This is a genomic window from Streptomyces sp. NPDC001796 (assembly GCF_042892355.1).
In the GTDB taxonomy this organism is placed as follows: domain Bacteria; phylum Actinomycetota; class Actinomycetes; order Streptomycetales; family Streptomycetaceae; genus Streptomyces.
Map to the genome: position 1 here is coordinate 360030 of NZ_JBIAUC010000002.1, position 114890 is coordinate 474919.

The following is a 114890-nucleotide window of genomic DNA, read 5'->3' on the forward strand; positions in this document are numbered from 1 at the left end:
CCGTGGCCAAGGAAGAGCCCACCGCCGAGGTGACGCCAGAGCCGGAGCCGGCGGCCGAGGCACCCGAGCCGGCCGCCGCCGAGCAGCCCGCGACCGTCCCCGCCGACGCCCCGGCAGCCGCCGACGGCGAGGAGGCCCCACAGGAGTCACCCGCACCTGACACCACCACCCGCACGGGTGGTGCGGGTGGGAACACCCCCGCCGAAGGCGAAGCCGAGGCGGAAGCGCACGCCGAGACGGAGTCCACCGCCGAGACGGAAGCGCACGCCGAGACGGAGTCCACCGCCGAGGCGGAAGCGCAGCCCGAGACCGCCCCCACCCCCGCCATCCCCCCCACCCGCCTGAAGACCCGCGCCCCCGGCCTCCTCACCGCCTACAAGGCCGCCGCCGCCGTCCTCGACGACCGCCACCTCACCGGCACCCGGGCCAAGGTCTACCTCGTGCTCGACCGCTCCGCGTCGATGCGCCCGTACTACAAGGACGGCTCCGCCCAGGCCCTCGGCGAGCAGGCCCTCGCCCTCGCCGCCCACCTCGACCCGGAGGCCACGGTCCCCGTCGTCTTCTTCTCCACCGAACTGGACGGCACCGGCGAGCTCACCCTCGACGACCACGAGAACAAGATCGACACCCTCCACGCGTCCCTCGGCCGTATGGGCCGCACCAGCTACCACGCGGCCGTGGAAGCGGTGATCGCCCACCACGACAAGTCCGAGAACCCGGCCCTCCCCGCCCTGGTGATCTTCCAGACGGACGGCGCCCCGGACGCGAAGACCCCCGCCACCCAGTCCCTCACCGAGGCCGCGAAGAGCCACCCCCAGCTCTTCTTCTCCTTCATCGCCTTCGGCGACCCGGAGAACAAGGCCTTCGACTACCTCCGCAAGCTCAAGACGGACAACACGTCCCACTTCCTGGCGGGCGAGACCCCCCGCGAGCTCACGGACGCCGAGGTCTACGAAGGCGTACTGGCGAACTGGCGCCCGTAGACCTCCGCGGACACCCCCTCGGACGCCGCCCGCTTCTCACCCGCCAAAACGGGAAGTGGGCGGCGTACCCGTGTCGGCTACGATTTCAAGGTTCGTAGACGATGCACAGCCGGGCCGAGAACCGGCCGTCGTCACCCCACGTATCGACCTGGGAGCAGCCCGCGATGGCTCGACACCTCATCACCAGCGCCCTTCCGTACATCAACGGGATCAAGCACCTGGGCAACATGGTGGGGTCCATGCTCCCGGCGGACGTGTACTCCCGGTACCTGCGCCAGCGCGGCCACGAGGTCCTCTACATCTGCGCGACGGACGAGCACGGCACCCCGGCCGAGCTGGCCGCCAAGGAGCAGGGTCTCCCCGTGGACGAGTTCTGCGCCCAGGCGCACGACGCCCAGAAGGCGGTCTACGACGGCTTCAACCTGGCGTTCGACTACTTCGGCCGCAGCTCCTCCCCGCAGAACCGAGAGATCACCCAGGAGATCGCCCGCGAGCTGAAGGCGAACGGCTTCATCGAGGAGCGGGCCATCCGCCAGGTGTACTCGAACGCCGACGGCCGCTTCCTGCCGGACCGGTACATCATCGGCACCTGTCCGCACTGCGGCTACGACAAGGCCCGCGGCGACCAGTGCGAGAACTGCACCCGTGTGCTGGACCCGACCGACCTGATCGACCCGCGCTCGGCGATCAGCGGCAGCAGCGACCTGGAGGTCCGCGAGACCAAGCACCTCTTCCTCCTGCAGTCGGCCCTGGCCGGCGAGGTCGAGGCCTGGGTCGACGAGCGCGCCGACAACTGGCCGGTCCTCGCCTCCTCCATCGCCCGCAAGTGGCTCACCGAGGGCCTGCACGACCGTGCGATCACCCGTGACCTCGACTGGGGCGTCCCGGTCCCGGCGGACACCTGGCCGGACCTGGCCGCCGAGGGCAAGGTCTTCTACGTCTGGTTCGACGCCCCGATCGAGTACATCGGCGCCACCAAGGAGTGGGCCGACCAGGACCCGGAGAACCGCGACTGGCGCTCCTGGTGGTGGGAGTCGGACGCGGACGTCCACTACACCCAGTTCATGGGCAAGGACAACGTGCCCTTCCACAGCGTGATGTTCCCGGCGACCCTGCTGGGCACCCGCGCGCCGTGGAAGAAGGTCGACGTGATCAAGGCCTTCAACTGGCTCAACTACTACGGCGGCAAGTTCTCCACCTCCCAGAAGCGCGGCGTCTTCACGCACGACGCGCTGGAGATCCTGCCCGCCGACTACTGGCGCTACTTCATGATGGCGAACGCGCCCGAGTCGGACGACTCCTCCTTCACCTGGGAGCACTTCACGGCCACGGTGAACAAGGACCTCGCCGACACGCTGGGCAACTTCGTCAACCGCGTGCTCTCCTTCTCCCGCAAGCGCTTCGGGGACTCCGTCCCCGAGGGCGGCGCGCCGGGTGAGGCCGAGGCGCGGCTCGGCGAGGAGATCGCCCGCCTGCTCGCGGAGTACGAGGAGCAGATGGAGGCCATCCAGTTCCGCAAGGCGGCGGCGGCGCTGCGCGCCCTGTGGTCGGCCGGCAACTCGTACCTCGAGGAGAAGGCCCCCTGGCTGGAGATCAAGACCAACAAGGAGGGCGCGGCCCTCACCCTGCGCACGGCGATGAACCTGATCCACCTGTACGCGGTGGTCTCGGAGCCGTTCATCCCGACGTCCTCGGCGGCCATGCGCGCGGCCTTCGACCTGAAGGACGACACGGCGGCCTGGGTCACGCAGGAGGAGGCCAGGTCCCTCACCGCCGTCACCCCGGGCACGCCCTTCACGGTCCCGCCGGTGTTGTTCGCGAAGCTGACGGACGAGGACCTGGCCGCGTACAAGGAGCGCTTCGGCGGCGAGTCGGAGTAGTACCTGACTGCCCGCGGCCCGGATCGGAACGAGACCGACTCCGGGCCGCGCTGGTAAGCCGACAGCCCACTGGTCTCTCCCGTGGGCGTCGGGAACACTGGATCCAGGAGCGGACCTTGGTTACGTTCGCTCCCAACGGGTCGATCGGGTGGGGGAGATGTCAGAGTCGGGGGAGGCCGGGCCGGAAGCGGTAGCCGTCCGCAACGAGTTCGCGCTGGAGCGCTATCGGTACGTCCTGCAGCAGATCCATGCCGTGAACGAGAACGCCCACCGCTTTCTCGCCATTTACCAGACGCTCGCTACCGCACTGGTCAGTGCGGCCCTCGCTCTGTTCGTCGGGTACCGCAAGTGGGGGCTGGCTCCGGCCACCGCCCGGGGCGGATTGGTCGGGCTGTTGACCCTCACCTCGGTGGTCGCCGCCTTCACCGGCACGCTGATCGTGGTGGGGGCTCTGGCTTGGCTCGACTACCGCAACGAGGAGTGCGACATCACCGATACGGTCGTCGGACCGGGGTTCCGCAAGCGCCCGCGCCCAGGCAACTTCTTGCGCTGGTACGAGACTTACGTGCTGCTCTTCATCGTCGTATCGGTGATCACCATGTGGGTGCTCGCCGCGCTCTTCCTCCTGCCCGCGATGAGGTGATCTTCCCCGGTGCCCGAGCACGACTACACGAGCACGTCTCTCTGGCAGAGCACCCTTGCCGCACGCTCGGGCCCCGACGCCCATGCCGAAAAGCGGGAACGGCTGCGCACGTCGTACCTGGAACTGCGGAAGAAAGCGGCCGTGCTCCTGGAGGAGAACGCCCGCAGCATGCCCGACTTCACCGTGCACGACATCAGTCACGTGGACGCGCTGTGGGAGATGGCCGATCTTGTCTGCGGCACCGAGGTCACCCTGAATCCTGCTGAGGCATACGTACTGGGATGCGCCTTCGTGCTGCACGATGCCGCGATGGGGGGAGCCGCGTACGGGACGAGCGTGTCCGAGACGCTGGGTGAGGACCGGTGGCGCGATCTGGTGTCGGTGGCCTACTACCACCGCGAGGGATGCTGGCCGGATCAGGAGGAGTTGGACGCGCCGCCCACCGAGATCACGGATCTCTGCCGCGCGACCGCGATCAGGGAAACCCACGCGGAGCAGGCCAAGCGCCTGGTGGATCAGCCGTGGCGGTCCAGTACCGGCAATGAGATCTTCCTCATCGAGGGGTTCCAGTTGCGGGAGGTGTACGGTCCGCTGATCGGCGACCTGGCGGCCAGCCACTGGTGGCCCGTGGACCGGCTCGCCGAGGAGTTCCGCCATCCGAGTGGCTCACTGCCCTGGCAGCCCAGCGAGTGGATCATCGAACCGCTCAAACTGGCCTGTATCCTTCGGCTCGCCGACGCGACCCAGATCGACAGCCGCCGTGCTCCCAGCTTTCTGTTCTCCCTGCGCAGACCGCAGGGCGTCTCCCGCGAGCACTGGCGGTTCCAGGAACACATCAGCCGTCCCTACCTCAAAGGCGACCGGGTCACATACAACTCGCTGCGGCCCTTCCGCCCGCAGGACGCCACCGCGTGGTGGCTGGCCCTGGAGTACCTGCGCGGTATCGATCAGGAGTTGAAAGCGGTCGATGCCCTCCTGCACGACCTCGGCCGGAGCCGACTGGCGGCACGAGCGATCGCCGGCGTCGACTCCCCGGAGCGGTTCGCGGAACTCTTCCGCGTACAGGACTGGCGCCCCATCGACGCGACCATCAAGATCTCCGACATCCCCGCCCTGGTCAGGAGCCTCGGCGGGGAGCAACTGTACGGAAAGGAGCCCGAGGTCGCGGTACGGGAGCTGATCCAGAACGCCCAGGACGCCGTCATCGCCCGCCAGGCACTGCAGCCCGACTTCACGGCCGGGCGCGTGGAGATCCGTCTGACAGAGACGGACGGTTCGTGGTGCCTGGAGGTCCGCGACAACGGCATCGGTATGGATGAGGAGACCCTGATCCATGGCCTGCTCGACTTCGGCAGCAGCGGGTGGAGCTCCCCTGGCGTGCGCAACCGGCTTCCGGGACTCGCCAGCGCGGGATTCCAGCCCAGCGGCCGGTTCGGCATCGGCTTCTTCTCCGTCTTCCTGCTCGGCGACCGGGTGGAGCTGATCACCCGCCGTTACGACGCCTCCCGCACGGACGCCCGCCGCCTCGCCTTCGACGGGCCCTCCAGCCGCCCTCTGCTCACGCCCCTGGCCGTGCAGGGCTGGGTACCGGAGGGCACGACCGTACGCGTCAATCTCCGCAAGAGCCCCAACGACGTCGAGGGCTTGTTCTACGAGTCCGGTGACGAAAGGCTCGCCCATCTGGTCCGGCGGCTGGTCCTGGAAAACGCCGTGCCTGTCCTCACATGGGAGCCGGGCATGGCCGAACCCGAGGTCCTCACCCCGTTCACGCTGGCCACCGGGTCACCGGACGAGGTCTTCGACCGCCTCTACCCGCCCAAGACCGACAGTTGGCGGATCGGAGAGGAGAAACAGCGCCTCCAGATGCGCGACGACTTCGTCGGACGGGCCACCGAACTTCTCGACGACAAAGGACGGCGCATCGGACTGGCGACGCTCTGGAACGACATGAACTTCCAGGGTCCACGCAGCTTCTTCGGAATCGTCACGGTCAACGGCTTTCTCGCCGACGCGTCGGTGTCCTTCGCGGGCTACCTCGCCGGACAGCCCAGCCGCGCCTCACGCGACAGGGCCGCACTGATCGCCACGCAGGACCAGGTACGGAACTGGATGCGCACCCAGGAACGACAGCTCCGCGACACTGGGGACTTCGAGGACACCGTCCAGCTGGAGCTGGCCCACACCTTGCACATGGCCTTCAACGACCTGCCGGACGACATGGCCTTCGCCCTGACGGCGCAGGGCGTGCTGCGCCCGGCCGACGTGGCCGGCTGGGCCGCGGCGCGAAGCGAGGTCTTCGTGGCCTCCGGGCTGCCCATCACCTGGCGGAGCCGCCCTCCGGAGGTTTACCACTATCTGTCCGGTCAGCGAGTGCAGCTGCCCGACAACTGGGTCCACATCTGCCAGCGGATTGTCACCGCGCCCCTGTCGGACGTCTTTTCGGATGTGGCGAACCGTGATGCCGCATACGAGTTCGCCCGCGACCACACCACGCCGACGTGGCAGAAGGACTGGTGGCGCATGTCGGGTGGCCTGTACGGGCTTTTCATGCGGGCCCTGTGCCAAGCCTGGTCGTGCACCATCGAGTCCCTGCTCGCACCGGTCGCGCAACGCAACTGGTCGGACACCCTGCACCTGAACGACGAGAGCCTCGGTCCCGTTGCCGGCTACCTTCTCCACCGGCCGTCGAGCGCAGCAGGAGACGGCTGACCGAGGCTCGGCGTCACATCGCCCTGGGAAAGAACCCCGGCACCGGTGGTGCCGGCCAGTTCCGCCGGCAGGTTCTTCGCGGACGTCTGAAAACCCGCGGTGAGCGTCGGCGTCCAGTTCACGGTCGTCTTGATCTTCTTCGTCGAGGCGGCGTTGTACGCGGCGACGAGGTCGGTCGCCGTCCCGTCGACCAGGTTGCCGCCGCCCACGACCGGACCCGTGCCGTCGCGGCTGAGCAGTTTGGCGATCTTCTGGCCGACGGGGACCTTCCAGTAGTTGTCCTCCGCGACTACCTGGGCCTTGGCGCGGGAGTTGATGCTGTACAGGGACGCGCGCGGCGTGGTGTCGGAGGCGGACCCGAGCGCCTTCACGAGCTGCGCCCGGGTACTGACGGTGAAGACGTGCGCGGAGTCGGCCTGCGCCCCACCGGTGGTACCGGAACCGGAGGCCGCCCAGCCGTCCTTGGCGGGCAGCGCCTGGTGCGCGAGGTCGACCCCACCGGCGTTCGCGCTCATCACCAGAGCGCCACCACCGAGCCCACCGGCCACGACGACGGCTACGGAGCCCATGACGATACGGCGGTTGCGCGGGGAACGACGGTGCGAGGGGAATGCCCGCCTGGGAGCCCTTCGGGAAGGCCATGGAGACGTGGCAGGAAACGGGCGGAGCCACCGTCGCCTGCCGGCACTGCCGTCGAGACGGGGACCTGACGCTGTGGGCTTGGGCGGACGACTACTACGCCTTCGGCTACTTGGGGTTCGAGTTCTGGGACTGGCCAGAGTTCAGTCCCGGCTTCCTCGACCGATTCGCACACGCCCTGGGAGACCACCGCGTGGTCGTGGTGGGCGGCAAGCTGTGAGGGACCTCAGTGAGGTCGTCGTTCGTCACTGAACAGCTCCACCGCGTCCGCCGCGTGAACCGCCCGCTGGGCCCAGACTTCCAGCTGCTGCAGATCCGTACAGCCCTGCACCCGCTCCCGCACGAAGTCCGGCACAGGGATGCCACGCCACTCCAGAATGCGCAGAGTCATCTCGGCGCGATCCTCCAACCGGCCCTGCTCACGGCCTTCCTCACGGCCTTCCTCGCGGCCTTCCTCGCGGCCTTCCTCACGGCCTTCCTCCCGCACCTGCTCCGCCAGCGGATGCCTCCAGAAGTACTGGACCGCAGCCATCAAGTCCCTCCAGATCTCCTTCGCCCGGGGGTCGTCCAGGCATGAGTCGACGAACTGCACGAAGGCCGCCGCGCTCTCGGCGTCGATGGTGCGCAGAGCGGCTACCAGGGATTCCAGTATGGCCGCGACCCTCGGGCCCTTGCCATGTGTCATCGCCGAGAGCACCGCGAGGGGCACATCCCGCTCGGCCTCCCGCGCGTCCGCGATCAACGGAACGTTGTCCGGGCCGAGTACCAACGGCCGTACTGTCATCGAAGGACGGCCAGGGAGACCGCGATGGATCGGCTCGGCCGCCCAGGCTGCCGTGACACTGTTCTGTGTGATGACGATCAGCACCGGCTCGCAGCCGTATTTTTCATATAAGTACGAGAGGTAGTACGGCCAGCTACCCCGCTTGGCCTCGTCCTTCCGCCCCTGCGACTCGACGACCAGGAGATACTCCCCCTGGTCCGTCTCCACACGCACCAGCGTGTCCACCCGGCGTTCGACCGGCTCGACTTCCGTCAGGTCCACGTTCATGGCCGCGAACTCGCGCGGCTCGGGGAACGGGACGTTCAGCACCTGCTGCAGGGCACGCGTCAGCAGCGCCGGGTCCTTCTGGAAGATCCGGTGCAGCGCCTCGTGCGACGAGCTGACCATCCGCTCTCCTTTCCGTACGACGTGATCAACGCCGTACGCCGCACCGAGGTCACGCGACACGCCCCTCACTGCAGACGCCCGGAGCCGGATGACGAACCGGCAGGGCCCCTGCCACACGAAAGTGGCCCGGAACCGTCCGCCGGTTCCGGGCCACCCCCTCGCCTCGCTACTTCGCCTGCGGCTTGCGCACCGAGATGTGCAGTTCCCTCAGCCGCGCCTCGTCCAGCTCCGTCGGCGCGCCCATCATCAGGTCCTGGGCGTTGCCGTTGAGCGGGAACGCGATCGTCTCGCGGATGTTCGGCTCGTCGGCCAGGAGCATCACGATGCGGTCGATGCCCGGGGCGATACCGCCGTGCGGCGGGGCGCCGAAACGGAACGCGCGGAGCATGCCGGCGAACTCGCGCTCGACCGTCTCCTCGTCGTAGCCCGCGATGCCGAAGGCCTTGAGCATGATGTCCGGCTCGTGGTTCCGGATCGCGCCCGAGGACAGCTCAACGCCGTTGCAGACGATGTCGTACTGCCAGGCCAGGATGTCCAGCGGGTCCTGGTTCTCGAGCGCCTCCATGCCGCCCTGCGGCATCGAGAACGGGTTGTGCGAGAAGTCGATCTTTCCGGTGTCCTCGTCCTTCTCGAACATCGGGAAGTCGACGATCCAGCAGAAGCGGAAGACGCCCTCCTCGAAGTGGCCGGCCCGCTTGGCCGCCTCCACCCGGACCGCGCCCATGATCTTCGAGACGTCGTCGAACTCGCCGGCGCCGAAGAACACCGCGTGGCCGGGGGCCAGGGACAGGCGCTTGGTCAGCTCCGCGACGTTCTCCTCGGTCAGGAACTTCGCGATCGGGCCGGACAGCGAGCCGTCCTCGCCGACCCGCACCCACGCCAGGCCCTTCGCGCCCTGCTCCACCGCGTACTCGCCGAGCTGGTCGAAGAACTTGCGGGGCTGCGCGGCCGTGTCCGGCACCGGCAGCGCGCGCACGTGCTTGCCCGCGAACGCCTTGAACTCCGAGCCCTCGAAGATGTCGGTGATGTCCACCAGCTCCAGCTGGGCACGCAGGTCCGGCTTGTCGGAGCCGTACTTCAGCATCGCCTCACGGAACGGGATCCGCGGGAACGGGGAGGTGACGTGCCGGCCGCCTCCGAACTCCTCGAAGATCTCCGTCATCAGCTTCTCGATCGGCTGGAAGACGTCCTCCTGCTCGACGAAGGACATCTCCACGTCGAGCTGGTAGAACTCGCCCGGCGAACGGTCCGCGCGCGCGTCCTCGTCACGGAAGCAGGGCGCGATCTGGAAGTAGCGGTCGAAGCCGGAGATCATCAGCAGCTGCTTGAACTGCTGCGGCGCCTGCGGCAGCGCGTAGAACTTGCCCGGGTTCAGGCGGGAGGGGACCACGAAGTCGCGGGCGCCCTCGGGGGACGTCGCCGTCAGGATCGGGGTCGCCATCTCGTTGAAGCCCATCGCCGCCATCTTGTGGCGGATCGCCGAGATCACGGCCGTGCGCAGCATGATGTTGCGGTGCATGCGCTCGCGGCGCAGGTCCAGGAAGCGGTACTCCAGGCGCCGCTCCTCGTTGACCCCGTCCTCGGTGTTGATCGTGAACGGGAGCGGGGCGGCCGCGCCCAGCACCTCGACCTCGCCGACCTCGATCTCGATCTCACCGGTGGGCAGATCCGGGTTCACGTTCTCCGCACCGCGGGAGACGACCTTGCCGTCGGCGCGGACGACCGTCTCCTTGGAGAGCTTGTCCAGGGCCTCGTACGACGCCGTGCCCGGGCGGGCGACGAGCTGCGTGATGCCGTAGTGGTCGCGCAGATCGATGAACAGGATGCCGCCCAGGTCGCGCCGATTGTGCAGCCAGCCGCTCAGCCGGACGTCCTTGCCGACGTCAGAGGCGCGGAGCTCGCCGCAGGTGTGGGACCTGTACCGGTGCATCGTCGTTCATCCAGTCTTCGCAGGATCGGGGTCTCACCGGGGCCGCTCGCCCCGGCGCCTCCGGGCGGGCACGGCCCGGACCCATCAAGCGTACCGGCCGCCCCAACATCGCCTCGCCCCGATTCTTCCGGTGCGCCGGAATCACCGCGTACCCGCTCAAGATCGGCTGTTGCTCACTTTCAGTGGCACCTGAGGATCCCCTCTTCTTACAGTGGGGCAATGCGCACTGGTGAGCCCCTGCCCGCCGTGGGGGACGTCCTGGCTGCCGTGGCGACCGGCATGTGGCGCTACGACGCCGCCGCGGGGCTCGTCACCCTGGATGCCGAGGCCGCGCGGCTCCTCGGGCTGCCCGCGGAGCCGACCACGCTCACCGAGGCCCAGATCCGCTCCCGGTTCCATCCGGTCGACTGGAACGAGGTCGACGGGGTGGTCCAGCTCGCCCTCGCCGAGGGCACCATCGCCGAGGTCCGGATGCGGATCATGGACGAGAACAACCGTGTCGTCCGTATCGTCCGCAGCCGCTCCAAGCCGTCGCTCGATGCGCGCACCGGCGAGTACAAGCTGGTCGGCACCCTCCAGGAGGTCACCGAGCCCGTCCCCGGCGCCACCACCCGGGCCCCCGTCATCGGCGACTGGCGCCGCTCCCGCGAGGCCTTCCTGCTGGACGCTGGGCGCGCGCTGGCCGAGGCACGGTCCACGGAGGAGGTGCTGCGGGTCGCGGCCGGGCTCTCGATGCCCGGGTTCTCACCGGACGGGCTGGCCGTCTTCGGGGTCGAGGCCGACCGGCTGACCGTCATCGGCCACCACGGGCACAAGCCGGGCGACGAGGCGCCCTTCACCCAGATGTCGCTGGACACGGACTACCCGGCCGCCGAGGTCGTCCGCACCGGCCGCGCCGTGTACATGTCCTCGCCCGAGGAGTACAAGGCCCGCTACCCGGCCTCCTGGCCGCTCGCCGCGCAGTTCAGCCGCCAGTCCTGGGCGTTCCTGCCGCTCACCGTCGCGGGACGCACGATGGGCGCCTGGATGGCGGCGTTCAAGCACCCGGTCGCCTTCACGCCCGACGAGCGTTCGGTGCTCACCACGGTCGCCCGCATGCTCGCCCAGGCCCTCACCCGGGCCGGCGCCGCCGAGACGGAGCGGGAGCTGACGGACGGGCTGCAGCGCTCGATGATGCCCACTCTGGGCCCGCAGATACCCGGCATGACGGTGGCCGCGCGCTACATACCGACCGGCGGCGGGCTCCAGGTCGGCGGCGACTGGTACGACATGATCCAGCTCCCGGGCGGCCGCTTCGCGCTGACCATCGGCGACGTCCAGGGCCACGACGTGCGCGCCGCGGGCCTGATGGGCCAGCTGCGGATAGCCCTGCGCGCATACGCCGCCGAGGGCCACCGCCCGGACGCGGTCCTCTCCCGCGCCTCCCGCTTCCTGCACGGGATGACCTACGGCGAGGACGGCGCCGACCTGCGCTTCGCGACCTGCCTCTATGTGGAGGTGGACCCGGCGAACGGGACGCTGGAGATCGCCCGCGCCGGCCACCCGGACCCCGCGATCCGCACGACCGACCGCACCGTGCTCATGCGGCCGACCTCCGGCGGCCTGCCGCTCGGCATCGACCCGGACGCGGACTACCCGACCACGCGGCTCGTCCTGGAACCCGGCGAGACCATGCTGCTCTGCACGGACGGCCTGATCGAGACCGGCGGGCACGACCTGGAGACCGGCTGGCGGCGGATCCGGCGCATCCTCGAGGAGCACGACGGTGACATGGAGGAACTGGCCGACGCGCTGGTCCAGGCCGTGCACGGACCCTCCTCGCACTACGCCACCGGGCCGCTGACCGACCGGCGCGAGGACGACATCGCCGTGGTGCTGCTGTGCCGTGCGGGCGGGGCGGGCACCTGTGGCGGCACGGTCACTCCGGTCCTGCCGGTCATCCGGCGCACCGCGCTGACGATCGCGCAGGCCGAGCCCGAGCGGATCGCGGGCGCCCGGCAGCAGCTGCGCGAACTGCTGCACGACTGGTCCTGTGCCGAGCAGGTCGACTCGGTGGTGCTCCTGGCCTCCGAGATGCTCACCAACGTCCTGGTGCACACGGACGCGGACGCGCTGCTGGTCGCCGAGGTCTCCGGCGACGTCGACGGCCTGGTCGGCCGGGCCGGACGCCGGGTCCGGGTGGAGGTCACGGACGCCAGCGACGACCTCCCGCACAGACGTCACCCCGGCGAGCTGGCCTCCTCGGGCCGCGGCCTGGTCCTCATGGAGCTCCTCGCGGACGCCTGGGGCGTCGATCCGCGGGGCGAGGGCAAGAGCATCTGGTTCGAGCTGGAGGAGGAGCCGGTGAAGGAGGGCGGGGAGGCGTAGGCCGCTACTGGTCCTGTGAGGGCTCGGCTTGCTGCCGGCCGTACCGCAGGCGCAGCTCGTGCGCCACGCCGGTCGCCGCCGCCGTCAGCGGTACGGCCAGCAGCATCCCCAGGATTCCGGCCACGGACGCCCCCGCCGTGATCGCCAGCAGCACCGCTGCCGGGTGCATCTGCACGGTCCGGCTCTGGATCAGCGGCTGCAGCACATGTCCCTCCAGCAGCTGCACCGCGAGGACCACCCCGAGCGTCCACAGCGCGATCACGAACCCGCGGTCCGCGAGGGCGACCAGGACGGCGACCGCGCCGGAGAGGAAGGCGCCGAGATAGGGCACGTACGCCCCGACGAAGACGAGCGCGCCGAGCCCGATCGCGCCGGGGACGCGCAGCACCAGCAGCCCCACGGTGATGCAGACCGCGTCGATGAGCGCGATGATCGTCGTCCCCCGCATGAACCCCTCGACGGCCTCGTAGGCGCGCCGCGCCACGGCTTCGACGGTGTCGGCGGTGCCGTGCGTGGCCATCGAGCGCAGCGTGTCGGCGGCCCGGTGGGAGTCGCGCAGGAAGAAGAAGACGAGCAGCAGGGCCAGGAGGCCCATGGCGAGGGTCTCGCTGACGACACTGACCCCGCTGATCACGTTGCGGGCGGCGGTCCCGCCGAACTTGGCGAGCAGTTCCCTGGAGTGGGAGGCAAGATCCTCGAGCGAGGTGCCGGCCGCGCCGAAGTGCCGCGCGAGTGACTTCCCGGCGCGTTCGAGGGCGGCGATGATCTGGTCGCCGGTGTCGACGAGCACGGAGGCGACGACGTACACCGCCCCGCCGACCACGGCCAGGACGGCGACGCACGTGATCCCGGCCGCGAGCGACCGGTGCACGCCCACCCGCACCAGCCATCGGTGCAGCGGCCCGAGCAGCGCGCTTCCGAGCAGCGCGAGGAGCACCGGCACGACGGCCGTACGGAACTGGCCGCACAACCGGATCACGATCCAGACGACCCCGGCGACCAGCAGGAACACCGCACACCAGGCGGCGAGCCGGCGGACGGGGTCGGGGAGCAGCTGCACCCTTCCAGGTGATCACGCCGAGGGCGGGCTGTCCTGTACGGACAGCCCGCCCGGGTGACGCGGCGTCAGGCGTCGATCGTTCAGGAACCCTGCGGTCCGCTCTCCGTCATCCCGTGCACCGTCGGGATGGTTCCGAGGCGCCCCTTCTGGAAGTCCTCGAACGCCTGCTGGAGCTCCTCGCGGGTGTTCATCACGAACGGGCCGTAGTGCGCCATCGGCTCACGGATCGGCTGCCCGCCGAGCAGGACGACCTCCAGGTCCGGGGTGTGGGAGTCCTGCTTCTCGTCCGCGCGGACGGTGATCGAGGAGCCCGCGCCGAACACGGCGGTCTGACCGAGGCGGATCGGCCGCCGCTCCGCTCCCACGCTGCCGCGGCCGGCCAGCACGTAGGCGAGGCCGTTGAAGTCCTCGCGCCACGGGAGGGTGACCTCCGCGCCGGGCGCCACGGTGGCGTGGATCAGGGTGATCGGGGTGTGCGTGACACCGGGACCCTGGTGGCCGTCGAGCTCACCGGCGATGACACGGATCAGCGCGCCGCCGTCGGGGGTGGTCAGCAGCTGGACCTGGCCGCCGCGGATGTCCTGGTAGCGGGGGGCCATCATCTTGTCCCTGGCGGGCAGGTTGACCCACAGCTGGATGCCGTGGAACAGGCCGCCGGAGACGACGAGGGACTCCGGCGGGGCCTCGATGTGCAGCAGGCCGGAGCCGGCGGTCATCCACTGGGTGTCGCCGTTGGTGATGGTGCCGCCACCGCCGTGCGAGTCCTGGTGGTCGAAGACGCCGTCGATGATGTAGGTCACGGTCTCGAAGCCGCGGTGCGGGTGCCAGGGGGTGCCCTTGGGCTCACCGGGCGCGTACTCCACCTCGCCCATCTGGTCCATCATGATGAACGGGTCGAGGTGGCGGTAGTGGATCCCGGCGAAGGCGCGACGGACCGGGAAGCCCTCGCCCTCGAAGCCGCTGGGCGCGGTCGTGACACCGAGCACGGGACGGGCCACCGCGTCGGCGGGTGCGACCACACGGGGAAGGGTCAGCGGGTTCTCGACGGTCACTGCGGGCATGTCGGTACCTCCTTGTGGTCCGAGTTTAGTTGACCGTTGAACTTTCTGCCACCCCAAACACAGAAAGCCCGGAGGGCATTCCCTCCGGGCTCCGGATGCGCCCCGCCAGGGGCGCGAGAGTGGTCAGGACGGCACCTGGCCGTCCGCGCAGCAGGGGCGTCTAGCCATACATCCGACGCATGGCGAATTCGACCATCTGCTCGACAGCCTTCGCATCGAACACCATCCGATGCTCGCCCTCCATGTCCAGGACGAAGCCGTAGCCGGTCGGCAGCAGGTCGATCACCTCCGCCCCGGTGATCACGAAGTACTTCGACTCCTTGCCCGCGTACCGCCGCAGCTCCTTGAGCGAGGTGAACATCGGGATCACCGGCTGCTGGGTGTTGTGCAGCGCCAGGAAGCCGGGGTTGTCGCCGCGCGGGCAGTACACCTTGGACGTGGCGAAGATCTGCTGGAAGTCCTCCGCGGACATCGACCCGGTGGTGAACGCACGGACCGCGTCCGCGAGCGACGGCGGTGACGGCTCGGGGTACAGCGGCGGCTGCTGGCCGTACCCGCCGGGCATCTGCCCACCCGGCATCTGCTGCCCGGGCATCTGCTCCGAGGCGTAACTCTGCTGAGCGCCCGCGTTCTGGTAGCCGTACATGCCCCAAAGAGTAGTGGGCCACATCTGGGCCATGAGGGGTTGCTTCTTATTACCGACGGGTAGCATCATCGGAGCTACTTGTTGGTAGATGAACCAGTTGCGAGGAGACAGTGCCTCGCCGATCCCTCTACGGAGCCGTCGCCATGGGGCACTACAAGTCGAATCTCCGCGACATCGAGTTCAACCTCTTCGAGGTGCTCGGGCGCGACAAGCTGTACGGCACCGGCCCGTTCGCGGAGATGGACACCGAGACCGCCAAGAGCATCCTCGAGGAGCTCACCCGCCTTTCGGAGAACGAGCTGGCGGAGTCCTTCGCGGACGCCGACCGCAACCCGCCCGTCTTCGACCCGGAGACCAACACCGCCCCGGTACCGGCGTCCTTCAAGAAGAGCTACGAAGCCTTCATGGACTCCGAGTACTGGCGCCTCGGCCTGCCGGAGGAGATCGGCGGCACCACCGCCCCGCCGTCCCTGATCTGGGCCTACGCGGAGCTGATCCTCGGCTCGAACCCGGCGATCTGGATGTACTCGTCCGGCCCGGCGTTCGCGCGCATCCTCTTCGAGGAGGGCACCGAGGCCCAGAAGGAGATCGCGAAGATAGCCGTCGAGAAGCGCTGGGGCTCCACCATGGTGCTCACCGAGCCGGACGCCGGCTCGGACGTGGGCGCCGGGCGCACCAAGGCCGTCCAGCAGGAGGACGGCTCCTGGCACATCGAGGGCGTGAAGCGCTTCATCACCTCCGGTGAGCACGACATGGAGGAGAACATCCTCCACTACGTCCTCGCCCGTCCCGAGGGCGCCGGCCCCGGCACCAAGGGCCTGTCCCTGTTCCTCGTCCCGAAGTACCTGTTCGACTTCGAGACCGGCGAGCTGGGCGAGCGCAACGGCGTGTACGCCACGAACGTCGAGCACAAGATGGGCCTGAAGGCCTCCAACACCTGCGAGATGACCTTCGGCGACAAGCACCCCGCCAAGGGCTGGCTGATCGGCGACAAGCACGACGGCATCCGCCAGATGTTCCGCATCATCGAGTTCGCCCGCATGATGGTCGGCACGAAGGCGATCTCCACGCTGTCCACCGGCTACCTGAACGCGCTGGAGTACGCCAAGGAGCGCGTCCAGGGTCCGGACCTCGCGAACTTCATGGACAAGACGGCGCCCAAGGTCACCATCACCCACCACCCGGACGTGCGCCGTTCGCTGATGACGCAGAAGGCGTACGCGGAGGGCATGCGGGCGCTGGTGATGTACACCGCCTCCGTCCAGGACGCGATCGCGGTCAAGGAGGCGAACGGCGAGGACGCGTCGGCGGAGCACGCGCTGAACGACCTGCTCCTGCCGATCGTCAAGGGCTACGGCTCCGAGAAGGGCTACGAGCAGCTCGCCCAGTCGCTGCAGACCTTCGGCGGCTCCGGCTTCCTGCAGGAGTACCCGATCGAGCAGTACATCCGCGACGCCAAGATCGACACCCTGTACGAGGGCACCACCGCGATCCAGGGCCAGGACTTCTTCTTCCGGAAGATCGTCCGCAACCAGGGCGCCGCGCTGAACTCCCTCGCCGAGGAGATCAAGAAGTTCCTGGCGGTGGGCGAGGGCGGCGAGGAGCTGGCCGGGGCCCGCGACCACCTCGCGAAGGCGGCCGTGGAGCTCGAGGCCATCGTCGGCCTGATGCTGACCGACCTCGCGGCCACCGAGCAGGACGTCAAGAACATCTACAAGGTGGGCCTGAACACCACCCGCCTGCTGATGGCCTCCGGTGACGTCGTCGTCGGCTACCTGCTGCTGAAGGGCGCCGCGGTCGCCGCCGAGAAGCTGCCGAGCGCGTCGAACAAGGACAAGGCGTTCTACCAGGGCAAGATCGCGGCGGCGAAGTTCTTCGCGGCCAACGTCCTGCCGGGCGTGACCCTGGCCCGCAAGGTCGCCGAGGCCGTGGACCTGGACATCATGGAGCTGGACGAGGCCGCGTTCTAGGACCGCCTCCACATACCCCTTACGAGGGCCCGTTCCCCATCGCCGGGAGCGGGCCCTCCTCCGTCGTTAAGGTGAACCCATGAGCACAAGTGCGCGCTTCGACCGCGGCCACACCGACGACCTCATGTCCTTCCTGGCGGCGAGCCCGTCGCCGTACCACGCCGTGGCAGGCGCCGCCGAACGGCTGGAGAAGGCCGGCTTCCGGCAGGTCTCGGAGACGGACGCCTGGGACGGCACGTCCGGCGGCCGGTACGTCCTGCGCGGCGGCGCGATCATCGCCTGGTACGTCCCGGAGGGCGCCGATCCGCACACACCGTTCCGGATCGTGGGCGCACACACCGACTCCCCCAACCTGCGGGTGAAGCCCCGGCCGGACAGCGGCGCGCACGGCTGGCGGCAGATCGCGGTGGAGATCTACGGCGGCCCCCTGCTCAACTCCTGGCTCGACCGCGACCTGGGGCTGGCCGGCCGGCTCTCCCTGCGCGACGGCTCGACGCGCCTGGTGAACATCGACAGACCGCTGCTGCGCGTACCGCAGCTGGCCATCCACCTGGACCGTTCGGTCTCCAGCGAGGGCCTGAAGCTGGACAAGCAGCGCCACCTCCAGCCCGTCTGGGGCCTGGGCGACGACGTGCGCGACGGCGACCTGATCGCATTCCTGGAGCAGGAGCTGGGGCTCGCCGCCGGTGAGGTGACCGGCTGGGACCTGATGACCCACTCGGTGGAGCCGCCGGCCTACCTGGGCCGCGACAAGGAACTGATGGCGGGGCCGCGCATGGACAACCTCCTGTCCGTGCACGCGGGCACCGCGGCGCTCACGGCCGTCGCCGGCTCCGACGCCGCCCTGTCGTACATCCCGGTGCTCGCGGCCTTCGACCACGAGGAGAACGGCTCGCAGTCGGACACCGGCGCCGACGGCCCGCTGCTCGGGTCGGTACTGGAACGCTCGGTGTTCGCCCGGGGCGGCTCCTACGAGGACCGGGCACGGGCCTTCGCCGGCACGGTCTGCCTGTCCTCCGACACCGGACACGCCGTCCACCCCAACTACGCGGAGCGGCACGACCCGACGCACCACCCGCGCGCGAACGGCGGGCCGATCCTCAAGGTGAACGTCAACAACCGCTACGCCACCGACGGTTCGGGGCGGGCGCTGTTCGCCGCGGCCTGCGAGAAGGCGGACGTTCCCTTCCAGACCTTCGTCTCGAACAACGCGATGCCCTGCGGCACCACCATCGGCCCCATCACCGCGGCCCGCCACGGCATCAGGACGGTGGACATCGGCGCGGCGATCCTGTCGATGCACAGCGTCCGCGAACTGTGCGGCGCGAAGGACCCGTACATCCTGGCCAACGCCCTGACGGCGTTTCTGGAGGGCTGACTCTCGCGTCCGCCCGCCGACCGTCCCGGCATGTCCGCGGATGTCCCGGGTACCCGGGTTCGGGGCCGGAAGGACCGGACCCACAGGGAGGGCAGGACTCATGGGCCTGGGTGGATGCATCATCCTGATCGCCGTGGGGGCCATCCTCGCGTTTGCGACCGACTGGCACATGCAAGGCGTCAACATCCACTTGGTCGGCGTCATACTCATGATCGTCGGGCTGATAGGAGTGACCACCTTCAGCGGCATCTACCGTCGCAGGCGGGTCGTCGTACCGCCCCCGACGACCGTCGTCGAGGAGAACCGGCACCACCGCGGCGACGGCTACACCGACGGATACGGCGTGTGAGGGCTGCGACCGCGGCAAGGGCCAAGGGATGTAAGGGCCGTACGGGCTCGGCTGTAAGCGCTGTGAGTCAAGTGAGGCTTGCACAACGCGTAGCCCGCGTACCGCACGCAGCGGACGATGCGGCGACTGGATACTCCCCCATCTCGACGACCGCGACCTCCTGCTCGTGCAGGACACGGACACGGTCCTCAACCCATGGTCCAACGAGACCGCCATGGGCACCTTCAACCGCAAGGTGGGCGCGGTCGGCGGCGTCTTCTACGGCGAACCGGGCGGCGGATTCCTCGGTCTGCTGCAGCGCATGGAGTTCCACCGCTACGCCTGGGAAGTCGAGCGCACCGGCGGCAGGGCCCAGGTGCTCACCGGAACCGGCCACCCGTCCCCCGGTCGCGCCCACCGCGCCCGGGGGACGCTCGAGCGGCCGGGGACGCCCCGGCCGGAACTCCCGCGCCGGGGGACGCTCGGGCCGCCCCGCCTACCGGCTGTCGTCCATCCCCGCCAGGACCAGCGGCAGCCGGTCCGTCCCGCCCTCGGTGAGGCGGACCGGGACGCCCCAGTCCTGCTGGTGGACATGGCACGCCGGATATTCGTTGGCCGGGTCGTCGTCGCAGGACGCCGCCATCGCCGAGATGTGCAGGACACCCTCGGACATCGCCGGGTTCAGCTCCAGCTCGCGCTCGAGGTCCGTGTCGGCGCCCTCGCCCTTCAGCAGCAGCCCCGGCGGGGTCGAGGAGACCAGCAGGCGGGTCGACGGTCCGTAGCGTGTGTCCAGCTTCTGGCCGGCCGGGGCCTGGAAGATCACGTCGAGTCGGAGCTTCCCGGGCGTCACCTCGGTCGCAGCGCGCTGCGTGCGGTGGGCGACCGCTGCGACCTGTACCGCCTCCTCCGGCAGCCGCAGCCGGGTCAGCCGGTGCCGGGCCGACTCCACCACCACGATGTCCTCGCCGACGAGCACCGCGTCCGACGGCTCCCGCAGATCCGTCGCCAGCGTGCTCACCTCGCCCGTCGCCGGGTCGTAGCGCCGCAGCGCGTGGTTGTAGGTGTCGCTGACCGCCACCGAGCCGTCCGGCAGCGCCGTCACCCCCAGGGGGTGCTGGAAGAGCGCCTGTTCCGCCGCGCCGTCCCGGTGCCCGAAGTCGAACAGCCCCGTCCCGACCGCCGTGTGCACCGCGCCGTCCCGGTCCACCCAGCGCAGCGCGCTCGTCTCGGAGTCCGCCAGCCACAGCCGCTCCCCGTCGGGCGACACCGCGAGTCCCGACGGCTGCGCGAACCAGGCCTCGGCGCCCGGACCGTCCACCAGCCCCTCGTTCGTGGTGCCGGCCGCCACCGCGACCGTCGCTGTGGCGGGGTCGTACGTCCACAGCTGGTGCACGCCCGCCATGGCGATCCACACCCGGCCGCCGAAGACCGCCACGTCCCACGGCGAGGAGAGGTCCACCTCCCGGGCCGGCCCCGACGTCGGCGAGCCCTGCCACCACTGCTTGCCGGTGCCCGCCAGCGTGCCGACCTCACCGGTCGCCAGGTCCAGGCGGCGCAGGGCGTGGTTCACGGTGTCCGCGACGACCACCGTTGCCTCATCGAGCAGCGCCAGGCCCTGCGGCTCGCTGAAGCTCGCCGCCCCGGCCGGGCCGTCCGCGAAGCCCCGCACGCCGGAACCGATGCGCCGCACCACCGTCTCGCCGTCCGCCGCCAGCTCCACCAGCTGGTGCCGGGTGGTGTCGCTGACCAGGAACGAGCCGGACGGCAGCAGGAGGGCCTTGCCCGGGAAGCGGAGGGTCGTGGGCTCGGGCTCCGGTGCCACGTACGGGCCGTCGCCCCGGCGCAGCGTGCCTTTGGCCGCGTGCTCCTCCTCCAGCTCCTCGACGAGCCGGGAGATCGCATGGGCGTGGCCCTCACCCGCGTGCTGGGCGACCACATACCCCTCCGGGTCGATGACGACCAGCGTGGGCCACGCCCGGACGGCGTACTGCTTCCACGTGGCGAGCTCCGGGTCGTCGAGGACCGGGTGCTCCACCCCGTACCGCTCCACGGCGTCCACCACCGCCTGGTGCTCCGCCTCATGGACGAACTTCGGAGAGTGCACGCCGATGATCACCACGGTGTCGCGGTGCTTCTCCTCCAGCTCGCGCAGCTCGTCCAGGACGTGCAGGCAGTTGATGCAGCAGAACGTCCAGAAGTCGAGGATGACGATGCGTCCTGGCAGGTCGGCGAGGCTGTACTGCTCTCCGCCCGTGTTCAGCCAGCCACCCTTGCCGATCAGCTCGGGGGCGCGGACACGGACGCGACGCGAAGTGGAGTCGTTCATGGGTCAAGGGTGCCATCTGTGTTCGGCGTGCCGGGGGGCCTGTGGACAACTCGGTGACTGTGCGTACAAGCTCTCCTACGGGATGCGCACATGGCGTGACGGAGAGATGCTCGTCTCACACAGGGGGGTCAGTGCAAGGGAGCAGTTTCCATGCCTCGTGACATCGACGACCAGATGCGCCGCCCGAACCGCGACCGCGAGCGCGGTGAGACGAGCGGCGAGGAGATCCGCGACCGGAAGCGCCGCGACCCCGACATGAGCGGCTCCGACCTCTCCGACCAGGACCTGGGCAGGTCCGGCACGCGGGGTGACCGCGAGGACCGGCGCTCGTCCTGGGACGAGGACGAGCTCGACGAGCAGGACAGGCGGGAGGGCTACCGGTAGACCGGTCCGCCCCTGCGCGGTCCCTTGAGGTCCATCCACGAGTCCCCCGCCGCGCGTGCGGGGGACTCGTGCATGTCCGGGCCGGCGGATTCCGGGCAGGGGTGGGCTCAGGCCAGTGCGTGCCCCGTCGTCGCGTCCACGTGGGCGGGGACCTCTTCGTGCCGGTCGCCGACCGTCGTCGTGCCGGTGGGTTCGAACATGAGGATCGATGCCCCGGCGGGCGCGGACGGCTTGTGCTCCGTGCCGCGCGGAACCGTGAAGACCGAGCCCTTGGCAAGGGCGACCGTGCGCTCACCGGCCGGCTCGCGCAGCGCGATGTGCAGTTCACCGTCGAGGACGAGGAAGAACTCGTCGGTGTGGTCGTGCGTGTGCCACAGGTGCTCGCCCTCGACCTTCGCGACGCGGACGTCGTAGTCGTTGACGGTGGTGACGATGCGCGGGCTCCACAGTTCGGCGAAGGAGGCGAGGGCCGCGGTGAGGGAGATGGGTGCGTCGGGTTCCATGCCGTCATCGTGCGGGGGTGACCTGCCGCCGTACGAGTGCTAGAAATCGCACATGCCGCAAGGATCCTCTCAGGCGTCGCGCCGGCACCGCGTCGTGCTGGTCGTGGACGAGAACTCGAACCCCTTCGAGATGAGCTGCGCCATCGAGGTGTTCGGCCTGCGGCGGCCGGAACTCGGCCGCGAGCTGTACGACTTCCGGTTGTGCGCCGCCCGGCCGAGGATCCGGATGCGGGACGGCTTCTTCACGCTCTCCGACGTCGCCGGGCTCGAGGCGGCCGACGACGCGGACACGCTGATCGTGCCGAACAGGCCCGACACCGACACCCCGCGCTCCCCGAAGGTCCTGGACGCGGTACGCCGGGCGCACGCACGGGGCGCACGGCTGGTCGGCTTCTGCTCCGGCGCGTTCACCATCGCGGAGGCCGGGCTGCTGGACGGCCGGCGAGCGGCCTGCCACTGGATGTGGGCGGATTCCTTCCGGGCACGGTTTCCCCGGGTCAGGCTCGAACCGGATGTACTGTTCGTGGACGACGGCGACATCCTGACCGCCTCCGGCAGCGCCTCCGCACTCGATCTCGGCCTGCATGTCGTACGCCGCGACCACGGCGCCGAGGTCGCGAACGCCGTCTCGCGCCGGCTGGTCTTCGCCGCGCACCGCGACGGCGGACAGCGGCAGTTCGTGGAGCGCCCCGTGCCGGACGTGCCGGACGAGTCGCTCGCCCCGGTGCTGGCCTGGGCACAGGAGCGCCTGGGCGAACCGCTCACCGTCGGCGACCTCGCGGCCCGCGCCGCGGTCAGCCCCGCCACCCTGCACCGCCGCTTCCGCGCCCAGCTCGGCACCACACCGCTGGCTTGGCTGACGGGGGAGCGAGTAGCCCTCGCCTGCCGGCTCATCGAGCGCGGCGAGGAGCGGCTGGACGTGGTCGCCGCGCGCAGCGGTCTCGGCACGGCCGCGAACCTGCGGGCCCGGCTCCGGGCTGAGACCGGGCTCAGTCCGTCGGCCTACCGGCGGCGTTTCGGGCCCGCCCCGGGGGAAGCTCTGACCGTATGAGACTTTTTGTACGCGACCGGCTCCTCGGCATCGGCGAGGACTACTGGATCGAGGACCAGGACGGCGCCAAGGTCTTCCTGGTCGACGGCAAGGCGATGCGGCTGAGGGACACCTTCGAGCTGAAGGACCCGCAGGGGCGCGTCCTGATCGACATCCACCAGAAGATGTTCGCCCTGCGCGACACGATGATCATCGAGCGCGACGGCGAGCGGCTGGCCACGATCAAGCGCAAACGGCTCTCCCTGCTGCGCAACCACTACCGCGTCTCGCTGGCGGACGGCACGGAGCTCGATGTCAGCGGCAAGATCCTCGACCGCGAGTTCGCCATCGAGTACGACGGCGAGCTGCTCGCCCAGATCTCCCGGCGCTGGCTGCACGTCCGTGAGACGTACGGCGTCGACATCCTGCGCGAGGACGCGGACCCGGCACTGCTGATCGCGGTGGCCGTGTGCGTGATCCATCTGGCGGACAAGGAGCGGGAGGAGGACTGAGCGGGCCCCGAGTGCGCCAGGACGCTCGAGGATCCGTCCGCGTCGTCTACTTCGTCACCGCGAACGAGCGCAGGATCGCCGCCGTCAGCTCCGGGTCGCCCTCCGCCTTGATGCGGTCGGCCACGGCGTCCGCGCTCACCCGACCGCAGGCCAGGCGGACGTACGTCTCCCAGTCGAGCGTCAGTGTCACCGCCGGGCCCAGCGAGGGCGTGCCGTCGATCGAGCCACGCCCCTCCGCGTCCACCCGGACCGTGCGCAGGAACTCCACGGGCCCGTGCACGTCGATGACGACCGCCGAGCCGGGCGGCGCGCCCGCGCCCTTGGCGACCACCTCCGGCAGGGCGGCCAGCAGCTCGTCCCGGGCGATGTACGCGCCCGGCGAGTCAAGGTTCCCCGGCCGGCCGAGCGCCGTGCGCAGGTCCTGTTCGTGCACCCAGACGTCGAACGCGCGGTACCGCATGGCCTCTTCGAGAGTCTGTTCGGTGCCGAGCGGGCCACGCACCTTGGTGCCCGGGTCCCGCGAGTCGTTCCGCAGCTGACGGTTGCGGCGGATGATCGTGTACTCGAGTTCGGACGTCATCTCCGGCGCCGTGTGGTGGCGGCGGACGTCGACCTGCATCTCCATGTAGCGCTGGTGATCGTTGGTGACGTGGAACAGGTCGCGCGGGAGCGTGTGGATGGGGCGCGGATCGCCGAGCATCTCGCAGTCCATCCCGATGACGTGCGAGACCACGTCGCGCACCGACCAGGCGGGGCACGGTGTCCGGCGGTTCCACTCGCCCTCCGCGAGCGGCTGCACCAGCTCGGATATCGCTTCGATGGAGTGGGTCCAGGCATCGGCGTAGGGCTGAAGAGTGGGATGCAGACTCACGGAACGGGACCCCTCGGCGGTCGGTGCACGGGCGTTGGTCGACGGCGTTGTCGGTTGCTGTACTGCGGGAGGTGGCTGTCAGCGGGTGTCTTGGGACGTTAAGTTACGCTGCTGCGAGGCACCCCGGCAGTGCTTTGGTGTGACGATCGTAGGCCCGTTGAGAAGGCTCGATTACCAGGACGGTGGTAGTGTGCGCGCCTCCCTGATCCAGATGCGGGTGGACGAGGACGAATCGGTCGACTCCCGTCGGCGACGTGCCGCCTCGCTGGTACGAGATCAGGCCGGAGCCGATCTCGTGGTGCTGCCCGAGCTGTGGACGACCGGGGCGTTCGCCTACGAGCGGTTCGGCGCCGAGGCCGAGCCGCTTCGAGGGCCGACCCACGAGGCGATGGCGAAGGCGGCGGCCGACGCGGGCGTGTGGCTGCACGCCGGCTCGATCCCCGAGCGCGCGCCCGAGGGCGCCCTCTACAACACGTCTCTCGTCTTCTCCCCCTCCGGTGAACTGACCGCGTCCTACCGCAAGATCCACCGCTTCGGCTTCGACAAGGGCGAGGCCGTGCTGATGGGTGCGGGGACGGAGCCGGTGACGGTGCGGCTGCCGGGTACGACCATCGGCGTGGCCACCTGTTACGACCTCCGCTTCCCCGAGCTCTTCCGCTCGCTCGTGGACGCGGGGGCCGAGACGCTCGTGATCCCGGCGGGCTGGCCGGAGCGCCGCCGCTCCCACTGGACGCTGCTGGCCCAGGCTCGGGCTGTCGAGAACCAGGCGTACGTCCTCGCGTGTGGAACGGCCGGAACCCATGCGGGAGTTCCGCAGGCGGGTCACTCGATCGTGGTCGATCCGTGGGGGGAGGTCCTCGCCGAGGCGGGCGCGGAGGAGGAGATCCTCACGGTGGAGTTCGACCCGGCGAGGGTGGCGGCGACGAGGGAGCAGTTCCCGGCGCTGAAGGACCGGGTCCTGGGCCTGGAACCCCCGCGTCGTCCGCTCTAGACGGCATCCGGCGCCCCCTCACGCAGGGACGTGAACCGTCTCCACCCGGCTGGCGACGAGCCGCTCCCGCTCCCTGCGCGCCGCCCGCTTCCGGAGCCGCAGTATCTGGCTGAGCCCCACCGCCTGGAGTACGAACACCGCGCAGAACGCCACGGGGTAGTCGTCGCCCGTCGCGTCCAGCAGCACCCCGATCGCCAGCAGCGTCGTCATGGAGGCGACGAAACCGCCCATGTTGGTGATCCCGGACGCCGTCCCCTGACGCTCCGGCGGATTCGCCGGCCGGGCGAAGTCGAAGCCGATCATCGAGGCCGGACCGCACGCCCCGAGCACCGTGCACAGCACGACCAGCAGCCACATCGGCGCATGCACGGCCGGGTAGGCGAGCGTGGCCGCCCACACCGCCGCCGTCGCCCCGATCGTGCCGAGGGCCAGCGGCAGCCGCGCCGCGTGGTGTCGGGCGACGATCTGGCCGTACACCAGTCCGACCAGCATGTTCGACAGCACGACGAGCGTGAGGAGTTCACCGGCCGTGGCCCGGGACAGGCCCTGCGCCTGTACCAGGAACGGCAGGCCCCACAGCAGCAGGAACACCATCGCCGGGAACTGCGTCGTGAAGTGCACCCACATGCCGAGCCGGGTCCCGGGCTCCTTCCACGACGCCACGATCTGCCGCCGCACGTACGCCGACCCGCGGTGCGGGAACGGCTCCGGCTCGTACCCCTCCGGGTGGTCCTTCAGGAAGAGCAGCAGCAGGACGAGGACGACCACCCCGGCGACCGCGCTGCCGCCGAACGCCGCCGTCCAGCCGACCCCGTGCAGCAGCCGGGCGAGCACGAGCGTGGAGACCAGGTTGCCCGCCATGCCGACCAGACCGGCGAGCTGCGCGACCAGCGGACTGCGGCGGGCCGGGAACCAGCGCGTGCCGAGCCGCAGCACGCTGATGAACGTCATCGCGTCGCCGCAGCCCAGCAGCGCGCGCGAGGCGAGCGCCGTCCCGTACGACGGGGAGAACGCGAACCCCAGCTGACCGGCCGTGAACAGGACGACCCCGATGGTCAGCACCTTCTTGGTGCCGAGCCGGTCCACGAGCAGGCCGACGGGTATCTGCATGCCCGCGTACACGAGCAGCTGGAGGATGGAGAAGGCGGACAGGGCGGACGCGCTCACATGGAAGCGGTCCGCAGCGTCCAGTCCTGCCACGCCCAGCGACGTACGGAAGATGACGGCGACGAAGTAGACCGAGACGCCGATGGCCCACACGGCGACGGCACGCCGGCCGCCCGGCGGATCACCTGGCAGGGACACGGAGCGGGAACTCGCCGAACCCGACCTCATCGCACCTCACCCCGCGCCAGGTGGGAGAACCAGCTGACGTGCCGGTGCACGATGTCCACGGCAGCCTCGGCGTCGCCGGACCGCAGCGCCTGAAGGATCTCCTCGTGCTCGGTGAGCGTCTTGGCGATGCGGTCGGGGTGCGAGTGCATGACGGCGACGCCCATCCGCAGCTGACGGTCGCGGAGTTGGTCGTACAGGCGGGAGAGGATCTCGTTGCCGCCGCTGCGCACGATCTCGGCGTGGAAGGTGCGGTCGGTGAGCGCCGCACCGGCCAGATCACCGGCGGCGGCCTGCTCCTTCTGGCGGGCGAGCAGTTCCTCGAGCCGCTCGATCAGCCCCGGCGGGGCGGGGACGGCCTTGCGGGCGGCGTGTTCCTCGACGAGCTGGCGTGTCTCGATCACGTCCGCGATCTCCTGTGCCGAGACGGCGAGGACGAGAGCACCCTTCTTCGGGTAGAGCTTGATCAGCCCTTCGACCTCCAGCCGCAGCAGTGCCTCGCGCACCGGCGTCCGTGAGACGCCGACCTCCTCGGCCAGCTCCCCTTCGGTCAGCAACGTCCCGCCCTGGTAACGGCGCTCCAGGACACCCTGTTTGACGTGCGTGTAGACGCGGTCGGCGGCGGGGGGTTGTTTGAGGGGCGTCTTCTCGTGGACGTGGGCGACGGACGATGCTGCAGGCATGAGCACATCATAGATACAACGCGTACGCATGCCGGTGAGCGTCCACCATGTGGACTCGGCACACGAGTCCCGAATTTCACCCGGGCAACCGCACATCCTTTTGTGCTACCTACGAGTCTCACGAGAAGGCGGCCGCGTCATCTGGCCGCACTCCAGGGGCATTTGGATGCATTCAGAGGCATCAGAGACGCAATCGGAGCGTTCAACTTTGATTACCGGCATTAAGGGCACGCGAGTTCGCAGGGCAGTCGCGGCAGTGGTCACCACCGGAGCCGTGCTCACCACCGGAGCCCTCACCGCGGTGCCCGCACAGGCCGTCACCACGCCCTCGATCGTGGCCGCGGGCGGCTACGTGATGAACAACGCGAACGGCGGGACGCTGTACACGAAGGCTGCGGACACCAGGCGTTCCACCGGCTCCACCACCAAGATCATGACCGCGAAGGTCGTGCTCGCACAGCCGAACCTCAACCTCGACGCCAAGGTGACGATCCAGAAGGCGTACAGCGACTACGTGGTCGCCAACAACGCCTCCCAGGCGCACCTGATCGTCGGCGACAAGGTCACCGTCCGTCAGCTGCTGTACGGGCTGATGCTCCCCTCCGGCTGTGACGCGGCGTACGCGCTCGCCGACAAGTTCGGTTCCGGTACGACGCGTGCCGCGCGCGTGAAGTCGTTCATCGGCAAGATGAACAGCGCCGCCACGAGCCTCGGCCTGAAGAACACGCACTTCGACTCGTTCGACGGCATCGGCAACGGCAACAACTACTCGACGCCGCGCGACCTGACGAAGATCGCGAGCAGCGCGATGAAGAACTCCACGTTCCGCACGATCGTGAAGACCAAGTCGTACACGGCGAAGACCATCACCAAGTCCGGCACCGTCCGCACCATGGCGCCGTGGACCAACACCAACACGCTGCTCAGCAGCTACAGCGGCGCGATCGGCGTGAAGACCGGCTCCGGCCCCGAGGCCAAGTACTGCCTCGTCTTCGCCGCCACCCGCAACGGCAAGACGGTCATCGGCACGGTCCTCGCCTCGTCGTCGATCAACCAGCGTGCCGCCGACGCCACGAAGCTGCTGAACTACGGCTTCGCCAAGCTCGGCTGACACCCGCCACACACCAAGGGGGTCTGCCGCTGCTGGTCAGCGGCAGACCCCCTTCGCCATTGGCATGTCGTCCCGCGCTACGCCCAGGTGATCAACCGCTTCGGCTGTTCCAGGATCGCCGCGACGTCCGCGAGGACCTTCGAGCCCAGTTCGCCGTCGACCAGGCGGTGGTCGAAGCTCAGGGCCAGGGTCATGACCTGGCGGGGCTTGACCTTGCCCTTGTGGACCCACGGCTGGAGCTTGATCGCACCGACCGCGAGGATCGCGGACTCGCCCGGGTTGAGGATCGGCGTGCCGGTGTCGACGCCGAAGACGCCCACGTTCGTGATCGTGATCGTGCCGCCCTGCATCGCCGCGGGACTCGTCCGGCCCTCCCGTGCCGTGGCCACCAGCTCACCCAGCGCCCCGGCCAGTTGCGGAAGCGTCTTGGCGTGCGCGTCCTTGACGTTCGGCACGATCAGACCGCGTGGAGTGGCCGCGGCGATGCCCAGGTTCACGTAGTGCTTGACCACGATCTCCTGGCTGGCCTCGTCCCAGGACGCGTTGATGTCCGGATTCCGCCTGACCGCGACCAGCAGGGCCTTGGCGATCAGCAGCAGCGGGTTGACCCGCAGGCCCTCGAACTCCTTGTCCTGCTTGAGCTCCTCGACCAGCTTCATCGTGCGGGTGACGTCGACGGTCACGAACTCCGTGACATGCGGCGCGGTGAACGCCGAGCCGACCATCGCCTGCGCGGTGGCCTTGCGGACGCCCTTGACCGGGATACGGGTCTCCCGCCCGCTGTCGTACGTCACCACCGGCGCCGGCGCCTCGACGGGAGCGGGCGCCACCGGGACCGCGGCGGCCTCGGGGGCCGGTGCGGAGGCCACGGCCGCCTGCACGTCCTCACGCGTGATGATCCCGTCCGGGCCCGACGGCCGTACCGTCGCCAGGTCGACGCCCAGGTCCTTCGCCAGCTTGCGCACCGGCGGCTTCGCCAGCGGACGGGCCTGCTTGCCGTGCCCGTTCAGGTCGCCCTGGAACACGGGGAGGGTCTCCTCGGCCGCCGCCGCGGGCGCCTTGCGGGGGCGGCGCCGGGTGGAGGACTCGGCGACGCCGTACCCGACGAGGACCGGCTTGCGTCCCTCCTGCCGGGTCTCCTTCGCCGCGGACTTCTCCTCCGCCGCCTTCTCGACGGGCGCCTGCGGCTCCTCGGCGGGAGCGCCGCCCGTCACGTCCACCGCGATGATCGGGGTGCCGACGTCCACCGTGGTGCCCTCGGGGAAGTGCAGTTCGCGGACCACCCCGTCGTACGGGATCGGCAGCTCCACGGCCGCCTTCGCCGTCTCCACCTCGCACACGACCTGGCCGTCGGTGACGGTGTCACCCGGCTGGACGTACCACTTGAGGATCTCGGCCTCGGTGAGCCCCTCGCCCACATCGGGCATCTTGAACTCGCGCACGGACGCGTCAGTCATCGTCGTCACGACCCTCTCCTCAGTACGCCAGGGCGCGGTCGACGGCGTCCAGCACCCGGTCCAGGCCCGGCAGGTACTCCTCCTCCAGCCGCGCCGGCGGATACGGCGCGTGGTAGCCGCCGACCCGCAGCACGGGCGCCTCCAGGTGGTAGAAGCACCGCTCGGTGATGCGGGCGGCGATCTCCGCGCCCGAACCGAAGAACACCGGCGCCTCGTGCACCACCACCAGACGGCGGGTCTTCTCCACCGACGCCTGGACGGAGTCGAAGTCGAGCGGGGAGACCGACCGCAGGTCCAGCACCTCCAGCGACCTGCCCTCCTCCTGCGCGGCCGCGGCGGCCTCCTGGCACACCTTCACCATCGGGCCGTACGCGGCCAGGGTCAGGTCCGTGCCCTCGCGCACCACCCGCGCCTTGTGCAGCGGGCCCGGAATCGCCTCCGTGTTGACCTCGGACTTGTCCCAGTAGCGCCGCTTCGGCTCGAAGAAGATCACCGGATCGTCGCTCTGGATCGCCTGCTGCATCATCCAGTACGCGTCCGAGGCGCTGGACGGAGAGACGATCTTCAGGCCCGCCACGTGCGCGAACAGCGCCTCGGGGGACTCGCTGTGGTGCTCGACCGCGCCGATGCCGCCGCCGTAGGGGATGCGGATGACGACCGGCAGCTTGACCTTGCCCAGCGAGCGGGCGTGCATCTTCGCCAGCTGGGTCACGATCTGGTCGTACGCGGGAAAGACGAACCCGTCGAACTGGATCTCCGCCACCGGCCGGTAGCCGCGCAGCGCGAGACCGATCGCCGTGCCGATGATGCCCGACTCCGCGAGCGGGGTGTCGATCACCCGCTCCTCGCCGAAGTCCTTCTGCAGGCCGTCCGTCACCCGGAAGACACCGCCGAGCTTGCCGACGTCCTCGCCCATGACCAGGACCTTGGGGTCCGACTCCAGGGCCTTGCGCAGCGACTCGTTGATCGCCTTGGCGATCGCCATCTTCTCGGCCATGTCACCGTCCCCCTTCTACGTCCGCGAACGACGCCTGGTAGGCGGCGAACTGGGCCCGCTCCTCGTCGACGAGCGCATGCCCGTCCGCATACGCGTGCTCGAAGATGGCGAAGTGGTCCGGGTCCGGCATGGCACGGACCGCTTCACGCACCCGCCTTCCCAACGCCTCGCTCTCCGCCTCGAGTTCCTCGAAGAATCCCTCGTCCGCGTGGTTTGAGGCCTCGAGGTAGGCGCGCAGGCGGGCGATCGGGTCCTTCGCCTCCCAGGCGGCCCGCTCGTCGTCGACGCGGTAGCGGGTCGGGTCGTCGGAGGTGGTGTGGGCGCCCATGCGGTAGGTGAACGCCTCCACCAGGGTCGGGCCCTCGCCGTTGCGCGCCCGCTCCAGCGCCCACTTGGTCACCGCGAGGCAGGCCAGCACGTCATTGCCGTCGACCCGCACGCCGGGGAAGCCGAAACCCTGCGCACGCTGGTACAGCGGCACCCGGGTCTGCTTCTCGGTGGGCTCGGAGATCGCCCACTGGTTGTTCTGGCAGAAGAACACCACCGGAGCGTTGTAGACCGCCGCGAACGTGAACGACTCCGCCACGTCACCCTGGCTGGAGGCACCGTCACCGAAGTACGCGATCACGGCCGAGTCGGCGCCGTCCTTGGCCACGCCCATGGCGTAGCCGGTGGCGTGCAGCGTCTGCGAGCCGATGACGATCGTGTAGAGGTGGAAGTTGTTGCCGTTCGGGTCCCAGCCGCCGTTGTTCACACCGCGGAACATGCCGAGCAGATTGGTCGGGTCCACGCCGCGGCACCAGGCGACGCCGTGCTCACGGTAGGTCGGGAAGACGTAGTCGTCGTCGCGCAGGGCCCGGCCGGAGCCGATCTGGGCGGCCTCCTGGCCGAGCAGCGAGGCCCACAGGCCCAGCTCGCCCTGGCGCTGCAGGGAGGTGGCCTCGGCGTCGAAGCGGCGGGTCAGCACCATGTCCCGGTACAGCCCGCGCAGCTGCTCGGGCGTGACGTCCTCGACGTACCGGTCGTACTCGGGGTTCGCGACCCGAGTGCCCTCGGGCGTCAGCAACTGGACGAGGTCGGGGTCGCTGCCCTTCTTGGGCGTGTTGCTGGTGGTGCGCTTGGTGCCGGTGGTGCCGGCCTTGCTTCCGGCGCTGCGTCGCGGCTTGCGCGCGGCAGTGCTCTCCACGGTCACGTGTGCTCCTCCGTCGGTCCGGCCCCCGGGTTCGCCGGGTGCCTGGGTTCCCCTCGGCCCGTTCGGGCCGGTGGGAGCGGCTCCGCCTGCAGCGCACGGACGCACGGGGTGGGTGCGGCTCGTCCGAACAGACGTGGAAGGTGCCCCGGCGAGCACCCTGCAAGGGGCACGTTACCCAGCGCGCCACATTTCTGTGAAACCCCTCCTGACCTGGGATTTTGCTTGGAAATCCAAGTAAATCGAGTCAGTCGGGAACAGCTGCTGGTCACAGCCTTGCAGGGGGCCGGAACAACGGCACGTTATCCCGCCCGCCCGGAGCACGGGAAGACGTCATCTGGAGTGACACGGGTGTCATCCGCGGGTCGGCCCCACGGATGACACCGTGTGGGACACGGACCGGGTACGACCGGGGGCACCACCCGGGACACGGCCCTGGAAAAGCCACGCGCGCGTGGCGCCCGTCTCCGGGCCACGCGCGCGTGGTGAGCGTTTCATCGCCGGGTCACCGCGGGACGTCAGGGCACCTGGGGTGCGCCCGAGGTGTTGTTGCCGCCCCCGCCCGACGAGCCCGCCGGAGGCGTCGAGCCGCCGGCTCCGCCCGAAGGGGGCGTGTCGGTGGGCTCCCCCTGCGAGGGGTCCGACGGGGTCGGCTGCTCGCTCGTCTGGGACGGCGTCGCCGAGGGCTCGGCCGGCGGCTGCTGGCTGTAGCTCTGGGACGGCCGGTACGAGGGCGTCCAGTTCGAGTCGCCGCTCGTGTTCGAGTTGTCGCCCGAGGAGGTCGCGGTGTTCTCGTCCGTCGGCGTCTGGCTGGACTGCTTCTCCTCCTGCGACTTCGTGACGGTGGGCGACGTCGTCGGTCCGGTCCCGCCGCCGTCCCCCTTGTTCTGCAGCGCCAGCGCGACGCCCGCCGCGATCGCGATGACCGCGAGCACCGCGAGGACCCACAGCTTGCCGCGCCCGCTGCCCTTGTTGCCGTGCCCCTCGAAACCGCCGTCGTCCCCGGAGCCGTATCCCGTGGGCAGGATCGGCTGCGGGATCTGCGTGGTGCCCGACTCACCCGGATGCGGCAGCACCGCCGTGCCGGCGAGGCCCGCGGCCGGGGTGTGCCGGCCGTCGTGCATGTCCACCGGGCCGGTGTTCCAGGTGCCCGTGTGGCCGCCCTGGTCGTAGAGCATCTGCAGCGCGTACTGGACCAGCCCGCGCATCTCCTCCGCGGTCTGGAACCGGTCGTCCGGCTCCTTGGCGAGGGAGCGCATCACGAGCCCGTCCAGCTCCGGCGGCGAGGCCCCCTCCGAGATCCGGGAGGGCGCCACCGGGATGTCCTGCACATGCTGGTAGACCACGGACAGCGGCGTCTCGCCCACGAAGGGGGGCCGCAGCGCCAGCAGTTCGTACAGCAGGCAGCCAGTTGCGTACAGGTCGGAGCGGTGGTCCACGGCCTTGCCGAGCGCCTGCTCCGGGGACAGGTACTGCGGGGTGCCCATCACCATGCCGGTCTGCGTCATCGTCGTGGACGCCCCGTGCAGGGCGCGCGCGATGCCGAAGTCCATCACCTTCACGGCGCCGTTGTTGGTGATGATGACGTTGGCCGGCTTGATGTCGCGGTGCACGATGCCGTGCTGGTGCGAGTAGGCGAGCGCCTCCAGGACGCCCGAGACGATGATCAGGGCCTGCTCGGGGCCGGGCGCCTCGGCGTTGAGCAGCAGGTCGCGGATCGTACGACCCTCGACCAGCTCCATCACGATGTACGGCACCGACTGGCCGCCCACGACGTCCTCGCCGGAGTCGTACACGGCGACGATCGCGTGGTGGTTGAGCCCGGCCACCGACTGGGCCTCGCGGGTGAAACGCGCCTTGGAGACCGGGTCCTCGGCGAGGTCGGAACGGAGCAGCTTGACCGCGACCGTCCGGCCGAGGCGCACGTCCTCGGCCGCGAACACCTCGGCCATGCCGCCCCGGCCGAGCCTGCGGGTCAGCCGGTAGCGTCCGTCCCCGACAAGTCCGCCGTTGCCCCAGTTCTCCGGCGCGTCCGACATCCCGCCGCCAGTCGCCTCGGGGTCGGACGGGCCCTGGGCGCGCTGCGTCTGTGCCATCGGTCCTCGCCGTCGTTTCTGCCCGCGGTCTGCGCGGTGGTTGTTACGGTCTCCGACGGGCCACGCTACAGGCTCCGCGCAAGGCGCCGGTCCGAGATGGATTCGAGATGGACCGGCCATCCAACCCTGAACCCTGTCCCACGTGCAAATTCCGTGTGCCGGCCCTACGGACCCCTGTAACGCTTCCGCGACGCTTCTTTCGCGTACGGTCACGGAACGGGCACCGAGCTTGACGTGTCCTTGCCCTGGGGCACACTTGGCCGGGAATGGACCAGTCGATCACGGAACAGCAGCTGTCGATCGTCGACAACACGGATACCGATCACGGCCGCGGGAGCACCAGCAGCCGCTGCCGCCGCGCCGATGGGGGACGCAGAACATGAGCCAGGACGGCGCACACGGCCGGTATGGGGGGCGCGCGCTCGCCGGCGGCCGCTACCAGCTGCGCGACTTGCTCGGCGAGGGCGGCATGGCCTCGGTGCACCTGGCGTACGACTCGGTTCTCGACCGCCTGGTCGCGATCAAGACACTCCACACCGAACTCGGACGCGAGCAGGCCTTCCGGGAGCGTTTCCGCCGCGAGGCGCAGGCCGTGGCGAAACTCACGCACACGAACATCGTCTCGGTCTTCGACACCGGCGAGGACGAGCTTGCGGGGACGACGACCCCGTACATCGTCATGGAGTACATCGAGGGCAAGCCACTCGGCTCGGTCCTCGACGCGGACATCCGGCAGTACGGCGCGATGCCGGCCGACAAGGCGCTGAAGATCACCGCTGACGTGCTGGCGGCCCTGGAGATCAGCCATGAGATGGGGCTGGTCCACCGGGACATCAAGCCGGGCAACGTGATGATGACGAAGCGCAACGTCGTCAAGGTCATGGACTTCGGCATCGCCCGTGCCATGCAGTCCGGCGTCACCTCGATGACCCAGACGGGCATGGTGGTCGGCACCCCGCAGTACCTGTCGCCGGAGCAGGCCCTGGGCCGGGGCGTGGACGCGCGGTCCGACCTGTACTCGGTCGGGATCATGCTGTTCCAACTGGTCACGGGACGGCTGCCGTTCGAGGCGGATTCACCGCTCGCGATCGCGTACGCGCATGTGCAGGAGGAGCCGGTGGCTCCGTCCTCGATCAACCGTTCACTGCCGCCCGGGGTGGACGCGCTGGTCGCCCGCGCGCTGAAGAAGAACCCGAACGAACGCTTCCCGAGCGCCGAGGCGATGCGGGACGAGTGCCTGCGGGTGGCCGCGGCGCTCACGGCCGCCGCGCCGAGCATCGTGCCGGGCACGCAGACCTCGAGCGGCGCCGGCGTCGGCTCCGCGGTCTTCCCGCCGGTCGGCCAGTCCGCGCCGGCCCCCGTGGGGCCCGTGCAGACGCCGTACCAGCCCGGCCCGTACGGCGGCCCGGTCCCGTCGCCCCCCTACGGCTATCCGCAGCAGGGCGGCTACCAGACGCCCCCGCAGAACGCCGGGTACGCGCCGCAGCAGTCCGCGGCGACCCCGCCGCCGTACCACCTCACCCCGCAGACGCCCGCCACGGGCGGTCAGAAGGGCAGCCAGGCCGTGGTCATCGGCTCGGTCGTGGTCGCCCTGGTCGTGATAGTCGGCCTGCTGACCTCACTGTTGCTGCACAACGGCGGCAGCAGCGGGGACGAGGCCAACGGCGGGGGCGACGGCAGCGCGAGCACGCCCCCGACCGTGGCCGCCGGCCACAGGGGCCCGGACACGACGAAGACGATCGAGACGACGAGGTGCACGGAGCCGGAGACGTCGTACGTCGACCCGAAGAAGATCCGGGTGCCCGACTTCTCCTTCAAGAACCTCACGTCGGTCAAGGCGTGCTTCCAGGCAGCGGGCTGGAAGTACAGGATCACGCACGAGGACGAGAACACCTACGGCCAGGACACGGTCATGAGCCAGTTTCCGACGGCCGGTACGGACGCCAACCCGAGGAAGATGCCCGTGATCGAACTCACGGTGTCGACGGGCAACCCGGCGTGAGCCGCCCCTGATGTGACGGCAGGGGCCCGGCACCCGCACGGTGCCGGGTCCCTCGCACGGTCCGCGTCACAAGTACGGGCCGCCCGCCCGGCCGCCCGTGCGGCGGTCCTCCTCGCCGTCGGGGGAGCCCACACCCGGGGGAAGGGCGCGGCGCATCTGTTCCAGCTGGGCGCGTGCCGCCATCTGCTGGGCGAACAGGGTGGTCTGGATCCCGTGGAAGAGCCCCTCCAGCCAGCCCACCAACTGGGCCTGAGCGATGCGCAGCTCCGCGTCGCTCGGGATCGCCTCGTCCGTGAAGGGCAGGGAGAGCCGCTCGAGTTCCTCGACGAGTTCGGGGGCGAGACCGTCCTCCAGCTCCTTCACCGAGCTGGAGTGGATCTCCTTCAGGCGCTGCCTGCTCGCCTCGTCCAGAGGAGCGGCGCGCACCTCCTCCAGCAGCTGCTTGATCATGCTGCCGATGCGCATGACCTTCGCGGGCTGCTCCACCTGTTCGGTCACCGGGACCTCGCGGGAGTCATCGTCTCCGGTGCCGCCGAGAGCCATCCCGTCCTGGCCCACGACCAAGATCTTCTGGGCGTTCTCCGACGACCGTTCGTTCCTCGGCATCTCCATGCCGCCATTCTCTCGCACCGACACACCTCATCAGCCAGGTGCCCGGTACGAGGAGTGATCCACCCCACAACCGACAGTTCGGTCTCAGTGCCTGCGTCAGTGCGGTGGGGGCGCGACGGACTGCGTACGGCGTACGGCCGAGATGCCGGACGCCGCAGTCCGTGTGACGCTGGTGCCGTTGATCTTGCCACCCGAGCACGGGAGGGGGTCACTCGCGTGACTCCATGGCTTCGTCCGCCCTCCAGGTTCCGCACGCTCCGCGTGGCCGTCCTGCCACCGGTGCTCACCACCACGGCCGTCTGCGGTCTGTACGGAATATCCGCCTGTGCCCTCGCCTCCGCGGAGGGGCTCCGGCCCGTGTACGGCATACGGGCCGCCTCGCACCCCACGGGGGCCGTGCGTCAGGCCGGGGCCAAGGGCCCCTTCCACGGCACGTACGTCACCCGCATCGCGTATCCGGCCCACGAATCCATAGCCCCGCTCACGGACACCGCGCACACCGTCTCCGCTCCGCCGACCCGCGCCTCCGCCGCCGGGCACTCCCTCTCGGCTCCACCGGCTCAGACCGGCCCCCCTGGCCGCACAGCCGCCGTCGTCACCGTCGCGTCCGACCCGCCGACCGACGCCCCCGCCGCCAAGGCCCCGGCGTCCGGGACGGCGTCCGACGACTCTTCCGTTCCCCGGCACACGGCATCCGCGATACCGACGCACGGGTCCAGGCCCGCACCCCCCGCGCCCGCCCCGGCCACCGGCACAGCCCCGCCCGGACCCGAGAAGCCCCAGGGCCACGACCGGTCCCGTGACCACGACCAGCCGCGGGGCCACGACCAGCCGGGCGGCCACGAAAATCCACAGGACCACGCCAGGCCGGAGAGACACGCCTCGCCACAGCGCCACGACAAGCCCCGCCGCCACCAGCGCGAGGACCCCGCGCAGTCACCCGCCCCCGGGCGCCCCGTCGACGATCCGCCCTCCGCCTATCCCTCGCCCGACTCCTCATGGGCCGGCAACTGGGCCGGCGAGGGGAGGGTGCGGCCCGGGCGGCCGGATCCGGAACCACTGGACGAGGACGACGAGCCGACCTACACCGACCAGGACCCGCCGTCGCCGCCGGAGCGGACACCGGACCCGGCAGACCGCGACACCGCAGACCCGACCACCGGCATCGAGCCGTCCCACGACGCGGCCGACCCCGTGGAGGCCTCACCCAGCCCCTCGCACGGCGCTGCCGGCTCCACCCGGGAGACCTCCGCCTCGCAGCCCGTGTCCCAGGTCCTTCCCCTCGGCAGCGGCCTGGTCCTCATGGGCCTCGGCCTGGCGCTCGCCCTCCTCGCCCTGCGCCTGCGTCGCGAATGACCCCCGAGACCACCGCCGCCCCGCACGACCGGTGCCCACCGCGCCACCCGCACCCCGGACGACCATGCCCACCGCGCCACCACCAGCAGCCCCGGACGACCATGCCTACGGCGCCACCAGCAGCACCTTCCCGATGTGTCCGCTCTCCTCGAGCACCCGGTGCGCCTCGGCGGCGTCGCTCATCGGGACCTCACGGTCGACGATCGGGCGTACCTCCCCGGAGGTGATCAGCGGCCACACGTGCTCCCGCACCGCCGCCACGATCGCCGCCTTCTCCCCGAGCGGCCGCGCCCGCAGAGAGGTCGCGGTGATCGCCGCCTGCTTGCGCAGCAGCGTGTTGATGTTCAGCTCACCCTTCACCCCGCCTTGGAGACCGATGATCGCCAGACGCCCGTTCACCGCGAGCGCCTGGACGTTGCGGTCCAGGTACTTGGCGCCCATGTTGTCGAGGATGACGTCAGCACCCGCCCCGGCCGTGGCCTGCCGGATCTCCTCGACGAAGTCCTGTTCGCGGTAGTTGATCAGCACGTCCGCGCCCAGCTCGGCGCAGTAGTCCAGCTTCGCCTTGGTGCCTGCCGTGACCGCGACCCTCGCGCCCGCCGCCTTGGCCAGCTGGATCGCCATCGTGCCGATGCCGCTGGAGCCGCCGTGCACCAGCAACGTCTCGCCCGGGCGCAGATGGGCGACCATGAACACGTTCGACCAGACCGTGCAGGTCACCTCGGGCAGCGCGGCGGCGTTCCGCAGATCGAGCCCCTCGGGCACGGGCAGCAACTGACCGGCAGGTACGGCCACCTTCTCGGCGTATCCGCCGCCCGCCAGCAGCGCGCACACCGCGTCGCCGACGGCCCACCCGGAGACCCCGGGGCCCACCGCGGCGATTCGCCCGGAGCACTCGAGCCCCGGGTACGGGGACGCGCCGGGCGGCGGGTTGTAGAAGCCCTGCCGCTGGAGGAGATCGGCACGGTTGACGGCGCCGGCCACCACGTCGACCAGCACTTCGCCCTCGGCGGGTACGGGATCGGGGACCTCGGCCCACACCAGCGCCTCGGGCCCACCGGGTTCAGGAATCGTGATCGCGTACATGAGGGCGACGCTACTCCTCACGGAAGAGCGTCGCCGACCCCTCGCACGGGCGCCCATCGACATCCCGACCCGGATGTTTCACGTGAAACACTCCCCGTGCCGGGTCAGCCCGAGCGAGCTGATCCAGAGAGACCTCACCCCGCCAACGCCCAGGGCAGGTCGAGCAGTTCGACTTCCTGGCCGGGATCCGCGCCCCCGGGCGGCACCACCGCCAAGGCGTCCGCAGCGGCGACACCGCGCAGCATGGCGGGGCCGTGGTAGTGCAGCGGTACGGCCTGGTCGGCGCGTACGACGACGGGGATGAGCCGGGTGTCGTAAGGGTGACCGTGGACGGAGTCCTTCAGGGGCAGCGTGTACGGCTCCTGCGCCATACGGCCGGCGAGGATGCGCAGCAGCGGCTCGGCGAGCGTGAGCAGGCCGGAGACGGCCGCGAGGGGGTTTCCGGGCAGACCGACGAGGTGCCGGCCGTCCCGGATACGCGCAAGGAGCATGGGGTGGCCCGGGCGGACCTGCACGCCGTCGACGAGGAGCTCGGCGCCGACGCGTCGCAGGGTGGGGTGGACATGGTCGACGGGGCCCGCGGCGGTACCGCCCGTGGTGACGATCAGGTCGGCCGTTGAGGACCTCACGGCCCCGTACAGGGCATCGGCGTCGTCGCCGAGCCTGCGGACGGCCGTCACATCGGCGCCGAGTGCGCGCAGCCACGGCGGCAGCATCGGCCCGAGCGCGTCCCGGATCAGCCCGTCCCTGGGCAGGCCCTCGGTGAGCAACTCATCGCCCAGCACGAGGACTTCGACGCGCGGCCGGGGCAACGCGAGCAGGGTGTCGTACCCGGCGGCGGCGGCCAGTCCGAGGACGACGGGGGTCACGTGGGTGCCCGAGGGGAGCAGATGCTCGTCGGTGTGGCACTCCTGGCCGCGCGGCCGGATGTCCTGCCCCTGCTGGAGTTCTCGGGTGGCGTGCAGCCGTCCCTTGTCGTCGGTGCGGCCGTGCTCGGTGCGCAGGACGGCGGTGGTGTCCGGCGGGATGCGGGCGCCCGTCGCGATCCGCACGGCCTCGCCGTCGCCGAGGGCTGTCGGCTGGCCGTGCCCGGCAAGGACCCCGTGCTCCCGCACGTCCCACGGGCCGGGGCCGGCGACCGCCCAGCCGTCCATGGCGGAGGTGTCGAAGGAGGGGAGGTCGGTGAGGGCGGTGAGGGGCGCGGCGAGCACCAGGCCGAGTGCCGCGTCGAGCGGCACGTCGAGGGCTGGGCGGCGCGGAGCGGAGCGGGCGGCGCGCTCGGCGACGGCGCGGGCCTCGGGCCACGGCGTGGCGCGGTGCCGGGAGGAGGGCGGGGTGGGGGCGTCGGTACCCGCCGGGCGGTCCTGCGTGCCGGGGTGCCGCCGTGCGCGGGGGCCGGGCTCGGGCGTACGCGTCTCGGACTCGGAAGCGGGCGACTCGGGAGCGGGCGGCCCGGGATCGGGGGCGCGCGGGTCCGGGTCCCGGACGAGGGCGAGGGCCTCTTCGAGGTCCCGGTCGTGCTGGTCCTGCGGTGAACGGGCGGGGCGGGCCTGCGGACGGCTCGGCTCCCCGCTCTCGTTGGCCACGGCCAGTGCCTCCTCCATGTCGCGTTCCTCGGTGTCCAGGCGTCCCTCGATGCCCCGCCCGGTCATCCGGCGCCCGGCCTGTCGTCGACGGTGTCCTCCTCGGCCCACCGCAGCGCCAGCGCGGCGGCCTTGCGGGCGGCTTCGGCGACCGCTTCGGGGCCGCCCTTCGCCTGCGCTGCGGCATAGCCGACGAGGAAAGTCGTCAGCGGGGCCGCGGGGCGGGCCACCCCGTGCGCGGCGTCGCGGGCCAGGTCGAGGAGGACGCCGGTGTCGACGTCGAGATCGATGCCCAGTTCGTCCTTGACTGCGGAAATCCATTCATCCAACACGTGCCCATGCTCCCTGATGCGTGATCGGGCGGTGGCGATGTCGTCCCAGGTGTCGCAGTCGAAGGACGCGACGGGGTCGGAGATACGGGTGAGGTCCAGCCCGGCGGCCAGGCGCCGCAGCGGAAGGCCGGTGAGACCGGCGTGCTCGGTGGTGAGGCGTACCAGCTCGCGGCGCAGTGCCGCTGTGCGGTAGGCGGCGACGAGGGGCTGGTCACGCCCCTCGGGGTCGATCAGCACCGCCCCTTCGGCGCCGCTCGCCCGGAGGGCGTCCAGCAGCCGTCGTACCGTCCGCTCGGTGAGGAACGGCAGGTCGGCGGAGAGTACGACGGCATCCTCGGCCGTGATCCGCCTGAGGCCCGCTTCGAGCGCGGCGACCGGTCCGGCGCCGGGCGGCTCCTCGCGGGCCCAGACCACGGGGCGCGCGGTGGGCCGGGCACCGGCGACGACCACGGTGGTGTCCGCGTCTGCGCACGCCGCCAGCACCCGGTCGAGCAGCGCCCGTCCGCCCACGCGCACACCGGGCTTGTCGGCGCCGCCGAGCCGCCGGGCGGCACCGCCCGCGAGCACCACGGCGTCGTAGCCCTCGCGGCGGCGGGTGCTCGGGGGCTGGTACACGGTCATGCCCCTGAGTATGGGCGCCACGTGGATCAATGCCACCCTCGGGGACCTCGGCCGTGCGCGAAGGATCGATGACAGCGCGCCGACCGACCCGTCTCCGGGGCGAGGCGGCCGGGCCCGTCCCCTCCTGGGCGGGCGCCCGGGTTCGGCCGTCGCTCAGAGGGTGCGCAGCAGGACCGTGGGCTGTTCCACGCAGTCCGCCACGTACCGCAGGAAGCCGCCTGCCGTGCCGCCGTCGCACACCCGGTGGTCGAAGGTGAGCGAGAGCTGCACGACCTGCCGCACCGCGAGCTCACCTTCGTGCACCCAGGGCTTGGGGACGATACGGCCGACGCCGAGCATGGCCGCCTCGGGATGGTTGATGATCGGTGTCGAGCCGTCGACGCCGAACACCCCGTAGTTGTTCAGCGTGAACGTCCCGCCGGTGAGGTCCGCGGGGGTGAGGGTCCCGGCGCGCGCGGCCTCGGTGAGCCGCGCGAACTCCGCGGTCAGCGACTCGGCGTCCCGCCCGTGCGCGTCGCGTACGACGGGGACGACGAGCCCCCGCTCGGTCTGCGCGGCGAACCCGAGGTGCACCTGGTCGAGCCGGACGATCTCCCGTGCCTCCGTGTCGACGGTGGCGTTGAGTTCCGGGAACCGGGCGAGCGCGGCGGTGCAGATGCGGGCCAGAAGCGCGAGCAGGGAGATCTTCGGGCCACCGGCCGCGTTCATCGCCGCCCGCGCGCGCATCAGCTCGGTCGCGTCGGCGTCCACCCAGCAGGTCGCGTCGGGGATCTCGCGGCGGCTCCGGGAGAGCTTGTCGGCCACGGCACCGCGCACGCCCTTGAGGGGGATACGGGTGCCGGCGAGGGCCTCGCGGCGCTCGGGGGCGGCCGTCTCGGCTGCCGGAGCGGTCACCGTGGTCTTCGGCGCCCCCTCGCGGGCCGCCGTCGCCCTCAGGGCGCCCTCCACGTCCGCCCGCAGGATCAGCCCGTCGGGTCCGGACCCCGCCAACCGCCGCAGATCCAGGCCGTTCTGGCGGGCCAGCCTGCGGACCAGCGGGGAGATGACCGGGACGGGGCCGTCGGGGCGCTCCGGGACGGTCGGACGCCGGGTGCGCAGTGAAGAGGCGGACACAGGGGACTGGGCGGCGGACACCGGGGGCTCGGCGGCGGGCTCAGCCGTCCGATGGCCTCCGGAGGCTTCACCGCCCGCGGGCCGTACGCCGGGCTGCGGTGGCCGTACCCTGCGGCGGCGCGCCGGAGCCGCCGACGTGCCGTATCCGACCAGCACGTTCCCGGACGACTCCGCCGCGGGCTCCGCCGGGGCGCCTACGGCAACCGTCAACAGCGGTGCTCCGACCGGCAGTTCGGCGCCCTCCTCGCCATAGCGGGCCGTGACCACACCGCCGTAGGGGCAGGGCACCTCGACCATCGCCTTGGCCGTCTCCACCTCGACGACCGGCTGGTCCACCGCGACGACGTCCCCGACCTGCACCAGCCAGCGGACGATCTCGGCCTCGGTCAGTCCCTCCCCGAGGTCCGGCAGCCTGAACTCCAGCACCTGGGCCATCAGCTCTCCGCCTCCCACTGCAGGCGACCCACGGCGTCCAGGATCCGGTCGACCCCCGGCAGGTGGTGCCGTTCCAGCATCGGCGGCGGATACGGGATGTCGAACCCGGCCACCCGCAGCACCGGCGCCTCCAGGTAGTGGAAGCAGCGCTCCGTCACGCGTGCGGCGATCTCCCCGCCGGGACCGCCGAACCCGTTCGACTCGTGCACCACCACGGCGCGGCCTGTACGGCGCACGGACGCGGTCACCGTCTCGTCGTCGAACGGCACCAGGGACCGCAGGTCCACGACTTCGAGGTCCCAGCCCTCGGCGCGCGCCGCCTCGGCGGCCTCCAGGCACACCGGCAACGACGGACCGTACGTGATCAGCGTGGCGCTCCGGCCCGGGCGCCGCACCACCGCGCGGCCTATCGGCTCGACGGCCTCGGGCTCCTCCGGGTTCCAGGCGTCCTTGGACCAGTACAGCCGCTTGGGTTCCAGGAAGACGACCGGGTCGTCGGAGGCGATCGCGGCCCGCAGCAGCCCGTAGGCGTCGGCGACGGTCGCGGGAGTGACGACGTGGAGGCCCGGAGTCGCCATGTAGTACGCCTCGGAGGAGTCGCTGTGGTGCTCCACACCGCCGATGCCTCCCCCGTAGGGGACGCGGACGGTGATCGGCAGCGGCATCGCGCCACGGGTGCGGTTGCGCATCCGCGCGACATGGCTGACCAGTTGTTCGAACGCGGGGTAGGCGAACGCGTCGAACTGCATCTCGACGACCGGCCTGAGGCCGTACATCGCCATACCCACGGCTGTGCCGAGGATGCCCGCCTCGGCGAGCGGGGTGTCCGTGCAGCGGTCGTCGCCGAACTCCTTGGCGAGCCCGTCGGTGACGCGGAAGACACCGCCGAGTGTGCCGACGTCCTCGCCCATGACGTGCACGGACGCATCGGCCGCCATGGCGTCGCGGAGCGCGCGCGTGAGGGCCTGGGCCATGGTGGCCGGCTTGAGGGCCACGGTCGTCATCACCGGACTCCTTCCGGCCCCGCGGCCTCCGCGTCCAGCTCCGCCTGCAACTGATCCCGCTGCTCAGTGAGTTGGGTGGTGGGCTCGGCGTACACGTGGGCGAAGAGGTCCCTCGGGTCCAGAGCCGGGTCCTGGTTCATGCGCTGGCGCAGGTCGGCGGCCATGGCCTCGGCGTCCTCGCGCGCGGCCCGCATCCCGTCCTCGTCGAGCAGTCCGCGGTCCGTCAACTCCCGCTCCAGCAGCACGATCGGGTCGTGGTCGCGCCAGGCCTCGACCTCGGCGTCGGCGCGGTAGCGGGTCGCGTCGTCGGCGTTCGTGTGCGCGTCGAGGCGGTACGTCACCGCCTCGACGAGCGTGGGGCCGCCGCCCGCGCGCGCGTGCGCCATGGCGTCGGCGAGCACCTCGTGCACCGCGGCGGCGTCGTTGCCGTCGACCAGGCGGCCCGGCATGCCGTAGCCGACGGCCTTGTGGGCGAGGGAAGGCGCCGCGGTCTGTTTGGCGAGCGGCACGGAGATCGCGAAGCCGTTGTTCTGGACGAGGAAGACGACCGGTGCCTGCCAGACCGCGGCGAAGTTCAGGGCCTCGTGGAAGTCGCCCTCGCTGGTGCCGCCGTCGCCGACCAGGGCGAGCGCCACCACGTCGTCCCCCTTCAGGCGCGCGGCGTGGGCGAGGCCCACGGCGTGCGGCAGCTGGGTGGCGAGCGGGGTGCACAGGGGGGCCACGCGGTGCTCGTACGGGTCGTAGCCGGTGTGCCAGTCGCCGCGCAGCAGGGTCAGTGCCTGGACGGGGTCGACGCCGCGGGCGACGGCGGCGAGCGTGTCGCGGTAGCTGGGAAAGAGCCAGTCGCGCTCCTCCAGGACGAGCGCGGCGGCGACCTGGCAGGCCTCCTGCCCGGTGCTGGAGGGATAGACGGCCAGGCGGCCCTGCTTGGTCAGCGCCGTCGCCTGCGTGTTGTACCGACGTCCGCGCACCAGCCCGGCGTACAGCCGGCGCAGCAGCTCCGGGTCTGCCTTGGCGGCGGCCTCGGTGCCGAGAACGCGGTACGGCCGCGCGTCGGGCAGCAGCGGTGCGGGATCGGTACGGGGCTGCCAGGCGGGCGGCGGGGTCGGCCGGTAGGCACCCCGCTGCTCCATGACCGTCATGACGGCACCTCCTCGTGGGAGCGGCTTCCGGCGCGCCACGGGAGTGATGCGCCTCACCTACCGATTGTTCGGTCGACAGCACATTTTGGCTACAGGCCCCTCCAGGCTGTGGACAAACGGTTCTCCACACCCTGAGATGGACGCAGTACGTCCATGGTAGAGAGGCGGGGGTACATGGCATCTGAACAAATGGCCGAGCCCGCGGAGCACAGTCCCGTTCCGCCGTCCCCGCGCCCACTCGACGCCATCGACCGGGACATCCTGCAACTGCTCCAGGCGGACGGCCGTGCCTCCATACGGGCGGTCGCCGAGCGCGTCCACGTCTCGCGCGCAAACGCCTACGCGCGGATCAACCGGCTCATCGAGGACGGGGTGATCCGCGGCTTCGGGGCCCGCGTGAACCATGAGCGCGCCGGTCACGGCACATCGGCCTACATCACCCTGAAGATCGTCCAGAACTCCTGGCGCACCGTCCACGAACAGCTGCGCAGGCTTCCCGGCGCCGCCCACATCGCTCTGGTGGGCGGCGATTTCGACGTACTGCTGCTGGTGCACACGCCGGACAACCGGGCGCTGCGCGAGCTGGTCCTCACCCGGCTCCAGGCGATCCCCGAAGTGCTCAGCACGCGCACGCTGCTGGTGTTCGAGGAAGAGGACGTGGAGCCGGAGGGCTAGGGCCTCTTTCACGGATCAGGTCGGCTGCCGGGCCCCCAGGGCCCGTTCAGGACTCCTTGCGGAGCCCGCCGAAGACCAACCGCACGACCGCGTCGGCCACTTCCCGCTCGCCCATGCCGCGTCCGTCGGGCCGGTACCACTCCACGATCGAGTTGATCATTCCGAAGACGAGCCGCGTGGCGAGCCGCACCTCCACGTCACCGCGCACGTCCCCGTCGGCGGCGGCCGCCTTCAGCAGCTCGGCGACCCGGTGGTCGAACTCGCGGCGCCGCTCCAGCGCCCACCGCTCGGTGCCGGTGTTGCCGCGCACCCGCAGCAGCAGCGTCACATAAGGCAGTTCGGCGGTGAGCACCTCGACCATGCGCCTGACGACGTACTCCAGCCGCTCCACCGGGCGCCCCTCGCACGCGTGCTGCTCGTCGAGGATCCCGAACAAACCGTCCAGGGCGCGGCTGACCGCGCGGCGCAGCAGCTCCTCCTTGCCGGCGACGTGATGGTAGATCGACGACTTGGAGATGCCCGCCGCCTTGGACAGGTGCTCCATGGAGGTGCCGTCGTAGCCGCGCTCGTTGAAGACCTGCACCGCGACGGAGAGCAGGCTCTCCGGGGTGTACGTGTCGCGCTTGGCGGTGGTCATGAGGTGCCCTCCCGCTTCTCGGAGGCGTACGCGTGGCGGTAGAGCGCGAGGGACGGGGCGTACCGTCCGCAGGGGTCGCGCAGGTGCAGGTCGTCCAGGACGTCGTAGGCCCAGCCGCGGCCGAGCCTGCGGCTCCACTCGAACGGGCCGAGGGGGTAGTTGACGCCGAGGCGCATCGCAGTGTCGATGTCCTCCTCGGTGGCCACGCCCTTGGCGACGGCGTCGTGCGCGAGGTCGATGATGCGGGCCACCGTGCGGGCGACGATCATGCCGGGCACGTCCCCGATGACGCTGACGTCTTTGCCGAGCGCCTGGAAGAGCCCGGTGGCCTCGGCCAAGGTCTGCGCGGAGGTGTCCTGCGAGGCGGACAGGGCGATGCGGGTCGCCCTGCGGTAGTCGAGCGCCAGGTCGAAGTAGACGACGTCGCGGAACTCGACGGAGGTCTGCCCGTCGGCGAGGACGAGCTGACCGCCGCTCGGCAGGACCAGACGGGTGCCGTGGTCCTCGTCCTCCTCACGGACCCCGACACCCGCCTCGCGGATCAGCTCGAGCAGCTCGGAGGCGGGGCCGAGGTCGCCCTCGACGACCACGTACGAGGGGGCCTGCGCCTTCTCCGCGGTGTGCGGCTCGGGCCGCTCGGCGCCGTCCCCGTAGTCGTACCAGCCGCGTCCGCTCTTGCGGCCGAGCCGGCCCGACTCGACCAGCCGCCGCTGGGCGAGCGAGGGCGTGAAGCGCACGTCCTGGAAGAAGGACTCCCACACCGAGCGGGTCACGGACTCGTTGACGTCCTGCCCGATCAGGTCGGTCAGCTCGAAGGCGCCCATCCTGAAGCCGCCCGACTCGCGCAGCACGGCGTCGATGGTGGCCGGGTCGGCGGCCTGCGCCTCGTACACCGCGAACGCCTCGGCGTAGAACGGCCGCGCGATGCGGTTGACGATGAAGCCGGGGGTGTCCGCGCAGGCGACGGGGGTCTTGCCCCAGGCGCGGGCCGTCTCGTACGCGCGCGTGGCCGACGTCACATCGGTGGCGAACCCGGAGACGACCTCGACCAGCGGCAGCAGCGGCGCCGGGTTGAAGAAGTGCAGTCCGACGAAGCGACCCGGGCTGCGCAGGGCACCGCCGATCGCCGTCACGGACAGGGAGGAGGTGTTGGTGGCGAGCAGGCAGTCCTCGCCGACGACGTCCTCCAGCTCACGGAACAGCTGCTGTTTCACCTCGAGGCGTTCCAGGACCGCCTCCACCACGAGCGCGCAGTCCGCGAGCTCGGCCAGGTCCCCGGCGGGCACCAGGCGGGCGCGCGCCGCGTCGCGTTCGGCGCCGGTGAGCCGGTCCTTCTCGACGAGCCGGTCGAGGCGCGCGCCGATCGCCGCGGCCGCCTCGCGGGCACGGCCGGGGACGGCGTCGTACAACCGCACCGGGTGGCCCGCGACCAGCGCGACCTGGGCTATGCCCTGGCCCATGGTGCCGGTGCCCACGACGGCCACGGGACTGCTGAGGTCGAGTGCTGTCATGTGCGCGATCCTCCCGCACGGGGTTGCCCACGGATGCGGCGGACCCCCTTGTCCACAGATACGGCGGACACTCTTGTCCCGACCGATCGTTCGGTTACTCTAACCCTGTCCGGCTGTTCCTGCCCAGGTCACGAGCTCAAGGGAGAGCTCTCAAGACGAGGAGTTGGTCCCGCATGGCCGCCGAACTCACCGCGCACCAACTGATCGCCCAGCACCGGCCCACCCTCGACCAGGCGCTGGAAGCGATCCGCACACGCGCGTACTGGTCCCCGCACCCCGAGCACCCCAAGGCCTACGGGGAGCACGGCAGCCAGGACGCGGCGGCGGGCAAGGCCGCCTTCGAGGCGCTCCTCGGCTCCCGCCTCGACCTCGGCCAGCCCGGCACGGACGACTTCACGGGCGGCGAGGTCTCCCCGTACGGCATCGAGCTGGGCATCACCTATCCGCACGCTGACACCGACGTACTGCTGCCCGCCATGCGCGCGGGTCAGAAGGCGTGGCGCGACGCGGGCGCGGAGATGCGCGCGATGGTGTGCCTGGAGATCCTCAAGCGCATCAGCGACCGGACGCACGAGTTCGCGCACGCGGTCATGCACACCAGCGGCCAGGCCTTCATGATGGCGTTCCAGGCGGGCGGCCCGCACGCACAGGACCGCGCCCTGGAAGCGGTGGCGTACGCGTACGTGGAGCAGGCCCGCACACCCGACACCGCCGAGTGGACCAAGCCACAGGGCAAGCGCGACCCGCTGGCGCTGACCAAGACCTTCAAGGCCGTGCCGCGCGGAATCGCGCTGGTCATCGGCTGCAACACCTTCCCGACGTGGAACGGCTACCCGGGCCTGTTCGCCTCCCTCGCCACCGGCAACGCGGTACTGGTCAAACCGCACCCGCGCGCGGTGCTGCCGCTCGCGCTCACGGTGCAGGTGGCCCGCCAGGTGCTCGCCGAGGCCGGCTTCGACCCGAACCTGGTTGCGCTGGCCGCCGAGAGGCCCGGGGAAGGCATCGCCAAGGCGCTTGCCGTCCACCCGGAGATCCGGATCATCGACTACACGGGCTCCACGGCGTTCGGCGACTGGCTGGAGGCCAACGCCCGCCAGGCCCAGGTCTACACGGAGAAGGCCGGCGTCAACTCGGTGATCGTGGAGTCGACCGACAACTACAAGGGGATGCTGTCCAACCTGGCGTTCTCCTTGTCGCTCTACAGCGGTCAGATGTGCACCACCCCGCAGAACCTTCTGATCCCCCGGGACGGCATCACCACCGACGACGGCCCGAAGTCGTACGACGAGGTGGTCGCCGACCTGGCGAAGGCGGTCGACGGCCTGCTGGGCGACGACGCGCGGGCGAACGCGCTGCTCGGCGCGATCGTCAACCCGGACGTCAAGGCGCGCCTGGAGGCGGCGGCCGGGCTGGGCGAGGTCGCCCTGGCCTCACGGGAGATCTCCAACCCGGAGTTTCCGAAGGCGGTCGTCCGCACCCCGGTCATCGTCAAGCTCGACGGCGCCAAGCCGGACGCCGAGGCCGCCTACATGAGCGAGTGCTTCGGCCCGGTCGCCTTCGCCGTCGCGGTGGACTCGGCGACGGACGCGGTGGAGCTGCTGCGGCGCACGATCAGGGACAAGGGCGCGATGACCGTAGGCGCGTACACCACCTCGGAGGAGGTCGAGCAGGCCGTCGAGGACGTCTGTCTGGAGGAGTCGGCCCAGCTCTCGCTCAACCTGACGGGCGGGGTGTACGTCAACCAGACGGCCGCCTTCTCCGACTTCCACGGCTCGGGCGGCAACCCGGCGGCCAACGCGACCCTGTGCGACGGGGCGTTCGTGGCGAACCGCTTCCGCGTGGTGGAGGTGCGCCGGGAGGCGTAGCACCGGCTCAGGCGGATGCGCCCCCGGTCGCGCTCCAGTGGTACAGCGTCATGGCGACGCTGGTCGCGAGGTTGTAGCTGGAGACCTGGGGGCGCATCGGCAAGGACACCAGGTGGTCGGTGCGGGCGCGCAGCTCGGCGGAGAGGCCGGTGCGCTCGGAGCCGAACGCGAGCACGGCGTCGTCGGGGAGTTTCAGCCCGCGGATGTCGTCGCCCTCCGGGTCCAGCGCGAAGACCGGGCCGGGCGGCAGCTCTGCCACGGTCAGCCGCTCCACGGCGGTCGCGAAGTGCAGCCCCGCCCCGCCGCGGACCACCGTGGGGTGCCAGGGGTCGAGCGTGCCGGTCGTGACGACCCCGGTCGCGCCGAAGCCGGCCGCGAGCCGGATCACGGCGCCCGCGTTGCCCAGGTTGCGGGGGTTGTCGAGGACGACCACGGGGGCGGTTCGGGGCGTGCGCCGGAGCATCTCCAGGTTGGACTCGCGCGAGGGGCGCTCGGCGAGGGCCGCGACCCCGGTGGGGTGCGGGCGCGGTACGAGGGTCTGGTACGCGGCCTCGGGGACCTGCGTCAGGAGCGCGTCCAGGGTGTCCCGTACGTCGGGGGCGAGTTCGTCGGCCAGGGCGAGCGCCGCACCCCGGTCGGTGGTGACGGCGACCGTCACCCGCGCGTGGAAGCGGACCGCGTGCTTGAGCGCGTGGAAACCGTCGAGCAGCACGCAGGAGGCGGCGAGCCTGCGCCAGGTGGTCAGCGGGTCGGTGGCGCCGCGGGACGGGTCGGTCATGCTGTGCAGCCTACGTGCGGCTCAGGCCGACGAACCTGCCTGCGCGGGCTCGGTCGGCTCCTCAGTGGGCGGCCGATGCGGACGCGGACGCGGCAGCGCCCGGGCGACACCGCCCGCGACCAGGCGCCCGCGCGCGCGTGAGACCCAGCCGCCCAGTCGGCGCAGGAAGCACGTCGGCAGGAACACGGCGTCGGCCGCGATCATCGCCAGGGAGAAGAACGGCAGCCCGAGAACCACGGCGATCACCGCGTGCTCGGTCATCATGCATGCCAGCAGGACGTTCTTCACGCGCCGGTTGAAGAGGGTGAACGGGAACGCGACCTGCGCGGCGACCGTCCCGTACGTCACCAGCAGCACCATCGTGCCGTGCGAGGACAGCAGGTCGGACAGGGCGGGCCAGGGCGAGAAGGACTCGAGGTGCAGCGGGTAGTAGACGGCGGTGCCGTCCTGCCAGCGTGAGCCCTGGATCTTGTACCAGCCGGCGGTCGAGTAGATCAGACACGCCTCGGCCATGATCACGAGCAGTGCGGCGTTGTGCACGAGGTTGGCGACGACGTCCAGCAGGATGCGCGGCTCGCCGTCCGGGGCGCGCCGGACGACGTACCACCACAGGCCCTGTACGGCCCACAGCCCCCAGTACACGGCAAGCCAGCCGGCGCCGAGCCGGCCCGCGCCCGTCACCAGGGCCAGCGCGAGGCCCAGCGCGCACCACAGCACGGGCCCCGCCCGGTCGGGCCGTGGCCGTTCCCCACGCGCCCGTGCCGCCCGGGCACGCCGTTCGCGTCGCTCGTCCAGCGACCACACCTGCCCGCAGCGCGTGAAGACCAGGTAGATCGCCATCAGATGGATGACGTTGTCGCCGCCGTCACCCATGAACACGCTGCGGTTCTGCAGCGACAGCACGCCCACCATGAACAGCACGGACATCGTGCGGGTGCGCCATCCCACGAGGAAGAGGGCGCTCGACAGCACGGCGAGGGCGTACACGGCCTCGAACCAGACCTGGCTGCCGGACCACATCAGGATCGTGAAGGCGTGGTTGTCCGCGATGAGCTGCCGGGCCAGGTCCCAGCTCCACGGGCCGTCGGGTCCGTACATCTCCTGGCGGTGGGGGAACTCCCGCAGCAGGAACAGCAGCCAGGTGGCCGCGAAGCCGATGCGCACGACCGCCGTCTGGTAAGGGCCGAGGGCGGCGTCGGCGACTCGGGCGATGCCGCGCGAGACGGACAGGGCGACACGGTTCATCAGGCGCTCGCCCCCGTCCGCTCGCCGTCCGGAAGCGACCACCACGGCAGCTGGCGGTACACGGGCGTACTGGACACCTGTTCGTCGCTCCACTTGGGCGGCGGCACGTTGGTGGTGCGGGAGCGGACCTGGACGCTCTCGAGGGTCTCGCCGCGGCCTGCCGCGTGCTCCCGGTCGAGACGCACCACGACCACGCGGCGCAGATAGTCCTCGGACAGGGCGCCGCGCAGGCCCGCCGTGCGGTTCTCACCGTCGTGCGAGGCGGCGTAGAAGTCCCAGGCGCGACGCAGTTCGTTCTGCTGGGTGTGGCTCGGCAGCAGATTGCCGTGGACGGCGGCGCCGTCGAGTGCCGACAGGTCGTACCAGCCGGTCGTCCGCTCTCCGCCGTTCCGGGTGCGCACCTCGGCGCGGACCTGGACGTCGATGTCCTGCTGCAGCGGGTCGGGGGCGAACAGCTTCCAGTTCTGTTCGAACTCCGGGTAGATCCAGTCGTCGATCGCCTTGCCGTGCTTCTTCGTAAGTGTGTTCGCGGGCGCGACGTGCAGGAACACCATGCCCAGGTGCACACAGGCGGCGACCGCGACGACCGCGAGCGCCAGCGCGGCGGCGACCTGGTAGCGGAGCGAGAGGGCGGCTATGCCGGTGCGAGGCGTGGGGGCCGGGGAGGCGGCTTCCGGGGAGGGGGATTTCTGAGAGGGGGATTCCGGAAAGGCGGCGGGTCCGGCGGGAGGAGCGCCCCCGGCGTCCCTCTGTTCCTCCGGCTCCTCGGTGACGTCCGTCATAGCGTCCTCGGGCAGGGCGGACACCGGGTCGGCGCAATCGCCCGGCCGATGCCGCCGGGCGTCCGGTCCCTGGTCGTACGCGTCCATTCCGCCCCGTCTCCCGAGCTCTCCTGCCGTGGTGCCGTTTTCCGTGCCGCCGACCGGACCACCACCTGCCTTCTCCGCGGCGGGCCGCCCGTCTCGCCTCACCCGTTCGCAGCACGCCGGGCATGCGCACCCGGAACGGTACTCAGCCCCGCCCGCCCCGCACAGCCCGATCGGCACAGCGGCCGGAGGGTCGCCGCGGGTCGTCCACAGCGGTTGACACCCTACGGGCCCCCGCCTCACCATTGAATCGACCGAACCGAACGATCGGTCGGGAGCAGGCGAGTGGTCAGGGGGACCGCATGGCGACAGCAGCAGCGCACCGGCCGGCCCGCGCGGACGGCACAGCGGCGGACGCGACGGCGTACGAGGCCGTGTTCGACGCCGCCGTGGCCGCCGACGAGCGCATCGAGCCCCGCGACTGGATGCCCGACGCCTACCGCGCCACCCTCGTCCGGCAGATCGCCCAGCACGCGCACTCCGAGATCATCGGCATGCAGCCGGAGGCCAACTGGATCACGCGCGCTCCGTCGCTGCGCCGCAAGGCGATCCTGATGGCCAAGGTCCAGGACGAGGCGGGCCACGGACTGTATCTGTACGGCGCGGCGGAAACCCTCGGCACCAGCCGCGACGAACTGCTGGACAAGCTGCACACCGGCCGCCAGAAGTACTCATCGATCTTCAACTACCCGACGCTGACCTGGGCGGACGTCGGCGCCATCGGCTGGCTGGTGGACGGCGCCGCGATCACCAACCAGGTGCCCCTGTGCCGCTGCTCCTACGGGCCGTACGCGCGCGCGATGGTCCGCATCTGCAAGGAGGAGTCCTTCCACCAGCGCCAGGGCTACGAACTGCTGCTGACCCTGAGCCGAGGCACACCGGAGCAGCACGCGATGGCGCAGGACGCGGTGAACCGCTGGTGGTGGCCGTCCCTGATGATGTTCGGCCCACCCGACGACGAGTCCGCCCACTCCGCGCAGTCGATGACCTGGAAGATCAAGCGGCACTCGAACGACGAGCTGCGCCAGCGCTTCGTGGACATCTGCGTCCCCCAGGCGGAGTCCCTGGGCCTGACCCTCCCCGACCCGGACCTGAAGTGGAACGAGGAGCGGGGGCACCACGACTTCGGCCCCATCGACTGGACGGAGTTCTGGGAGGTCCTCAAGGGCAACGGCCCCTGCAACGAGCAGCGGCTGACCCAGCGCAGGCAGGCCCACGAGGAAGGCGCCTGGGTACGGGAGGCAGCCGCGGCATACGCGGCGAAGCACAACGGCGGGACGGGAGCGCAGCACGCATGACGAACACCGACTGGCCTCTGTGGGAGGTCTTCGTGCGCTCACGCCGCGGGCTTTCGCACACCCACGCCGGCAGCCTGCACGCCCCGGACGCCGAGCTGGCCCTGCGCAACGCACGCGACCTGTACACCCGGCGCGGCGAGGGCGTCTCGATCTGGGTGGTGCCCTCCGCCTCGATCACCGCGTCCTCGCCGGACGAGAAGGACCCGTTCTTCGAGCCGGCCGCCGACAAGCCGTACCGGCACCCCACGTTCTACGAGATCCCGGAAGGAGTGAAGCACCTGTGACCGTCACCGTGCACACCGCGGCCGCCCTGGCACTCGGCGACGACGCCCTGGTGCTCTCGCACCGCCTGGGGGAGTGGGCGGGCCACGCGCCGGTACTGGAGGAGGAGGTCGCCCTCACCAACATCGCCCTCGACCTGCTGGGCCAGGCCCGGGTGCTGCTGTCCATGGTGGGCGACGAGGACGAGCTGGCGTACCTGCGCGAGGAGCGCGCCTTCCGCAATCTCCAACTGGTGGAACAGCCGAACGGCGACTTCGCGCACACCATCGCCCGCCAGCTGTACTTCTCGACCTACCAGCGGCTCCTGTACAGCGAACTCGCCGCCGGGGACAGCGAGTTCGCCGGGCTCGCGGCCAAGGCGGTCAAGGAGGTCGCCTACCACCAGGACCACGCCGAGCAGTGGACGCTGCGGCTCGGCGACGGCACCGACATGAGCCATGAGCGGATGCGTCGCGCGTGCGAGGCACTGTGGCGGTACACGGGAGAGATGTTCCAGCCGGTGGAGGGCGTGGACGTCGACTGGACCGGCATCGAGCAGGCCTGGCTGGACTCGGTCGGCGGCATCCTGCGCCGGGCCACCCTCGAGGTCCCGCAGGGGCCGCGTTCCGGGGCGTGGACCGCGAGCGCGGGGCGGCAGGGCCTGCACACCGAACCGTTCGGACGGATGCTCGCCGAGATGCAGCATCTGCACCGCAGTCACCCGGGGGCGTCATGGTGACGGCCACGGCCCTCGAGGAGGAACTGCGCCGGCTCGCCGGCTCCGTCCCCGACCCGGAGCTGCCCGTGCTCACCCTGGAGGAACTGGGCGTCCTGCGGTCCGTCCATCTGCGCGGCACGGCCGCGGTCGAGGTCGAGCTGACCCCGACCTACACGGGATGCCCCGCGCTCGAAGCGATGTCCGTGGACATAGAGCGGGTGCTGCGCGAGCACGGCGTACGGGAGGTCGTCGTGCGCACCGTCCTCAGCCCCGCCTGGTCGACGGACGACATCTCCGAAGAGGGTCGCCGCAAGCTGCAGGAGTTCGGAATAGCGCCCCCTCGCGTCCGCGGACCGCACACGTCGGGTCCGGTGCCCGTGGAGCTGGGCCCGACCCGTACAGTCACCGACTTTACCGAGCCGGACGCCCCCGTCCGCTGCCCGTTCTGCGGATCCGCCGAGACCGAACTGCTCAGCCGTTTCTCGTCCACCGCGTGCAAGGCGCTGCGCCGCTGCCTCGCCTGCCGTGAGCCCTTCGACCACTTCAAGGAGTTGTGATGGCCCGGTTCCACCCGCTCCCGGTGGCCTCGGTGGAGCGGCTCACCGACGACTCCGTGGCCCTGACCCTCTCCGTGCCACCCGCACTGCGCGAGGAGTACCGGCACACGCCCGGCCAGCACCTCGCGCTGCGCCGCACCGCCGACGGCAGGGAGATACGACGTACGTACTCGATCTGCTCCCCCGCTCCGGCACCGGACGAAGAGGGCCCGCACACGCTGCGGGTCGGGGTGCGGCTGGTGGAGGGCGGAGCCTTCTCCACCTACGCGCTCAAGGAGATCGCCGAGGGGGACGAGCTGGAGGTGATGACACCGGCGGGACGGTTCACGCTCGAGCCGGCACCCGGGCTGTACGCGGCGGTGGTGGGCGGCAGCGGCATCACCCCCGTGCTGTCGATCGTGACGACACTCCTGGAGCGGGAACCCGGCGCGCGGTTCTGCCTCATACGCAGCGACCGCACGACGGCCTCGACGATGTTCCTGGAGGAGGTCGCCGACCTCAAGGACCGCTATCCCGACCGATTCCAGCTGGTCACGGTGCTCTCCCGGGAGGAACAGCAGGCGGGACTGCCCTCCGGACGGCTCGACCGGGAGCGGCTGGACCGGCTGCTGCCGGCGCTGCTGCCGGTGGAGGAGGTCGCCGGCTGGTTCCTGTGCGGACCGTTCGGCCTGGTGCAGTCGGCGGAGCGGGCGCTGCGCGGGCTGGGAGTGCCGCGGACACGGATCCACGAGGAGATCTTCCATGTGGACGAAGGAGCCGTGACCACGCCGTCCGCTCCCGCCCCCGCGCACAGCAGGGTGACCGCGCGGCTCGACGGACGCGGCGGCACCTGGCCGGTCCACGACGGCGAGTCGCTGCTGGAGGCGGTGCTGCGCAACCGACCCGACGCGCCCTACGCCTGCAAGGGTGGGGTGTGCGGGACCTGCCGGGCCTTCCTGGTCTCGGGCGAGGTACGGATGGACCGCAACTTCGCGCTCGAGCCGGAGGAGACGGAGGCCGGATATGTGCTGGCGTGCCAGTCGCATCCGGTCACGGAGACGGTGGAGCTGGACTTCGACCGGTGAGCGTTCCCCGCGGAGCCGCTCGCCAGGCTTTCCGAGGGAGGGCCTGTCCGCGGGCCGTTCCCTTCTACTAGAACCTGTTCTATCTTGACGCTCCGTCAGATCAGCGGACCGCCAGGAGGACAGGCCGTGGACTTCACCTTCAGCGAAGAGCAGCAGGCGGCAGTCGAGGCGGCGAGGGCCGTGTTCACCGGAATCGCGCCGGACGGGGTGCCCAGCCCCGCACTGACCACCGGCGCCGTCGCCGACGACTTCGACCGGGCGCTGTGGGCGCGACTCGCCGACGCGGACCTGCTCAGCCTGCTGCTGGACGGGGAGTACGGCGGCGCGGGTCTCGACGCGATCGCCCTCTGCCTGGTGCTACGGGAGTCGGCCAAGGTGCTCGCACGGGTACCGCTGCTGGAGAACACAACGGCGGCTGTCGCCATACAGGCGTACGGCAGCGCTGAGTTGAAGGAGGAACTGCTCGCACGAACCGGCCGGGGAGAGACCGTCCTCACGGTCGCCGCACACGGCCGGACCGGGCACGACCCCGCCGAACTCGCGGTGGTGGCGCGGCAGGAGGGCGACACCTGGGTGCTGGAGGGGACACAGACGACGGTGCCGTGGGCGTACAACACCGACGCCGTCCTCGTACCGGCCCGCACCGGCGACTCCGGCCGCACCGTACTCGCCCTCGTGCCGCGCTCGCACGAGGGCGCCGTTCTGGCCGAGCAGCTCTCCACGACCGGGGAGCGGCTCGCCGAGCTGCGGCTGGAGTCGGCACGGATCGCCGAGCGGTATGTGCTCGACACCGAGGGGGCCTGGGAGTCGGTGCGCCTGCTGCTCACCACCGGGACGTGCGCGCTGGCGCTCGGCCTCGCCGAGGCCGCGCTGAGGATGACGAGCGAGTACGCCGGCAAACGGGAACAGTTCGGCCACCCCATCGCCACGTTCCAGGCGGTCGCGGTGCAGGCCGCAGACCGGTACATGGACCTGCGCGCCATGGAGGCCACACTCTGGCAGGCCGCGTGGCGCATCACGTCCGGCACGGCGCGAGCGCTGCCGGCGGCCGGGGACGTGGCGGTGGCGAAGATCTGGGCTTCGGAGGGCGTACGGCGAGTGGTGCAGACGGCGCAGCACCTGCACGGCGGCTTCGGCGCCGACACCGACTACTCCCTGCACCGGTACCACGCCTGGGCCAAGCACCTGGAACTGTCACTCGGCCCGGCGGCAGCACACGAGGAGAGCCTGGGCGACCTGCTGGCGGTACACCCGCTGGGCTGACCGGGATGACCCCGCGCCCAAAATCCCCGGCCGGACCACAGCCCACGCCCCAGCCCGGGGTGCGGCACGACCTGCCGGGGCCGGACTACAGCACGATGCCGGGCTCACCCTCGGCGTTCACGACCGGCCGCCCCTCGGCGGCCCACACCTGCATGCCACCGTCGACGTTCACCGCGTCGATGCCCTGCTGGACCAGGTACATCGCCACCTGAGCCGAACGGCCCCCGGAACGGCAGATCACATGCACCCGGCCGTCCTGCGGCGCCGCCTCGGTGAACTCTCCGTAGCGTGCGACGAACTCGCTGAGGGGGATGTGCAGCGCCCCCTCAGCGTGACCCGCCCGCCATTCGTCGTCCTCGCGGACGTCCAGCAGGAAGTCGTCGTCCTTGAGGTCCGCGACCTCGACCGTGGGCACACCAGCTCCGAAATGCATACCCCGACGCTACCCGACGCCGACGCGGACGTGCCCGCCATCGTCGACCGCAGCGGTGGGCTCAGCCGCGCAGCGCCTCCAGCTCGGCTTCCTTCTGCGCGACCTGGGCCAGCAGCTGCTCCGCGATCTCCTCGAGCAGACGGTCCGGGTCGTCGGGGGCCAGCCGCAGCATCGAACCGATCGCACCCTCCTCCAGCTCCCGGGCCACCAGCGTGAGCAGTTCCTTGCGCCGGGAGAGCCACTCGAGACGGGCGTAGAGCTCCTCGCTGTGACTCGGCCGACGCTCCTCGGGGACGGGGCCTGCGGCCCACTCCTCGGACAGCTCCCGCAGCACGGCCTCGTCGCCGCGGGCGTAGGCGGCGTTGACCCGGGCGATGAAGTCGTCCCGCCGTTTGCGCTCGTCCTCGTCCTGGGCGAGGTCGGGGTGGGCCTTGCGGGCCAGCTCGCGGTACAGCTTGCGGGCCTCCTCGCTGGGCCGCACGCGCTGCGGAGGCCGCACGGGCTGGTCCGTCAGCATGGCCTGCGCCTCCGGGAACAGCCCGCCGGCGTCCATCCAGCCGTGGAACAGCTCCTCCACGCCCGGCATCGGCAGGACCCGGGCACGTGCCTCATGGGCCCGGCGTATGTCCTCCGGGTCCTGGGTGCGGGCGGCCCGCGCCTCGGCGATCTCCGCGTCCAGCTCCTCCAGGCGCGCGTACACGGGGCCGAGCTTCTGGTGGTGCAGCCGGGAGAAGTTCTCGACCTCCACACGGAAGGTCTCCAGGGCGATCTCGTACTCGATCAACGCCTGCTCGGCGGCCCGCACGGCCCGCTCCAGCCGCTCCTCGGGCCGCGCCCCGGCACCCCCGGTCCCGCCCGAACCGGTGCCCTCGGCAACCGGCTCCTCGGCCCCGGACACGGTCTGGCTCTGCTCGGCATCGGGCGTCGTCACCGCACCAGCGTAAGACACGGTGGCGGGGGGTCTGCCGTGGTCCGGTGAGGTCGGGATCCCCGGCAGATCGACACCCTTGGGGGGCCTCCCCTCCCCCCGCCCCCTCCCTCCCCCTCCTCCCCCTGCCCCTCAGACCCCCGTCTCCCCCGCGATCCGCCCACTCCGCACCGCCGCCACCAACTCCGCGTGATCCGCCTCCGTGCGGTCCGCGTACGCCACGGCGAACGCCGCTGTCGCCTCGTCCAGTTCCTCGTTCTTGCCGCAGTAGCCCGAGATGAGGCGCGGGTCGGCGCTGTGGCTGTGGGCGCGGGCCAGCAGCGCCCCGGTCATGCGGGCGTAGTCGTCTATCTGGTCGGCGGCCAGGGCCGCCGGGTCGACGCTGCCCTTGCGGTTGCGGAACTGCCGTACCTGGTAGGGGCGTCCGTCGACCGTCGTCCAGCCCAGCAGGATGTCGCTGACGACCTGCATGCGCTTCTGTCCCTGGACGACCCGGCGGCCCTCGTGCTCCACCTCCGGGACCGGGTGCCCGGACGTGGCCAGATGGGGCAGCAGGGCCGACGGGCGGGCCTCCTTGACCTGGAGGATCAGCGGTTCGCCTCGGTGGTCGAGAAGCAGCACCACATAGGAGCGGGTGCCCACGCTTCCCGTGCCGACGACGCGGAACGCCACGTCGTGCACCGCGTACCGGGCGAGGAGAGGGAGCCGGTCCTCGGGCAGCGTCGTCAGATACTCCTCCAGCGCCGCCGCCACCGACTCGGCCTCCGCGTCCGGTATGCGGCGCAGCACCGGCGGCGCGTCCACGAAGCGTCGGCCGCCGCCCTCGACCGGCTCGGTCGCCTTCGCCGCGAACCGCCCGCTCGTGTTGGCCCGCGCCTTCTCCGAGACCCGTTCCAGCGTGCCGAGCAGATCGTGGGCGTCCGTGTGGGAGACGAGCTCCTCGTCCGCGATCGCGTTCCAGGCGTCCAGGACCGGGAGCCTGGCCAGCAGGCGCATGGTGCGCCGGTAGGCGCCGACCGCGTCGTGCGCCGCCTGACGGCACCGGTCCTCGTCGGCCCCGGCCTCACGGCCGGCGAGCACCAGCGAGGCGGCGAGCCGCTTGAGGTCCCACTCCCAGGGGCCGTGCACCGTCTCGTCGAAGTCGTTCAGGTCGATGACGAGGCCGCCACGGGCGTCCCCGTACAGGCCGAAGTTCGCAGCGTGGGCGTCGCCGCAGATCTGGGCGCGGATGCCGGTCATCGGAGTGCGTGCGAGGTCGTAGGCCATGAGGCCCGCCGAGCCGCGCAGGAACGCGAACGGTGTGGCCGCCATCCTGCCGACGCGTATAGGCGTCAAATCGGGGAGGCGGCCGCGGTTGGACTCCTCGACGGCGGTCACCGCGTCCGGGCGGTCGAGGTCCAGCACCAGTTCGGCGTGGGCCCGGCGCGGCACCCGTGCGCGCAGTGCCTTGCCCTCCTCCTTCGGTGAGCCCTCGACCGGCCACCGCGCGAAGCCGCGCACCGCGGAAATCCGGGCCTCCTGCCGCGGCTTCGCCGTCCCCACCCCAGCCTCGAACTCGGTCACGCCGATCGCCTCCCCCGCTGTCCATGCAGCCGTGTGAACATCAACTGCGGACGACCGTACAGGTCGGCGGTCGAGGCGCGTCAGAGCCTGTGGACAACTCGGAGGCTGTGGAAAACCTCCGGCGTCGGCGTCCGCCCGCCGCGCGGTGGCAGACCCGTTGGGGCCGCCCTAGAGTGAAAATCCGCCCGTGCCCTGGGAAAGGGGTGTGGCCCGTGACCCAGTCCTCCGCGGAGCCGGTTCCCCAGTCGGTGCTGTCCCCGTTGACGAACGCCGCGATCTTCCTGGTGGTGACCGTGGACCCGGGAAGCGAACCGGTCGTCCGCGGGTTGCTGTCCGACCTGAACGGGCTGCAGCGGGCCGTCGGCTTCCGTGCCACTCCCAGCGGAAGGCTCAGCTGTGTCACGGGCATCGGATCCGACGTGTGGGACCGTCTGTTCTGCGGGCCGCGTCCCGCGGAGCTGCATCCCTTCCGTGAGCTGACAGGCTCCGTGCACCGCGCGGTGTCCACGCCCGGGGACCTGCTCTTCCACATCCGTGCCGCCCGCATCGACCTGTGCTTCGCGCTGGCGGGCGAGATCATGGAACGTCTGCACGGTGCCGTGACGGTGTGCGACGAGGTGCACGGGTTCAAGTACTTCGACGTGCGGGACCTGCTCGGCTTCGTCGACGGGACGGAGAACCCGGTCGGCCCGGCGGCGAGCCAGGCGGTGCTGGTCGGCGACGAGGACCCCCGTTTCGCGGGCGGAAGCTATGTGATGGTGCAGAAGTACCTCCACGATCTGCGGGCCTGGAACGCCCTTCCGGTGGAGGCCCAGGAGAAGGTGATCGGGCGTCGGAAGCTGTCCGACATCGAACTCGACGACGAGGTCAAGCCGGCCGACTCGCATGTCGCCCTGACCACGATCGTCGACCGAGACGGTGCGAAGCACGAGATCCTGCGCGACAACATGCCCTTCGGCACCGTCGGCAGGGGCGAGTTCGGCACGTACTTCATCGGGTACGCCCGAACGCCGACGGTGCTGGAGACCATGTTGGAGCGCATGTTCCTGGGCGCACCGCCGGCGTCCCACGACCGGATCCTGGACTTCTCCACACCCGTCACCGGATCGCTGTTCCATGTGCCCACCAGCGACTTCCTGGAGAACCTGCCCGACCCTCCGGACCCGCCCGGTCCGGCACCACGGACATGAGAGGCCGCCGCTCCGGTCACAGCGTGAAATACCTCACGCCGCCAAGCCCTGGCGCGTCAAGCGCCGACGTGCAATGCCTCACATGCGGTCCGTACAACGACGAACCGCATACAACGACGAACGGGCCTCGCCAGGACTTCCGTCCTTGGCAGAGACCCGTTCGTCGGTTTCTCTGTGGGGAACCGACGAAATGCGCTGGTCAGGCGCTAGCCGAGGGCAACGGAGATCATTTCCCGGGAAAAGACTGATCATTTCCCACCATGCAGGTCCCATGACCTCCCGCTCAGCTCAGGCAGATGCCTCGGGCTCGCGTACCTCTTCGATCAGGGCCGACAGACTCTTGGTGGCATTACCGAGGGGTACAGGCGCTGCCTTCGGTGGATGCTCAGCCCAGTGCATTCAGGAAGACAGCGCCGTGTCCTGGTTGGGAAAATCTCCGCTTCCGGAGGCTCGCCCGCCACTGTTCGATGCGGCGGATCAGTCCACAGGGAGCGGGCTCGCGCCCCGTGCCTGCCCTCCGGTGGCGACTGCCCAAGGGGGCTGACGCCCTGGCGTAGCGGCCTTCAACGATCGGAGAAGCAGCTGACGCAGCATCCGGAATGGTTCTCCAGTGGATCAGAGGTCGAGGACCAGGCGGTCGCCTTTGGCTCGGGAGACGCAGATCATCATGGTGTCGCCTGCGGCGCGCTCCTGGTCGTCCAGGACCGAGTCGCGGTGGTCGATCTGTCCGGACAGCACCTTCGTCTCGCAGGTTCCGCAGATTCCCTCCTCGCAGGAGGTCATCACCGGCACACCGGCAGCTTCGACGGCCTCAAGAATGGACATGTCCTCAGAGACGAGCAGTTTCTTGCCGGACTGGGCCAGCTCGACCTCGAAGCTGCCCTGCGGCCCGGCCGTGACATCCTGTTTCGGGGCGAAGCGCTCCAGGTGCAGAGATCCGCTCGGCCACTTCTCGCAGCCGGCCTCGACCGCCGCGAGCAGCGGTTCCGGGCCGCAGCTGTAGACGGCTGTCTTCCGTTGCGGCTTGCCGAGCAGCGAGGGAAGGTCCAGCAGCCCGTATTCGTCCTGGGGCCGCAGGCTGACCCGGTCTCCGTAGGCCCGCTGCAGAGTCTCACCGAATGCCATCGACGCTCGGGTGCGGCCCCCGTAGACGAGGCGCCAGTCGGCGCGGGTGGCGTTGACGGCTGCGACCATGGGCAGGATGGGGGTGATCCCGATTCCGCCTGCGATGAACAGGTAGTTTTTGGCTTTCACGAGCGGAAAGTGGTTGCGTGGCCCGCGGATGCGTACCGACTCACCTTCGGTGAGCACGTCGTGCACGTAGCTCGACCCGCCGCGACTTTCCGGTTCACGCAGCACCGCGACCTGAAGACAGGACCGGTCCCCCGGGTCCCCGCACAGTGAATACTGCCGGACCAGGTCGACTCGCAGTACCAGATCGATGTGGGCTCCTGGCTGCCATTCCGGCAGCGGACGGCCTTCCGGGTCGCGCAAGGTCAGCAGCACGACACCTTCGGCCATCGTTTCCTTGCGTTCCAACACGAGGTCGAGTTCGGCTTCGGCGCTAAGTGTGCTCATGATCGCCCTTCCATTTCTTGCGGTGATGATTCGGTGATGCGTCCTTTTCTGAGCGATCAGGACGGGAAGCAGCGACCGAAGTCGCGCAGGAGTCGGGGTGAGCCCTGCAGCTTGATCTGCCGGCGCACCAGTGCCCACGTCAGCAGTGATGGCTTGCTGAGGAATCGCAGCCAGGTGCGCGTGTCGGCGGTGATCCTGAGATCCGGCTCACCGTGGTGTCCGTCGGTGACATCGAGTGCGCGGTCGCGGATGATCACGGTGATCTGCCTGGACTCGTCGCCGGTGAAGGTGAAGTGATAGGTGGCGGACATGTCCTTGGCCTGTTCGCGCTGAAAGATCAGCGGCAGGCCCTCCACCAGACCGTCGATGCTGTTCGCGCGCAGGCTCATCGCGACATGCTTCGTGCGCTTGTTGGGGAACCGGTCGGCCACGTGCTGTTCGGCGTCGGAACCCGGGACGACGTAGACGGTCTCTTCCTTGTCCAGCAGTGGGCGCACGACCTGGGTCAGATGTGCCTTGCGATCGTCCAGCCAGGGGCCGATGACGTCCTCGCCGGCCGGGCAGACCGACATGCAGTAGGCGGCTTTGTAATTGGCGCCGAAGGAGAGGCTTTGCCACATGGACGCGCTCTCACTGTCGCTCACTCGCGAACGGTAGTCGTGGGCGTCACGGCTTTCGGCGACCTGTTCGGCCCAGTCGCCGAAGCCACCCATGAACTCGCGGTAGTTGTGTGTGTAGCAGGCGGAGAAGTTGAAGTGACCGTCGGAGGCGATCGCCCCGGTCGGGCAAGCTGTCACGCACAGCTTGCATTCCAGGCATGGGTTGTACTCGATGGGCCGGGTGTATTCGCTGACCTCGGCGTCAGTGAGGATGGTGCCCAGCAGGATGAAGTTGCCGAATTTGGGGTGGATGACGTTGCGGTGGATTCCCATCTTGCCGAGCCCGGCAGCCACGGCAACCGGCTTGTGCGAGACGACCCATGTTTTCCTGGGGAACTTGTCCATCTCCATCGGAAAACCCATCGCGGGGTTGAGGGCGCGCACGCCCATCGCCTCCAGCTTGCCCACCACTTGCCGGCCGACCTCGTTGGAGTGGTCGCCGGTGTGATGGAATTCCAGGTTGGCGACCGAGCGCGAGGGAGTGCGGATGTTCTCCCGGTTCATTCGGGTCACGAAGCTGATCAGCACTCGGACACCCGGCAGCGCGGCTTCCAGGTCTGCTCGCTGGTCGGCGATTTCCGGTCGGTCGATCTCGACGAAACCGACGTCGTCCGCACCCGCGTCGAGACAGAGCTGCCGCAGCCGGGACGCGTCCAGTGGCTCGGCGGGCCGGGTGACGCCGCGGTCGTGCTGCCGGCGGACTTTGACGACGGTGGGATGGTCGTCGAGCTTGTTCTTGCTGGCCATCGTGCGTCCTTTCCTGTTTCTAACCTGGTGTCAGGTGTGCAGTGACCGCTTGTGCGACGGTGTCGCGCACCTTGGTATGGGTGGGGGTCGGCAGGCCGCGTTCGGCGGCGAGTTCGGCCAGGGAGGTCATCCGGACGCCGGGCAGGGCACAGGCGGTGAAGGTGGTGTAGACGCTCAGGTCGGGGTCGATGTTGAGGGCGAAGCCGTGGCTGGAGACGCTCCCGCTGATGCGCATGCCGATCGAGGCGAGTTTGCGGTGATCGGGGGTCCATACGCCCGCCAGGCTCTCGGACCCCGGCGGCGTCTCGCGTCGGACCGCTGGGAAACCGAGGCTGTCCAGTGCGTCGATGAGCGCCTGCTCGACACGGCGGATCAGGCCACGGGGGCCGAGCTCGCGCACGTTGAGCACGAGGTAGCCGATGAGCTGGCCGGGGCCGTGGTAGGTGGCATGTCCGCCGCGGTCTGTCTGCACCAGGTCGATGGGTGAAGCCGCGTCGGGCAGTTGGTCGTTCGGCGTCCGGGCGGTGTAGGTGATCACCGCAGGGTGCGTGAGCAGGAAGAGCCGGTTGGCGGCGAGTCCCTGTTTGCGCTCCTCAACCCAGCGGGCCATGTCCGTCTGCGCCGCCGCGTAGGGTATTTCTCCCAAATCGACGCGTTCCAACTGCCGGTGTGACGGTTGTTCACCCACGGATCTCGGCGCCATCACCCCTCGTCCCCTCCCTCATGACCGCGGTTCGACCGCTCGGCGACTCGGCCAGTCGCCAGCATCTGGATACTCGGATGGTTCTGCAGCGCCCACCGCACGGTCTTCGGCGCGCGCCCGAGCAGGGTTTCCAATTGGTCGGTGACGCCGCGGTATCCGCCGCCGCCGACCAGCCGGGCGAGGGTCTTTATGTGCTCCGCGGTGTGCGGAAACTCGGCCAGGGCGGGGTCCACGTAGGTCTCGTTCCAGGTTTCGACCTCTTCGGGCACGGCGGTGACCTGGCGTCCCAGCACGGCCCCGAAGTCCTCCGCGAACCCGTGCATGTCCTTCAGTTCCGGACCGGTGAGCTCGTAGATCTTCGAGATGTGCGGCGCCGGGTCGGCCAGGATCTTCGCGCACGCCTCTGCCACGTCGTAGCCCGCGACGGGCGGGAAGCGGTGGTTACCGAAGGGCAGGCGCAGTTCACCGTCGCTCAGCGGGGCCAGGGCCAGCCAGGTCATCAAGGGGTTCTCGACGAATATGGCCGCCCGTATGTTGACGGTCGGGAGGCCGGACCACTCCAGCACCCGCTCGGCGACCCAATGGGCGCGCTGCTGCGGCGACCAGTCGGCGACGAGTCCGCCGAGCCACGCACGCCGTTCCTCGACCGGCGCGGTCATCTTCTCGAACGTCATGAACGACTGCTCGTACTCGGACATGTTGACGAAGACCTCGATGTCGCCCTGGGCACGCGCCGCCGCGGCCATCAGGCTGACGGCGTCGGTGTAGTACGGCGACAGGCTCATGCTGAAGTAGATGCGCCGGACGCCCTTCAGCGCGGCTGTCACGTCGGCGATGGTGAGCAGGTCTCCGACGAAGACCTCGGCCCCGGCCTGGCGGAGCGACTGCGCGCGTTCGTCGTCCTGCCGTACGAACGCCCGCACCGGATGCCCTTGGTCGAGCAGCATGTCGACGATCGTTCGGCTCACTCCGCCGATATGGCCGGCGGCTCCGGTGATCAGGATGGGATGGCGCTCTGACATCGTGATTCCTCTGTCTGGTTGGGGTGTGAGTCAGCTGGATGGGAAGGCCACGAGATGTGGCCGGCGATCGTTTTGGGTCGCTTCGGTCGCCTGGGGCGTCTATGCCGTCGCTCGGCGAGGTGGCGGGCCAGGGTCTCGGTCGGACTCGTGGAGGTGACCGGGCCCGTCGGAAGCGGTCGATGACGGTGAAGCCGCCTGGCTCGATGGCCGTCTCCACGCGTGTCTTGGGCCCTCTGCCCACCGGACTGTGCCGGCCAGGCGGATTCTGCGCAGTGTCATCGGGGTGCGGGGCCGTCGATGTGGGCGAGGAAGTCCAGGAGCGCTGCGTTGGTCTCCGCGGGACGCTCCTGCTGCGTCCAGTGCCCACAGCCCTCAAGGACCACCACGTCGTGCAGGTGCGGGACAGCGCTCAGCGGGTTGTCCGGCCCGCCCTCGCCTCGGAGGATCTCGCCCATCGAGGGGCCCCCGTCCGGGCTGCGGAACGAGGTGACCATGTCGCGGTCTCCCACCACGTACAGCGCGGGAACGTCGATCCCACGCCCCCGGAATGCGGCGAGCAGTTCGTTGTTGCGCTCGATGTTCCGGTACCAGTTGAAGGCTCCGGTGAACGCCTGCTCGCCATGGAGAGCGAAGTCCTCGGCGTACGCCTGGATGTCCTCCTCGGTCAGCCAGGCCGGCAGGTCGGGCGACTCCGGCATGGTGTCCAGTAGGCCCAGACCGTCGGGTATGACCAACGGGCGGGGCTCCCTGCCGAGCGGGTTGTCACCCGAGGCACCGACCAGGAGGCGGCGGAAGGATTCCGGGATGTCCTTGGCGAACTCGGCGTCGGCGACTCCCGGCTGCTGGAAGTACACCTGGTAGAAGCCCTCGCCGTACTGGGCGCGGGTGATGGAGGGCGGGACCATCCCCCCGGGCAGGATCGGCGGGACACTGAGCCCGGCCACCGCACGGACCTTGTCGGGACGCAGCATCGCCGCGGTCCAGGCAACCGGTGCGCCCCAGTCGTGACCCACGACGACCGCCTGCTCCTCGCCGAGTTCCTCGATCAGGGCGATCACGTCGCCGACGAGGTGGAGCAGGGTGTACGAGGTGACGTCCGGCGGCTGCTCGCTGCGGGCATAGCCGCGCTGGTCCGGGGCGACGACCCGGTACCCGGCCGCTGCCAGCGCCCCGAACTGGTGACGCCAGGAGTACCAGCTCTCCGGCCAGCCGTGCAGCAGCAGGACCAGCGGCCCCTGCCCCTGCTCGGCGATGTGCAGCCTGATCCCGTTCACGTCGACGAAGCGGTGGGTGAGCGAACTTTCCATGAGAATTTCCTCGGATTCGGTGAGGGCGTGCTACTTGTTCAACTGCGGGTAGAGGGCCTCCAGATCGGCGGACAGCTGCGACTTGACCCAGCGGGTGGTGTCGTCGGCCAGCACCTCGTGGGCGCCCGCCTCGATGCCGTCGAGGGCGGCCACGGCGATGTCGCGGGGGTCGGCCTTGGGTGCGTCGATGTCCGAGGTCATGTCGGTGTCCACGTAGGCCATGTGGAGTCCGGTCACCGCGATGCCGCGCGGCTGCAACTCCAGACGCAGGGAGTTGGTCTGCGACCACAGGGCGGCCTTGGAGGCGCCGTAGGGCGTGCCGTCGGCCAGCCAGGACAGGGCGGAATGGACGTTGAGGATATGACCCCCGCCATTGCGCTCGATGATCGGCACGAAGGCCCGGGTGACCAGCAGCGGGCCGTAGAAGTTGGTCTCCACGTCACGGCGCACCTCCTCCATCGGGGAGTCGAGGTACGAGGCGCGGACCGAGGCGCCGGCGTTGTTGATCAGGATGGTGACGTCCTGGGCCTGCTCGGCGGCGGCCGTCACGGATGCGGGGTCGGTGACCTCAAGAGCCAGCGGAACGGCACCGGGGTGCGTCACCGTGCGCGGGTCACGCGCCGTGGCGTAGACCTTGCCGGCCCCGCGCCCGTAGAGCTCCTCGACCAGCATCTTGCCGATGCCCCGGCCGCCCCCGGTGACAAGGACAGTGGCGCCTTCGATTGCTGTCACGACTACCTCCACAAGCTGGAAACCGATCGGTTTCTCTTACAGTAAACCGATCGGTTTCCTCGTGCAAGTCGGGTCATAGTCGTATGAAACGCGTCAGCAGCCATGAGGGAGCGATGACCACACCCGGAGTCCGGCGGAGAGACTGAGGGGTGCCCTGTCGTACGGCTCGGCGTCGCCGGGATGCCCCGCCGGCGGCTTTACGGGCCCACCCGAGTCGGCGATCAGGGGCGACCACCTTCCGGCGGCGCAGGGAAATCAGGGGCGGCAGCCACTCGGGCCGCCGTGACGGCCCCGGCAGCGACGGGGGACTCACGGCGCGAGGTCACGACTGCAGGGATCGGTTCACCGGTTGGCCCACCGCCTCAGGTGACTGATCGGTGAAGTAGCCGCGTGTCCCTGGCTTCGTTCATCTCCATGCTGGCGCAGGGCCTCCGTCCCGGTGATGACCTCGAGCAACTGGCCGGCGTCGTGCCTGCGCATCGTGTCCTGGTAGGCCTGGATCAGATGAGTGGCCTCGAGCCTGGCCAGCTCCAGCGTGTCGGCGCTGCGCTTGAGCCGGGGAAGCAGCGCCACGTCCGGGGGAGCGGCCCGGAACAACCGGGGTGTGCCGTCCGTATGACTCGCGAGGCCTTTGAGGGCCAGTGAGTCGGGAATGCGCGCCGCGTCCGCGTCGGTCAGACCCGCGCGCCGGGCCAGGTCCTCCGTGGTGGCCCGGCCGGACGTGACGAGCAGCCGGTAGACGGACTCCTCCTCGTGCGAGACACCGGCGACCTCCAGCACCACCGACGCCTCCCGGTTCCTGGGCTTCAACGGTTGAATACCGGACTACATGGGAGGTGTGGCACAAGGGGCCGTCGATGCGGCCGGCCCGGACGGGACATGCCGCGACGGCGCGCCGCCCCGCCCCGGCGGGCCCGCGCCGGCGGCCATGAGGCAGCGGGGGCTACGCCGCCTCCACGGTGTCCATCTCGAACCACACCGTCTTCCCCCGGCCGCTCGGCGAGTTCCCCCAGGAGGAAGCCAGGGCGGACACGATCACCAGCCCCCGTCCTCCCTCCGCCTTGTCCTCGTCGGGACCGAGATCCACGAGCATGGCGGGGTGGGAGTCACTGTCCCGTACCTCCACCCGGAGATGGTCCGGGTACCTGCGCAGACACAGGTCGACGTCGCTGTCCCCGTGGACGAGCGCGTTGGTGACGACCTCCGACGCCAGCACCTCGGCGGAATCGGACAGTTCGGCCAGATGCCAGTTGTCCAGGGACGCGGTGAGGAAATGCCGGGCGCGCCGGACGCCCTGGTAGTCGTGGCGGTGCAGGTGCAGCCGTCTGATGTACTCCTTCACCTCCACCGAGGGGCCTTCGTACCGCAGCAGCAGAAGCGCGGCGTCGTCCGCCCGCGGGGTCCCCCCGACACCGGAGCCCATCAGCCGGTCACCGAGCAGTTCCAGCTCGTTCCCGGAGGCCGCGACAGCCGCTTCCAGCGTCTCCCGGGTCAGTTCGCCACCCCTGCCGGACAGCCCGTCCGTGTACAGAACCAGCAGCGTCCCCGGTTCCAGAGTGAGGATGCCGGCCTGATACGACGGACTCGCCTCGACTCCCAGCGGGACGCCGATGTCGGCGACGGCCGCCGGATACGCGCCGTCAGCGGTTCGGATGACCGGGCGCGGATGACCAGCGCTGACGATCTGGGCCGTGCCGGTGTCGGGGTCGAGCCAGACGCAGCAGCACGTCGCGAAGTGATCCGTCTCCAAGTCGACCATCAGGCGATTCGCGCGATGCAGCACCGTGCTCGGGTCGTGGCCCTCCAGCGCATAGCTGCGTACCGCACTGCTGAGCTGCCCCATCACGACGGCTGCCGCGGTGTTGTGGCCCTCGACGTCGCCGACCACGGCGGCCACGCCGCCGGAGGGGAGCGTGATCACGTCGTACCAGTCGCCGCCCAGCTCGATCGCGCCACTGGGCGGCTCGTACCGGCTCGTGGTCACCACACCCGCGAGCTGGGGAAGCATCCGAGGCAGCAGGGCCTGCTGCAACTTCTGCGCCAACGCGTGGCCGGCGTCGTACAGCTGGGTGCGTTCGAGTGTCTGGCCGAGCAGCGTCGACAGAGTGGGCAGGGGCGACAGGTGCGTGGCCACCGGGCGCTGCTCCGGTGCGAGCCCGATCGAGCACGTGCCCAGTGCGTGGTCGCCCGCCAGCAGCGGGAGCACGACCCACACGTATTCGTCACGGCCGTCCCCTGTCAGGCGGCCCTGCCCGGACGGCCGGCCCCGCTCTCCGGCCTCGTGGATGATCTGCTGCTTGTGTGCGATGGCCTCGGTTTCCGGGGACTTCGTGCTGACAGAGATTCCGTTGACGGCTTTCAGGTACTCCTTCGAGCAGCCCGACGCGCCCACCACATGGAGCCGATCGCCCTCGATCAGGCTGATGGCCACCGCTCGGGCGCCGAGTCCGGACATCAGGCGCTCGATCGTCCGCGCCACCGCGTCCCTCGTATGCACGACCGACATCAGGGAAACGGCCAGCTTGTGCAGGTGAAAGATGAAGGGTGCGCTCCACTCTCCTTCCATCGGGGCGGCCTGGCCGGTCTCCGCAGCGGCACCGCTCTCAGGAGAGACGACCAGCGGAAGCTTCGGAGGAGACAGAGAGACACCGCGGTGGGCAAGGCGGTCCAACTCGAACGAAAGATGTCGGGCTGCTCGGCGCAGGTAGTCCGTCTCCTCCGTCGACGGCTCCTGAACGTCGCGCGGCAAGAACACCACCAGCACACCGAACCGCCGCGCTCCTGCCGCCAGCGGTGCGGCGGCCACGAGGTGCGGAGCAGCCGCGTAGACCCCGAAATCGAGATGCTGTGCCGCTATGTCGTAGGCGCGGTCCGTGCAGATCCGCCCCGTTCGATGGGCCCGGACGGAGGGAAGGGTCAGGTCGTCGAGGGGCAGACGCTCGGGTGCGATCAGGCCCAAGGGCGAGGCGACGACCACCGCGGCCGCCAACACCTGATCCCCGGGCGCCGCGAGATAGACGGAGGCGGCCGACGCGTGCAGGTCGCGCATGCAACGGCGAGCCACCGACACGAACAGGTCGTCGCGGCCCGCCGCGTCGGTTGTGCTGCCGGCGCCGGACGACGGCTGAGAAGGGGATGCCGGAGACCGCATGTCATTCGCCCCAGTGCTTCGCAACACCTTCGTTCACGGTACTACGGGCCATACCGCCGGGCCTGCCGGCGTTGGACAGAGGGTCGAGCGGTGTCCGGTCGAGTCGGGCGGTGTCCGGTCGCGCGGTGTCAGCCGCGCGGGTCGGTCGTGCTGCGCAGTGTGTCGAGGACCGAGGCGTACATGCGTGCCTTGACTGCGACTACCGCTCCCGGGTCACCGATTCAGAAGGCGCCTCCATGTGGCAGAGCCTGGCCTCTCCTCCCGACTGCAAGTCCGGCTACTGCGTGGCCGTCTGCCCTGCCGGCGAGGACGTCCTGGGCCCGTACCTGGACGACCGCAAGACCTTCATGGACACCATGCTGCGACCGCTCCAGGACATCGAGTTTGAATATGGAAACCGATCGGTTTACGATGAAAGTGAAACCGCCCGGTTTCCCGTGTCGATGATGCCCTGAACGTGATCTAGGAGCCATCGCCCACGGCAGACGGTCAGGCGCGCACCGCCTCAGTCGGCCGTGCGCGCCGAGGTTTCCGAGGGACGCCGGCCTGCGATGGCACTGTCCGGTCTCCTCTCGATATGGCTGTGCTGTCGAGACCGGAGTAAGTCATGAGTGGCATTCATCCCTTCCGCGTGCTGCGGGCCAAACCTCTGTGGGTCGCCAACGGCGTCGTCACAGGTGCACTCGCGCTGCTGTTCACCGTGTTCTACGTCGGCGCGAACATCGATCCGGTCAATCACCTGACCAAGCTGCCTGTCGGCCTGGTCAACGCCGACAAGGGAGCCGCGGTCGGCGGCAAGCAGGTCAACCTCGGGGCGCAGATCACCAACTCCATCAAGAAGTCGACCGCGGGCGGGGACAAGATCGACTGGAAGTCGATGGACGAGAAGGAAATGAAGGAGGAACTCGGCAAAGGCAAGCTTTACGGCGCGCTCGTCGTGCCCGCCGACTTCACCTCCTCCACCACCGCACTGACCCGCACCGCGCCCACCGGAACCCCGGCCCGCCCGACACTGATGGTGCTCACCAACCAGTCCGCCGGTAGCCTGGGCTCCGGCCTGGCCCGGACGGCGACGACCCAGGCGGCCGAGAACGCCTCGCACCAGGTGGGCAAGGAGCTGACCGCGCAGACCGGCGCCCAGCATGCGAAGCTGCCCGCTGCGGCACGCGTCCTGCTCGCCGACCCGGCCGCCGTCACGGTCGAGGACGGCCATCCGCTCGGCTCGCACAGCGGACTGGGCATGACGGCGTTCTACTACGCGCTCACCCTGGTGGTCGTCGGCATGCTCTCCGCCAACGTCATCAGCGGGCAGGTGGACCACACCCTCGGTTACACCCACAACGACATGGGCCCGCTGCGCCGGCACCGCCCGCTGATCCGGGTCACCCGGGTGCAGACCCTCGCCATCAGCAGCACCCTCATGGTCGGCCTCTCCCTGCTGATGGGCACCCTGGTCACCGTGGGCGCGGTCGGCATCATGGGGATGGCCGCCTCCCACCTGCCGCTGCTGTGGCTGTACTCCGTGTGCGCCATCGCGGTCTCCGGGATCGGCGCGCTCACCCTCCTCGCCGTCTTCGGCACGCCCGGCATGCTGGTGGTGACGCTGGTCTTCATCGGGATGGCGGTGCCAACGGCCGGCGCCACCACCCCCATCGAGGCGCTGCCCGGCTTCTACCGCTTCCTGGCAGAGTTCGAACCGCTGCGGCAGATCACCGGCGGCGTCCGCTCGATCCTCTACTACGACGCCCAGGCCGACGCCGGTCTGACCCGGGGCTGGGTGATGATGGCCGCCGGCCTCATGGCGGCCGCGCTGTTCGGCTTCGGCGTGACGGGCTGGTACGACCGCAGGGGGCTGCACCGCATCCCCGCCGCGACGGAGCCCGAGAAGGCCGCCGCCCTGGCGTAGCGGAACTCCAACCCACCCCCGGACGGGGCCACGGTGCGTAGTGGCCCCGGTGTGCGTCACCCTGCGGGACGGCAGGCGCGCACACCATCAGGGCTCGGCGACGGTACCTTTCCCCCGGGTGCCGTCGCCGAGCCTCTGTACGGCTTTCGGGTGTCCACTACGTCGCGTAGGCAGCGCCGGCCGTCCCACCCAACCCGGAAACCGATCGGTTTATATTTCACCCGAATCGAGTTAACCTCACACTATGAGCACCGAAGTAAAGGCAAGTCCCCGAGAACGACTCCTGGAAGCGGCGGCCACACTCACCTACCGAGATGGCGTCAGTATCGGCATCGAGGCGCTGTGCAAGGCAGCGGGGGTGTCGAAACGCTCCATGTACCAGCTGTTCGAGAGCAAGGACGAGCTGCTGGCATCGAGCCTGGAGGAACGGGCTTCCGCCTTCGTGGCGACACTCCTGCCCGCGGCGGACGATGGCCGTTCACCCCGCGAGCGGATCCTGCACGTCTTCGAGCAGGTGGAACTGCAGGCGGGTGCGCCCGAGTTCCGGGGCTGCCGGTATCTGGCGGTGCAGATCGAGCTCAAGGACCGGAGTCACCCTGCGAGTCGGGTGGCCCACCGGGTCAAGGGAAACCTGACGGCCTTCTTCCGGGCCGAGGCCGAACAGGGCGGAGCGGATGATCCCGACCTGCTGGCCCGACAGCTCAGCCTGGTCTTCGACGGCGCCAGCGCCCGCGCGGGGATCGGAGCCGACAACCTCACCGGACTCATCGCCCCCACGGTGGCCACCCTGCTCGATGCGGCAGGCGTGCGCTGACGCACCACCTTTTCGAGCAGGCCCGGCGACCGATGCGCAGGGCTGACGCCGGTCTCCGGCAATCCGAGCAACTGTGACGGATTACGCTCACCCTTCGATCCACCGCGCCGCCGCCACACTGATCTCCTCGGGGCTGTACGTGGGATGAGCGTTCCCATGAGCGAGGAGACCCACGATCGGCTCTCGACGTACGCCGCGGCCGAGCGGAAGACACCGGATGAGTCCTTGCAGGAGGCGATCGCCGAGGCGCTGGCCCGTGCCGCGCCACGCCGTGCACAGCTGGAGTGCTCGCTCAACGAACTGCTGCGCCTCCAGACGCATCCCTACGCGGGAGTCGGCCGATGCGGGGAAGTGGGCTGACCGGCGCAGACAGCGGGCAGCCGCGCGGCGGCTGGTCTCATCAGGGCGGATGGGGATGGTGGGGAGCGTCCATCGGAAGTCGCAGGTCAGCGCGATGGCCAAGCACCTGGACGAGCAGGTCGCCGAGTTTCGTAACCGGCCCCTGGACGCCGGTCCCTACGCCTTCGTCTGGGTCGATGCCCTGACTCAGAAGGTCCGCGAGGGCGGCCGCATCATCAACGTCCACGCGCTGATCGCGGTCCAGTCCCGCGAGGGGGCCGATGAGGATGCCCGCCTGGTAGAAGACGTTGAAGGCGGTGTTCCTGCTCGACGCCTCGGTTCGGCCCCTCCACAGCCTGCTGAGCAAGCTGACGGAGGTGTCCATCGGCATCGACGCCACCCCGATTCGCACCTTCTCCCGCGGCCGCCGCTCGAACGGCCCGGAGCTCGCCACCGACCCGGACGCCGGCTGGTACGTGCGCGACGGCGACCACCGCGACCCCGACGTGCCGGTGGCTGACGCCATGCGTCCGTTGCCGCCCGCCAGGAAGGGCAAAGCCAAGATCCCAGAATGCCAGAAGAAGACCTCGCTCAGGAAGAAATACCTCTTCGGGTACGACGCCCACCTCATCGTGACGCGCGACGCGGAACACGATGCAGTACTGCTCGCCGACGGTACTCCGAGCCCAGATGTGCTCCCGTCCCTCGTCCTGGGCGTCTCCCTCGACAAGCCCGGCCACCGCCCTGGACACCGACGGCCACCTGACACCGGCGGCATAGCCCGAGCCCAGCCGCCCCGGCCCCGCACCGCAGCACACCAAGGACAGGCCCCGATACGTGAGATAACTCACGCGCCGGGGCCCCGCCGTATGCCTTGACCAAGTTGTGCGATGTCTCACAGCCGACAACCGCCAACACAACGAGAAACGGGCCCCTGCCGTGACTTCCGTCACCGGCAGAGACCCGTTCCGTCGGTATCTCTCTGTGCGCGAGGGGGGAGTTGAACCCCCACGCCCTTGCGGGCACTGGAACCTGAATCCAGCGCGTCTGCCTATTCCGCCACCCGCGCATTGGGTGTGTCCTCCGGCTCCGGCCCTTTCGGCCCGGCGCCTTCCGACACCCAGAACATTAGCACGCTGGAGAGGGTGGGTTCACATCCCTTTCCCCTGGGGCCTTCGGCCCCGCCCCGCGAACCCCCTCGCGACCAGCGGCATCACCGAGCCCCCGGCTCCCGGCCCTCCCGCACGCACGCCCGCCCCCACCGACCACCGCCCACGGACCCGACACCGAACAGCAGACACCGAACAGCAGACACCGAACAGCAGACAACAAACAGCGGACAGCGAACGGCGGACACCGAATCCAGACGTCGGGCATCCGGCACCTCGGCAGGAACGCCCCACCCCCAGCCCAGCCCACCACCGACACGCCTCCACCCGACGCCCAGCCCTCAGCCGTCAGCCCAAGCCCCAAGCCCTCAGCCCCCCAGCACCCTGCCCCGGCACCCCCGCCCGCCCCACCCGACCTCCCGCCGCCCCGAGCCCCCGCCGGCCCCGCAACGTCTCAACGCGTGTCTGTTCACGTATCAACCTCGTACCGGTCCCGCCCATCTCTCCAGGAGTCGGGCGGGCTCCACAGCCGGGTGCGGGACACTGGTCTGCGGCCCCCTTTACGATCCATGGCGGGAGTACGACCGCGGAGTGCTCCGAGGAGTGCGTCAAGGAGTACGCCCGGAAGGTGTTCGAAGGGGCCGTCCGGAGGGAAACCCGGAGGCGTCGACACCCGTCGACAGGGCCGATGGGGGGAACCAGCCGATTTTCCGGCGCGTGGATACGATCAGTAAGCAGTACCAGGTAAGCAGTACACAGGACGGCAACGACGGAGGAGGTGCCCCATGGGAGTCCTGAAGAAGTTCGAGCAACGCCTCGAAGGTCTGGTCAACGGCACCTTCGCCAAGGTCTTCAAGTCCGAGGTCCAGCCCGTGGAGATCGCCGGAGCGCTCCAGCGCGAGTGCGACAACAACGCGACCATCTGGAACCGCGACCGCACCGTCGTCCCCAACGACTTCATCGTGGAGCTGAGCGCACCGGACTACGAGCGCCTCAGCCCCTACTCCGGCCAGCTCGGCGACGAGCTCGCCGGCATGGTGCGCGACTACGCCAAGCAGCAGCGCTACACCTTCATGGGCCCCATCAAGGTCCATCTGGAGAAGGCCGACGACCTGGACACCGGCCTGTACCGGGTGCGCAGCCGTACGCTCGCCTCCTCCACCAACCAGCAGGCGCCCGCGCAGGGCGGCGCCTCCGGGCGCCCCGGCGGCTACGGCTACCCGCCCTCAGCCCCGCCGGCGGGCGCTCCGCCCATGCCGTCCGCGCCGCCGCCCGGCGCCCGCCCCGGCGGATACGGCTACCCGCAGCCCGCCGGGCAGCGCCCCGGCGGGGTCCCGGCGTCCGGCGGGCGCACCCGCTACTGGATCGAGATCAACGGCACCCGCCATCAGATCTCCCGCCCGACGCTGGTGCTGGGGCGCAGCACCGACGCCGACGTGCGGATCGACGACCCCGGCGTCTCCCGCCGGCACTGTGAGATCCGGACCGGAACGCCCTCGACGATCCAGGATCTCGGCTCCACCAACGGCATCGTGGTGGACGGGCAGCACACCACCCGCGCTACGCTCCGCGACGGCTCGCGGATCGTCGTGGGCAGCACCACCGTTATCTATAGGCAAGCCGAAGGGTGAAGCGGGGGCAATGTCAGAGCTGACCCTCACGGTCATGCGGCTGGGTTTCCTGGCCGTACTGTGGCTGTTCGTGATCGTGGCCGTGCAGGTCATCAGAAGCGACCTGTTCGGTACGCGGGTCACCCAGCGCGGTGCGCGTCGCGAGGCCGCACGGCCGCAGCAGACCGCCCGCCAGGCGGCGCCCCCGCCGCAGCGCCAGCAGCCGGGCGGCGGCCGGCAGCGTCGCGGGGCCCCCACCAAGCTGGTCGTCTCCGAGGGCTCGCTGACCGGGACGACGGTCGCGCTGCAGGGCCAGACCATCACACTCGGCCGTGCCCATGACAGCACCATCGTGCTGGACGACGACTACGCCTCCAGCCGGCACGCCAGGATCTACCCCGACCGCGACGGCCAGTGGATCGTCGAGGACCTCGGGTCCACCAACGGTACGTACCTCGACCGGACCCGGCTGACGTCCCCCACACCGATTCCGCTTGGCGCGCCGATCCGCATCGGCAAGACCGTCATCGAGCTGCGGAAGTAGTACGACAATGAGCGAGCGGAGCGAGCACGCAGCGGCGGCCCCCACCCAGGGCACCGGCGCGCTCCCGACCGGAGGGTGGGCACCGTGCGGATGTACCCGGAGCCGACGGGCGAGGTGCGCATGAGTCTGTCACTGCGCTTCGCCGCCGGATCGCACAAAGGCATGATCCGCGAGGGCAACGAGGACTCCGGTTACGCCGGTCCGCGCCTGCTCGCGATCGCCGACGGGATGGGCGGCCAGGCCGCCGGCGAGGTCGCCTCCTCCGAGGTGATCTCCACCATCGTCGCGCTCGACGACGACATCCCCGGCTCCGACGTCCTCACCTCGCTCGGCACCGCGGTGCAGCGCGCCAACGACCAGCTGCGGGCGATGGTCGAGGAGGACCCCCAGCTCGAGGGCATGGGGACCACGCTCACCGCGCTGCTGTGGACCGGTCAGCGGCTCGGTCTCGTCCACGTCGGCGACTCCCGCGCGTACCTGCTGCGGGACGGCGTCCTCACCCAGATCACCCAGGACCACACGTGGGTGCAGCGGCTCGTCGACGAGGGCCGCATCACCGAGGAGGAGGCCACCACCCACCCGCAGCGGTCCCTGCTGATGCGCGCGCTGGGCAGCGGCGACCACGTCGAGCCGGACCTGTCCATCCGCGAGGTGCGCGCCGGCGACCGTTACCTGATCTGCTCCGACGGGCTGTCCGGGGTGGTCTCCCACCAGACGCTGGAGGAGACCCTCGCCAGCTACCACGGCCCCGAGGAGACCGTGCAGGCGCTGATCGAGCTGGCGCTGCGCGGTGGCGGCCCCGACAACATCACGGTCATCGTGGCCGACGTGCTGGACCTGGACACCGGGGACACCCTCGCCGGGCATCTGTCCGACACCCCGGTCGTGGTGGGCGCGGTCGCCGAGAACCAGAACCACCTGCACGACAACGGCATCATGCAGACGCCCGCGGGCCGCGCCGCCGGCCTGGGCCGCCACGCCGCCGGGCAGGGCGGCGGGGGCCAGTTCGGGCCGCCCGGCAGCGGCGACACCACCGGGTACATCCCGGCGGGCAGCTTCGGCGACTACACCGACGAGGACTTCGTCAAGCCGAGGAAGAGCCGCAGGTGGCTGAAGAGATCCTTCTACACGGTCCTCGCGCTCGCCGTCATCGGCGGCGGCTGCTACGGCGCCTACCGGTGGACGCAGACGCAGTACTACGTCGGCGCCAACGGCGAGCACGTCGCGCTGTACCGCGGCATCAGCCAGGACCTGGCCTGGGTGTCGCTGTCCAAGGTGGAGAAGGACCACCCGGAGATCGAACTCAAGTACCTGCCGTCGTACCAGCAGAAGCAGGTCCAGGCGACCATCGCCGAGGGCGGTCTCCAGGCGGCCCAGTCGAAGATCTCCGAGCTGGCCGTGCAGGCGTCCGCGTGCAGGAAGGACGCCGAACGCCGCACCGCGGACTCCAAGAACACCCCCAAGCCCGGCAGCACCACGGGAACCGCGAGCAACTCCCCGACGTCCAAGGCCACAGCGACTCCGAACCCCTCGGCGTCGGCCTCCAAGACCCAGACCGCACCCACTCCCACACCCGGCCCCAGCCTCTCGGAGCAAGAGCAGAAGGTCGTCTCACTGTGCGGTAAGCAGTAAGCAAGCCGTGAGGGGCCCTGTCACACCATGAGCAGCAGTACGAACACGTCGACGCACCACACGTCCACGATCGGCGCGATCGGCACACCGAGCCGCCGCAACACCGAGCTGGCGCTGCTGGTGTTCGCCGTCGTCATCCCGGTGTTCGCCTACGCCAACGTGGGCCTCGCCATCAACAACAAGGTGCCGCCCGGCCTGTTGAGCTACGGTGTCGGCCTCGGTCTGCTGGCCGGCGTCGGCCATCTCGTCGTACGGAAGTTCGCCCCGTACGCGGACCCGTTGCTGCTGCCGCTGGCGACCCTGCTCAACGGCCTCGGTCTGGTGGTGATCTGGCGGCTGGACCAGTCCAAGCTGCTGCAGTCCATCAAGCAGGCCGGCAACGCGGCGCCCCGCCAGCTGATGTACACGGCGCTGGGCATCGCGCTGTTCGTCGCCGTACTGGTCTTCCTCAAGGACCACCGCGTCCTGCAGCGCTACACCTACATCTCCATGGTTGCGGCACTGGTCCTGCTGCTCCTGCCGCTCGTCCCGGGCCTGGGCGCCAACATCTACGGCGCGAAGATCTGGATCCACGTCGGCAGCTTCTCCATCCAACCCGGTGAGTTCGCGAAGATCGTCCTCGCGGTGTTCTTCGCCGGTTACCTGATGGTCAAGCGCGACGCGCTCGCCCTGGCCAGCCGCCGCTTCATGGGCCTGTACCTGCCACGCGGACGCGACCTCGGACCGATCCTCGTCGTCTGGGCGATCTCGATCCTCATCCTGGTCTTCGAGACCGACCTCGGTACGTCGCTGCTGTTCTTCGGAATGTTCGTCGTCATGCTGTACGTCGCCACCGAGCGGACCAGCTGGATCGTCTTCGGTCTGCTGATGTCCGCGGCCGGCGCCGTCGGCGTGGCCAGCATCGAGCCGCACGTGAAGATGCGCGTCCAGGCCTGGCTCGACCCGATGAAGGAGTACACGCTCAGCCGCCAGGGCGTCGGCGGCCACTCCGAGCAGCTGCAGCAGGCCCTGTGGGCGTTCGGCTCCGGCGGCACCCTCGGCACCGGCCTCGGTCAGGGCCACTCCGACCTGATCCGGTTCGCCGCCAACTCGGACTTCGTCCTCGCCACCTTCGGCGAGGAGCTGGGCCTGGCCGGAATCATGGCGATCCTGCTGATCTACGGCCTGATCGTGGAGCGCGGCGTCCGCACCGCCCTCGCCGCCCGCGACCCGTTCGGCAAGCTGCTGGCCGTCGGCCTGTCCGGCGCGTTCGCGCTGCAGGTCTTCGTGGTCGCCGGCGGTGTGATGGGGCTCATCCCGCTGACCGGTATGACGATGCCCTTCCTGGCGTACGGAGGCTCCTCCGTGATCGCCAACTGGGCCCTGATCGGCATCCTGCTGCGCATCAGCGACACCGCGCGCCGCCCGGCCCCCACCCCCGCCCCGAACCCCGACGCCGAGATGACCCAGGTGGTCCGACCGTGAACAAGCCCCTGCGCCGGATCGCGATCTTCTGCGGGCTCCTTGTCCTCGCGCTGCTCGTCCGCGACAACTGGCTCCAGTACCTTCAGGCCGACAGCCTGCGCACCGACCCGAACAACCGCCGTGTGCTGATCGCCCGGTACTCCACGCCGCGCGGCGACATCATCGTCGACGGCAACCCCATCACCGGGTCCAAGGAGACGCCCACCAACAGCCTCAACGACTTCAAGTACAAGCGCACCTACAAGGACGGCGCGATGTGGGCGCCGGTCACCGGTTACGCCTCGCAGGCCTTCGGCGCCACGCAGCTGGAGTCCATCGAGGACGGCATCCTCACCGGCACCGACGACAGGCTGTTCTTCCGCAACACCCTCAACATGCTGACGGGCAAGCAGCAGCAGGGCGGCAACGTCGTCACCACCCTCAACGCGGCCGCGCAGAAGGCCGCGTACGACGGCCTGAAGAAGGTCGGCGGCAAGGGCGCGGCCGTGGCGCTCGACCCGCAGACCGGGGCGATCCTGGCGCTGGCCTCCTACCCGTCGTACGACCCGTCGACGTTCGCGGGCAACTCGCTGTCCACGGACTCCGCGGCCTGGCAGAAGCTGCAGAAGAAGAGCGACCCGAGCGATCCGATGCTGAACCGGGCGCTGCGCGAGACCTACCCGCCGGGCTCGACCTTCAAGGTGGTCACTGCGGCGGCGGCGCTGGAGAACGGGCTGTACACCAGCGCGGACGACCCGACCAGGTCCCCGCTGCCCTACACCCTCCCGGACACCAGGACGGAGCTGAAGAACGAGGGGAACATCCCCTGCGAGAACGCGACCATGCGGACCGCGCTGCAGTACTCCTGCAACACCGTCTTCGGCAAGATCGGCGCCGACCTCGGCAAGGACAAGATGCTCGAGGAGGCGAAGAAGTTCGGCTTCGACTCCGAGCAGTACACGCCGGTGCGCTCGGTCGCCTCCAACTTCCCCGAGAAGATGGACCGGCCGCAGACGGCGCTCAGCTCCATCGGCCAGTTCGAGACCGCTGCGACGCCGCTGCAGATGGCCATGGTCGCCTCCGCCGTCGCCAACGACGGCAAGCTGATGAAGCCGTACATGGTGGACAAGCTGCAGGCGCCCAGCCTCGACGTGATCACTCAGACTCAGCCGCAGGAGCTCAGCCGGCCGCTGTCGGAGAAGAACGCCCAGATCCTGCAGTCGATGATGCAGACCGTCGTCGAGAAGGGCACCGGCACCAACGCGCAGATCCCCGGCGTCACCGTGGGCGGCAAGACCGGTACCGCCCAGCACGGTCTGAACAACAGTGAGAAGCCGTACGCCTGGTTCCTCTCGTTCGCCAAGCTCAAGGACGGCAGCTCGCCTGTCGCCGTGGCCGTGGTGGTCGAGGACGACAAGGCCAACCGTGACGACATCTCCGGTGGCGGCCTCGCCGCCCCCATCGCGAAGAGCGTCATGGAAGCGGTCATCAACAGCAAGAAGTGACCCCCGTCACGTCCCCTTCACATCGGTGCACGTTGCGATACCGGTCCTGTATCAGGTGGCGGATGTGGCCAGGTCACACAGAGCGAGCCGGGTACCGTATGCCCGGACAGCACACCGCCGGACCACACGCGGGTGTGGTCGGGACCGACGGAGAGGGCTGGTAGGAAGCTATGGAAGAGCCGCGTCGCCTCGGCGGCCGGTACGAGCTGGGCCAGGTGCTCGGCCGTGGTGGCATGGCCGAGGTCTACCTCGCGCACGACACCCGCCTCGGCCGCACCGTGGCGGTGAAGACGCTGCGCGCCGACCTGGCGCGCGACCCTTCCTTCCAGGCCCGGTTCCGCCGGGAGGCCCAGTCGGCCGCCTCACTCAACCACCCCGCGATCGTCGCGGTGTACGACACGGGCGAGGACTACATCGACGGGGTCTCGATCCCGTACATCGTCATGGAGTACGTCGACGGCTCAACACTCCGTGAGCTTCTTCACAGCGGCCGCAAGCTGCTGCCGGAGCGCGCCATGGAGATGACCATCGGCATCCTCCAGGGCCTGGAGTACGCCCACCGCAACGGCATCGTCCACCGCGACATCAAGCCCGCGAACGTCATGCTGACGCGCAACGGCCAGGTCAAGGTGATGGACTTCGGCATCGCCCGCGCCATGGGCGACGCCGGCATGACGATGACGCAGACCGCGGCGGTCATCGGCACCGCCCAGTACCTCTCGCCCGAGCAGGCGAAGGGCGAGCAGGTCGACTCGCGTTCGGACCTGTACTCGACGGGATGCCTGCTCTACGAGCTGCTGACGGTCCGCCCGCCCTTCGTCGGCGACTCCCCGGTCGCGGTGGCCTACCAGCACGTCCGCGAGGAACCGCAGCCGCCGAGCGTCTTCGACCCCGAGATCACGCCCGAGATGGACGCGATCGTGCTCAGGGCGCTGGTCAAGGACCCCGACTACCGCTACCAGAGCGCCGACGAGATGCGCGCCGACATCGAGGCGTGCCTCGACGGCCAGCCGGTCGCGGCGACGGCGGCGATGGGCTCGGTCGGCTACGGCGGCTACCCCGACGACCAGCCGACGACGGCCCTGCGCTCCGACCCGGGCGCCGGCGCGACGACGATGATGCCGCCGATGAACCCGGACGACGGGGGCTACGGCTACGACGACCGCCCGGACCGCCGCCGCCAGAAGAAGTCGAACACCTCGACGGTCCTGCTGGTCGTCGCGGGTGTACTGGTGCTGGTCGGCGCGATCCTCATCGGCAAGTGGATCTTCAGCGGCAACGGCGGGGTCGGCAACGACACCGTGCCGGCGCCGAACTTCGTCGGCCAGTCCCAGAAGGACGCGCAGACACTCGCGGACAACTCGGACCTGAAGCTCTCCATCTCGCGGAAGCCCTGCGAGGACCAGCAGAAGGGCAATGTCTGCTCGCAGGACCCGAAGGCGAACACCGAGGTCAAGAAGGGCAGCGTCGTCAATCTGGTGGTGTCCACGGGGGCCCCGAAGGTGGCGGTGCCGGACGTGCGGGGGCTGCAGTTCGACAAGGCGAAGTCCCAGCTCGAGGACAAGGGCTTCGTGGTCGAACGCAAGACGGCGGAGTCCGACCAGACCCCGGGCGTCGTCACTGACCAGAACCCCGCCGGCGGCACGGATCAGGAGAAGGGCTCGACGATAACCCTCACGGTGGCCGCGGCCCCGCAGACCGTGACCGTGCCGGACGTGAGGAACCAGACCTGTGACGACGCCAAGAAGCAGCTGCAGGCGAACAACCTGACACCGGGCAACTGCGTCGACACCGACACCACCGACCCGAACCAGGTCGGCAAGGTCATACAGACCGACCCCGGGGTGCTCACCCAGGTGAAGGCCGGCACGACGATCACCATCCAGATAGGCAAGCAGGCCAACCAGCAGACGCAGGTCCCGGGCGTATTCAACCAAAAGCTGAGCGACGCCGTGAAGATCCTTCAGCAGAAGGGCTTCAACCGCATTCAGGTCAACGGCCCGACGGACGGCAACGCCCGGGTCGTCAACCAGGACCCGCAGCCCAACACCCAGGCCGACCCGAACAGCCAGACGATCACCCTGACCACGGTGCCGGCCGGAGGAAACAACGGCGGCGGCAACGGCGGCTTCTTCAGCGGACTGACCGGAGGCTGAGGCCGACCGGCCCGCACCGGCCCGCACCGGCCACCACGACGAGCGAGCCCCGGCACCTGCAGGTGCCGGGGCTCTCGCATGGAACCAAACCTGCAGCTCCAGCTCTTTGTACGAGATCCGACCACATCTCGTGGACCGTCACGAGCTGGAAGCGTGGACCGCCGGAGTGCGGCTCAAGGCCCTGCGCCAGCCGAAGCCGACGAAGGCTCGAATCCGCAGAGGTAGTTGCGGGGCTTCGAGCCTCCGCCATGTCAGGGGACAGAGGTCCTCCCAGGACCTCTGTCGCTCAGTCCAGCTCCTTCGGCGGCGTCCGCTCGCTGTCCACCTTCTGCACCCGCACCAGTTCGCCCCACACGATGTACCGGTACTCCGAGGTGTAGACGGGGGTGCACGTCGTCAGGGTGATGTAGTGGCCCGGCTTCTTCACGCCCGCCTCCTTCGGGATCGCCGAGAGCACCTTCACGTTGTACTTCGAGGTCTCGGGGAGGATCGCGAAGACCTTGTAGACGTACCAGTCGTCCTTCGTCTCGAAGACGATCGGGTCGCCCTTCTTCAGCTTGTCGATGTTGTGGAACTTCGCCCCGTGCCCGTCCCGGTGCGCGGCCAGCGTGAAGTTGCCCGTCCCGCCCGTCATCGGCAGCGTCGCCTTGACCGGGTCCGTGTAGTAGCCGGCCACGCCGTCGTTGAGGACGCTCGTGGACGTGCCCTTCTCGACGAGCACCTCGCCGTTCTTCATCGCCGGCACGTGCAGAAAGCCGATGCCGTCCTTCGTGTCCAGGGCGCCCGGGCCGCTGTCCTTCTCGGCCGCCCAGTGGTCGCGCACCTTGTCGCCCTGATGGTCGGCCCGGCGGTCCGCTATGACGTTCGTCCACCACAGGGAGTAGACGACGAACAGGCCCAGCACCAGTCCCGCCGTGATCAGCAGCTCGCCGAAGACGCTGACCGCCAGCGCGATCCGGCCGCGCCCGCGGCGCCGAGCCGACGGGGAAGCGGCGGTCCGCTCGTCCTGGTCGGTGGTCACTCCCACTGCATCTGCCCTGTCTGTTCCACGTGCCCGTGCGTCCACGTGCCCTGCGCCTACGAAATGAGCGCGTCCGGCTTGCCCTTGCTGCGCGGCCGTTCCTCGACCATCTTGCCCCACACGATCAGCCGGTACTTGCTGGTGAACTCCGGCGTGCACGTGGTCAATGTGATGTAGCGGCCCGGTGCGGTGAAGCCGGACCCCTTCGGGATCGGGTCCAGGACAGTGGTGTTCGCCGGGGACGTCACCGGCAGCATCGACGTCATCTTGTAGACGTAGTACTCGTCCTGCGTCTCCACCACGATCGCGTCACCCGGCTGGAGACGGTTGATGTACCGGAACGGCTCGCCGTGCGTGTTCCGGTGCCCCGCGAGCCCGAAGTTGCCCGTCTTGTCGCTCGGCATCGCCGTCTTCAGGCTGCCCTCGCCGTAGTGCCCGACCATGCCCTTGTCGAGCACCTTCGTCTTGCTGGTGCCCTCCGCGATCGGCGCCACCACGTCCAGCTTCGGGATGTGCAGGATGGCGAAGCCCTGCCCCGGCGCGAACACCCCCGGCTCCCGCTTGCCGCTCGCCCAGTCCTGCTGGAGGTGCTGCGCGGCGCTGCCCGCCTCCTGGTGCGCCCGCACGTTCGACCACCACAGCTGGTACGTCACGAAGAGCAGCATCACCACACCGGTGGTGATGAACAGCTCGCCCACCACGCGGCTCGCCACGACCGCCGCACCGGGCTTCTGCGCCTTCGCCGCCCGCCGGGCCTCCACCCGGGAGCGCGGCGCCTGAGCGGGCGTCTCCGCGGCCTTCTCGGGCGTCTGCGGCCCGTTTCCGCGCCGCCCGTGCTTCCGGGCCGCCTTGCGGCGCGCGGCGCGCCCACCGGGCGGCGGAGCGGTCTCGGCGGCCCGGTTCGCGGCCCGCCGCGCCTCCTCGATGTCCGAGGTGCGCAGCGCGACGGTCTCGTTGTCCACCGGCACGGGCTCGTCGTACGCGGGAGCCGGTGCCGGTCGCGGTTCCCCGTACGACGGAAGCACCGTCGTCGCGTCGTACCCCTGCCGGGGCTCGTACGTCTGCTGCGGCGCCTGCTGCCCGTACTCCCCGGCGCCCTGCCACTGAGGGCCCGGCTCCTGCCCCTGCCACATGCCGAAGTCCCCGTACGGCTGCTGCCCGTACGAGGACCCTTGCTCCGCGGCGTCCCCGTAGGTGGCGCCGGTCTCGCGCTCGGGGCGCAGCGCGGTCACGCCGTGGCCCTGCCCACCACCGGGGCGAGCCCCGCCGACCTCGCCACGGCCTCCTCGTCGCCGCACTCCACCAGCCAGTTGGCCAGCATGCGGTGCCCGTGCTCGGTCAGCACCGACTCGGGGTGGAACTGCACACCCTCCACCCGCAGCTCCCGGTGCCTGAGACCCATGATGATCCCGTCGTGCGTGCGCGCCGTGACCTCCAGATCGGCCGGGACGGTGGCCGGTTCGGCGGCCAGGGAGTGGTAGCGGGTCGCCGTGAAGGGGGACGGCAGGCCCGCGAAGACGCCCTTGCCCTCGTGCTCCACCAGCGAGGTCTTGCCGTGCAGCAGCTCCGGCGCCCGGTCGACGACACCGCCGTAGGCCACCTGCATCGACTGCATGCCCAGGCAGACCCCGAAGACCGGGACGCCCGTCGCGGCGCAGTGGCGGACCATGTCGACGCAGACGCCGGCCTCCTCGGGGGTGCCCGGTCCGGGGGACAGCAGGACGCCGTCGAAGCCGTCCTGGGCGTGCGCCGTCGACACCTCGTCGTTGCGCAGCACCTCGCACTCGGCGCCCAGCTGGTACAGGTACTGCACCAGGTTGAAGACGAAGCTGTCATAGTTGTCGACGACGAGAATGCGCGCGCTCACTGGTTGTCCACCGTCACATCGTTGAAGGGCAGCAGCGGTTCGGCCCACGGGAAGACGTACTGGAACAGGACGTACACCACGGCCAGGACCAGCACGACGGAAATCAGTGCCTTCAGCCACACGTTCCCCGGCAGATGCCGCCAGATCCAGCCGTACATGCCGTCCCTTCCGTCTCACCACGGCACCAGACTCACGCCGTACGCCACCAGACTACTGGCGCAGAGCCGCCGGTTTCCCTGCCTCCACAGGCTGTGTGGAATCCAGGTGCGCCCAGACGATCAGCCGGTGACTGTGCCCCCACTCGGGATCGCACGTCGTCAGCGTCAGATAGCGTCCCGGACGCGTGTACCCGGACGTACGTGGCACAGGGTCGATCACTTCAACGTCCGTCGGCACGGTTTTGTAAGGGCCTTTGTCGATCCGATACGTGAACCAGGTGGTGCCGTCGGTGAGGACCACCGCGTCGCCGGGCCGCAGCCCGGGGAAGTCCTTGAAGGGATCGCCGTACGTCCGCCGGTGGCCGGCGACCGCGAAGTTGCCCACCTGGCCGAGCCGGGCGGTGCCCGCGTAGTGGCCCAGCCCCCTCTTCAGGGTGTCCACGGCGGTGTCCTCGAGCACGGGCTTGTTCCACGTGAAACCGAACCGCGGGACGTACATGACGGCGAACGGCCTGCCCTGGACATACGGTCCCGGACTGCCGGGGCTCGCGGCGCCCGTCGCCGCGGCGGACGCGCGCACCGTCTCCTTCGCCCACTGCTTCTGCAGCCGGCCGATCTGGTCGTTCATCGCGCCGTCCGCCTTCACCCCGGTCCAGAACATCACGTAGACCACGAACAGCACGATGAGGGCACCCACGGTGATGCACAGTTCGCTGACGGTCCTGACGATCACGCGCACCGGCACGGATCCCCCCAGCGGCAGCGGCCTCTACTCCACGGGCTTGGCGTAGTGCAGGTCCACTGTGCCGGAGTAGCCGGGAAGAGTCACCGTGCCGTCCTCGGTGACTTTCCAGCCGAGGCCGTAGACGTTGACGTACACCATGTAGTTCTGGATCGCGGGCGAGTCCGCGAGCGCCTTCTGCAGCTTGTCCGGGTTCCCGACGGCGGTGATCTTGTAGGGGGGCGAGTAGACGCGGCCCTGGAGGATCAGGGTGTTGCCGACGCAGCGCACCGCGCTGGTGGAGATCAGCCGCTGGTCCATGACCTTGATGCCCTGGGCGCCGCCCTGCCACAGCGCGTTCACCACGGCCTGGAGGTCCTGCTGGTGGATCACCAGGTAGTCGGGCTGCGGCTCCGGATATCCGGGGAGCTTGGCGGTGGCGTTCGGCGGGGCGTCGTTGAGGGTGACCGTGACGGCCCTGCCGGTGAGCTTCTGGGTGCCGGCGTCCTTCTCCAGCGTCGCGAGGCGGTCCTGCTCGGCCTTGCTCGTCGTGCCGCCGGTGCGCTTGGCCAGGGCCTCCACGGCGGAGCGCAGGGCGGCGTTGGACTCGTCGAGCCGGGCGTTCTTGTGGCTGCGCTCGTGGATGAGGTCGGACAGCTTCAGCAGCGAGGTGTCGGTGCGGAGGTTGGTCCCCTTGGCCGTGTTGAAGCTCGTCATGAACAGAAGACCGGCGAGAGCGAAGACGCCCACGGTGAGCACCCGCACGGGCCGGAATCGGCGCGTGCGGACGGACGGGGTCCCCACATCCGGGGAACCGGAACCCGTCCCGGGGGAGTCGTCCGTATCGCTCACGTACCCTTATCTCCTTCGGCGCCGCGGAAGCACTACGCTAACGGACGCCCGGGGGAGCGCTCATGTCCCCTTGTACGCTGCCCCGGAGCCAGCCCCAGTTCCCTGCGCGGCGACGCAGCGCATCGACAGGAGAGACCCTCGTGCCGAAGTCACGTATCCGCAAGAAGGCCGACTACACGCCACCGCCGTCCAAGCAGGCCCAGGCCATCAAGCTGGAGAACCGCGGCTGGGTCGCGCCGGTGATGCTGGCCATGTTCCTCATCGGGCTGGCCTGGATCGTCGTCTTCTACGTGACCGACGGGTCGCTGCCGATCCACGCGCTGCGCAACTGGAACATCGTGGTGGGCTTCGGGTTCATCGCCGCCGGGTTCGGCGTCTCCACCCAGTGGAAGTAGGGCCTCACGCCCGTCGGCGCCGGCTCTGCCCACAGCTGCACGCGGAGTTATCCACAGCCCTGTCCACAAGTCGTGCGGCCAGTGGAAAAAGAACGACGATCTGTGGATAACCCGTCGGGCATTGACGCCGGTATGACGGAATCACCGGCCTCCGTAAACCTGTTCGCCCCCTGTCCCACCTGGGAAAACTCCGGTCGGTGACAGGGGGCACATGCGTTCCCCGCCGCATGCACAAGATCCCGGGCCGGGCTGTGGACAACTCTGGGTACAACCCCGGGCTACGGCCTGTGCACATCCGCCACTCAGGTGAGCTGAGCTGTTCTCAGCAGTGTCATGACGACCACGGCGGCCAGCACCAGCGCGCACACCCCGTACTGCACGAGGGCCCGCCGTTCGCGCGGGGCGTGGACCATGGCGTAGCCGCTGATCACGCCGGCCACCAGGCCTCCGATATGGGCCTGCCAGGAGATGTGCATCCCCGGGCTGAAGGTGAAGATCAGGTTGATCACCAGTAGGGCGATGATCGGCCGCAGGTCGTAATTGAGGCGGCGCATCAGGACGGCGGTGGCGCCGAACAGGCCGAAGATGGCGCCGGAGGCACCGAGCGTGGCCGTGGTCGGGGAGGCCAGCAGATAGGCCAGGGCGCTGCCCGACAGCCCGGAGACGAAGTAGACCGTGAGGTAGCGGAGACGGCCGAGGGCTGCCTCCAGAGGTCCGCCGAGCCACCAGAGACTGAGCATGTTGAAGGCGATGTGCCAGATCTCCTGGTGGGTGAACATCGAGGTCACCATGCGGTACCACTCGCCGCCCGCGACTCCTTCGGTGGGTGTGAAGGGCTTGGGCGGCCAGGCGCCGATGAGGAACAGGTCGTTCAACAGTGACGGGCGTACCTGCACCGCGATGAACACCGCGACGTTGATCCCGATGAGGATCTTGGTGAGGAGGCGCGGGTCGGCGGTGACGCTGCCGCCGGCGATGGTGCGCGGCCGGGAGGCGGCCGGGGCGTGGCCCGTGCCGGATCCGGTGCGGACGCACTCGGGGCACTGGAAGCCGACCGAGGCGTCGACCATGCATTCCGGGCAGATGGGGCGCTCGCAGCGGGTGCAGCGGATGCCGGTCTCGCGGTCCGGGTGCCGATAGCAGACCGGCAGCTCCCGGGCCTCGGGCGGCCCCTGGTTCTGCGGGCCCTGCGGGCTGCCTGGCGCCTGGTCCATGAGGTCCCTCACTTCTCCGTACGACGGGGTGCCCCGCCCCTCCTTCTACGGATGGGCGGGGCGCTTTTGTTCCCTCGTGCGGGGTGCCCTGTGGGGGTCAGCCCTCGCGGGTCTCGACGACGACCGACTCGATGACGACGTCGTTGACCGGGCGGTCGGTGCGCGGGTTGGTCTGGGTGGTGGCGATGGAGTCCACGACCTTCTGGCTGCCCGCGTCGGTGATCTCGCCGAAGATCGTGTGCTTGCGGTTCAGCCAGGCCGTCGGGGCGACCGTGATGAAGAACTGCGAGCCGTTGGTGCCCGGACCGGCGTTGGCCATGGCCAGCAGGTAGGGCTTGTCGAAGCGCAGGTCCGGGTGGAACTCGTCCTCGAACTGGTAGCCGGGACCGCCGGTGCCGTTGCCCAGCGGGTCACCGCCCTGGATCATGAAGCCGCTGATCACCCGGTGGAAGACCGTGCCGTCGTAGAGCTTCTTGGCGGACTTCTCGCCGGTGGCGGGGTGAGTCCACTCACGCTCACCCTTGGCGAGTTCGACGAAGTTCTTGACCGTCTTGGGGGCGTGGTCCGGGAAGAGCCGGACCAGGATGTCGCCGTGGTTGGTCTTCAGGGTGGCGTAGAGCTGCTCAGCCACGATCTGCCTTCCGTTGTCCTTTGTGACCTCCTGATCCTCGCACGCCACGCCCTCCGCGTCGTCCGGCGACCACGTCCGCGACCACGTCCGGGGGAAGATCGGTCGGTGGTTCCCGTGGTGCTGCCGGGGCGGCAGCCCGGACGGCGGGTGGTTCGTGGGGCCGGTGTCGGCTGCGGGCGTGGGAAAACCGGTCGAGTCGTCCTGTCTCAAGGGCGCGGCGGGACGATCCGTGGCATTGTCGGGGACAAGCTCCTGTTACTCCGTATTCATCCGCTCTTGCACGTGATCGGCCGATGCGCGTGATCGTCTCTCGTCGTCCGCCCGGGCACGGACCGCAATCGTCCGCCTGGGCCGCATGACCCGGATGCCGTTTCTCGCATGCCCGGGTGCTGTTCGACAGGCATGATCCGTAAAAGGCTGGAAAGTCGAATTACCGTACGCCACCGAGGAGGAGGAACCCCGTGACCCGCATTGACAGCGTGCGCGCCGCGACCGGTTCGGCGAAGGACAGCGTGCTGCATGCCGCGGAAGTGGTGGCGCCCTACGCCGACACGGCCAAGGACAAGGCAGCGCACTACGCACATGAGGCGCGTGTCCGTCTCGCGCCCAAGGTGTCGCAGGCCGCCGAGCAGGCCCGCGTCCAGTACGACGCCCATCTCGCCCCGCGCCTGGAACAGGCCCGCGCGCATGTGCCGCCGGCGGTGGACCAGGCCGCGACACGCACCCGTAAGGCGGCCCGCCAGGCGGCCGACTACTCCCGTCCGAAGATCGAGCAGGCCGTCGCCGCGGCCGGCCCGGTACGGGAGGAGGCGGCGGCCCGCGGGGCGGCGGCACTGGCTGCGCTGCGCGGTCAGGTCTCGCCGCGGCAGATCGAGAAGCTGGTCCGCCGGCAGCGGCGGCGGGCCAGGGCCGGCCGGGTGGCGAAGGGTCTGGCCCTGCTGGGCCTCGCGGCGGGCGGCGCCTTCGCCGCCTGGAAGTGGTGGGACAAGCAGGCGAACCCGGACTGGTTGGTCGAGCCGCCTGCCGCGACCGAAGTCCCGCAGAGCGAGCGGCTGTCGTCGGTGGACGGCAGCGGTCCCAGCGTGCTGGACCCGGAGGTGGAGGCGAAGCAGGCCGAGGAGGAGTCCACGGACGGCGACGACCGCCGCTGAGTGCGCCTGGTCGGCTGTGGGCTGCCATCACGCCGTGGGGCAGGGGAAGGTGAGGGTTCCCCTGCCCCACGGCGCTGTTGTTTCACGTGGAACGGGGGCGGGCGTTCACCTCTCCCCTCCGTGATGACGTTTGCAACGCTTCTGGTGTGCACGTTCCGTGGAGACTTCGCTCACTCTGAGCACGCTCACGGTTACGCAGGCCGGGGTCCAGCAGGCGGTACAAGGACCGCTTCCCCCTTCGGCGGAGGGTCAGAGGCCGCCGGATCCTCGGAGGGAGATCTCGAGGAGCCTGGCATTCTCCGGTTGTTCGCGCTATGGATCGCAACGGCTGCAAATTCCATGTGTGACCGGGGTCACGGCGCACGCAAAAACCGGTCGATCGCCGCGATGCGGCGTCCGACCGGTTTCGAGTGTGGAGCCTAGGGGAGTCGAACCCCTGACATCTGCCATGCAAAGACAGCGCTCTACCAACTGAGCTAAGGCCCCGCGCAGAGGCGTCCGGCCGGTGGAACACGGGCTGCCGGGCGCTGCGGACCAGCGTACCGGGTCCTGGCCGGTATCTCACAAAAAGATGGGGGGTCCCCGTGGACAACCACTCTCCGTAAGATGCTCGACGTGGTTCGCTACAGCGAACCGCGGTTTTTGGGGAAGCGATGGGGAGACGCAATGGACGCCGCACAGCAGGAAGCCACCGCAAGAGCGCGGGAGCTGCAGCGGAACTGGTACGGGGAGCCGTTGGGGGCGCTCTTCCGTAGGCTCATCGAGGATCTTGGGCTCAACCAGGCCCGCCTCGCGGGGGTTCTCGGACTGTCCGCCCCGATGCTGTCGCAGCTGATGAGCGGTCAGCGCGCCAAGATCGGCAACCCGGCGGTGGTCCAGCGGGTGCAGCTGCTGCAGGAGCTGGCGGCGCAGGTGTCGGACGGCAGTGTCAGCGCGGCCGAGGCGACCGAGCGCATGGAGGAGATCAAGAAGTCCCAGGGGGGCTCGGTGCTGAGCAACACCACGCAGACGACGAACAGTTCGGGCGCGCCCACGGTGAAGCGGGTGGTCCGTGAGATCCAGTCGCTGCTGCGCTCGGTGGCGGCGGCCGGGGACATCATCGAGGCGGCCGACACCCTCGCCCCGAGCCACCCGGAACTGGCAGAGTTCCTCCGGGTGTACGGCGCCGGCCGCACCTCCGACGCGGTCGCCCACTACCAGTCCCACCAGAACTGAGCCGACGCCTTTGCCGCCGGGGACTCTCGCGCCGGGGGGTGCGCGGGGGTCCTCGTCGCCGTCCGGGAGGGGGAGCGACGTACGACCATGGGTGAGGTCTTCGCCGGGCGGTACGAACTGGTCGATCCCATCGGGCGCGGGGGAGTCGGTGCGGTGTGGCGCGCCTGGGACCACCGCCGACGCCGCTATGTGGCCGCGAAGGTGCTGCAGCAGAGCGACGCCCACTCCTTGCTGAGGTTCGTGCGCGAGCAGGCGCTGCGCATCGACCACCCCCATGTGCTGGCGCCCGCGAGCTGGGCCGCGGACGACGACAAGGTGCTGTTCACCATGGACCTGGTCGCCGGCGGCTCGCTCGTCCACCTCGTCGGGGACTACGGGCCGCTGCCCCCGGTGCTCGTCTGCACCCTGCTGGACCAGCTGCTGTCCGGGCTAGCGGCCGTGCACGCGGAGGGGGTCGTGCACCGCGACATCAAGCCCGCCAACATCCTTCTGGAGGCCACCGGCACGGCCCGGCCCCGGCTGCGGCTGTCGGACTTCGGCATCGCCATGCGGCTGGGCGAGCCGCGGCTGACGGAGACCGACTACGTGGTGGGCACGCCCGGTTATCTCGCGCCGGAGCAACTGCTGGGCGCGGAGCCGGACTTCCCGGCCGACCTGTTCGCCGTGGGCCTGGTCACCCTGTATCTGCTGCAGGGTGCCAAGCCTGACGCCAAGGCCCTGGTCGAGTACTTCACGGCCAACGGGACGCCGGGGGCGCCGCAGGGCGTGCCCGGGCCGCTCTGGGAGGTCGTCGCGACCCTGGTGCAGCCGGATCCGGCCGCACGGTTCCGTACGGCGACGGGGGCGCGCAAGGCGCTGGCCGCGGCCGTGGAGTTGCTGCCGGAGCCGGGGCCCGACGTGGAGCAGGTGGAGATCTTCGACCAACTCGGACCGCTTCCGGCGGGGTTCGGGCCCGACGGGCCGGTGCGCGCGGGGGCGGGTGGTGCGGCCGGTGGGGTGTCGGCGGACCGGGAGTCTGCGGACGGGGTGTCGGCGGACCGGGTCTCGGCGTCGTGGCCGGCGACCGGTTCGATACCGCCGCGGCCGACCACGGCGCCCCCGACGACCGGTGCGGGTGCGGCCGGTGCCGGGCCGGGGGTTTCGGGCACCGCAACGCCCGGGCCGCCTTCCCCTGCCGTGCGGCCGGCGGCCGCTCCCCTCGTCGTACCGCCCAGACCCACGGTCGATCCGACGCCGTCGCCCTTTCCTGCACCTTCGGCCGCCTCGGAGCCGACGTCCGACCCCAGGTGGACGGTCGGCCCCGCACCGGCATCCGGCCCCACACCGACGGTCGGCCCCACACCGGCATCCCGCGCCACACCGACGGCCGGCCCCACACCGGCATCCGGCCCCACACCGACGGCCGGGTCGACGCCGCCTCCGCAGCCGGCCGCCATGTCGGACACCGGGAGTTTCCATCTGCCGCCGCCGCTGCCCTCGCCGCGCGAGACGGTCCCCGTGGTGCCACGGCCGCCCGCCCGGCCGCCGTCACCACCCGTGGTGGCCCTGGCCCCGGCCCATGCCCCGCACCACGACCCCACCCGCATGCCCTCCGCCACGGCTCCCGTGACAGCCCCGGCGGTCGCCGGCCGGCACCCACTCCAGGACCACGCCGTCCCGTCCCCGCACGCCCCCACGCAGTCGCAGCGGGTCGCCCGGCACGGCAGGCGAGCGGCCACCCGGCGCCCCGGCCCGCCCGCCAAGGTCGCCGTGCCGGTCCTGCTCCTCGCGCTGCTGTGCTACGCGGTCGGGTTCTGGGCGCTGCTGCGGATCTGAGCGGCGGTCACCCGGCCCATCGGCTCCGCGCCCGCCGCCGGGCGGCCGCCGTCCACACCGCGAGCACCAGGACGAGGGCGGTCCCGGTGCCGATCCCGCCCAGCGCGACCGCCGTCATCGTGCGGGAATCCCGGTCCCCGCCGGCCGCGCCCGTTCCGTCTCCCCCACCGCCTCCGGGCGTCCCCACCGCGGCTTCCTCCCGGTCGGCCGCCGTCACCCGGAACACATCGCGCGGCGCGGACCACCCCGCGTACGCCGGAGGGGACGTCGCCGTCCCGCTCACCCGCACGCGCAGCGTCAGTCCGAACGGGCCGTTCCCGTACCGCTGCGCCACGGGTGCGCCCAGGTGCACGGCAAGGTAGTACCAGCCCGCGAACCGCATTCCGCTCGTGCGGTCGCCGGCGGCATGGCGGTTGGCGTAGGCGACGGGCGGCAGCGGGGTGAGGGCCGCCGAGGTCTGGGCACCGCTGTACCCGGTGGTGGCGTCGTCGACGTGGCCGCGGACGGGGTTGTACAGCGCCATGGCCAGGGCGGTGCCGACGTAGCCGTCGCCGGGGGAGCCACCGGGGGAGCTGCCCAGTTCGACGGTTGCGGCGAGTTGCCGGCCCCAGTCCACGGGCACCTTGTAGAAGAGGGTCTGCCCGGGCCGGATCGCGTCCTGCCAGACGCCCTGGCCGAGGGCGCTCGCCGTGGCGAAACCGGCTCCGCCCGCGCGCCGGACGGGGTCGCCCAGCAGGGCGTCGGGGGTCGCGGAGTTCCAGGCGCCGGGCGGTGTGGTGGTCGTGGCGTCCGGCTGCTGCAGGGAGGGTTCGGAGACGTAGTCCAGCTCCAGGTCCCAGGCGCCGGTCGCGGAGCCGGACAGGTCTCGCTGTTCGACGACCGCGTAGTACACCCCGGCGTCCTTGCACCCGTAGCTGCCGGGCCCGGTCTCGCGGGCGGCCCACGCGGCGACGGGGTGCGGGCTCTGGGTGGGGCCGAAGTGGGTGGTGCCGGATGAGCACGTGGCGCCGTCGGCGTCCTGGACGGAGACCCGCAGGCCGTCGGAGGCGGAGACCCGGGCGCCGGCCCGGGGGACGGCGGTCGCGGAGACGTAGGCGTTGGTGGTGGCGTCGAGGTCCAGGCGGTAGTAGAGCTTGCCGGCCGCGGGGAGGGTGCTCCGGTAGGTGTGTCCGGGATCAAGGCGCGCGGCGTCCGAGGTGACGGTGGCGCCCCGGACCGTTCCGGCGCCGGGCGCGAAGGCGTACGGAGTGGGCGTACCGTCGGCCGCCGGGGCGGCGGGGGCGGCTCGCGCGGGAAGCGCCAGGGTGACACCGAGCGCGGCCGTCGTGCACAGGGCCACCACCGCGTGCGCCTGCGTGAGCCCACGCCCCCGCGCTCCGCGCCGCGCTTCCGTGCGCCACCACATCCCGCGCCCCCCTCTGGCCGTTGCGCCGCTCCGGACCGGACCGTCGCCCATCCTGCCCCGCCGGCCACAGGGGCATCAGCGCATCGGAGAGGAGCGGCCGAAATGCTCACCCCGGGGGACGGCGCTTGCGGCAGCAACCGATCCCTTGACGGACAGGTACATATTCGGGAGTCCCTGGAGAAAGCAACACAAAACCCCGACCGCGTCGGCGGCCGGGGTCTGCTCTGAACTGCTGTCTGTCGGAACTCACGAACCCGTGGGCACGGAGTCGGTCGCCTCCGTCCACAGATCCTGCTCGGCGCGATCCGCCTGGATCTGGCGGTACACGAGGAGCCCGCCGATGGCGGCCAGTGCGACCAGGAGAAGCTTCTTCACCGCGCGACCTCGTCTTTCCTTGACGTAGGGGACCTCTGGCGCCCGACTATACACACCGATCGATATCGATCGGTGACCTGAGCCGACGCTCAACTCCGGCCCGGCGCAGCGCAGTACGACCGGACCTCACCGATGGCGATCCGCGGGTGAGCGGACCTCACGGTGTGTGACGTTCACCGCCCTCCACCACAGATTTCCGGCCTTTTTCGGCCCTGTGCGACCCCGTGCGCCCATCCGGGTGGTGTTCATCCGAAGATCGACGCGGCACGGGCGTCGGTCCACCACTTCGCAGCCCCCATACACATCATGAGGAAAGTACGCAAATCGCCCAACCCGAAAGTGAGGGGTCATGGCCCGGAACAAGGTCATGAAGCTGTGGACCGCCGTCGTCACCGCCTTCCTGGCGCTGTGCGCCGCGCTCGGCTTCGCCACCACGACCGCCACCACGGCCGCGGCCGCGTCGGTACCACAGCCGCAGTCGGCGCGCACCTCCGGCCCGCAGATGATGCTGCCGTGGCCGGCGCACGGACACCGGCCCCTGGCCCGGTCCCTGCCCCCCACGATGAAGCAACGCATCAGGGCCGAGGCCCACGGCTCCTCCCCCTCCTGCCGCCACCTCCCGTCCACGGCCATCGCCGCGACCACGCCCCTCACCCACCACGCCCACCGCTCCCACGACGCACCACGACGCTTCGAGGAGCCGACCGTGCTGCTGCGCAGCTGACGGAGCGGCGGACGACGTCCAGCACGGAGACACTCAGGGACCCACCGAGGCGACTTGCGTACACGCCGACGGCAGACCGCCCGGCACCTGCTCCCAGGTGCCGGGCCGTCTGCCGTGCCCTCGTCTTCCGGCACCGGCGCCTTCCGCCTGCGCAGCCCGTGCCCGTTCCCAAGTCGTCAGGACCTCTCGAGGAGTCCTAGGCTGGCCTGGAGGGCCCCGACGGATCGGTGAGAGCACCAGTGCCCAAGGCGTACGAGCTGATCGCGGACGACCCGCCGATGGACCGGCGGCACGGCCGCGACACCTGCGTACGGGGTTGGCGGACGCCCGTGGTGCGCCACAACGGGCGGCACCAGTGGGAGAAGGACCGCGCCCGGCAGCCGCTGGCCACGCGGGCGGGGACCGGGGCGACGGAGCACGACACCGGGCTGCCGTCTCACCACCTCGTGTTCGACGCGAAGTACCGCGAGACGAAGGCGCCCAAGCACCTCGCGGACGCGTTCGGCGTCCCGGACGGCACGGTCCTGCTGGAGCGCACCTACCGGACGCGCTGCGCGGCCGAGAACGCCCCGTTCAGCCTCGTGACCTCCTATCTCGTCCGTGACGTGGTCGCGCGGAATCCGGACCTGCTGGACGACTCCAACGAGCCCTGGCCCGGCGGCACACACAACCAGCTCCGCACGGTCGGCATCGAGGTCGACCGCATCGAGGAGCGTTTCACCGCCCGTCCGCCGACGCCCCAAGAGGCGCAGGAACTTGAGCTTCCGCCCGGGGCGCCGGTGATCCTGCTCCGCAAGACCTCGTACGACACCGGCGGCCGCGTCGTGGACATCACCGACGTCACACTGCCCGGCGACCGCACGGAACTGGTCTTCGTCACTCCCCTGGAAAGGTGGTGAGCGCTGCCGTGAGCCGGCGCGTCATCGTCGTCACCGCTGTCCACGCCCCGTCGGCCCGGTTCCTGCCGGAGGCGTACAAGTCCCTGGGCGAACAGTGGCTCCCGGAGGACTGGGAGTGGCACTGGGTGATCCAGGAGGACGGGGAGACGGACGACGTCCGCCCGTACGTCCCGGACGACGAGCGCGTGACCTTCCGTCAGGGCCGGCCCGGCGGACCCGGCGTCGCCCGCACGATGGCCCTGGCGCACACCGACGGCGCGTACGTGAAGGTGCTGGACGCCGACGACCAGCTCCCGCCGGGCACCCTGGCCCGCGACCTGGCCGTCCTCGAAGCGGACCCCGCCCTGGGCTGGACCACGTCCCGCGCGCTGGACCTCCTGCCGGACGGTTCGACGGCCGGCTTCCCCGGCGATCCGGCGGACGGGCCGGTCGAACGCGGCGCGGTCCTCGACTACTGGAGGGCGAACGGCTTCCGCGCCCAGGTCCACCCGGCGACGCTCTGCGTCCGGCGCGATCTCCTGATGGCGCTGGGGGGCTGGATGGCGCTGCCGGCGTCCGAGGACACGGGCCTGCTGCTCGCGCTGAACGCCGTGAGCCGGGGCTGGTTCTCCCGGGAGGTGGGGCTGCTGTACCGGAAGTGGCAGGGACAGGCCACGGGCCAGGCATCGCATGTCGACCCCGCCGAGCGGGAGCGGCGCATGGCGGTCGTGGAGGCGAGGGCCAGGGCGTTGGCGTCCTGCGGCTGGCGGTACCCGAGCGCCGGAAGCCCGACCTGACCGCAGGCTCCTGCGCCCGGAAGAGCCGCCTGGGCCCAGGACCCTTGTGCCTGGAAGCGCCACCCGACCAGGCCCCGGATGCCCGGAAGCACCACCCGACCCACTCCCGCTGCCGGGGCGCGTCGCGTCAGGGCAGGGTCTCGGCGTCCACCCGGGAGAAGACCACATCGGTCTCCTCGACGACCGGACCCCGCAGGCGGACCGCGATCCCGGGCGTCCCGCTCAGCGCCCGCGGGTAGCTCTCGGCCGCGTAGTCGTTGGCCAGCCGGTAGGCGTGGAAGCCCGCATCGGCCATGGTGCTCATCAAGTCCTCGGCACGGTCGCCGAGTCGCGCCATGCGCTCGGGGGTCACCTCGACGGTGATCTCCGCGTCCGGCCGGAGCTTGTCCAGCACGGGCGCCAGTCCGCGGACGACGCCGCCCTCCGCGCCCTCGACGTCTATCTTGATCACGCGGGCGTTCGCGATCTCCTGCGGATCGAGCAGCTCCGGCAGCGGCAGGGCGTCGATCTCGAAGGTGGACTCGGCCGGCCCGTCGTACGGGACGATGCTGTTCGCGCCCATGTTGCGCGAGCTGGCGAGCACGAAGGTCAGCGTGGTGGGGGCGTCGGAGACTGCGGCGTTCACGGCCCGGATGTTCCGGCACCCGTTCAGCCGGGCCTGCTGCACCAGACGGTGGTGGAACGCCGGGGAGGCCTCGATCGCCACGACCCGTCCCCGGTCGCCGACGAGGTGTGAGGCCAGCACGCTGAAGACGCCGATGTTGGCCCCGACGTCGATGAATCCGTCTCCCGGCCTCAGCCGGCGCTGGATCCAGTGGGTCATGTGCGGCTCCCACACCCCGAAGAGATACAGGTACCGCTGGATCAGGTCCCGGGTGTCGACCGCGAACCGCGCACCGAAGCGCGTGTCGACGACCCGTCGGCGGGGGTGGTCCCGCAGATGCGGGTTCAGGAACCGCGCGGCCAGGGGCGCCTTGCCGAGCGAGCCCGGAGCATCCCGTACGTACCGGCGGCCCAGGGTGACCAGGACCTCCGCGACGGTGCTGCTCATCCGGTCCGCCTCTCTCTCCGTCCGCACAGAGGCAACCGTAGCGCTCCGCGCGCGGGGCGGTGACGGACCGAGGGGCCTGAAGCTTGGGCCTGGGGCCTGGGGTCGGGCCTGGGGCCTGAGGTCGGGCATGGGGCCTGGGACGTCCGGGGTTTGCGCCGGGCGTCGCGCGCCCGACGGACGTCAGACAGACGCCCCCTGGCCGCCGGCAGCGGCGAGCCAGTGGGCGACGCGACGCACCGTGGGCTCGTCGAGCCGCTTCACCAACTCCTGGAGCGCCGCCGTGTCCTCCTGCGTGAGGTCGTACAGCCCTGCCTTGCTCAGGCCGGCCATCAGGACCTGGTGGCGGCGGTCGGCCATGCGTTCGGCGAGCTTGCCCGGCTCCTCGCTGCTCCGGGCAGGGCGTGGCAGCGGTTGGGTGGCGGCCTTGCCCTCCGGCGTGTCGAACAGCTGCCAGGCGCCGTCCTTCGGACCCCACAACGCGACCGTCACGTCGTCCCCGCGCGCCCGCACGGTCTGGGTCATCTCACCGACCGCGTACAGCACGGCGGAGCGGTGGGGCGACTCCGCCGCCACCCGCCAGGAGGCCATGGACGGCTGGTGGTACATCGCGACCCACCGTGGGGTGCCCGGCGGCCGGGGACTCTGCGGACGTGTGTGCACTGCACCCACCCTTTCGGAAACGGTACGGCAGGGCAGACCGTAACTGACGGACCGTCAGTTAGCCAGGGGCGTGCGGCGGCGCACGGTGGCGATGGCGGCGGGCCGCGACACTCGGGCGGGAGCCGGGGGGTGTCTTCTCCGCGCCCCACCGTCCGGCACCGGTCCCTCCCCTCGTGGAGACCGGTGCCGAACCGGGTGGTGGCGTCGAGCCGAGCCGTACCGGCGCGGTCGAGGAAAGGCGGGGCGCGCCGCGGACCTGCGATGTCGCACGTCGTCTCGCCGAGCGCCGATCCGGTGGCCTGTCCGGGCACCGCGCGGTCGGTTCGCTCCCGCGCCGTGGATCCTGCCAGTTGATGCCTTCAGCGAGGAGATTCCGGTACGGTCCAGGCGACTTAACCGCAGGTCAGCCGTATAAGGTGAGTTTTCCGGTCCGGACGTCGGGTGCGGTGGAAGTAAGGGGTGGGGACCTTGAGTTCCGACTCGGGAGCACGCACGGCCTTCGCGGAACGTCTCGCCCTGCTGTACAAGGAGGCCGGCAACCCTCCCCTCAAACGCGTGGCGGAGGCGGTCGTCCGGTTGCAGCGGGTCGACGAACGAGGGCGCCCCGTGCGGGTGTCCGCGCAGCGGATCAGCGACTGGCGGCGGGCCAGGAACGTGCCCGCCCAGTTCGCCGCCCTCGCGGCGGTGCTGCACGTCCTGATCCCCGAAGCACGGCGCGCACGGCCCGCGCCGGTGTCCACCGGCCTGTACGACCTGGCCCAGTGGCAGCGTCTGTGGGAGCGCGCGGTGGCCGACCCGGTCGGCGACCGCCCCCAGGCGTCCGAGGAGGAGACGGAGGACGAGGACCGTTCGTCCGTCGATGCCCCGGCCGTCCCCGGTGGCGTGTGCCCGTACCGCGGGCTGGCTCCCTACCGCCAGGAGGACGCCCGGTGGTTCTTCGGCCGGGAACGGTGCACGGCCGCCCTCGTCGGTCAGCTCGAGGCGGCCGAGCGGACCGGAGGCCTGGTCATGCTCGTGGGCGCCTCGGGAGCGGGGAAGTCCTCCCTGCTGAACGCCGGTCTGGTGCCCGCCCTGCGCGGCGGCCGGGACCGGGACGTGCTGCAGCTCGTACCGGGCGGCGACCCCCTCGCGGAGCTGACCCGTCGGATCCCCGAACTCGCCCCGGTCCTGTCCGCCGAGAAGGAGGCGGAGGCGTACGAGCCCGGCACCGGGCGCTTCGAGCACGCGGTGCGGGCGGCCGTCGCGGCCTGGGCGGGGCGCGGGACGTCCCGCGCCGCCCGCCCGGTCCTCATCGTGGACCAGTTCGAGGAGGCGTTCACCCTCTGCCCGGACGAGGCCGACCGGCGCATGTTCGTCCGGATCCTGCACGCGGCGTGCTCGCCCGCCGCCCCCGGTGACCTCGCCCCCGTGCTCGTGGTCCTCGGCATACGCGCCGACTTCTACGAGCAGTGCCTCGGGCACCCTGAACTGGCCGACGCGCTGCAGCACCGGCACATGGTGCTCGGGCCGCTGACCACCGCGGAGCTGCGCGAAGCCGTGTCGGGCCCGGCCAAGGCCGTGGGGCTCGAACTCGAACCCGGGCTGGCGGAGCTGATCGTCCGGGAGGTGAGCGTCGACGGCCCGCGCGGGGCGCACGACGCGGGTGTGCTGCCCCTGCTCTCGCACGCCCTGCTCGCCACCTGGCAGCGGCGCAAGGCGGGCCGGCTGACACTGGTCGGCTACCGCGCGGCCGGCGGGATCCAGGGAGCGGTGGCGGCGACGGCCGAGCGGGCCTGGTCCGGTCTCGACCCGGCGGCCCGCACGGCCGCCCGTCTGCTCCTGCTCCGGCTGGTCCGGCTGGGCGAGGACACCCAGGCCACCCGCAGGCGGGGCACCCGGCGGCAACTGGCGGAGGAGTCGACGGACCCCGGCAAGACGGAGGAGTCGCTCGAAGCGCTGGTCCGCGCCCGATTGGTGACGCTCGACGCGGAGACCGTGGAGATCACCCATGAGGCGCTGCTCCACGCCTGGCCACGCCTGCGCGACTGGATCGAGGAGGACAGGAACGGGAACCTGCTGCGCCAGCGGCTGGAGGAGGACGGCAGGGCCTGGGAGGAATCCCACCGCGACAGCGCCCTGCTGTACCGGGGTTCTCGCCTGGAGCAGGCCCATGGCTGGGCGAAGTCCTCGGGCGACACCTTCCTCACCCGCAGCGCGGTGGAGTTCCTGGCCGCTTCGGTCCGGCTGCGCAAGCGCACCGTCCGGCTCCGGCGGGGAGCCGTGGCGGCGCTGGTCGTCCTGGCGCTGCTCGCGGTCGGTTCGTCGGTGGTCGCGTGGCAGCAGCGGGACGACGCGGTGTTCGAGCAGGTGGTCGCCGAAGCGGACCGGGTGCAGTACACCGATCCGTCGCTGTCCGCCCAGATCGACGTCGTGGCCCACCGCCTGCGACCGGACGACGAGGGCACCAACAGCCGGTTGATCTCCATCGTGAACGCGCCGCTGGCCACACCGCTGCTCGGCCACACCGGCGCCGTCTACCTGACCTCGTTCAGCCCGGACAGGCGGACCCTGGCCACCGCCAGCTACGACCGGACCGTCCGGCTGTGGGACGTCACGGACCCGGCGCGCCCGCGCCCCCTTGGCAAGCCCCTCAGGGGACACACGAGCTGGGTGAGCAGCGCGGTCTTCAGCCCGGACGGCCGCACCCTGGCCAGCGCCGGGGACGACGGCACGATCCGGCTGTGGGACGTCACCGACCCCCGGCACCCGCGCTCCCTGGGCGAGCCCCTGACCGGCCACGACGGCACGATCTTCCTGGCCGCCTTCAGCCCGGACGGGCATACGCTGGCCACCGCCGACGAGGATCACACCGTACGGCTGTGGAAGGTCACCGATCCCCGGCATCCGGTCCCGCTCACCAGGCTGACCGGCCACACCGACGCCGTACGGTCCATCGCGTTCAGCCCCGACGGGAAGACACTGGCGTCCGGTGGCGACGACACCACGGTCCGGCTGTGGGACGTCACCGACCCACGGAACCCGCACTCCCTCGGCCGGCCTCTGACCGGCCACACCCATACCGTGCACTCCGTCGCCTTCAGCCCGGACGGCAGGACCCTCGCCAGCGGCAGCGCGGACGACACCGTCCGGCTGTGGAACGTCATCGACCCACGGCACCCGAGCACCCTCGGTGAGCCCCTGACCGGGCACACCGGTCCGGTGTGGTCCGTGGCCTTCAGCCCGGACGGGTCCCTGATCGCCGCGGCCAGCGCGGACAGCACGGCGAGCCTGTGGAACGTGAGCAACCCGGCCTACCCCTCGCAGGTCGGCGAACCGCTCTCGGGCAGCAGCGGCGAGATGTACGCCCTCGGCTTCAGCCCCGACGGGCACACCCTCGCCACCGGCAGCGGCGACAGCAAGGTCCGGCTGTGGTCGATACGGAGGTCGGACATGATCGGCCGGATCGGGGCGTTCAGCCCGGACGGGCAGGTCCTCGCGACGGCCGCGGGCGACAGCAGGATCCGGCTGTGGAACGTGACGGACCCCGAGCGGCCCGTGGCACTGGGCAAGCCCTTCACGACCGGGGAGCGCGACCTGCGGTCGATGATGTTCTCGCCCGACGGCCGCACCCTCGCCGTCCTGACGGGGACCAGCAACACGGTCCAGCTGTGGAACGTCTCCGATCCCGCCCGTCCGGTCTCCCACGGCTCGCCCGTACCGCTGCGGACCCGGTACGCGGGCGCCGACGCGCTGGCGCTCAGCCCCGACGGACACACACTGGCCGTCGACCACGACGACCGCACCATCCAGCTGCTGGACATCACCGACCCGGCCCGCCCGCGCCGCCTGGGCGAACCCCTCACCGGCCACACCGGCTACGTCAACGCCCTCGCCTACAGCCCCGACGGCCACACCCTCGCCAGCGGCAGCGCCGACGGCACCGTACGGCTGTGGAACGTCACCGACCCCCGGCGCCCGCGACCGCTCGGCTCGCCGCTCACCGGGCATCTGGGTCCCATCAACACGCTCGCCTACAGCCCGGACGGCCACACGCTGGCCAGCGGCAGCGACGACGACACGGTCCGGCTGTGGAACGTCACCGACCCGCTCCGCACCACCCGGCTGGGCACCGCCCTCACCGGCCACACGGAGGCGGTCGTGTCGCTGACGTTCAGCCCGGACGGGCACCGGCTGGCCAGCGGTGGTAACGACAACACCGTACGGCTGTGGAACGTCACCGACCCCGACAAGGCCTCCCCCATCGGCCAGTCGATGAGCCCCAACGCCAAGACGGGCAACTTCCTCTCCTTCAGCCCCGCCAACCACCTGCTCGGGGTGTCGAGCGGCGCGGACACCGTCCGGCTGTGGAACCTGGACGTCGACCAGGCCGTCCGCCGCATCTGCTCGACCACCCGGGACGTTCTGACGCCGGAGAAATGGCGGGAGTACCTGCCCCGCCTCTCTTACGACCCCCCGTGCGACCGACAGTGATCCGGATCACAACCCCGGACCGCCGTCGAGCAGTCGCCTCCCGCCGCGCAAGTCACCTTGTTACCCTTGGCCATAGCCCGATCGCCGGTGCATCCCCCGTCGCCGGCGGTCGGGCCTTTCCATGCCCTGACGCCGCCGACGGCCCGAGGCGATCAGCCGATGCCAGCCGCAGGAGTGCCGTCCGCGGCGGTACCTCCCCCTGTCACTCGTCTGCTCCCCGTCGGGGACGACGGGGGAGCAGCTGTGCGCCGAAGCTGGACCTGACACAGGACCGGCGTGCACGCGCTGCCCGAGCAGGGAGAAGGCACCTCGGATGTCACACCACACCGCGCCGGTGCCGGGATCGGCCTGGGTGGCCAGGTGGGTGGGAGCTCTGCTGTCCCTCGCCGTGGCCGCCATCCATGTCGTGGACCAAGGCGGCATCACGGTGACGAGGGACTCCTACTACCTCGGCGTCGCGTACCACGTCCTGGAGATCGCGGCCGTGGTCACCGCCGCGCTGCTCCTCGTCGGCTTCGTCCGACCGGGACGGCTGCTGGCAGCCGGTGTCGCCGTCGGCCCGCTCCTGGGCTACATCCTCTCCAGGGGCCCGGGACCGCCCGACTACGGCGACGACATCGGCAACTGGACCGAACCGCTCGGGCTGCTCAGCCTGGCCGTCGAAGGAGCCCTGCTCCTGCTGTCGGTACCGCTCTTCGCGAAAAGCCCGCGCCCCAGACCGTCGGCGCCAAAAGACCCCCGGCCCCAGGGGACCGGAGGTCTTCGTGCTGGTGGGGCTAACAGGATTTGAACCTGTGGCCTCATCCTTATCAGGGATGCGCTCTAACCAACTGAGCTATAGCCCCGCCGCGCTCTGCGGTGTGTCTCCCGCGCGCTGACCCCTGAAGATTAGCGCACCAGGTGGGAAGTCCCAAAATCGATACCCGGTAGGCGGTCTCCCCAGCCTCCGCGAGAGCGCGAAGGCGGTGTCTACTCGTCCTCCGCCAGCGTCAGTTCGATGCCGCCCACGAAACCGGCCGACAGGTTGTAGATGAAGGCGCCGAGCGTCGCGAGGGCCGTCGCCAGGACGACGTCGATGACCGCGATGATCGTGGTGAACATCAGGACGTGCGGCAGGGACAGGAACGCCTGCAGGTCGAAGCCGTTCGACTCGTTCGAGCCGGTGGCCTCCGAGATCGTGCCGCCGACCGTGGAGAAGACGCCCATCGCGTCCATGACCATCCACAGCACGGCAGAGGCCACGATCGTGCAGATGCCGAGTGCGATGGAGAGCAGGAAGCTGACCTTCATCACCGACCACGGGTCGGCCTTGGCCACGCGCAGGCGTGCCTTGCGGGTGCGGGGCATCGTGCCCGCCCCGGTGCGGGGGCGGCGTACGGCACCGGCCGGGGCCTGCGGCTGGTAGGCCTGCGGCGGGTGGTAGGGGCCCTCGGGCTGCTGCCGGCGCTCTCCGGGCAGCGGCGACGCCCCCGGCTGTGCGCCGGGGGCGGGCTGCGCGGCGCCGGCGGCGGCCGAGCCGGAGCCGGGCTTCTGCTGCGGGCCGGGCGAGGGCGAGTCGGTCGCGGGCGGCTTGATCGCCTTCAGATTCGTCGTGTGCGGATCTGTCGCCCCCGCGGCGGAGCCACGGCCTCCGCCGTCCGTGTCCATACCGGTCGATCCGGCGCCCGTGGCTCCGCTCACGCTGACTCACTCCTCGTGCTACTCGGCCGAGGGCGCCTCACCCTCGTCCGTGCCGGTGGTCGCGGCACCTTCTGCGGTCTCGTCCACGGCCACGTCGCCGTCGACTTCCTCCGCCTCGCGTCCCGCCTCGGCGTTACGTGCGATGCCGACCACCGCATCGCGCTTGCCCAGGTTGATCAGTTGGACGCCCATGGTGTCACGGCCCGTCTCCCTGATCTCATTGACCCGCGTACGGATCACACCGCCGGACAGTGTGATGGCGAGGATCTCGTCGGTCTCCTCGACCACCAGCGCGCCGACGAGCGAACCGCGGTCCTCCACGATCTTGGCGGCCTTGATGCCGAGGCCGCCGCGGCCCTGGACGCGGTACTCGTCGACGGCGGTCCGCTTCGCGTACCCACCGTCGGTGGCAGTGAACACGAACGTACCGGGTCGAACAACATTCATCGAGAGGAGTTCGTCACCCTCGCGGAAACTCATGCCCTTGACACCCGAGGTGGCGCGGCCCATCGGGCGCAGGGACTCGTCGGTCGCCGTGAACCGGATCGACTGTGCCTTCTTACTGATCAGAAGCAGATCATCGTCGGGCGAGACCAGTTCGGCCCCGATCAGTTCGTCATCGGAACCGTCCGCCGTCTCACGGAGGTTGATCGCGATGACACCGCCGGAGCGGGGCGAATCGTAATCCTTCAGAGGCGTCTTCTTGACCAGGCCGGACTTGGTGGCCAGCACCAGGTACGGCGCGGCCTCGTAGTCGCGGATAGCGAGGATCTCGGCGATCGCCTCGTCCGGCTGGAAGGCCAGCAGGTTCGCCACGTGCTGGCCGCGCGCGTCCCGGCCGGCCTCCGGCAGCTCGTAGGCCTTGGCGCGGTAGACGCGGCCCTTGTTGGTGAAGAACAGCAGCCAGTGGTGCGTCGTCGACACGAAGAAGTGGTCGACGATGTCGTCTTCCTTGAGCTTCGTGCCGCGCACACCCTTGCCGCCGCGCTTCTGGGCGCGGTAGTCGTCGGTCTTGGTGCGCTTGATGTAGCCGCCGCGGGTGACCGTGACGACGATGTCCTCCTCGGCGATCAGGTCCTCGATGGACATGTCGCCCTCGTACGGGATCAGCTTGGTCTTCCGGTCGTCGCCGTACTTCTCGACGATCGCGGCCAGCTCCTCGCTGACGATGCCGCGCTGGCGGACCGGGGAGGCGAGGATCGCGTTGTACTCGTTGATCTTCGCCTGGAGTTCGTCGTGCTCCTGGACGATCTTCTGGCGCTCCAGGGCGGCCAGGCGCCGCAGCTGCATCTCGAGGATGGCGTTGGCCTGGATGTCGTCGATCTCGAGCAGGCTCATCAGGCCCTCACGCGCGATCTCGACGGTCTGGCTGCTCCGGATCAGGGCGATGACCTCGTCGATGGCGTCCAGGGCCTTCAGCAGGCCGCGCAGGATGTGCGCCCGCTCCTCGGCCTTGCGCAGCCGGAAGCGGGTACGGCGGACGATGACCTCGATCTGGTGCGTCACCCAGTGGCGGATGAACGCGTCCAGCGACAGCGTGCGCGGCACGCCGTCGACGAGCGCCAGCATGTTGGCGCCGAAGTTGGTCTGCAGGTCGGTGTGCTTGTAGAGGTTGTTCAGCACGACCTTGGCGACCGCGTCCCGCTTCAGCACGATGACCAGGCGCTGGCCGGTGCGCGACGACGTCTCGTCGCGGACGTCCGCGATGCCGCCGATCTTGCCGTCCTTCACCAGGTCGGCGATCTTCTGCGCCAGGTTGTCCGGGTTGACCTGGTAGGGCAGCTCGGTGACCACCAGGCACTGGCGGTTCTGGATCTCCTCGACCTCGACGACCGCGCGCATGGTGATCGAGCCGCGGCCCGTGCGGTAGGCCTCCTCGATGCCCTTGCGGCCGACCACCAGGGCGCCGGTCGGGAAGTCCGGGCCCTTGATGCGCTCGATGAGGGCGTCGAGCAGCTCCTCGTGCGAGGCCTCCGGGTTCTCCAGGTACCACTGGGCGCCGGCCGCCACCTCGCGCAGGTTGTGCGGCGGGATGTTGGTCGCCATGCCGACCGCGATACCGGCCGAGCCGTTGATCAGCAGGTTCGGGAAGCGGGCCGGAAGGACCGTCGGCTCCTGGGAGCGGCCGTCGTAGTTGTCCGTGAAGTCGACGGTCTCCTCGTCGATGTCACGGACCATCTCCATGGACAGCGGCGCCATCTTGCACTCGGTGTAGCGCATCGCCGCCGCCGGGTCGTTGCCCGGGGAGCCGAAGTTGCCGTTGGAGTCCACCAGCGGCATCCGCATCGACCACGGCTGCGCGAGGCGGACCAGCGCGTCGTAGATCGAGGAGTCGCCGTGCGGGTGGTAGTTGCCCATGACGTCGCCGACGACACGGGCGCACTTGTAGAAGCCGCGGTCGGGGCGGTAGCCGCCGTCGTACATCGCGTACAGCACACGGCGGTGGACGGGCTTGAGGCCGTCCCGGACGTCGGGCAGCGCGCGGGACACGATGACGGACATCGCGTAGTCCAGGTACGAGCGCTGCATCTCCGTCTCGAGCCCGACGGGCTCGACGCGCAGGCCGCTCTCGCCGCCCTCTTCAGGCGTCACAGGCATGTTCTCGTCGGTCATTGCTGGTGAGGATCCTTCCTGGTGCGGTCAGCTGAGACCGACTCAGATGTCGAGGAAGCGGACGTCCTTGGCGTTGCGCTGGATGAACGCGCGCCGCGCCTCGACGTCCTCGCCCATCAGGACCGAGAACAGGTCGTCGGCCTGGGCGGCGTCGTCGAGGGTGACCTGGCCGAGTACGCGGTGCTCCTGGTCCATCGTGGTCACGCGCAGCTCCTCGGCGTTCATCTCGCCGAGGCCCTTGAAGCGCTGGATGGAGTCCTCGCGGACCCGCTTGCCGCGCTGGCGGCCCATCTCGATCAGCGCGTCGCGCTCGCGGTCCGAGTAGGCGTACTCCACGTCGTCCCGGCCCCACTTGATCTTGTACAGCGGGGGACGGGAGAGGTACACGTGCCCGGCCTCGACCAGCGGCCGCATGAAGCGGAACAGGAAGGTCAGCAGCAGTGTGCTGATGTGCTGGCCGTCGACGTCGGCGTCCGCCATCAGGATGATCTTGTGGTAGCGGAGCTTCTCGATGTCGAAGTCCTCGTGCACGCCCGTGCCGAAGGCCGAGATCAGCGCCTGGATCTCCTGGTTCTGCAGGATCTTGTCGATCCTGGCCTTCTCCACGTTGAGGATCTTGCCGCGGATCGGGAGGATCGCCTGGTACTGCGGGTTGCGGCCGGACTTGGCCGAGCCGCCGGCGGAGTCGCCCTCGACGATGAAGATCTCGCACTTGGTCGGGTCGTTCGACTGGCAGTCGGCGAGCTTGCCCGGCAGGGACGCCGTCTCCAGCAGGCCCTTGCGGCGGGTCAGGTCGCGGGCCTTGCGGGCCGCCACGCGCGCGGTGGCCGCCTGGATGGCCTTGCGGACGATGTCCGCGGCCTCGTTCGGGTTGCGGTCCAGCCAGTCGTTGAGGTGCTCGTAGACCGCCTTCTGCACGAAGGTCTTGGCCTCCGTGTTGCCCAGCTTGGTCTTGGTCTGGCCCTCGAACTGCGGTTCGCTCAACTTGACCGAGATGATCGCGGTCAGACCCTCGCGGATGTCGTCACCCGTGAGGTTGTCGTCCTTGTCGCGCAGCAGCTTCTTGTCGCGCGCGTACTTGTTGACCAGCGAGGTCAGCGCGGCACGGAAGCCCTCCTCGTGCGTACCGCCCTCGTGGGTGTGGATGATGTTCGCGAAGGAGTACACGCCCTCGCTGTAGCCGCTGTTCCACTGCATCGCGACCTCGAGGGACAGGCTCTTGTCCCGGTCCTCGGCCTCGAGGTCGATCACGGTGGGGTGCACCACGTCTCCCTTGCGGGAGTTGAGGTACTTCACGAAGTCGACGATGCCGCCCTCGTAGTGGTACGTGACGGACTTGACCTCGTCCTTCTCGTCGGCGCCCGCCTCGTCCGCCCCGGCGGTGGCCTTCGCCGACTCGCGCTCATCAGTGAGTTTGATCGTCAAACCCTTGTTGAGGAACGCCATCTCCTGGAAACGCCGCGACAGCGTCTCGAAGGAGTATTCGGTGGTCTCGAAGATGTCCGGGTCCGCCCAGAACGTGACCGAGGTGCCGGTCTCCTCGGTCGCCTCGTGCTTGGCGAGTGGGGCCGTCGGCACGCCCATCTTGTAGTCCTGCGTCCAGCGGTGACCGTCGGTCTTCACCTCGACCGAGACCTTGGACGACAGGGCGTTCACCACGGAGACACCCACACCGTGCAGTCCGCCGGAGACCGCGTAACCGCCGCCTCCGAACTTGCCGCCCGCGTGCAGCACGGTCAGCACGACCTCGACGGCCGGCTTCCCCTCGGAGGGCACGATGCCCACCGGGATGCCACGGCCGTTGTCGACGACACGCACACCGCCGTCGGCCAGGATCGTCACGTCGATGGTGTCCGCGTGCCCGGCCAGCGCCTCGTCGACGGAGTTGTCGACCACCTCGTACACAAGGTGGTGCAGGCCGCGCTCCCCGGTCGAACCGATGTACATACCGGGTCGCTTGCGGACCGCGTCCAGACCCTCGAGCACGGTGATGGCACTGGCGTCGTACGAGGCCGTGACCTCCCCGTTCGAGGAAGTCGCCGGGCCGTTCGCGCCCGCGTCGGTGGACGGGATGTTCTCGTTGGGGTTGCCGGAATCGGCCACGAAGCGCCCTTTCTGGCACTGGCACAGCACGAGCCGGGCTCCTGGAGGTGCCCCCTCTGGGGGAGGGTTGCCGGAGCGGCTGCGGCATGTTGCGTTGGTCAAGCCCTGATCAGCGTTGCTCAGCTTTTCCCGGACGGTCCCCGTTCGGGGCGGGATTGTCCTCCAGTCTACCGGTAGCGCCGACAGTGATGGGGGTTTGCCGGTACCTGAGTCCGCATGTGCCGCCCTCAACCGGTCTCGCCCGACTCCCCATATGCGGAGCGGGGCTCCAAGAGGCTCTGAGCGGCACTCAGCGCTTCCGGCTGTCAACCCTTGGCTACGTGCGAGTAAGACCCGGTGTTCGCGAAGGCGTGCGGGCGCACCGAAAGAGCCGTCGCCCCCTGCCGTCGACGGATTTATATGATGTCTGTCACCCGTAGGTATCGCCCGGGCCTGAGCTCCCAGGGGCACGCAAAGGGCCGTAGCGGCGGGCGGGACCGCCGGGGCCCTGGACCTTGATCAGCCGGACCGTGCCGTGCCCCAGGTCCTCGTTGAGCCGCGCCACCAGTTGCGGCGCCAGCAGCCGCAGCTGCGTCGCCCACGCCGTGGAGTCGCACCGTACGACCAGGACCCGCTCGTCCTCGTCGTACGTCTGCGGAACGCAGTGCCGGGCGAGGTCCTCGCCGACGATCTGCGGCCAGCGGCCCATGACACCGCCCACCGCGGCCGGCGTCTCCCAGCCGCGCTCGGTGATCAGCCGGTTGATCGCCGCACCGAGTGGCATGGGGTCGCGCCGGTCGCCGCGCGCGCCGGAGCGCAGACCACCGCTCCGCGCCTGCCTCTTCTGCTGCGCCGCCTCCCCCCGCGCGCGTGCCTGCTCCTTCGCGGCCCGCAGCGCCACGCGCGCGAGGTCCACGCCGGACAGCTCCGGTGTCTTCTTCGAGGTGGGCTCGTCGGTGCTCATGCGCGCTCCACGGTGCCGTCGGACACGGAGTACCGCGTCCCCGTCAGTACGTCCGGTACGTCGTCGTCGACCGCGGCGGTCACCAGGACCTGCTCCCCGGGCGCCACCAGCTCCGCCAGCCGCTCGCGCCGGCGGCTGTCCAGCTCGGCGAAGACGTCGTCGAGGACGAGCACCGGCTCGTTGCCCTCCGCGCGCAGCAGGTCGTACGACGCCAGGCGCAGCGCCAGCGCGTACGACCAGGACTCGCCGTGGGACGCGTACCCCTTCGCGGGCAGCTGACCGAGCTTGAGCAGCAGGTCGTCCCGGTGCGGGCCGACCAGGGTGACGCCGCGTTCGATCTCCTGTTTGCGGGCGTCGGCGAGCGCCGCCATCAGCTGCTCGTACAGCGCCTCACGCGTGTGAGCCTCGCCGGGCGCGGACGGCTTGTACTCCAGGGCGACCGGACCTCCGCCGGGCGCCAGTTGCTCGTACGCCTTGTCGGCGAGCGGCTGGATCGCCGCGATCAGATCGAGGCGCTGGGCGAGCAGTTCGGCGCCCGCGCGCGCGAGGTGCTGGTCCCAGACGTCGAGGGTGGACAGGTCCATCGAGCGGCCGCCGTGACGGCGGGCCAGCGCGGCCGACTTCAGCAGGGTGTTGCGCTGCTTGAGGACCCGGTCGTAGTCGGAGCGGACGCCGGCCATGCGCGGGGAGCGCGCGGTGATCAGCTCGTCCAGGAAACGGCGGCGCTCGCCCGGGTCGCCCTTGACCAGCGCCAGGTCCTCGGGCGCGAACAGCACCGTCCGTACGATGCCGAGTACGTCCCGCGGCCT

At 70.4% G+C, this 114890-nt stretch carries 100 protein-coding genes, 3 tRNA genes and 1 pseudogene (1 of these 104 only partly in view); 46 read left to right on the forward strand and 58 right to left on the reverse strand.

Annotation, left to right across the window (positions count from 1 at the left end):
- From ACFYZE_RS05150 to ACFYZE_RS05165, 4 genes are all read left to right on the forward strand, one after another.
- Positions 1–983 (forward strand): VWA domain-containing protein (locus ACFYZE_RS05150; protein ID WP_388988783.1); only part of this gene is annotated, 983 nt, incomplete at its 5' end.
- Between the two features lie 164 nt (positions 984–1147).
- Positions 1148–2863, forward strand: coding sequence for a methionine--tRNA ligase (gene metG / locus ACFYZE_RS05155; protein ID WP_388988786.1), 1716 nt, complete (start codon positions 1148–1150; stop codon positions 2861–2863).
- 157 nt (positions 2864–3020) lie between these two features.
- Complete coding sequence (locus tag ACFYZE_RS05160; RefSeq protein WP_388988790.1) at positions 3021–3506, forward strand: hypothetical protein; 486 nt, start codon at positions 3021–3023, stop codon at positions 3504–3506.
- A gap of 9 nt (positions 3507–3515) precedes the next feature.
- Entirely contained in the window at positions 3516–6215 is a 2700-nt protein-coding gene (locus ACFYZE_RS05165; RefSeq protein ID WP_388988793.1) for an ATP-binding protein, read from the forward strand.
- Here ACFYZE_RS05165 and ACFYZE_RS05170 read toward each other — a convergent pair.
- Positions 6173–6784, reverse strand: a complete 612-nt coding sequence (locus tag ACFYZE_RS05170) for a hypothetical protein (protein WP_388988796.1) — start codon at positions 6782–6784, stop codon at positions 6173–6175. The two genes, ACFYZE_RS05165 and ACFYZE_RS05170, sit on opposite strands and share 43 nt — an antisense overlap.
- Before the next feature lie 41 nt (positions 6785–6825).
- Here ACFYZE_RS05170 and ACFYZE_RS05175 point away from each other — a divergent pair, with 41 nt between their 5' ends.
- Positions 6826–7074 (forward strand): hypothetical protein, encoded by a 249-nt coding sequence (locus ACFYZE_RS05175; RefSeq protein ID WP_388988799.1) that lies wholly within the window; start codon positions 6826–6828, stop codon positions 7072–7074.
- Positions 7075–7080: 6 nt separating this feature from the next.
- Here ACFYZE_RS05175 and ACFYZE_RS05180 read toward each other — a convergent pair whose 3' ends face one another.
- Entirely contained in the window at positions 7081–8025 is a 945-nt protein-coding gene (locus tag ACFYZE_RS05180; protein WP_388988802.1) for a hypothetical protein, read from the reverse strand.
- A 166-nt stretch (positions 8026–8191) separates the two neighbouring features.
- Positions 8192–9955, reverse strand: a complete 1764-nt coding sequence (gene aspS, locus ACFYZE_RS05185; RefSeq protein WP_388988805.1) for an aspartate--tRNA ligase — start codon at positions 9953–9955, stop codon at positions 8192–8194.
- A 219-nt stretch (positions 9956–10174) separates the two neighbouring features.
- Here aspS and ACFYZE_RS05190 point away from each other — a divergent pair, with 219 nt between their 5' ends.
- Positions 10175–12322, forward strand: a complete 2148-nt coding sequence (locus ACFYZE_RS05190; RefSeq protein ID WP_388988808.1) for a SpoIIE family protein phosphatase — start codon at positions 10175–10177, stop codon at positions 12320–12322.
- 4 nt (positions 12323–12326) lie between these two features.
- Here the strand turns inward: ACFYZE_RS05190 and ACFYZE_RS05195 are convergent, their stop codons facing one another.
- The 3 genes from ACFYZE_RS05195 to ACFYZE_RS05205 all read right to left on the reverse strand — a co-directional run bounded on the left by ACFYZE_RS05195 (position 12327) and on the right by ACFYZE_RS05205 (position 15089).
- Positions 12327–13382, reverse strand: coding sequence for an AI-2E family transporter (locus tag ACFYZE_RS05195; RefSeq protein ID WP_388988811.1), 1056 nt, complete (start codon positions 13380–13382; stop codon positions 12327–12329).
- Positions 13383–13462: 80 nt separating this feature from the next.
- The gene (locus ACFYZE_RS05200; protein ID WP_388988814.1) at positions 13463–14443 is read right to left on the reverse strand and encodes a pirin family protein; all 981 of its coding nucleotides are present in this window, start codon (positions 14441–14443) and stop codon (positions 13463–13465) included.
- Between the two features lie 160 nt (positions 14444–14603).
- Positions 14604–15089 (reverse strand): SseB family protein, encoded by a 486-nt coding sequence (locus tag ACFYZE_RS05205; RefSeq protein ID WP_103839423.1) that lies wholly within the window; start codon positions 15087–15089, stop codon positions 14604–14606.
- Positions 15090–15232: 143 nt separating this feature from the next.
- Between ACFYZE_RS05205 and ACFYZE_RS05210 the strand changes: the two genes are divergently transcribed.
- From ACFYZE_RS05210 to ACFYZE_RS05220, 3 genes are all read left to right on the forward strand, one after another.
- Positions 15233–17059, forward strand: a complete 1827-nt coding sequence (locus ACFYZE_RS05210; protein ID WP_388989527.1) for an acyl-CoA dehydrogenase — start codon at positions 15233–15235, stop codon at positions 17057–17059.
- A 79-nt stretch (positions 17060–17138) separates the two neighbouring features.
- Positions 17139–18437, forward strand: coding sequence for a M18 family aminopeptidase (locus ACFYZE_RS05215; RefSeq protein WP_388988817.1), 1299 nt, complete (start codon positions 17139–17141; stop codon positions 18435–18437).
- Between the two features lie 100 nt (positions 18438–18537).
- Entirely contained in the window at positions 18538–18786 is a 249-nt protein-coding gene (locus tag ACFYZE_RS05220) for a DUF6458 family protein (protein ID WP_103839426.1), read from the forward strand.
- A gap of 475 nt (positions 18787–19261) precedes the next feature.
- Here ACFYZE_RS05220 and ACFYZE_RS05225 read toward each other — a convergent pair whose 3' ends face one another.
- Positions 19262–21091: an NHL domain-containing thioredoxin family protein gene (locus ACFYZE_RS05225; protein ID WP_388988821.1), complete on the reverse strand. Its 1830-nt coding sequence runs from the start codon at positions 21089–21091 to the stop codon at positions 19262–19264.
- Between the two features lie 150 nt (positions 21092–21241).
- On the opposite strand from ACFYZE_RS05225, the gene ACFYZE_RS05230 reads away from it, so the two are divergent.
- Entirely contained in the window at positions 21242–21475 is a 234-nt protein-coding gene (locus ACFYZE_RS05230) for a hypothetical protein (RefSeq protein WP_388988824.1), read from the forward strand.
- A 107-nt stretch (positions 21476–21582) separates the two neighbouring features.
- Here the strand turns inward: ACFYZE_RS05230 and ACFYZE_RS05235 are convergent, their stop codons facing one another.
- The gene (locus tag ACFYZE_RS05235; RefSeq protein WP_388988826.1) at positions 21583–21978 is read right to left on the reverse strand and encodes a cupin domain-containing protein; all 396 of its coding nucleotides are present in this window, start codon (positions 21976–21978) and stop codon (positions 21583–21585) included.
- 52 nt (positions 21979–22030) lie between these two features.
- Here ACFYZE_RS05235 and ACFYZE_RS05240 point away from each other — a divergent pair, with 52 nt between their 5' ends.
- Both ACFYZE_RS05240 and ACFYZE_RS05245 read left to right on the forward strand, forming a co-directional pair.
- Positions 22031–23029 (forward strand): GlxA family transcriptional regulator, encoded by a 999-nt coding sequence (locus ACFYZE_RS05240; RefSeq protein WP_388988829.1) that lies wholly within the window; start codon positions 22031–22033, stop codon positions 23027–23029.
- On the forward strand, positions 23026–23520 hold the full coding sequence (locus tag ACFYZE_RS05245; protein ID WP_388988832.1) for an LURP-one-related/scramblase family protein: 495 nt from the start codon (positions 23026–23028) through the stop codon (positions 23518–23520). The genes ACFYZE_RS05240 and ACFYZE_RS05245 overlap by 4 nt, the downstream gene beginning before the upstream one ends.
- A gap of 46 nt (positions 23521–23566) precedes the next feature.
- Here ACFYZE_RS05245 and ACFYZE_RS05250 read toward each other — a convergent pair whose 3' ends face one another.
- Positions 23567–24391, reverse strand: a complete 825-nt coding sequence (locus ACFYZE_RS05250; protein WP_388988835.1) for a maleylpyruvate isomerase family mycothiol-dependent enzyme — start codon at positions 24389–24391, stop codon at positions 23567–23569.
- Positions 24392–24581: 190 nt separating this feature from the next.
- Between ACFYZE_RS05250 and ACFYZE_RS05255 the strand changes: the two genes are divergently transcribed.
- Positions 24582–25382, forward strand: coding sequence for a carbon-nitrogen family hydrolase (locus tag ACFYZE_RS05255; RefSeq protein WP_388989530.1), 801 nt, complete (start codon positions 24582–24584; stop codon positions 25380–25382).
- An 18-nt stretch (positions 25383–25400) separates the two neighbouring features.
- Here the strand turns inward: ACFYZE_RS05255 and ACFYZE_RS05260 are convergent, their stop codons facing one another.
- Both ACFYZE_RS05260 and ACFYZE_RS05265 read right to left on the reverse strand, forming a co-directional pair.
- Complete coding sequence (locus tag ACFYZE_RS05260) at positions 25401–26717, reverse strand: nitrate/nitrite transporter (protein WP_388988838.1); 1317 nt, start codon at positions 26715–26717, stop codon at positions 25401–25403.
- A complete protein-coding gene (locus tag ACFYZE_RS05265; RefSeq protein WP_388988841.1) occupies positions 26714–27397 on the reverse strand; it encodes a GntR family transcriptional regulator in 684 nt (227 codons plus the stop codon). Before ACFYZE_RS05265 ends, ACFYZE_RS05260 begins: the two co-directional genes overlap by 4 nt.
- 208 nt (positions 27398–27605) lie before the next feature.
- Here ACFYZE_RS05265 and ACFYZE_RS05270 point away from each other — a divergent pair, with 208 nt between their 5' ends.
- Positions 27606–28508 carry a D-alanyl-D-alanine carboxypeptidase family protein gene (locus ACFYZE_RS05270; protein ID WP_236041790.1) on the forward strand — a complete coding sequence of 301 codons (903 nt, stop codon included), beginning with the start codon at positions 27606–27608 and terminating at the stop codon, positions 28506–28508.
- Positions 28509–28585: 77 nt separating this feature from the next.
- Here the strand turns inward: ACFYZE_RS05270 and ACFYZE_RS05275 are convergent, their stop codons facing one another.
- From ACFYZE_RS05275 to ACFYZE_RS05290, 4 genes are all read right to left on the reverse strand, one after another.
- Positions 28586–29974: a dihydrolipoamide acetyltransferase family protein gene (locus ACFYZE_RS05275; protein WP_388988844.1), complete on the reverse strand. Its 1389-nt coding sequence runs from the start codon at positions 29972–29974 to the stop codon at positions 28586–28588.
- 10 nt (positions 29975–29984) lie between these two features.
- Positions 29985–30962, reverse strand: a complete 978-nt coding sequence (locus ACFYZE_RS05280) for an alpha-ketoacid dehydrogenase subunit beta (protein WP_388988847.1) — start codon at positions 30960–30962, stop codon at positions 29985–29987.
- Position 30963: 1 nt separating this feature from the next.
- Positions 30964–32154: a pyruvate dehydrogenase (acetyl-transferring) E1 component subunit alpha gene (gene pdhA, locus ACFYZE_RS05285; RefSeq protein WP_388988850.1), complete on the reverse strand. Its 1191-nt coding sequence runs from the start codon at positions 32152–32154 to the stop codon at positions 30964–30966.
- 515 nt (positions 32155–32669) lie between these two features.
- A complete protein-coding gene (locus ACFYZE_RS05290) occupies positions 32670–34247 on the reverse strand; it encodes a protein kinase (protein ID WP_388988853.1) in 1578 nt (525 codons plus the stop codon).
- Between the two features lie 379 nt (positions 34248–34626).
- Here ACFYZE_RS05290 and ACFYZE_RS05295 point away from each other — a divergent pair, with 379 nt between their 5' ends.
- Positions 34627–36249, forward strand: a complete 1623-nt coding sequence (locus tag ACFYZE_RS05295) for a protein kinase (RefSeq protein ID WP_388988856.1) — start codon at positions 34627–34629, stop codon at positions 36247–36249.
- Positions 36250–36315: 66 nt separating this feature from the next.
- On the opposite strand, the gene ACFYZE_RS05300 is transcribed toward ACFYZE_RS05295, so the two are convergent.
- Positions 36316–36861, reverse strand: a complete 546-nt coding sequence (locus tag ACFYZE_RS05300) for a bacterial proteasome activator family protein (RefSeq protein ID WP_388988859.1) — start codon at positions 36859–36861, stop codon at positions 36316–36318.
- Between the two features lie 216 nt (positions 36862–37077).
- Between ACFYZE_RS05300 and ACFYZE_RS05305 the strand changes: the two genes are divergently transcribed.
- On the forward strand, positions 37078–38217 hold the full coding sequence (locus ACFYZE_RS05305) for a hypothetical protein (RefSeq protein ID WP_388988862.1): 1140 nt from the start codon (positions 37078–37080) through the stop codon (positions 38215–38217).
- 105 nt (positions 38218–38322) lie between these two features.
- On the opposite strand, the gene ACFYZE_RS05310 is transcribed toward ACFYZE_RS05305, so the two are convergent.
- From ACFYZE_RS05310 to pdhA (ACFYZE_RS05335), 6 genes are all read right to left on the reverse strand, one after another.
- Positions 38323–39303 carry an NAD(P)H-quinone oxidoreductase gene (locus ACFYZE_RS05310; protein ID WP_388988865.1) on the reverse strand — a complete coding sequence of 327 codons (981 nt, stop codon included), beginning with the start codon at positions 39301–39303 and terminating at the stop codon, positions 38323–38325.
- A 134-nt stretch (positions 39304–39437) separates the two neighbouring features.
- Positions 39438–40955 (reverse strand): molybdopterin-binding protein, encoded by a 1518-nt coding sequence (locus ACFYZE_RS05315; protein WP_388988868.1) that lies wholly within the window; start codon positions 40953–40955, stop codon positions 39438–39440.
- On the reverse strand, positions 40952–41839 hold the full coding sequence (locus ACFYZE_RS05320) for an NTP transferase domain-containing protein (RefSeq protein WP_388988870.1): 888 nt from the start codon (positions 41837–41839) through the stop codon (positions 40952–40954). Before ACFYZE_RS05320 ends, ACFYZE_RS05315 begins: the two co-directional genes overlap by 4 nt.
- Positions 41840–41992: 153 nt before the next feature.
- Positions 41993–43387 carry a dihydrolipoamide acetyltransferase family protein gene (locus ACFYZE_RS05325; protein WP_388988873.1) on the reverse strand — a complete coding sequence of 465 codons (1395 nt, stop codon included), beginning with the start codon at positions 43385–43387 and terminating at the stop codon, positions 41993–41995.
- On the reverse strand, positions 43387–44391 hold the full coding sequence (locus ACFYZE_RS05330; protein ID WP_388988876.1) for an alpha-ketoacid dehydrogenase subunit beta: 1005 nt from the start codon (positions 44389–44391) through the stop codon (positions 43387–43389). Before ACFYZE_RS05330 ends, ACFYZE_RS05325 begins: the two co-directional genes overlap by 1 nt.
- A complete protein-coding gene (gene pdhA / locus ACFYZE_RS05335; protein WP_388988879.1) occupies positions 44391–45533 on the reverse strand; it encodes a pyruvate dehydrogenase (acetyl-transferring) E1 component subunit alpha in 1143 nt (380 codons plus the stop codon). The genes ACFYZE_RS05330 and pdhA (ACFYZE_RS05335) overlap by 1 nt, the downstream gene beginning before the upstream one ends.
- Positions 45534–45722: 189 nt before the next feature.
- Here pdhA (ACFYZE_RS05335) and ACFYZE_RS05340 point away from each other — a divergent pair, with 189 nt between their 5' ends.
- Positions 45723–46208: an Lrp/AsnC family transcriptional regulator gene (locus tag ACFYZE_RS05340; RefSeq protein ID WP_263234840.1), complete on the forward strand. Its 486-nt coding sequence runs from the start codon at positions 45723–45725 to the stop codon at positions 46206–46208.
- A gap of 46 nt (positions 46209–46254) precedes the next feature.
- Here ACFYZE_RS05340 and ACFYZE_RS05345 read toward each other — a convergent pair whose 3' ends face one another.
- On the reverse strand, positions 46255–46845 hold the full coding sequence (locus ACFYZE_RS05345; protein ID WP_388988882.1) for a TetR/AcrR family transcriptional regulator: 591 nt from the start codon (positions 46843–46845) through the stop codon (positions 46255–46257).
- Positions 46842–48356, reverse strand: a complete 1515-nt coding sequence (locus ACFYZE_RS05350; protein ID WP_388988885.1) for a 3-hydroxyacyl-CoA dehydrogenase — start codon at positions 48354–48356, stop codon at positions 46842–46844. Before ACFYZE_RS05350 ends, ACFYZE_RS05345 begins: the two co-directional genes overlap by 4 nt.
- A 173-nt stretch (positions 48357–48529) precedes the next feature.
- Here ACFYZE_RS05350 and paaN point away from each other — a divergent pair, with 173 nt between their 5' ends.
- The gene (paaN, locus tag ACFYZE_RS05355) at positions 48530–50221 is read left to right on the forward strand and encodes a phenylacetic acid degradation protein PaaN (protein ID WP_388988888.1); all 1692 of its coding nucleotides are present in this window, start codon (positions 48530–48532) and stop codon (positions 50219–50221) included.
- A gap of 7 nt (positions 50222–50228) precedes the next feature.
- On the opposite strand, the gene ACFYZE_RS05360 is transcribed toward paaN, so the two are convergent.
- Genes ACFYZE_RS05360 through ACFYZE_RS05370 form a run of 3 tightly spaced genes read right to left on the reverse strand, consistent with a single transcriptional unit; the run spans position 50229 to position 53113 of the window.
- Positions 50229–50999, reverse strand: a complete 771-nt coding sequence (locus tag ACFYZE_RS05360; protein ID WP_388988891.1) for a TrmH family RNA methyltransferase — start codon at positions 50997–50999, stop codon at positions 50229–50231.
- A gap of 21 nt (positions 51000–51020) precedes the next feature.
- Positions 51021–52244: an HTTM domain-containing protein gene (locus tag ACFYZE_RS05365; RefSeq protein ID WP_388988894.1), complete on the reverse strand. Its 1224-nt coding sequence runs from the start codon at positions 52242–52244 to the stop codon at positions 51021–51023.
- Positions 52244–53113, reverse strand: coding sequence for a DUF5819 family protein (locus ACFYZE_RS05370; RefSeq protein WP_388988897.1), 870 nt, complete (start codon positions 53111–53113; stop codon positions 52244–52246). Before ACFYZE_RS05370 ends, ACFYZE_RS05365 begins: the two co-directional genes overlap by 1 nt.
- Positions 53114–53412: 299 nt before the next feature.
- On the opposite strand from ACFYZE_RS05370, the gene paaA reads away from it, so the two are divergent.
- From paaA to ACFYZE_RS05400, 6 genes are all read left to right on the forward strand, one after another.
- Complete coding sequence (gene paaA, locus ACFYZE_RS05375) at positions 53413–54408, forward strand: 1,2-phenylacetyl-CoA epoxidase subunit PaaA (protein ID WP_388988900.1); 996 nt, start codon at positions 53413–53415, stop codon at positions 54406–54408.
- The gene (gene paaB, locus ACFYZE_RS05380) at positions 54405–54692 is read left to right on the forward strand and encodes a 1,2-phenylacetyl-CoA epoxidase subunit PaaB (RefSeq protein WP_388988903.1); all 288 of its coding nucleotides are present in this window, start codon (positions 54405–54407) and stop codon (positions 54690–54692) included. Before paaA ends, paaB begins: the two co-directional genes overlap by 4 nt.
- Entirely contained in the window at positions 54689–55408 is a 720-nt protein-coding gene (gene paaC / locus ACFYZE_RS05385) for a 1,2-phenylacetyl-CoA epoxidase subunit PaaC (RefSeq protein ID WP_388988906.1), read from the forward strand. Before paaB ends, paaC begins: the two co-directional genes overlap by 4 nt.
- Complete coding sequence (gene paaD, locus ACFYZE_RS05390) at positions 55402–55944, forward strand: 1,2-phenylacetyl-CoA epoxidase subunit PaaD (protein WP_388988909.1); 543 nt, start codon at positions 55402–55404, stop codon at positions 55942–55944. The genes paaC and paaD overlap by 7 nt, the downstream gene beginning before the upstream one ends.
- The gene (locus tag ACFYZE_RS05395) at positions 55944–57008 is read left to right on the forward strand and encodes a 2Fe-2S iron-sulfur cluster-binding protein (RefSeq protein WP_388988912.1); all 1065 of its coding nucleotides are present in this window, start codon (positions 55944–55946) and stop codon (positions 57006–57008) included. Before paaD ends, ACFYZE_RS05395 begins: the two co-directional genes overlap by 1 nt.
- A 126-nt stretch (positions 57009–57134) precedes the next feature.
- A complete protein-coding gene (locus ACFYZE_RS05400; RefSeq protein ID WP_388988914.1) occupies positions 57135–58271 on the forward strand; it encodes an acyl-CoA dehydrogenase family protein in 1137 nt (378 codons plus the stop codon).
- An 85-nt stretch (positions 58272–58356) separates the two neighbouring features.
- On the opposite strand, the gene ACFYZE_RS05405 is transcribed toward ACFYZE_RS05400, so the two are convergent.
- The 3 genes from ACFYZE_RS05405 to ACFYZE_RS05415 all read right to left on the reverse strand — a co-directional run bounded on the left by ACFYZE_RS05405 (position 58357) and on the right by ACFYZE_RS05415 (position 61195).
- On the reverse strand, positions 58357–58686 hold the full coding sequence (locus ACFYZE_RS05405; protein WP_388989533.1) for a rhodanese-like domain-containing protein: 330 nt from the start codon (positions 58684–58686) through the stop codon (positions 58357–58359).
- A 79-nt stretch (positions 58687–58765) separates the two neighbouring features.
- On the reverse strand, positions 58766–59635 hold the full coding sequence (locus ACFYZE_RS05410; protein ID WP_388988917.1) for a hypothetical protein: 870 nt from the start codon (positions 59633–59635) through the stop codon (positions 58766–58768).
- 129 nt (positions 59636–59764) lie between these two features.
- Positions 59765–61195, reverse strand: a complete 1431-nt coding sequence (locus tag ACFYZE_RS05415; protein WP_388988920.1) for a DUF2252 domain-containing protein — start codon at positions 61193–61195, stop codon at positions 59765–59767.
- A gap of 212 nt (positions 61196–61407) precedes the next feature.
- Between ACFYZE_RS05415 and ACFYZE_RS05420 the strand changes: the two genes are divergently transcribed.
- A complete protein-coding gene (locus ACFYZE_RS05420; protein WP_388988922.1) occupies positions 61408–62385 on the forward strand; it encodes a Dyp-type peroxidase in 978 nt (325 codons plus the stop codon).
- Between the two features lie 615 nt (positions 62386–63000).
- Here the strand turns inward: ACFYZE_RS05420 and ACFYZE_RS05425 are convergent.
- The 8 genes from ACFYZE_RS05425 to ACFYZE_RS05460 form a co-directional block, all read right to left on the reverse strand.
- Positions 63001–63963: a PDR/VanB family oxidoreductase gene (locus ACFYZE_RS05425; protein WP_388988925.1), complete on the reverse strand. Its 963-nt coding sequence runs from the start codon at positions 63961–63963 to the stop codon at positions 63001–63003.
- Between the two features lie 56 nt (positions 63964–64019).
- On the reverse strand, positions 64020–65369 hold the full coding sequence (locus tag ACFYZE_RS05430; protein WP_388988928.1) for an SCP2 sterol-binding domain-containing protein: 1350 nt from the start codon (positions 65367–65369) through the stop codon (positions 64020–64022).
- A 19-nt stretch (positions 65370–65388) separates the two neighbouring features.
- Positions 65389–66015 (reverse strand): lipoyl(octanoyl) transferase LipB, encoded by a 627-nt coding sequence (gene lipB / locus ACFYZE_RS05435; protein WP_388988930.1) that lies wholly within the window; start codon positions 66013–66015, stop codon positions 65389–65391.
- Between the two features lie 56 nt (positions 66016–66071).
- Positions 66072–67094, reverse strand: coding sequence for an NAD(P)H-binding protein (locus ACFYZE_RS05440; RefSeq protein WP_388988933.1), 1023 nt, complete (start codon positions 67092–67094; stop codon positions 66072–66074).
- Positions 67095–67369: 275 nt separating this feature from the next.
- Positions 67370–68401, reverse strand: a complete 1032-nt coding sequence (locus ACFYZE_RS05445; protein WP_388988935.1) for an alpha/beta fold hydrolase — start codon at positions 68399–68401, stop codon at positions 67370–67372.
- A 30-nt stretch (positions 68402–68431) separates the two neighbouring features.
- A complete protein-coding gene (locus ACFYZE_RS05450; protein WP_388988937.1) occupies positions 68432–69133 on the reverse strand; it encodes an SDR family oxidoreductase in 702 nt (233 codons plus the stop codon).
- A 342-nt stretch (positions 69134–69475) separates the two neighbouring features.
- Positions 69476–69943 carry a helix-turn-helix domain-containing protein gene (locus tag ACFYZE_RS05455; protein ID WP_388988940.1) on the reverse strand — a complete coding sequence of 156 codons (468 nt, stop codon included), beginning with the start codon at positions 69941–69943 and terminating at the stop codon, positions 69476–69478.
- Between the two features lie 133 nt (positions 69944–70076).
- On the reverse strand, positions 70077–72182 hold the full coding sequence (locus tag ACFYZE_RS05460; RefSeq protein ID WP_388988943.1) for a SpoIIE family protein phosphatase: 2106 nt from the start codon (positions 72180–72182) through the stop codon (positions 70077–70079).
- A 338-nt stretch (positions 72183–72520) separates the two neighbouring features.
- Between ACFYZE_RS05460 and ACFYZE_RS05465 the strand changes: the two genes are divergently transcribed.
- The 6 genes and pseudogenes from ACFYZE_RS05465 to ACFYZE_RS05490 all read left to right on the forward strand — a co-directional run bounded on the left by ACFYZE_RS05465 (position 72521) and on the right by ACFYZE_RS05490 (position 76221).
- Positions 72521–72739, forward strand: coding sequence for a hypothetical protein (locus ACFYZE_RS05465; RefSeq protein ID WP_388988947.1), 219 nt, complete (start codon positions 72521–72523; stop codon positions 72737–72739).
- 152 nt (positions 72740–72891) lie between these two features.
- Positions 72892–74190 (forward strand): SNG1 family protein, encoded by a 1299-nt coding sequence (locus ACFYZE_RS05470; protein ID WP_388988950.1) that lies wholly within the window; start codon positions 72892–72894, stop codon positions 74188–74190.
- A gap of 244 nt (positions 74191–74434) precedes the next feature.
- On the forward strand, positions 74435–75004 hold the full coding sequence (locus tag ACFYZE_RS05475; protein WP_388988953.1) for a TetR/AcrR family transcriptional regulator: 570 nt from the start codon (positions 74435–74437) through the stop codon (positions 75002–75004).
- Positions 75005–75160: 156 nt separating this feature from the next.
- Positions 75161–75364: a hypothetical protein gene (locus ACFYZE_RS05480; protein ID WP_388988956.1), complete on the forward strand. Its 204-nt coding sequence runs from the start codon at positions 75161–75163 to the stop codon at positions 75362–75364.
- Positions 75365–75440: 76 nt separating this feature from the next.
- Positions 75441–75605: pseudogene (locus ACFYZE_RS05485) on the forward strand (transposase); the annotation flags it as partial.
- Between the two features lie 115 nt (positions 75606–75720).
- Positions 75721–76221 carry a hypothetical protein gene (locus tag ACFYZE_RS05490; protein ID WP_388989575.1) on the forward strand — a complete coding sequence of 167 codons (501 nt, stop codon included), beginning with the start codon at positions 75721–75723 and terminating at the stop codon, positions 76219–76221.
- 107 nt (positions 76222–76328) lie between these two features.
- On the opposite strand, the gene ACFYZE_RS05495 is transcribed toward ACFYZE_RS05490, so the two are convergent.
- Positions 76329–76412: transfer RNA gene (locus ACFYZE_RS05495), tRNA-Leu, on the reverse strand.
- 825 nt (positions 76413–77237) lie between these two features.
- On the opposite strand from ACFYZE_RS05495, the gene ACFYZE_RS05500 reads away from it, so the two are divergent.
- From ACFYZE_RS05500 to pknB, 6 genes are all read left to right on the forward strand, one after another.
- On the forward strand, positions 77238–78083 hold the full coding sequence (locus ACFYZE_RS05500; RefSeq protein WP_388988959.1) for an FhaA domain-containing protein: 846 nt from the start codon (positions 77238–77240) through the stop codon (positions 78081–78083).
- A gap of 10 nt (positions 78084–78093) precedes the next feature.
- Entirely contained in the window at positions 78094–78606 is a 513-nt protein-coding gene (locus ACFYZE_RS05505; RefSeq protein ID WP_103837321.1) for an FHA domain-containing protein, read from the forward strand.
- 120 nt (positions 78607–78726) lie between these two features.
- Positions 78727–80238, forward strand: coding sequence for a Stp1/IreP family PP2C-type Ser/Thr phosphatase (locus ACFYZE_RS05510; protein ID WP_388988963.1), 1512 nt, complete (start codon positions 78727–78729; stop codon positions 80236–80238).
- Positions 80239–80265: 27 nt separating this feature from the next.
- Positions 80266–81702, forward strand: a complete 1437-nt coding sequence (locus tag ACFYZE_RS05515) for an FtsW/RodA/SpoVE family cell cycle protein (protein WP_388988966.1) — start codon at positions 80266–80268, stop codon at positions 81700–81702.
- A complete protein-coding gene (locus ACFYZE_RS05520) occupies positions 81699–83186 on the forward strand; it encodes a peptidoglycan D,D-transpeptidase FtsI family protein (protein ID WP_388988969.1) in 1488 nt (495 codons plus the stop codon). Before ACFYZE_RS05515 ends, ACFYZE_RS05520 begins: the two co-directional genes overlap by 4 nt.
- Before the next feature lie 170 nt (positions 83187–83356).
- Positions 83357–85342: a Stk1 family PASTA domain-containing Ser/Thr kinase gene (gene pknB / locus ACFYZE_RS05525; RefSeq protein WP_388988972.1), complete on the forward strand. Its 1986-nt coding sequence runs from the start codon at positions 83357–83359 to the stop codon at positions 85340–85342.
- Positions 85343–85628: 286 nt separating this feature from the next.
- Here pknB and ACFYZE_RS05530 read toward each other — a convergent pair whose 3' ends face one another.
- From ACFYZE_RS05530 to ACFYZE_RS05555, 6 genes are read right to left on the reverse strand one after another with little or no spacing between them, the layout of a single operon-like run.
- Positions 85629–86369, reverse strand: coding sequence for a class E sortase (locus ACFYZE_RS05530; protein WP_388988975.1), 741 nt, complete (start codon positions 86367–86369; stop codon positions 85629–85631).
- A 50-nt stretch (positions 86370–86419) separates the two neighbouring features.
- Complete coding sequence (locus ACFYZE_RS05535; protein WP_388988978.1) at positions 86420–87595, reverse strand: class E sortase; 1176 nt, start codon at positions 87593–87595, stop codon at positions 86420–86422.
- Complete coding sequence (locus tag ACFYZE_RS05540; protein WP_388988981.1) at positions 87592–88230, reverse strand: aminodeoxychorismate/anthranilate synthase component II; 639 nt, start codon at positions 88228–88230, stop codon at positions 87592–87594. The genes ACFYZE_RS05535 and ACFYZE_RS05540 overlap by 4 nt, the downstream gene beginning before the upstream one ends.
- Entirely contained in the window at positions 88227–88388 is a 162-nt protein-coding gene (locus ACFYZE_RS05545) for a hypothetical protein (protein WP_388988984.1), read from the reverse strand. Before ACFYZE_RS05545 ends, ACFYZE_RS05540 begins: the two co-directional genes overlap by 4 nt.
- Before the next feature lie 52 nt (positions 88389–88440).
- Positions 88441–89127, reverse strand: a complete 687-nt coding sequence (locus tag ACFYZE_RS05550; protein WP_388988987.1) for a class E sortase — start codon at positions 89125–89127, stop codon at positions 88441–88443.
- 30 nt (positions 89128–89157) lie between these two features.
- Positions 89158–89961: a DUF881 domain-containing protein gene (locus tag ACFYZE_RS05555; protein WP_388988990.1), complete on the reverse strand. Its 804-nt coding sequence runs from the start codon at positions 89959–89961 to the stop codon at positions 89158–89160.
- A 140-nt stretch (positions 89962–90101) separates the two neighbouring features.
- Between ACFYZE_RS05555 and crgA the strand changes: the two genes are divergently transcribed.
- Positions 90102–90356 carry a cell division protein CrgA gene (crgA, locus tag ACFYZE_RS05560; RefSeq protein WP_103837311.1) on the forward strand — a complete coding sequence of 85 codons (255 nt, stop codon included), beginning with the start codon at positions 90102–90104 and terminating at the stop codon, positions 90354–90356.
- A 302-nt stretch (positions 90357–90658) separates the two neighbouring features.
- Here the strand turns inward: crgA and ACFYZE_RS05565 are convergent, their stop codons facing one another.
- Together ACFYZE_RS05565 and ACFYZE_RS05570 are read right to left on the reverse strand one after the other, a co-directional pair.
- Complete coding sequence (locus ACFYZE_RS05565) at positions 90659–91570, reverse strand: rhomboid family intramembrane serine protease (RefSeq protein WP_388988993.1); 912 nt, start codon at positions 91568–91570, stop codon at positions 90659–90661.
- A gap of 97 nt (positions 91571–91667) precedes the next feature.
- The gene (locus tag ACFYZE_RS05570) at positions 91668–92201 is read right to left on the reverse strand and encodes a peptidylprolyl isomerase (RefSeq protein WP_388988996.1); all 534 of its coding nucleotides are present in this window, start codon (positions 92199–92201) and stop codon (positions 91668–91670) included.
- Between the two features lie 461 nt (positions 92202–92662).
- On the opposite strand from ACFYZE_RS05570, the gene ACFYZE_RS05575 reads away from it, so the two are divergent.
- Complete coding sequence (locus tag ACFYZE_RS05575) at positions 92663–93352, forward strand: DUF5324 family protein (RefSeq protein WP_388988999.1); 690 nt, start codon at positions 92663–92665, stop codon at positions 93350–93352.
- 413 nt (positions 93353–93765) lie between these two features.
- On the opposite strand, the gene ACFYZE_RS05580 is transcribed toward ACFYZE_RS05575, so the two are convergent.
- A tRNA-Ala gene (locus ACFYZE_RS05580) sits at positions 93766–93838 on the reverse strand.
- Positions 93839–94018: 180 nt separating this feature from the next.
- Here ACFYZE_RS05580 and ACFYZE_RS05585 point away from each other — a divergent pair.
- Together ACFYZE_RS05585 and ACFYZE_RS05590 are read left to right on the forward strand one after the other, a co-directional pair.
- Positions 94019–94567 carry a DNA-binding protein gene (locus ACFYZE_RS05585; protein WP_103837308.1) on the forward strand — a complete coding sequence of 183 codons (549 nt, stop codon included), beginning with the start codon at positions 94019–94021 and terminating at the stop codon, positions 94565–94567.
- 87 nt (positions 94568–94654) lie between these two features.
- Entirely contained in the window at positions 94655–96382 is a 1728-nt protein-coding gene (locus ACFYZE_RS05590; protein WP_388989002.1) for a protein kinase, read from the forward strand.
- Between the two features lie 7 nt (positions 96383–96389).
- Here the strand turns inward: ACFYZE_RS05590 and ACFYZE_RS05595 are convergent, their stop codons facing one another.
- Positions 96390–97787 carry a hypothetical protein gene (locus tag ACFYZE_RS05595; RefSeq protein ID WP_388989005.1) on the reverse strand — a complete coding sequence of 466 codons (1398 nt, stop codon included), beginning with the start codon at positions 97785–97787 and terminating at the stop codon, positions 96390–96392.
- 246 nt (positions 97788–98033) lie between these two features.
- Positions 98034–98162 (reverse strand): DLW-39 family protein, encoded by a 129-nt coding sequence (locus tag ACFYZE_RS05600; RefSeq protein ID WP_003999697.1) that lies wholly within the window; start codon positions 98160–98162, stop codon positions 98034–98036.
- 349 nt (positions 98163–98511) lie between these two features.
- On the opposite strand from ACFYZE_RS05600, the gene ACFYZE_RS05605 reads away from it, so the two are divergent.
- The 3 genes from ACFYZE_RS05605 (at position 98512) to ACFYZE_RS05615 (ending at position 100561) form a co-directional block, all read left to right on the forward strand.
- Positions 98512–98886, forward strand: coding sequence for a DUF6344 domain-containing protein (locus ACFYZE_RS05605; protein WP_388989008.1), 375 nt, complete (start codon positions 98512–98514; stop codon positions 98884–98886).
- 278 nt (positions 98887–99164) lie between these two features.
- Complete coding sequence (locus ACFYZE_RS05610; protein ID WP_388989536.1) at positions 99165–99785, forward strand: GntR family transcriptional regulator; 621 nt, start codon at positions 99165–99167, stop codon at positions 99783–99785.
- Between the two features lie 8 nt (positions 99786–99793).
- A complete protein-coding gene (locus ACFYZE_RS05615) occupies positions 99794–100561 on the forward strand; it encodes a glycosyltransferase family 2 protein (protein WP_388989011.1) in 768 nt (255 codons plus the stop codon).
- Positions 100562–100688: 127 nt separating this feature from the next.
- Here ACFYZE_RS05615 and ACFYZE_RS05620 read toward each other — a convergent pair whose 3' ends face one another.
- Together ACFYZE_RS05620 and ACFYZE_RS05625 are read right to left on the reverse strand one after the other, a co-directional pair.
- Positions 100689–101612, reverse strand: coding sequence for an FkbM family methyltransferase (locus tag ACFYZE_RS05620; RefSeq protein WP_388989013.1), 924 nt, complete (start codon positions 101610–101612; stop codon positions 100689–100691).
- 180 nt (positions 101613–101792) lie between these two features.
- On the reverse strand, positions 101793–102218 hold the full coding sequence (locus ACFYZE_RS05625) for a hypothetical protein (protein WP_388989016.1): 426 nt from the start codon (positions 102216–102218) through the stop codon (positions 101793–101795).
- A gap of 513 nt (positions 102219–102731) precedes the next feature.
- Here ACFYZE_RS05625 and ACFYZE_RS05630 point away from each other — a divergent pair.
- Together ACFYZE_RS05630 and ACFYZE_RS05635 are read left to right on the forward strand one after the other, a co-directional pair.
- Positions 102732–106742, forward strand: a complete 4011-nt coding sequence (locus tag ACFYZE_RS05630; protein ID WP_388989019.1) for a hypothetical protein — start codon at positions 102732–102734, stop codon at positions 106740–106742.
- A gap of 313 nt (positions 106743–107055) precedes the next feature.
- Positions 107056–107532 carry a hypothetical protein gene (locus ACFYZE_RS05635; protein ID WP_388989021.1) on the forward strand — a complete coding sequence of 159 codons (477 nt, stop codon included), beginning with the start codon at positions 107056–107058 and terminating at the stop codon, positions 107530–107532.
- Here ACFYZE_RS05635 and ACFYZE_RS05640 read toward each other — a convergent pair.
- The 6 genes from ACFYZE_RS05640 to recF all read right to left on the reverse strand — a co-directional run.
- Positions 107511–107587, reverse strand: a tRNA-Ile gene (locus ACFYZE_RS05640). The two genes, ACFYZE_RS05635 and ACFYZE_RS05640, sit on opposite strands and share 22 nt — an antisense overlap.
- Positions 107588–107711: 124 nt before the next feature.
- Complete coding sequence (locus tag ACFYZE_RS05645) at positions 107712–108422, reverse strand: DUF3566 domain-containing protein (RefSeq protein ID WP_388989024.1); 711 nt, start codon at positions 108420–108422, stop codon at positions 107712–107714.
- Positions 108423–108440: 18 nt separating this feature from the next.
- Positions 108441–111035: a DNA gyrase subunit A gene (gene gyrA, locus ACFYZE_RS05650; protein ID WP_388989027.1), complete on the reverse strand. Its 2595-nt coding sequence runs from the start codon at positions 111033–111035 to the stop codon at positions 108441–108443.
- A 42-nt stretch (positions 111036–111077) separates the two neighbouring features.
- Positions 111078–113138: a DNA topoisomerase (ATP-hydrolyzing) subunit B gene (gene gyrB, locus ACFYZE_RS05655; protein ID WP_388989030.1), complete on the reverse strand. Its 2061-nt coding sequence runs from the start codon at positions 113136–113138 to the stop codon at positions 111078–111080.
- 409 nt (positions 113139–113547) lie between these two features.
- Entirely contained in the window at positions 113548–114081 is a 534-nt protein-coding gene (locus ACFYZE_RS05660) for a DUF721 domain-containing protein (RefSeq protein ID WP_388989032.1), read from the reverse strand.
- Positions 114078–114890 carry the 3' portion of a DNA replication/repair protein RecF gene (recF, locus tag ACFYZE_RS05665; protein WP_388989036.1) on the reverse strand. Its footprint extends 309 nt past the window's final position, so only the last 813 of its 1122 coding nucleotides appear in the window; its start codon lies off the right edge, out of view; its stop codon occupies positions 114078–114080. The genes ACFYZE_RS05660 and recF overlap by 4 nt, the downstream gene beginning before the upstream one ends.

What these genes read in the sequence shown, in the direction of transcription:
- ACFYZE_RS05310 (WP_388988865.1), bottom strand. Translation starts at nt 39,303, where the DNA reads ATGTACGCGATCACGATTCCTGAACCCGGTGGGCCCGAGGCGCTGGTG.
- ACFYZE_RS05340 (WP_263234840.1), top strand. Translation starts at nt 45,723, where the DNA reads ATGGCCGAGCCCGCGGAGCACAGTCCCGTTCCGCCGTCCCCGCGCCCA.
- ACFYZE_RS05330 (WP_388988876.1), bottom strand. Translation starts at nt 44,391, where the DNA reads ATGACGACCGTGGCCCTCAAGCCGGCCACCATGGCCCAGGCCCTCACG.
- metG (WP_388988786.1), top strand. Translation starts at nt 1,148, where the DNA reads ATGGCTCGACACCTCATCACCAGCGCCCTTCCGTACATCAACGGGATC.
- ACFYZE_RS05510 (WP_388988963.1), top strand. Translation starts at nt 78,727, where the DNA reads ATGAGTCTGTCACTGCGCTTCGCCGCCGGATCGCACAAAGGCATGATC.
- ACFYZE_RS05240 (WP_388988829.1), top strand. Translation starts at nt 22,031, where the DNA reads ATGCCGCAAGGATCCTCTCAGGCGTCGCGCCGGCACCGCGTCGTGCTG.
- ACFYZE_RS05265 (WP_388988841.1), bottom strand. Translation starts at nt 27,397, where the DNA reads ATGCCTGCAGCATCGTCCGTCGCCCACGTCCACGAGAAGACGCCCCTC.
- ACFYZE_RS05395 (WP_388988912.1), top strand. Translation starts at nt 55,944, where the DNA reads ATGGCCCGGTTCCACCCGCTCCCGGTGGCCTCGGTGGAGCGGCTCACC.
- ACFYZE_RS05620 (WP_388989013.1), bottom strand. Translation starts at nt 101,612, where the DNA reads ATGAGCAGCACCGTCGCGGAGGTCCTGGTCACCCTGGGCCGCCGGTAC.
- ACFYZE_RS05345 (WP_388988882.1), bottom strand. Translation starts at nt 46,845, where the DNA reads ATGACCACCGCCAAGCGCGACACGTACACCCCGGAGAGCCTGCTCTCC.
- ACFYZE_RS05625 (WP_388989016.1), bottom strand. Translation starts at nt 102,218, where the DNA reads ATGTACCACCAGCCGTCCATGGCCTCCTGGCGGGTGGCGGCGGAGTCG.
- ACFYZE_RS05325 (WP_388988873.1), bottom strand. Translation starts at nt 43,387, where the DNA reads ATGGCCCAGGTGCTGGAGTTCAGGCTGCCGGACCTCGGGGAGGGACTG.
- ACFYZE_RS05300 (WP_388988859.1), bottom strand. Translation starts at nt 36,861, where the DNA reads ATGGAGATGCCGAGGAACGAACGGTCGTCGGAGAACGCCCAGAAGATC.
- ACFYZE_RS05440 (WP_388988933.1), bottom strand. Translation starts at nt 67,094, where the DNA reads ATGTCAGAGCGCCATCCCATCCTGATCACCGGAGCCGCCGGCCATATC.
- ACFYZE_RS05220 (WP_103839426.1), top strand. Translation starts at nt 18,538, where the DNA reads ATGGGCCTGGGTGGATGCATCATCCTGATCGCCGTGGGGGCCATCCTC.
- ACFYZE_RS05320 (WP_388988870.1), bottom strand. Translation starts at nt 41,839, where the DNA reads ATGACCGTGTACCAGCCCCCGAGCACCCGCCGCCGCGAGGGCTACGAC.
- ACFYZE_RS05430 (WP_388988928.1), bottom strand. Translation starts at nt 65,369, where the DNA reads ATGGCCAGCAAGAACAAGCTCGACGACCATCCCACCGTCGTCAAAGTC.
- aspS (WP_388988805.1), bottom strand. Translation starts at nt 9,955, where the DNA reads ATGCACCGGTACAGGTCCCACACCTGCGGCGAGCTCCGCGCCTCTGAC.
- ACFYZE_RS05605 (WP_388989008.1), top strand. Translation starts at nt 98,512, where the DNA reads ATGGCCCGGAACAAGGTCATGAAGCTGTGGACCGCCGTCGTCACCGCC.
- ACFYZE_RS05500 (WP_388988959.1), top strand. Translation starts at nt 77,238, where the DNA reads ATGGGAGTCCTGAAGAAGTTCGAGCAACGCCTCGAAGGTCTGGTCAAC.
- gyrA (WP_388989027.1), bottom strand. Translation starts at nt 111,035, where the DNA reads ATGACCGACGAGAACATGCCTGTGACGCCTGAAGAGGGCGGCGAGAGC.
- ACFYZE_RS05350 (WP_388988885.1), bottom strand. Translation starts at nt 48,356, where the DNA reads ATGACAGCACTCGACCTCAGCAGTCCCGTGGCCGTCGTGGGCACCGGC.
- ACFYZE_RS05565 (WP_388988993.1), bottom strand. Translation starts at nt 91,570, where the DNA reads ATGGACCAGGCGCCAGGCAGCCCGCAGGGCCCGCAGAACCAGGGGCCG.
- ACFYZE_RS05190 (WP_388988808.1), top strand. Translation starts at nt 10,175, where the DNA reads ATGCGCACTGGTGAGCCCCTGCCCGCCGTGGGGGACGTCCTGGCTGCC.
- ACFYZE_RS05230 (WP_388988824.1), top strand. Translation starts at nt 21,242, where the DNA reads ATGCCTCGTGACATCGACGACCAGATGCGCCGCCCGAACCGCGACCGC.
- ACFYZE_RS05175 (WP_388988799.1), top strand. Translation starts at nt 6,826, where the DNA reads ATGCCCGCCTGGGAGCCCTTCGGGAAGGCCATGGAGACGTGGCAGGAA.
- ACFYZE_RS05470 (WP_388988950.1), top strand. Translation starts at nt 72,892, where the DNA reads ATGAGTGGCATTCATCCCTTCCGCGTGCTGCGGGCCAAACCTCTGTGG.
- ACFYZE_RS05635 (WP_388989021.1), top strand. Translation starts at nt 107,056, where the DNA reads ATGTCACACCACACCGCGCCGGTGCCGGGATCGGCCTGGGTGGCCAGG.
- ACFYZE_RS05315 (WP_388988868.1), bottom strand. Translation starts at nt 40,955, where the DNA reads ATGACCGGGCGGGGCATCGAGGGACGCCTGGACACCGAGGAACGCGAC.
- ACFYZE_RS05660 (WP_388989032.1), bottom strand. Translation starts at nt 114,081, where the DNA reads ATGAGCACCGACGAGCCCACCTCGAAGAAGACACCGGAGCTGTCCGGC.
- ACFYZE_RS05280 (WP_388988847.1), bottom strand. Translation starts at nt 30,962, where the DNA reads ATGGCCGAGAAGATGGCGATCGCCAAGGCGATCAACGAGTCGCTGCGC.
- ACFYZE_RS05480 (WP_388988956.1), top strand. Translation starts at nt 75,161, where the DNA reads ATGAGCGAGGAGACCCACGATCGGCTCTCGACGTACGCCGCGGCCGAG.
- ACFYZE_RS05585 (WP_103837308.1), top strand. Translation starts at nt 94,019, where the DNA reads ATGGACGCCGCACAGCAGGAAGCCACCGCAAGAGCGCGGGAGCTGCAG.
- paaA (WP_388988900.1), top strand. Translation starts at nt 53,413, where the DNA reads ATGGCGACAGCAGCAGCGCACCGGCCGGCCCGCGCGGACGGCACAGCG.
- ACFYZE_RS05180 (WP_388988802.1), bottom strand. Translation starts at nt 8,025, where the DNA reads ATGGTCAGCTCGTCGCACGAGGCGCTGCACCGGATCTTCCAGAAGGAC.
- ACFYZE_RS05370 (WP_388988897.1), bottom strand. Translation starts at nt 53,113, where the DNA reads ATGGACGCGTACGACCAGGGACCGGACGCCCGGCGGCATCGGCCGGGC.
- ACFYZE_RS05215 (WP_388988817.1), top strand. Translation starts at nt 17,139, where the DNA reads ATGAGCACAAGTGCGCGCTTCGACCGCGGCCACACCGACGACCTCATG.
- ACFYZE_RS05365 (WP_388988894.1), bottom strand. Translation starts at nt 52,244, where the DNA reads ATGAACCGTGTCGCCCTGTCCGTCTCGCGCGGCATCGCCCGAGTCGCC.
- pdhA (WP_388988879.1), bottom strand. Translation starts at nt 45,533, where the DNA reads ATGACGGTCATGGAGCAGCGGGGTGCCTACCGGCCGACCCCGCCGCCC.
- ACFYZE_RS05515 (WP_388988966.1), top strand. Translation starts at nt 80,266, where the DNA reads ATGAGCAGCAGTACGAACACGTCGACGCACCACACGTCCACGATCGGC.
- ACFYZE_RS05245 (WP_388988832.1), top strand. Translation starts at nt 23,026, where the DNA reads ATGAGACTTTTTGTACGCGACCGGCTCCTCGGCATCGGCGAGGACTAC.
- ACFYZE_RS05225 (WP_388988821.1), bottom strand. Translation starts at nt 21,091, where the DNA reads ATGAACGACTCCACTTCGCGTCGCGTCCGTGTCCGCGCCCCCGAGCTG.
- ACFYZE_RS05460 (WP_388988943.1), bottom strand. Translation starts at nt 72,182, where the DNA reads ATGCGCGACCTGCACGCGTCGGCCGCCTCCGTCTATCTCGCGGCGCCC.
- paaB (WP_388988903.1), top strand. Translation starts at nt 54,405, where the DNA reads ATGACGAACACCGACTGGCCTCTGTGGGAGGTCTTCGTGCGCTCACGC.
- ACFYZE_RS05610 (WP_388989536.1), top strand. Translation starts at nt 99,165, where the DNA reads ATGGACCGGCGGCACGGCCGCGACACCTGCGTACGGGGTTGGCGGACG.
- ACFYZE_RS05160 (WP_388988790.1), top strand. Translation starts at nt 3,021, where the DNA reads ATGTCAGAGTCGGGGGAGGCCGGGCCGGAAGCGGTAGCCGTCCGCAAC.
- ACFYZE_RS05295 (WP_388988856.1), top strand. Translation starts at nt 34,627, where the DNA reads ATGAGCCAGGACGGCGCACACGGCCGGTATGGGGGGCGCGCGCTCGCC.
- paaN (WP_388988888.1), top strand. Translation starts at nt 48,530, where the DNA reads ATGGCCGCCGAACTCACCGCGCACCAACTGATCGCCCAGCACCGGCCC.
- ACFYZE_RS05210 (WP_388989527.1), top strand. Translation starts at nt 15,233, where the DNA reads ATGGGGCACTACAAGTCGAATCTCCGCGACATCGAGTTCAACCTCTTC.
- ACFYZE_RS05235 (WP_388988826.1), bottom strand. Translation starts at nt 21,978, where the DNA reads ATGGAACCCGACGCACCCATCTCCCTCACCGCGGCCCTCGCCTCCTTC.
- ACFYZE_RS05595 (WP_388989005.1), bottom strand. Translation starts at nt 97,787, where the DNA reads ATGTGGTGGCGCACGGAAGCGCGGCGCGGAGCGCGGGGGCGTGGGCTC.
- ACFYZE_RS05205 (WP_103839423.1), bottom strand. Translation starts at nt 15,089, where the DNA reads ATGTACGGCTACCAGAACGCGGGCGCTCAGCAGAGTTACGCCTCGGAG.
- ACFYZE_RS05260 (WP_388988838.1), bottom strand. Translation starts at nt 26,717, where the DNA reads ATGAGGTCGGGTTCGGCGAGTTCCCGCTCCGTGTCCCTGCCAGGTGAT.
- ACFYZE_RS05545 (WP_388988984.1), bottom strand. Translation starts at nt 88,388, where the DNA reads ATGTACGGCTGGATCTGGCGGCATCTGCCGGGGAACGTGTGGCTGAAG.
- ACFYZE_RS05505 (WP_103837321.1), top strand. Translation starts at nt 78,094, where the DNA reads ATGTCAGAGCTGACCCTCACGGTCATGCGGCTGGGTTTCCTGGCCGTA.
- ACFYZE_RS05360 (WP_388988891.1), bottom strand. Translation starts at nt 50,999, where the DNA reads ATGACCGACCCGTCCCGCGGCGCCACCGACCCGCTGACCACCTGGCGC.
- ACFYZE_RS05290 (WP_388988853.1), bottom strand. Translation starts at nt 34,247, where the DNA reads ATGGCACAGACGCAGCGCGCCCAGGGCCCGTCCGACCCCGAGGCGACT.
- ACFYZE_RS05200 (WP_388988814.1), bottom strand. Translation starts at nt 14,443, where the DNA reads ATGCCCGCAGTGACCGTCGAGAACCCGCTGACCCTTCCCCGTGTGGTC.
- ACFYZE_RS05465 (WP_388988947.1), top strand. Translation starts at nt 72,521, where the DNA reads ATGTGGCAGAGCCTGGCCTCTCCTCCCGACTGCAAGTCCGGCTACTGC.
- ACFYZE_RS05425 (WP_388988925.1), bottom strand. Translation starts at nt 63,963, where the DNA reads ATGAGCACACTTAGCGCCGAAGCCGAACTCGACCTCGTGTTGGAACGC.
- pknB (WP_388988972.1), top strand. Translation starts at nt 83,357, where the DNA reads ATGGAAGAGCCGCGTCGCCTCGGCGGCCGGTACGAGCTGGGCCAGGTG.
- ACFYZE_RS05475 (WP_388988953.1), top strand. Translation starts at nt 74,435, where the DNA reads ATGAGCACCGAAGTAAAGGCAAGTCCCCGAGAACGACTCCTGGAAGCG.
- ACFYZE_RS05170 (WP_388988796.1), bottom strand. Translation starts at nt 6,784, where the DNA reads ATGGGCTCCGTAGCCGTCGTCGTGGCCGGTGGGCTCGGTGGTGGCGCT.
- ACFYZE_RS05445 (WP_388988935.1), bottom strand. Translation starts at nt 68,401, where the DNA reads ATGGAAAGTTCGCTCACCCACCGCTTCGTCGACGTGAACGGGATCAGG.
- ACFYZE_RS05590 (WP_388989002.1), top strand. Translation starts at nt 94,655, where the DNA reads ATGGGTGAGGTCTTCGCCGGGCGGTACGAACTGGTCGATCCCATCGGG.
- paaD (WP_388988909.1), top strand. Translation starts at nt 55,402, where the DNA reads ATGGTGACGGCCACGGCCCTCGAGGAGGAACTGCGCCGGCTCGCCGGC.